Source organism: Jiella soli (assembly GCF_020615385.1).
Lineage (GTDB): Bacteria > Pseudomonadota > Alphaproteobacteria > Rhizobiales > Rhizobiaceae > VKMB-3413.
Window position 1 is genome coordinate 1 of sequence record NZ_JAJAVB010000026.1, and the last position, 90,815, is coordinate 90,815.

The following is a 90,815-nucleotide window of genomic DNA, read 5'->3' on the forward strand; positions in this document are numbered from 1 at the left end:
CGCCCTGAAGCCGCTCGTAGGACAGGGCCTGGAAAGTCTTCAGGTAGGTCGCAACCGCATGCAGGCGTGGCCCGAAAGGCGTGCCCTTGGCCGCTTCCGGCAGCGGCGCGGCAACTCGCGTTCCGCAGGAGGGGCAGACGACCGAGAGCCGAACATGCCGCTCGACGATCGGATGTGTCTCGGCAAGATCGACCCTCTCGTGGGCGCTCGCCGTCTCGGCAGGCAAATCACCCGCGAGCAACGCCCGACAACAGGGGCATTCGCCCGGTCGATGCTCAAAGAGACGATCGAACCGATCGCTCATGGCCCGAGCCTTGCCTTCGTGGCCGGGCTTGGCGCCGCCCGGCCTAGCCTTCTCGCGCCTCTCCTTGCGATCCGTCGACGGTGGCTTCGACGACGTCCGAGACGTCTTCTCCGGTCTCTGCAGCCGCAGCACCAGATCGATCAGTTCGTCCTTCGAAAGCCGCTGCAAATCACCGCGTTCCATCCCGACATGGATTCAGCGATCGGCCCCGTTGGCAAGGGGGTGGGTAATTACTCGGCATCGACGAGGGCATGGATCTTGGTGGTCAGGCCGCCACGGGAATGTCCCATGCACGGATCGACAGGTCCCCTTTTTCGCGCCGGCACCATGCTGGTGACGCGAACGCAGGATGAGTCGATCATCACGATGTCGCCGTCGTAAGCCTCGGAGACCGCTGCCCGAAGGCGATCACACACGCTGGCAGTGCGTATGGTGTGATCGGTCATATTTCCTAACTTTTTCCTAACTTGTTCGTAACTATAGGCTATCACTTTATAGCGCCATCTAGCGACCGTTCGGCCGAAGCTATGGCGTCCTTTCGCATGCAGTCACTGGGAGAAATTATGGCGATCGATCCGAAGCAGCTCGCCGCTTCTGCGCTCCGTCATCAGGCAGCGCAACGGCGAACTGGCGCGAGCACATTTGCAGCTGTGCGAGAGGTGCTCCCGACGATCCGGGGTCTGCGGGAAAAGGGCGTTTCCTGGGCTGCAATCGCGGCAGCGCTGGGTGAGGCCGGCGTGACCCAGGGCAAGGATGATACGGTTCAGCCGATCACGGTCGATCGCCTAAGGGCAGTCCATGCACAGATCGTGAAGGCCGACCGGAAGGCCGAGGCGAAGCGGGCAAATCATGCTGCTCGGCCGGACATCGTAGCTCCATCGAGGTCCGAGACGGCAAGATCGAAAAAACTTAAACTTTCAGACGAACTCGGAATTAAACCACAGGACGATAAACGGGAGAGGACTTTGTTCGAGGGCGAAGATGCCATTCGCCAGCGAGATCTGGCTGGCGTCGAACGACTTTTTAAGAAGGGGGAATAAAGCATGGTGCGCGTACTGCTAGTCGGACAAGACAAGGGTGGCGTCGGAAAGACGCTGCTCGTGCGCGGCCTTGCAGAGGCTTTGCCCGAGGCGCCAGTGATCGAGGTGGACTCCACACAGCGCCTGCTCGAGCTGAAGGTACGCACCCACTTCTTCCCGATGCGCGTTGATCGCAGCGAGATTGAGCGCACCGGCGGAAAAGCGGCACGAGGCGAGTTCGACGGCGTCATCGCCGCGGTTGCTGGCGCGAGCCTGCCGACGATCGTCGACATCGGAGCTAACACCGCCAGCGCACTGCTCGGAACCCTTGCCGAACTTAAAGACGATCTCGCGGAGGCAGGCGTCGAACTCGGTATCCTCGTCGTCGTGACCGCCGAGCCTGGAGCTCGGGCGGAGGCGCCGAAGCTGATGGCGCTCACCAAGGGCTGGACCAAACGTTTCGTTGTGGAGAACCGGCTGCACGGACCAGTCGAACCCGTGGAACTGAAGAAGATCGCCGATGGTGGCCTCGTTACTGTGCTGGACGAGCAGGTCATGGAAGACAAAGCGGCCGAACTCCTGCAGAAGGGCGGCCTTGCCAGCATCCCAAAGCTCGATACCGCAGCTTTGACCAAGGAATTCGGACTGCCTTTGGGATCACGCATCCGGCGTGATCTCACCCGTACCCGGCTGAAGACGATGGAAGCGGTCGAGCCGGCAGCCCGGTGGCTGGTGGGAGAATAATGCAATGAGCGGTCCGCAGGACGGACGCATCGGCTGGTCCGATGACGAAGCGGCGCGGATTCGGCGGGAGGCGCTCCGGCACCACAACGATGCACAGGCGCTTGTAGATCAGATCAGTCGCGACAGGCTTCGTCAGCTGCAGGCAGGGCCGCGGATGGCGGCTCTCGCCGCGATCGATGATGAGACCTTGACGCCTAGGGACAGGGCAATCCTGCTCGCTTGGCTCGGAAATGAAAAGAGCCTAAAGCGCCTGGAAGGCTCCAGCTCTCCAACGGCGAGGGGTCGTACAATTCGGCTTCCCCGGATCGGGCTTAAATCCAGCGCGGCCGGAGTTTTTGTTGTCGCCCTGGCGGGATGCTTTGCGCTTGCGTGGCACACGACGCCGCTCGGCAGGATGACCATAAAGCAGTCGATGCAGGTTGATATGGTCTCGCAGAACGCGGCGGTTACCATTCCCATAACCTACAGAGCGGGAGACAAGGCGACCGTAATGGCAATCGACGCAACGACTGGCCTTGTCCATCTTCAGACATGGAGCAGAGGCGACGGCTACATGCGGGCAGACGTGCCTCTCGCATACTTTGTTACCGACTGACCTGATCCGCTCGCCTCTTCGACTGAGAGTCGCTAATCTCCTTTTCTTGGTGCCGCGCACCGTAAATGCTACTGCAAGGTCAGACCGCGTTCAGCCTGCTGTGATCACTGGGTGCTCCGGGCGGGAGGAGCAGCCTCGTAGAGGCCGGCGTACCGCCGATCCTCGAAATACCGGACTTTCCCCAGCCGCATCGGAAGACGCGCCTTGGCGCTGGCGATCTCGGCGATAGCGATGAGCTCGCGGTTGGACATCGACTGAATGTTCGCCGCCGGCATCAACGGAACGGCTTGGGGCGTGCGGCCAGTCGAAGAGGACTGGTCCTGCTGGCGGCGCTGCTGGCCAGACGTCTCCACAAATTCTGTTCGCTGTCCGAGCGTCTTAGAGAACCATTCCGCATCTTCTCCGCCGCCTAGACCACCGACGTCAGAGAAGGTCGAAACCGCTGCAGTGCCGAATATAGTACGGGCGCCGCCCGGACCGTAGGTCTCTTCGATCTGGCCACGGCTTTGCCAGAAGCTCCAAATAGACAGACCGCGTCCCGGCATTTCTCCCAAGGCTACCAGAAGCTGTCGGAACTCGCCGAGCGTGTAGGCCTCGTCGATGAACAGCATCAGACGCTCGTCATCCGGCTGACGCCGGTTGCGCATGGCCTCGAAAAGGTCGGCGATCAGCCACCGCACGAAGGGTGACAGCGTCTCGATGTCTTCCGTTGGTATCGTCACAAAAAGATCCGCCCGGCCACGCGCAACCTCGGTGAGATCGAAGGTGGAGGACGTGACAAGGGCGGCGGCGCGAGGGTCTAGGAGCCACTTGACCGCCTGCTGCGCTGTCGAGATCAGTGGACTGAGAGAGCGATCATCGAGACGCAGATCGTTTCCAAGGCTGCGCAGGATCGCGTGACCGCGATGCGCGTCGGCAAGCTCTGTAAGCTCCTCTCGATCATTGAGAAGGCGTTCAACGTCGCTCGGCACGGGGACTCTCCCCTCATCCTGTGCCTCGAGGACAGCGGCGGCGATAACGCCAGCCAAAAACATCGAGCCCCGTTCTCGAAAGTAGGGATTTTCGCCCTTCATGGAGGGAAGCAGCGCATAGGCGGTGCGCTGCAAGAGAAGCACATCGCCAATGTCGATCCGCTCAAGCGGGTTCCAGCGATCGATGCCGACGGCGGTCCGCCGAAAGTCGAGGCAGTGGACGGGACGACCGAGTTCTGCACGCCGCCTCCCGGCGGCCTTATAGGCTTCACCCTTCGGATCGATGACCATGGCGGGGCCTGCCCACGCGGTAGCGTCTGGACTGAGGAGATTGTTGATGACGAAGGCCGAGGTCTTGCCCGACCGGGGCGGCGCAATCGTCAGAAGATTGCTCTCCACCTGGACACGCACGCTTCTGTTGGTCTTCGGATCAAGTCCCAGCTCAAGACCCCGAGCAAGCTGCCGCCGCTCTTTGTCGCTCGCCCAGCGGGCGGCGCCGAATTGCGCGGCGGGATCGCTCCGGTCCGGCCGTGAGGGCGGCAGCCCGGAAATGGTCCCGATCACGGCAAGGGCGGTCATTGCGAGGATTCCAAAGAATTGGAGTTGCCCGCCACCGGCGAAGGCGGGATGGCGTCCGATAGCCATCAAGTAGAAGGGTCCGATGATGGAGCGGCGATCCAACGTCATCAGATACCCCCACCACTGACTTGGCTTTTCAGCCGACTCCGGCCAGAAATCCGGATTGAGGCCGTGAGTCATCGCCTCAGCGAGCAGGTAGCCGCCATAAGGGATCCCAATGATGATGACGACGAGAAGTGCACTGCGCACTTTTTCGCTGAAACTCATGCTGCCGCTCGTGGATGGAAAAATCGCGAGAGATCGCATGATAAGGCTGCGGACGTTAACCACCGGGTCTGCCAAAGGCTTCAATTTGAGGTTTTAGGTGATGCTGTGACCCAGATGGTCTCAGACCGACGGATTGCGCGTGTCGCATCACCCGTGAACGCTGTCCGCAACGCGGCCGTTACAGATCTTGTCCGCGTGATAGGAAGCCGGGCGCTGCCGCGCCCGGCTGGCTATCCGCCTCAGGCGGCGGTCTTCATCGCACCTTTGCGCTTGCTTTCCTGCTTGATGGATTGATCCGCCTTTGCGGCCCCCGGTCTGGCGAGGAGCGCGAACTCGCGAACCAGCAGGTCGGTCGCAAAGATCGTCTCGCCGTTCTTTTCGTAGCGGCTCTGGCGGATACGGCCGGTGGTGCGGACGAGGTCGCCCTTGGCGATGGTCTCTGCGATCGTCTGGAGCTGCTGCGGGCTGAACACGACGACCTCGTTCCAGTGGGTGTCGTCGCGCCATTCATTCTTATCGTCGCGGACACGGTAGTTCGAGGCGATGGTGAGGCGGGTGGCATTGGCGAAGGCGGCGATCCGGGCAACGCGGCCGATGATTTCGAAAGTGGCGGTGGCGGTCATGTCATGATCCTCTTCGTTGAAGGCATCGCGGGTCTTGCGATGGGATCATGAGAAGGCGGTCCGAGCGCGGGGTCAGGCGCAATCTCGGAGGGTCACGGTGCCCAGCGCCGGGAGACCGAAGCTGCCGCAGGCGGCGCGATTGTGCTTGACGCTGGGAGCGATCGGCAGCGGCTTTCGTCCCATCGAGAGCTAGGCCCCGTATGTCCTCAGCGAGGCGCGTTCATGCACCTGTCAACCTGACACTGTGATCATCAAAGTGTGCCCGACCCTGAGCCTCGCAAGCCATTGTACGAACACAGCCTTGCCCCCGGTTCCTTGCGGCCGATGAATGCGCACAAGAGCTCACTCGACAGGATCCTTCTGATTTCCGACATGCGATTCCAGAGGCCGTTCGCGGTCGTCCGGATGAAGCTGTTCGGCAAGCCGCCGGTAAAGCGCGCTCCCGCCATGACGGACAAGATCGTCATTGAAGTCCGAACCGATCGGATCAAGAGGGACGACGTCGATCTCCGCCAAGCGGCGCCGCAGTTTGGCAGCCTCGGTATAGCCGGCAGGACTCTGATCGCGAGCGACATCGAGGCGCCGCACCTGCGGCTACCGAGGATCTGCGGGGTTCAAGATCATGCCGGGGATGATGACGGATTGCGATGCTCCAAGATCGGATTGGCGAGGCCCCGCTTTCACTGGCCCTGTGGCAACGGTCACGCCAACCGCTTCAGAGACCGAGGTCGAGGTCTGGACTACGATCTTGCGTCCTCTCGGGCGCGAACGGTCGGAAGGACACAATGTTCAGCTTCTCGTCGTAGCGCTCCGCCTCGGCGACCAGAGCAGCAAGTTTCGCCTTCGGATCAACAGTCGCCTCGCCATCGGTCTCGATAATGGTCTTGCTCGTTTGGCGCATCAGGCGGTCGGCGTCGACGACCATAATGGCCTCGGATCGATGCCTGGTCATCGCGACATAGGTCTCGCGGGCGTCGGTCCGCATTCCGACGTGGAAGACAGCCGCATCTACCGTCCGGCCCTGCACCGAGTAGGTAGTTCCGGCATAGGCGTGGGTGATGCGCGGCAGCGGCCGCTTGGTGCGTCCGCGCCGCGGCGGCGCAAGATCAGTCCATTTCGCCGTAACGTTCGCTCCTCCTTCTATCTCAATCGTGAGCAGAGGATCTTGTGATTGCCGAGACTCGATCGTGCGCACCGTTCCCCTTGTGCCATTGCGAAGCCCAAACGCCTTCAAATTCGCGCCGAACCGGATCCGGTCGCCGACGGCAAGCTCGAGTACGACCGCCTTATTCTTGCGGTTGACGGCGGGAACGGTGACATCCGTCTCTCCCAGACCTCCCTCCTGCCGCAGGACCTGCCGAACGGCCCGATTGATCGTACTTGCGTCTTTGTTGGAGCGTGTAACGATGACGACGTCCTCACCATGGCGCTGGCGAAGCGCCTGCCAGGCTGCGAGCGTCTGCTGCACCGCAGCCTCTGCACCGTCGGCAAAGAGGATGGCGTCTCGGTCCTGGTATGCGGCGAGCGCCTTGTCAAAACGGCCTTCGCTCATGGCGATCGAGGCCTGCCGCTGCCATTCATGGGCCTGACGGCGGATGATCTTCAGGGTTTCGACCTCGCGCAGCTCGCCCGCCACCGCCGAAAGGGCACTTCCTTGCGAGACCGCATTCAGTTGCCGGCGATCGCCGAAGGCGATTACCTTGGCGCCGCCTCGCTGGGCCTCCACGAGCACCGCGGCCATGTCGAGCGTGCCGAGCATGCCGGCCTCGTCGACGAGAACCAGGGTGCGGCTGTCGAACCTAGTTACCGCGCGTCTGCCTGCAGTTCCTTCCCTGGCAGCGATCTCGCGATCATAACGCCATTTGGCGGCAGCCTGGGCAGGCACACCGACGGATCGTGTCAGTTCGTCGGCAGCAAGCCACGTGGGGGCAAGCGCGATCGTCCTCAGTCCGGATCGATCGGCAGCATCCTTGATGGCTTTGGCAAGGGTGGTCTTACCGGTTCCCGCGCCGGCCTCGATCAACGAGACACCGTCTCGGCTCGCGGCGCCTTGGACGGCCGCCTGCTGCTCGTCGGAAAGATGTTCGGCGGCGGCGAGGGCTGCGGTCACCGCCTCTGCCCGAAAGAAGCTCCGCTCCTCGCCGCGTCGGCAGGCCCGCAGCATCGCCGTCTCCCGTTCTATGAGATAGTCGGTGGTCCAGGCGGCACTGCGGCCCTCCCGCAATGTGATCAGCGCCTTCCTGGCCTGAAGCGCCTGCAGTTCTGCCTCGACCCCTTCGATGTCGATCCCGCGCAGGCTGGCCGCAACGAGTGAGTGCCGCAAGACATCGGAGCGCGTAACGACGCTTTCATGTGACAGAAGCTTCGAGGCGGCGCAGGCGACTGGTCCCTTTCCCGGGACAGGGACGGGATCGAGTGCCGGTCCTTGCTCCTCATCCGCTCTGTCATCGTGACTGAACTCAGAATGCGCATCTCCCGGGCCGATGCGGGCACCATCGAGCGTTCGCGCTCTTCCGGCTTCGAGCGCGATTTCCCAGATCCGGTCGCGGTCGCTGCCGAACTCGCTGTACCAACGTTTTTCAAGTTCGGCTCCAGTGGGGAGTTCTTCCTTGGAGGTACGGGTGCTGAGCGCCGCACGTTCCTTGCGCTTCGCCGACGCGGTCCTTCGGTCTCCGATGACGTCTTCGATCATCCGCGACCGCTTGGAGAAGGTTTCGATCAGTTCGGGATCGATGCCGTCGATCTCGAACTGATCCTGTCCCGCTTCCCGGAATCCAAACCCTTTTTGAGCGAGGAGGCTGGCCAGTTCGGCGCGATAGGCCGCGCCAATGGTAAGGACCCATTTGAACATCGCATCCGGCTCGAGCGTGCGATGCTTGCCATCGGCCGAGCCAGCGACATTCAAGAAGACGCAGTGCGTATGAAGGTTGGGGTCACCGGCCCGTGAGGTCGTATGCCGAAACCGACCGACGATAATGTCCGTCGGCTGCTCCCGGATGATTCCGCCGGCGCCGAGACGCACTTCCAGGAGGTGTTGGCGTTCAATGAAGCGGAGCGCCGCTTCGACGGCCTTGCCATGCAGGGCTTCCATCTCCCCGCGCTGCGTGTCCGTTCCGGCTGCCCAAAGCAAAGACAGGGTCTTCGGGGCTGAGAAGGTCACATCCCAGCCGGCGCGATGGCGCTTGCCTGATCCACGAACGAGACCTTTGCCCTTGCCGGGATGAACACCGGCACAGAGATCGCGAAAGGTCTCCTTGTCGATCGCACTGCCATGCCGGACGACGGTTTCACCGGTCGACCACCAGATGCCACCACCATCGGCAAGATAATATTCATCGCGATTGCGGGGCCGCGCTTCGCGATTGGGATCATTCACATAATAGAGCCCGGCATCGCGACCGGACCCGAGGCGATGTGTGGTTGCCGTCATGGCAGAACGAGTAGCGGATGGGGCTGAATCCTCATTCCGAAGAAATGATCAAATTGAATGGTTTCTCCGCCCGGATCGGGGTAGCGCTGACCTTGACGGATCGACGAACGAACAGACTGACGCTCATCTCCCCAATGCCGCGCGTCGTAGCGGCGACGCGTCCAAGGCGTCTATCTCTATGCCTTCCCCATCCAGCAACTTACCCTGATCTCTATACCAGAGCTTCTGGGGCTCGATGGGCGTGACGGCCTCACTGACGATCGCGAGCGGCTATCTCAACACCTGCCATGGCTTCGAGGCGAGAGTGTTGCGCCTGCGCCATCCGCTGGCCGCTCTAACACGCATGCCGTTCCGCCAGATCGGCGCGCTCACCGCAAGTGGAGCCGCCACAGTTCCTTCCGAGTGTACACTGATGCAAAAAAGGATGAATGAACTGATGCGGAAGCTGGAAGGGTGAAACAACGCTTGCCACACAAAAGCGTTGATACGTGCGCAGTTCTGCGCGGCGTATCCCATAGAAGACCGCCCTCGAGACGATCAGGTCTCGAGGGCGGCAAACACGTTAGCTTGAGACGTACCCGATTTTCTGCCCTTAGGCGAAATCGAATTCCGGGCTGGCGGCCTGCGGCGTGAAGGATACGTCGCTCGCCTGAAGAGTGCCGACATTCTCGAGCGTCAACACCGAGCCGTCACTGAAGGTGATGGTCGCATTTCCGCCGGCAAAGCTGGTCGCGGCCTGAACCTGAGAAAAGTCGGTGAAGCCGCTTCCCGAAAGGTTCAGAAGGTCGCTGGCGATATCAAAGCCGGTGATCGTGTCATTGCCGCCACCCGCTGAATAGACCCAGCTGTCCTGCGCGCCGTCGCCCGTCCCGAAATAGATCCGGTCGTTGCCGGCGCCGCCGTAGAACACATCGCTGCCCGATCCGCCATAGAGCGTATCGGCTCCCTCGCCCCCGAACAGTGTGTCGTTGCCGCCGCCGCCGCCGAGAACGTCGTTGCCGCCGCTGCCGCCGAGCACGTCATTGCCGTCGCCGCCATAGACGCTGTCATTGCCGGCCCCGGCATAAACGACGTCCGTGGCGTTGCCGCCGAACATCAGGTCGTCGCCCGAACCACCATAGAGCGTGTCGGCGTCGAGGCCGCCATAGACGCTGTCATTGCCGGCCCCGGAGAAGAAAATGTCGGTGCCCGCGCCGCCGCCGAGAAGGTCGCCATCGTCGCCGCCGCCGAGCGTGTCGTTGCCCTCGCCGCCGAACAGAACGTCGACGCCGGCGCCGCCGTAGAGCGCATCGTTGTCTGCACCGCCGAACAGGACGTCGTTGCCGGCGCCGCCATACAGCGTGTCATTGCCGGCGCTGCCGAACATCTGGTCGTCCCCGGCATTGCCGGTCAACGTGTTAGCCGCCTGATTGCCGGAGATCGTGTCGGCGCCGGAGCCGCCAATCGCATTCTCGATCAAAGAGCGGCTGTCACCTTCGAAGAGCAGCGCATTGTAGATGTTGCCGCTGGCATAGACCGAATTGGTGCCGTCACTGCCCAGAAGCGCCTGCTGCACGCTCGAAAAGAGCGAGTGCCCGCCCGGGCTGAGGTCGATCGTCAGATTGGTCGAATAGGCGCTGAGATCGTAGGTGTCGTTGCCGTTGCCGTCCCAGATCGTGGCGAAGATGCGGTTGTCGGTCGGTTGGAGCACCGCCTCGCCGTTGATCGAGGTCACGCCACTGTCGGGCGTCCAGCGATAGACGGTATCGCCGGAATTGGCGGTGAAGTCAGCACCGTACATGCGCTGCAGCGCAGCGATGTCGAGCATCATATAGGTCTGGGGGTAGCCCCCGGCCTCATTGGTGTAGCCATTGGTATCGCCGCCGACGAAGCTGCGATAGGTCATGACGGTGTATTCCGTCGTATCGTACTGTGCCGGCAGAGCCGGAGCCGTACCCCCGTCCGGATAGGCATCCGCTTCGTGACCATGCTTGAGCCCGAGGGCATGACCGATCTCGTGCAGGAAGGTGACCCAGGCATAGTTGCCGACGGCCGGTGCGTCGTAGCCGTTGGTGGCATCTGTGCCGAAGAAGGCATCGCCACCATTGTCCGGACCAGGATAATAGGCGAAGGCCGTCGGGTTTGCGCCGGAAGAGTTCGCGACACGCATGTCGGCAGCGGCGCTGTTGCTCTCCTGGCTGAAGTCGAGATTGGTAAAGCCCTCGACCGAAAACGCGCCTCGCGCCGTCGAAGAAAAGGCCGTGTCGAGGATGGTCCGCACCGCATTCATCTGGGTCGCGTTTAGCGCCGAGAAATCCTGCGTCTGGGGGGAATTCGGATAGTCTGCCGGATAGTCCGACGGAGAGGTGGGGAACCCGTAGGTTACCGGACTGTCCCAAGCTGACCCGGCCAAAATGCCGTCGATCAGCGGATTACCTGTTTGCGATACAAAAACGCCCGTGGCGTATTGCGACATTGCCGCGTTCTCCAGAGAAATGCTCACCCCGCACATCGATGGATGCTCGATTTTTATTTAAGATTCAATAGCTTTTCTTAGAGCACACAAAATTTCGCACGCTGGCTCGCTCCGTTCAGCAGCCATTCAGTGGTATCCGGCTATCCCGGCCCATCCGACATGACGAAGGCGAGGATTGCAGGTGGTACAGTATCGGCAGATGATGGCGCAAAGCTTCGGTCTTGCCCTGGCCGTCGCGGCGGTCCTGGCGCCGGGCGCGCGAGCGGAGGGCGGAATGACGGGTGACGAGAAGGCGAACAAGCCTGCCGCCAACGGGCCTGCCCGGGCTGCTCCCCGGGCCGCTTCGCCAGCCGCGCCGCATATGGATTTCGAAGAGGTCCTGCGGCGCGAATATGAGGCCGCTCTCGCCAAGGGGACGGACGAGGCGCTGGCGCTGTTCATCGCCCGCCATCCGAAGCACAAGCTTGCCGACCAGGCGCGCGCCAAGCTGGTTCGCGGCGGCCAATCGGAAAGACCGGATAGCAAGGAAACAGGTCCTGACGCGGCGGTGCTGAAGGATTTCACGCGTGCGACCCGGGTGAATTCTGTTGCGGCCTATGATGCCTTCATTTCCCGCCATCCCCGCCATCCCCTGGCCGAGGAAGCCCGGCGCATGCGCGCCGACGCGAAGATCAAATCCCGGCCTTGACGCAAGACCGTTGATCCGGCGCCGCTTCCCACTGAGGCGTCGGACCCCACCTTGCGGGCCGGGCAGCCTCCTCGCCAGGATCCGTCACGCGCAGCGCGAATAGCAAATCATCCCGCGTAGAAAACGAATGGGACCGGCTCATCCGCGACCTCGATAGGGGTGGTGAGACCGGGCACGTTCGGCCCCGCACCCCTTCAGGGCTGAAACGGAGTGGAAGACGGTGATTAAAGCCGAATGGCAGAAACACGACACGGGCGTGGTTCCGGCGCAGCCGAAAGCCCAGCCCACAGGGCAATGCCCCATCGTCTCCCAAACCTCATAGGCGAGCGCGAAGCGTTCTGATGTTCAGTGCTGGGCTGTCCAAGGGTCGATTATCGGGACGCCTGCCGCGTTGAATGCGCTGGCATCGCGTGTCGCAACGGTGAAACCATGAGCGGTGGCAATGGCGGCGATATAGCCGTCCGGCGTGGGAAAGCCCCTGCCCGCCTTGCGGACGGCAACTGCAAGATCGGCATAGCGACCGGCGGCGTCGGTATCGAAGGCGAGGATTCTGCCGTCGAACAGCGGGAGCATCTCGTCGAACGTCGCGGCGAGCTTCTTCTTGCGCCTTCCTTCCGGCAGCGCGCCGATGCCGAACAGGAGTTCCGCGACGGTCACGCTGGAGATGTAGAGCGTTTCGGCAGCCTGTTCGTCCAGCCACTCGCGCACGGTGGGGTCCGGCTCCGGCTTCATCGCTTCGGAGACGACATTTGTATCCAGAACGATCATTCAAAGCTCATCGGCGTGGCGGGCGTCTTGTCGCGGTCCTGTTTCAGTGCCTCGAAATCGGCATTGGTGAGCCCGGCCTTGCGGCTTAACGCCGACAGGGCGGAACCGAGGCGCAGGCGCTCCGCGGGACGCACCGCCGACTCCAGAATCTCGCGTATTTCGGCTTCGGTGCTGCGGCCATGCTGTGCCGCGCGCACCTTGAGGGCGCGATGCGTCTCATCGGAGAGGTTGCGAATGGTGACAGCTGGCATATGATATCATCTCGCTCCCGACGATAGCGATGATATCAATATGCAGAAACGCTATCGAATGGCAAGATGCGACCTCTATCGGGCCGCTTGGGCCTATAGAACCGTCATGGCATACGAGATGCCGCTGCCTTGGGGCATCCACCGCATTAGCTCACTCCGCGACAACGGATCTCAAAGGCGCTCGTACGCCGCGCGGGCTGTGATACGGCCGCCGCGAACGGCGGGCCTGATACTCCAAAAGCGAAAGGGCGACCCGAAGGCCGCCCTTTCCCGTCTGTCTGGTTATGTTATCTGCAGGCTAGCTCAGAGCGAGTGGCTCTGATCGTCGAACTGCAGCGTTTCAACATCCGTGACCGTGTAGACACTGCCGTCGGCGAAGCTGACGGTCGTCACGCCACCGGAAGTCACGACGGTTGCATCGGTATAGTCATGTCCCTCGAAGGCCAGGGCATCATTGCCGTCGCCGCCATGGACAGTATCCTGGCCCACGCCCGGATCCGCGTAGATCGTGTCGTCGCCCGCGCCACCCTCGATCAGGTCGTTGCCGGCACCGCCATAGAGCGTGTCGTTTCCTTCGCCGCCATACAGCGTGTCGTCGCCGGCACCGCCGCCGATTACGTCATTGCCATCGCTACCGTAGAGCGTGTCATTGCCGTCGCCGCCATAGAGCGTGTCGTTGTCGGCACCACCGTAAAGCGTATCGTCACCCGCGCCGCCGAAGACCAGATCCTGGCCGTCATGACCGCCGACGGCATCGTTGCCCGCCCCGCCGTAGAGCGTGTCGGTGCCGATACCTCCGTAAAGGGTGTCGTTGCCCTCGAAGCCGTAGACGGTATCGTCACCGGCGCCACCGAAAGCTCCGTCGTTGCCGGCACTCGTACCGACCTCGTCGTTGTCTGCACCGCCGTAGAGCGTGTCGTCACCGGCGCCGCCCATCAGAGTGTCGTTACCGGTGCTGCCATAGAGGGTGTCGTTGCCCTCACCACCGAAGGACTGGTCGTTGCCCGAGCCGCCGAGCAACTGATCGTCGTTGTCGCCGCCGTAGAGCGTGTCGTTGCCTTCGCCGCCCATCAACACGTCGTTGCCGGCACCGCCCACAACCGTATCATCACCACCGGCGGCAGCCACCGTATCCGCGCCCGCACCGCCATCGATATAATCGTTGGTAGTCGTACCGGCACCGTTGATGAAGTCGTCGCCATTGCTGGTGACGATGAACTTCTCCGCGGCATCACCTGCAATGCCCGAGGCGTCTTGCTCGTTGCCCGCCGCTGCCCCGCCGTAATTCACAGTGATGTTGCCATCGCTGGTGAACACGATGGCGATGGCGCCAGCAGGCGGATTGTAGGTACCGCCAGGCACCTGATCGTAAACGATAATGTCCGCGTTTGAAGCAGGGGTTTCGCCCGGCCCTACGACGGAGACATTCGCCTGCCCGCCATTGGCGAACGTGCCGGCTCGGTCGAGCGCTGCAAGGATATCGTTGACCAGAGTGGTCGACAGACTGTCCGTCCCCTGGAGCTGGGTGGACAATGTCGACCGGTCGCTATCGTATGTCGCCATTCATATTCCCCTGTAAACCGTTCGGCGCCTATTGCTGACTTTTGAAGACTTGAAGTCGCGATGCTGATGCTGCCGGACCTTCGGACCGCGCATCCAAGGCCTTAGCCTCGGCATTCTCGACTTGTATGCGTAGACCCACCAACGGCTCTTCCCCGCTGGCTCCGGACAGACGGACCCGCCGCCCGCGTTGCACAAGCGTCGGCCCTCCTAAAAACAGAGCCTCGACCACCAATTCGGCCGATGCCGACGCAGATCCCGACAACTCGAAGAGGACCCCGGTGAGAGGGCGAGACCTGCCCTTGCTCCCGGCAAATTCACCAAGACCGACAGCATTGACCGCATCCGGTGCCATACCAGCCATCTGAACGCCGTAGCGAAGATCAAGATCGCGAGGCTTGCCGTCCCAGGACAAGGTGATCCCTTCGATCCGGCCGGGATTCTGCGGTCCTGCCAACCACTGGTTCGCGCGAACGCGCACATCGCCCATCCGAGACACATGCCCCTGGAGCATAAGGGACGAGGTATCGACGGGCGCCACCGGCCGCGTCGCCGCTACCCGGGGGCGCGGGGCTTGCTCAGTCAGGTATTCCACGCGAACCGACGCCTCCAGCGAGGAACCGGGACGAAAAGGTCTGATCTCGATCTCTACTTCGATCTGCCGAGACGCGCGAAGGACAAGACATTGCCCCGGCCGCCGCAAAGCATTGTCCGCCGCACCTGGCTCGGCCAGGACAGCCACATCCATATTTGCGGGAATGATCGGCAAAATTCGCGGAGGCTCGGCATGATCGGCCGCCGTGGCGTAACGGATCACCACGAGTCCCCTCTCAATCGAGACGCGTGTCCGCCTTGCTTGATCAGCCTGGAAGCCCATATCTCAGACCTTGCAATTCCCCACAGCGCCGCGAATCGCTGCCGCGACAACCCCCAATAGTGTCTGACATTGCTAATCAGAAATCCTCCGCGCGTCAACGCTTCAGCCGCAACACCCCCAGAAAAACCGCATGCTTTTAAAAATATAGAAAAGGCAAAATATGCCTCTAAACGAAGAGTCGCGGTCCAATACCGTAAAACGCACAGGAGGAGGATTGAAGGGTGAAAAGCGATCTTCCAATTATTATCTGCGAGAGGCATCGATCCTTAACATCAAACCGGACACGTTTCTGCCTTTCATCGTTAGTAGATACGAATAATCTTCTATATTGCGTGGGCTAAAATTTCGCTAATCACCTTTAGACGCTCCGGAGCCGCTAATCGACTTTTCTCTTAACCGACCATGAATAATCTGACACAAGGGGTACCGAAGTGGAGTACCCACCGGAACTTTAAACCGCTCGCGTTTATTGCTACACGCTGCAGTGGATACATCAACCTAATGTCGGTTAGGCGTTCCCTGCTATGGCATCTACCCTAAGGGTATATTAGCGTGGACGGCGGATCATTGCGTCAGCAGCAGAAAATTCGCTAAAGTGAGAGCTAAAGAGCTCTGGCGGAAAGGAAATTGACGATGATCCGCATGGTTTCGAGTGTCGTTTGTGGTGTCTTGGCCACGGCCGCCGTCGCACAGGAGAATGTCCAGGCGAAGTCCGGGGAAGAGGTTCGCGCTGGTTGGATCGGCATTGTGCGGAAGGACTGCACTACGAGTGCACCTCCGAAGGTCAAGCCGATCGCGCTTGCAGAACATGGGCAGATCCGGCTCGCCAAGGCGACGGTTCGCACGAACAGCGTTCCTGCCTGTCCGGGTGTCGAAGTTCCTGCCATTGTTGTGTTCTACAAATCTCGCCCGTCCTATACCGGCGTAGATCGGTTTACGTTGCAGGTCGGCAACGGCACCGACGCCAGCGAGCGCCATTATGACGTCCGCGTAGAATGACGCAGAAAGATCCGGTTTGGCCGAGCCATCTATGGCTGACGACTGACCGCATCCACTCTGTCCCTTGAGCCGGAGACAGACTGGGCTAAGCGAACGCTTTGCGTCGCCGACAAACCGTCTGGGGAGGCTCCCCGAGGAAGCCGCGTATTTGTCAAATGGTGAGCTTCGTAGCCAACCTCAGACATGCCGATCTGGCGCAAACGGACGTCCTTATCTGCGGCAATACAGCAAGACCTATCGTGATTTCAGGACGAAGGCGATCAGGATGCAGGCGGGCAAGACCGGCAGGTGACTGACGGCAATGTCACGTTTTTTCGCATTGACTGCGTAACTACTGCGGATTAACCGTATCTCGATGGGACACGCTGTGGTCTCGCAGGGGGAGCGGAGCGATGAAGACGGCCGACGATCTGATCGCGGACGATGCGCGGCTGTTGTCCTCGCAACTTGCTGCCATGCGCGCTCGCCTCTTTCCTCCCTTGTCGCAGAAGGTCCTGCGATCATTCTCCTCTGGGGAGGCGGCACGTTTGATCGGCGTCTCCGACGGTTATCTGCGGCAATTGTCGCTGTCGGGCGAAGGACCGCAACCCGAGATCGGCCCTGGGGGAAGGCGCTCCTATACGCTTGCCGACATCAATGCGCTGCGCCAACATCTTGCGGGCCAGCACGACAAAGGTAGCGCCAAGGCACGCCAGTATCTGAAATGGCGAGATCCAGACGCCGGCGAGCATCTCCAGGTCATCGCCGTGACCAATTTCAAAGGGGGCTCCGGCAAGACTACGACCTCGGCCCATCTTGCCCAATATTTTGCTCTTGAAGGCTATCGCACGCTCGGCATTGATCTCGATCCGCAAGCGTCTTTTTCCACCCTGCTCGGCTATCAACCCGAGCATGACCTTTCCGGCAACGACACGCTCTATGGCGCAATCCGCTACGACGGCGAGAGACGCCCGCTGGCCGAGATTGTCCAGCACACCTATTTTGACGGGCTCGACCTCGTACCGGGCAACCTGGAACTCCAGGAGTTCGAGCACACTACGCCGCGTGAACTTGCCAAGGATGGCGGCACCGGCGGACTGCCCTTCTTCGTCAGGGTACAGAGCGCGATAGCGGAGGTTGCGGACAATTACGACATCGTCATTCTCGACTGCCCGCCCCAGCTCGGCTTTCTGACGCTCGGCGCGCTCTGCGCGGCGACCTCGGTGATCGTCACCGTGCATCCGCAGATGCTCGACGTCGCTTCGATGAGCCAGTTCCTGTTCATGACCGCCGACCTCCTCTCGGTGGTGCGCGAGGCCGGCGGCACGCTGCAATTCGACTTCCTGCGCTATCTCCTCACTCGCTACGAGCCGCATGACGCCCCGCAGGCGCAGATCGCCGGCTTTCTGCGCGCCCAGTTCGGTGACCGGGTGCTGACCAACGCCATGCTGAAGTCGACCGCGATCGCCGATGCCGGCCTCACGAAGCAGACGCTCTACGAGGTTGGGCGGGAGAATTTTAGCCGCGGAACCTATGATCGGGTGGTGGAATCCCTCACTGCGGTCAATGACGAGATTGCGGCGCTGGTCCAGAAGAGTTGGGGGCGGATGCGATGAACCGGTCCCCACCCCTGCAGCGAAGCAGCAAGTTGTCAGCTGACAACTTTGCCCACGGCAGGCTGGTCGGCGCTGGGGGGCGGTCATGCATACAGCATGCGAATCGTCTTTCGGACTCTGTAACGGCGGCAGAGTTGTCAGCTGACAACTGCCAGGGGGTAGGTTGGGGTGCGGCCAAGCCAGTCCGGATCCGACGTTCGGCCAGGAAGGCTTCGACAAGGCAGTGTGGGCTGGGGCTTTTTTCCTGGTGCAGCGCGCAGGGCACCGAGCAATCCAGCCTTCCACCGGCCATGCTGAATGCCACGAGGTTGTCAGCTGACAACTATCCCGGTTTAGCACTAGCCGCTTTAAGACCCGCGTGGGCCGCATGGAAGCCTATGCAGCTCAAGTTTGCCAAGACCGGTCGCAAGTTGTCACCTGACAACTTTCGTGGTCATTCCCTGGCCTATGACGCCAACTGGCAGCCAAGCCATCCGAGCACAAACCGTCCCCACCGGATAAGGTCAAGATTGTCAGCTGAGAACTGCGTCAAGGCTGACCCAATGAGGATTCGGCGTGTCAGGGCTCGGCGCTCGGCTTGGCCGTCGTGGGACAGGCAGTCTGAGCTCCGTCTCCTCTCCTTGAACGAAGCACCTGACATCGAGCAGCTGAAATCCGCCGCTCACCCATCAGGCCGAAGCCAATGAGGTTATCAGCCGACAGCTGGGGCGGCGTGGGGCATATCGAGTCAAGCCTCATGCTGGCATCCCGTAAGAGGTTTCAGCCTGTCGCTGCCGCGGCGATGAGTGACAACAGTGCCAAAAGGCCCCCGATCAAGGAGCCGATTGGCACTTGCCGGGATCCAGCGTCCCAGGGCGCCGAACTGATTCTAGGCGCAACAAAGTCAGCCGAGTTGTCAGCTGACAACTGGAATTGCAAATCGGCTGTCCCGAGAAACTTATGGCGCCGGATCACATGCGATCTTCGGGTCAAGCGGACCAAGGCAAGGAGCTCAGCGGCCAGATTTTGGCAGGCAAGGGGCGGAAGCCGCGCCGCGGCTCACACCTTGGACCCTTCCGACGCAACAGAACAAAAGCGGCGGTTGTCAGCTCACAACCTTACCGACAGGATGCCCATCAAACATCACCGCAAGCCGACCCTTAGGAGCCCGGGCCTTCGCCTCAAGCCCGGGACGACAGATAGGTTGTCAGCTGACAATTCTGCCATCCGCCCCACCATCAGGGGGCCAATCGGCACCCCCGTCGATCTGGCCTCCGGGGGCGCCGGGCTAGTCCTGAATGCAGGAAAGCCACCGGAGTTGTCAGCTGACAACTGGGTCCATGGATCGGCCACCGCGGAAGGTTCGTGGCGCCAGCTCGGGTTTGACGTTCGAGCTGAGCGGACGGAAGCAAAGTTGTCAGCGGCAAGTTTCTGGCGCGCAGAGAAGCAAACGCGAACCGCGCAGCGCGTCTCGGAACCTTCCGACGCAACAGGACGAGGTCGGTTGTCAGCTGACAACCCTGCCAACCGGATGCCCATCGAGCGTCACCGCAAGCCGATCCTCAGAAGCCCAGGCTTTCATCTTGAACCCTGGAGGGGAGGCAAGTTGTCAGCTGATAACTCCTCGATCGGACTTACCATTAACGGCCCGATTGCCACCCATCTGGATCAAGCCTCCCAGGGCGCCCGGGTAGACCGGGGCGCAGCAAAGCCGTCCCAGTTGTCAGCTGACAACTGGGGCGGCGGATCGGCCATCGCGGAAGGCGCGTGGCGCCAGATTGAGTTCGACCTTCGAGCTGAGCGGACGGAGGCAAGATTGTCAGCGGTGGCATTTCGACGAGCAAAGGACCTAAGACGAACCGCAGAGCGTGTCTCCAAACCTTCCGACGCAACAGAACGGGATCGGTTGTCAGCTGACAACTCCGCTTTCCTCAGCCCGCTTCCTGACCGCCTGAGGGCAGGTTCCTGTTGCTGGCAGGACTCACGCAGACCGATCGGGAGTACCGCATGAAACGACGCGATCACCTGCGCCAACTCCTCACCGCCCAGAAGGGCGCCGCCGAGACGGCCGAGCCCTCACCGGCACTCCCGGCGAGCGACGACCGGCCGCCGGCTGGGCCCCTGGCACGCGTGCCCTCCGGCGCGGTGAAGGCGATGGGGCTGACCCTCGGCACGCTCGCCCGCGACGCCGAGGCCGCTCGAGCGTTGCGCGCCGAAATCGCTGCCGGCGAACGCGTCGTGGAACTCGATACCGTCAAGATCGAGCCCTCCCCAGTCGCAGACCGTCTGTCGCGGGTCGGTGAGGAGATTGGGCTCGACGAGGCCTTCGAGGCGCTGAAAGCCTCGATCGCCGAGACCGGCCAGCAGGTGCCCGTGCTGGTGCGTCCGCATCAAGACCCCGAGAAGGCGGGGCGCGGTGTCTATCAGACTGCCTATGGCCATCGCCGCATCGCCGCCGCCGCGGCGCTGGGACAAAAGGTGCGGGCAATCATCCGCGAACTCGATGACGCCGCCTTGGTGCTCGCCCAGGGAAAGGAAAATGCTGAGCGCCGAGACCTCTCCTTCATCGAGCGTGCCATCTTCGCCAAGAGGCTTACCGATTATGGCTTTGAGCGCGCCGTCGCGCAGGCCGCGCTCGCCGTCGACAAGGCCGAGATGAGCCGGCTCCTCCAGGTAGCCGAACGGGTCCCGGACTATATCGCCCGGGCGATCGGGCCGGCCCCAAAGGCCGGGCGGCCGCGCTGGCTGGAGCTCGCAGACTATCTCATGAGCGACGCGGGACGGGCGAAGGCGCAGGATGAGATTGGCTCCACCGGCTTTGTCGCCGCCGGCTCCGACGAACGCTTCCGCCGATTGCATGCGCGCCTTCGCCCCCGCAGCCGCGCAAAGGAAGGCAAGAGGCCGGCGCGCAGCATCCTTGCCGCCGACGGCCGCGAAATTGCGCGCCTTACTGCGGTCCGTGGCGGACGCATGCGTCTGGACCTCGGCGCCGCGGACGGCTTTGCGGACTTCCTGGCCGAGCGTCTCGCCAACCTTCACGCCGACTATGAGATGGAGAGGGCGGAAAAATCCGAGGGTCCGGACGAGGCCGCAGAGCGATAGGAAAGGGCCGCCCCGGCGGCCGCAGCCCAGGGAAGGATTGGGGTGGCCGGCTACAGCGGCTCGCGCAGCACGTCGGCCAGCGCCGTCCGCCAAGGCCGCAGGGCGATACCGTGGACGGCTTTCAGCTTCGCACAGTCCAGCTCTGAATTCGCCGGGCGCCGCGCCGGCGTCGGATAGTCGGCCGTCGTGATCGGCGAGACCGTCGGGACGCGCGGCAGGAACGGCTCGGACAGCCGGAAGATCTCGCGGGCGAAGTCGCACCAATTGGTCACGCCCCCGCCGGCGGCATGGAAGGTGCCGAAGCCGCCTGCCGGCATCGCGCCAGCAAGATGCGAACGCGCGATCGCGACGATCGCGTCGGCGAGATCACCGGCGGCCGTCGGCGAACCCGTCTGGTCGGCGACGATCCGCAGCGCCTCGCGCTCGCGCGCCAGCCGCAGCATGGTCTTCACGAAGTTCTGGCCATGGCGCGAATAGACCCAGGCGGTGCGCAGGATCACATGCTCGCCGCAGAGCCGGCGCACGGCCTCCTCGCCAGCGAGCTTGCTCTCGCCATAGACGCCGAGCGGCGCCACCTTATCGTCCTCGCGGTAGGCGCCGATCTTCGACCCGTCGAAGACGTAGTCGGTCGAGACATGGACGATCGCCGCCCCCGCATCTGCGGCCGCCTCGGCGAGATGGGCAGCGCCGTCGCGGTTGACGACGAAGGCCGCCTCCCGCTCGCTCTCGGCCTTGTCGACCGCGGTGTAGGCGGCGGCGTTGACGACGAGCTTTGCGCCCGAGGCCCGGACTGCCGCCATCACCGCGGCCCGGTCGGTGATGTCGAGGCTGGAGCGGTCGAAGGCGGCAAGGCTCATCCCCGCGTCCCGCGCCGCGCGCTCGACCTCGATGCCGAGCTGACCCTTCGCGCCGGCGAGGAGGAGATCGCTCATTTCTCCGCCCCCTTCAGGCCGAGCCGTTCGCCCTGATAGCTCTGCGACCGGATCGCCTCCCACCAGGGCCGGTTGGCGAGATACCAGGCGACGGTCTTGGCGAGCCCGGTCTCGAAGCTTTCCCGCGGCCGCCAGCCGAGTTCGTTAGAGACCTTGGTGATATCCATGGCGTAGCGGACGTCGTGGCCCGGCCGGTCGGTCACGAAGCGGATCAGCTCGCGGTGCGGGCGCCCGCTCGGGGCGAGCTCGTCGAGAAGGTCGCAGATCGCCCGCACGACGGAAATGTTGGTGCGCTCAGCTTCACCGCCGATATTGTAGACCTCGCCGAGGCGGCCCTTGGTCGCCACCGTCCACAGGGCGCGGGCGTGGTCCTCGACGAACAGCCAGTCGCGGACGTTCTCGCCGGTGCCGTAGACCGGCAGGTCCTTGCCCTCCAGACCGTTGAGGATGGTCAGAGGAATGAGCTTTTCGGGGAAGTGGTAGGGGCCGTAATTGTTGGAGCAGTTGGTGGTGACGACCGGCAGCCCGTAGGTGTGGTGCCAGGCGCGCACCAGATGGTCCGAGGATGCCTTGGAGGCCGAATAGGGCGAGTTCGGCGCATAGGCCGTCGTCTCGGTGAACAGGCCCTCGGCCCCGAGCGAGCCGTAGACCTCGTCGGTCGAGATGTGGTGGAAGCGAAAGGCCTCGCGCCGCTCGGCGGGAAGCTTCGACCAATAGGCTCGGGCCGCCTCGAGCAGCCGGTATGTGCCGAGGACGTTGGTCTCGATGAAGGCGGCTGGCCCGTCGATCGAGCGGTCGACATGGCTCTCGGCGGCCAGATGCATGACCATGTCCGGCTGTTCGGCCGAAAAGATCTCGGCCAGCGCCGCGCCGTCGCGGATGTCGGCCTTGACGAAGCTGTAGCCGGGACGGTCGGCGACCGGCGCCACCGTGTCGAGATTGCCGGCATAGGTGAGGGCATCAAGATTGACGACCGACACGCCGAGCTCGCCGACGAGAAGACGGATGACGGCCGAGCCGATGAAGCCGGCGCCGCCTGTAACGAGAACCTTCACCGGGACTGATCCTTGTCGCTGGAGAAATAGGCAGGCAGATCGGCAAGGCGGGGCTGAGTCTTGTCCTTGGCGGACAGGATCGCTTCCTCTTCCGCCAAGCCCCAGTCGATCCCGAGGGCCGGATCGTTCCAGAGAAGGCCCTTGTCGTGCTCGGGCGAATAGACGTTGGAGACCTTGTAGAGGACCTCGGTATCTGGCTCGAGCGTCACAAGGCCATGGGCGAAGCCCACAGGGACGAGGATCTGGTTCCACGCCTTGGCCGAGATGACCGCCGAGACATACCGGCCATAGGTTGGCGAACCGGTCCTGAGATCCACGGCGATGTCGAGGATCGCCCCACGCACGACGCGCACCAGCTTATCCTGGGCAAAGGGCGGTGTCTGGAAATGCAGGCCCCGCACCGTGCCCTTCTCGGCCGAATAGGCATGGTTGTCCTGGACGAAGTCCATGGTGATGCCGGCCTCACGAAAGCGGTCCCGATTGTAGGTCTCGGAGAAGAAGCCGCGGTCGTCGCCATGGCGCCGGCACGTCACGACCAACACCTCCGGGATCGCCAGATGTTCAACGTCTAGTCCGGCCGCCATGTCCTACCTCATGCTCGTTTCGAACGCCCCAGCCGCCCGGAGCGGGTCGGCCAGAGGTCGCGAAGGGATGCGACATCCGGCCATATCGCGATCTTTCCCGGTCCCGATACCCCTCCTCGGCATCATTTCCCAGAGCCAAGGCGTGGCAGGATTGGAAAAGATCTGCGACCAGCACAAGCATTCCCTTTGCAAGAAGGTAAGGCCGATGCATCCAAGGGGAGGGCCGCGACGTTCGAATGGAGCCACGCGTTGCTCTTCCGGCTGCCGCAACGGCCGGTCCCGCCGAGCCGGACGATCTGGCCGCCGCGCAAGGGCGCCAGAACGGACAGATCATGCAGGCCATTTTCACACCCCGGTTAAGCGCCTCCGGCGACCCCCTTCTTTCCCGTGACGTGATCGATGCCGCACGGGGCATCGGTATCGCCTTCGTCGTGTTCGGTCATATCAATCCGATCGGCCCGCTGGTGATCAACGCTTACGGATTCCACATGCCGCTGTTCTTCTTCCTGTCAGGCATGACCCTCAGGCGGGAACCACCGATCCTTTCTCTGATCATGCGCGACAGCCGGGCGCTCCTTCTTTACGCCGTGCTGCATTTTGGGATCCTGGCCGCCCTCACGCGCGCCGTGTTCCAACCGGCGGGAATGGCGATCGCCGCATCCTCGCCGCTCGACTGGCGCACCTATTTCCTATGGCCGGTCACGCGCAACAGCGAACACGTCCATCTTTTCGTCATCGGTTGGTTTATCCTCGCGCTGTTCCTGGCCCGGCCGATGAGCGCCTTGATCCTGAAAGCCGCTTCGCGACTGCCGCCGGTTCCGGCGACCGTCCTGATCCTCGGGATCGCTCTCCTGGGGGCGCGGACCGGCGTCCATTTTTTCGCCTTCGCCGCGACCAAGGCATGGCCGTGGAACCTCCTCTCTCATGTCGCCGTCGCGACAGCCTTCTGCTTGTTCGGCTATCTGACCCAGAACCCGCTTGCCCGGTTCCTTCGACCAGTCCTCAATGCCGTTCCGTCGCCCCTTGCCGCAGCACTTTTCCTCTATGCGGCCTTGGTTGTCCTGCGGCTCAGTCCGTTCATCATGTCGCTCAGCCAGTATCCCGGCGGGACCATCGCCACCCTTGTGCATTCCGGTCTCGGCATCGCGATGGTGATCTGCCTTGCCAAAGCGCTAAGCACCTCACGATGGACGCGCCTGATGGGACGCAGGAGCAAGACGATCATGACCTGGCATTTGACGGCGGCGGCAACGATCAATCTCGTCCTGGTCGAACTTGGCTATCTCGAAGCCGGGAACGTCAACGTGTTCACGATCTTCGACGTCGGCCGGTCGTGGCCGATCTATCTGTTCGCCGGACTAATAGGACCGCTTCTTGCGGCGCTGGCCGCCGAGCGGGCCTTCGCCGCGGCAGGTGCCTTCGTGCAGGCGCGCACGGGAGTGGACGTCTTACGCCTGACGACCTTCACCCCCGCCCGGCCTCGCAGCGATCGAGGAACGCCGCGTCCTCTTTGAGGCCGAACTCCGCCCACGCTCGCAATTCTTTGGAAAACCACCGGACCAGGCAAAGAAAGGCTGGCGGCTGCTTCACGTCGAGTTGATGGAGATGCTATCAGGCATAACCATGATGGCGGATACGCAACTCACGCATGCCCCCGCCCGAATATAGCGGAGGAACAGATGTTGGCTGCAATCGGACCGCTTCAGCCCACATCCATGCCGGCCCCGCTCCTCAGCCTCGTCATTCCGATGCGCAACGAGGCAGAATGCATCGCCGGCCTCTGCGACCGGCTGGAGGCGATCATCGCCGATCTCGACGAGCCCTGCGAGGTAATCTGCGTCAACGACGGCAGCACAGACGCGACGCTTACTCTGCTGCTTGAGCGCCAGAAGACGATGTCCTGTCTGAGGATCATCGACCTGTCGCGCAATTTCGGCAAGGAGGCGGCGCTGACCGCCGGACTAGAGGCGGCGCGGGGCGCCTGCGTGGTGCCGCTCGACGCCGATCTCCAGGATCCGCCGGAGCTGGTCGGCGCGATGCTAGAGAAGTGGCGGGAGGGGTTCGAGGTGGTCAATGCCGCCCGCTCCGAGCGGCGCACCGACACGGCGATGAAGCGGCTGACCGCCGCCCTGTTTTACTATGTCACCAACAAGATTACCGACATCGAGATCCCGAAGAATGTCGGCGACTTCCGGCTGATGGACCGCAAGGTGGTCGACGCCATCTGCGCCCTGCCCGAGCGCACGCGGTTCAACAAGGGTCTGTTCGCCTGGGTCGGCTTCCGCCAGACGACGCTCACCTATGTCCGCCCGCCCCGCGCGGCAGGCGAGACCAAGTGGAAATACTGGCGGCTGTGGAACTTCGCCCTCGACGGGATCACCTCCTTCAGTTCCATCCCCTTGCGGATCTGGAGCTATGTCGGCGCGGCTGCCGCCTCGCTGTCCATGATCTACGCCGTCGCCGTCGTCCTGCGCACGCTGATCTTCGGCATCGACGTGCCCGGCTATGCCTCGCTGATCGTCACGGTGATGTTCTTCAACGGCCTGACCATGCTCAGCCTCGGCGCGATCGGCGAATATCTCTCGCGCATCTTCATCGAGACCAAGCAGCGGCCGATCTACATCGTGCGCGCGCTCCACGAACCCTCGGGCGAAGATCCCGCCGCTCTTGCATCCGGCGAAGAGGCCGCCCCGTGACCAATGCCTGGCGCGTTACGGTCGCCGCGCTTGTCCTTCCGGCGATCCTCGCCCTCGGCGCAATGTTCGCCTGGGGCAAGGCGATCTATTCGTTCAACTTCGGCGACAATGCGCTGTTCTTCAATTTCGCCCGCTGGATCAGCCATGGCGAGATCTTCATCAGGGACTTCATCCATTTCCGCACGCCTGGCCCCTATTACTACATGGCGGCCGTCCAGCGGATCTTTGGCGAGAGTTTCCACTCGACTGCCTTTGCGCTTCTCCTGGAGGCACAGGTTTTTCAGCCATTAGCGAGTTTCTTCCTGGCGCTGGCGGCAAGCCGCGTGCTTCTGGGGCGGGCTTCGGTCGCGATTGCGCTCTTCAGCGCCGCGACCTTCCTCCTGATGACGCCGATCTTCCAGGTTCGGACTGCGGTCCCGACGCTGGCACTCGCTGCCTATGTGATGACGCAGCTGGACGCCCCCGGCAGGCTGAAACAGGTCTGGCCGGCGCTGACGGGCGTCTTCCTCGGCCTCACCTATTGGGTGGGGCAGGAGGTCTTCATCCTCCTTGCCTTCGTCGTCTTCTGCGTCGAGTTGATCGCCCGGCGCGACGCCATCGCCGCCCGGATGACGCGCCTCGTGATCGTCGGCGCCGTCGCGCTCGCCGTAATCGTCGCGGGCATCGCCGCGCTCGTGGCCGCCGGCATGCCACTTGGCTCCTATCTCTACTACACCCTGCCCTATGCGCTGCTGATCCAGCCGGGAGGCATGGACCTTCCCTATCCGGCCCTGTCGCTCGACAATCTCCTCTACTATGTCTTCTTCGCAGAGATCGCGCTGGTGGCTGTGCTGTTCGTCCTTTCCGGCCTGTTCTCACGGCCCGCTGCACTCGCCTTTCTGAGCTTCGCAGTACTTCGGATGATCTCGGCGCTCGGGCGGTCGGACTATTTGCACCTGACCTTCTCGATCTCCGAACTCGTCGTCCTCACCCCGCTTGCCGTCGCGCTCCTTCCGCGGCTTCGCGTGGCGCCAAAGCGGGTCGCCTATGCCGCGGTGGCATCGATCCTGATTCTCGGCATCTTCGCCGCCGGAATTCTGATCTCCTCGAGCGCGCTGCTTACCGCGCCGCCGCTTCTATGCCTCATCGCCCGGATGATGGCAGAGGACCCGCGGCCCTTGCCGCCCTTGCCGTCCTGGCAAGGGATTGCGGCGGGGCTTACCGGCGCGGTGGCAATGGTCGCGGTCTTCTGGCCGATGTCCTATGATTCCTTCCGCTACGGCCTCGACGTTGCCTTCTCGCGGGAACCGCAGGGCCAGCTCCTCGGCGGCGTTCAATTCGGCTACCAACCCGCGCGCGAGCTCGCCAATGTCCGAGCTTTTCTCGCTCGACATCCGCACAAGACCATCTTCAGCTTCCCCGTCCGCCCGATCTATTACGCTTTCGCCGACGCTCACGCCTCACGGCTAACCTACTTCGAGCCCCAGACAACGGTCGAAGAGGTCGCGGCGGTGATTTCGGATCTGAAGGCGAACCCGCCGGACGTCGTGGTGCAGGATGTCGGCCAGATGCTGTCGACCCGCCCGAGCCTCGTGCCGCTCGCCGACTATCTCGCCTCGAACTACCACACCGAATGGCTCAACCGGCGCTTCCACGTTCTGGAACTGCGCGTGCCGCGGCAGACGCCGCGCCGGACCATGCGGCTGATCGACCGCTACAGCCAGTTGAGCGCGGAGAATCCCGGTGCCATCGATTTTTCCGTCCGCAGTCCCGGAGACACCCTGTCCACCCGGCTGGTGATCGAGGCGCACGGAGCCGTACGCCACACGCTTGACGTTCCGCCCGGCTGGCAGTTTTCGGCGGCGCTCGACGAACGGGAGGGCCATGCTGGAACCGCAATGGTGGAGATGACGCGAGCGGGCACCAGCAAACGCTATATGCTGAAGGCGGGGGAGAGCCAAGGGGAGCTGCCTCTGCCGGAAGGGGAGGGGCCGCTCACCATCGTGCTCCATCCCGGCGCGGACGGACGGAAGGCCGGATGGATCGATCCGCGCTTCGAGGCGCCATGAGCCCGCGATCGAAGGAGGCGGTGCGGCGCCTGACCGGCCGGGTGCCGCCGCCCGTTCTCCAATACGCCAAGTTCGGTCTCGTCGGGGGATTTGCCACCCTGTTCCACAGCATCCTCTTCGTCGCCTTCGTCGGCGGGCTGGGGGTGCGTCCGATGCTGGCCAACAGCCTAGCCTTCTCCTGCGCGCTCGTCGTCTCCTATCTCGGCAATTATCGCTGGACCTTCGGCGCCGGCTCCCGCAGCTGGCTGAGCTTCACCAAATTCGCCGTGGTGAGCCTGATCGGCTTCGGCCTCAACAGCCTGGCGATCTTCGTCATCGTGGACAGGCTGGAGCTCTCCTATCTCTACAGCCTGCCGGTCATGATCGGCCTCGTGCCGCCGGTCGTCTTCGTCCTCAATCGCACTTGGACCTTCGGCGCGAGGCAGCCGCCGGCGCACGCCGAGACGGAAGCGATTTATCCGGACCGCAGGTGACGGCACGGCGCGCCGGTCTCGTCCTTCGGCTCGTGGTCGGCGCGGCGGAGACGCGACGCCGCCATCCGGACGAGCCGGATATTCCGGCCCGGAACCAGCGCCGACCGGATCGCGAAGCGGGTCGGCCTCTCGAAGATCCGGTAGATCAGCGCCGACTGGAGGAGGGCAAGGCTAAGCGTAAGCGCAAAGAACGGGAGCGGGTGTTCGCGCGGGGCGAGCACGGGCTCCAGATTCATGATCGTCAGCATGTGGGTGAGATAGAGCGCGTAGGAAATGTCGCCGCAAAAGCGGAAGGGGCGGCTGGCGAGCATGCGGTGGGCGAGGGGACTTGCGCCGACGCTCGAAAGAAGGACGAAGATCGCGGCCGCGATCTGCGGCTCCCACCACATCCGCGGCACATGGCCGAACAGCGCCTCAAAGGGCAGGGGAAAGAGGCAGAGAAGCGCCGCGGCTGCAAGGCCGACGCCGAGATTGCCGACGAGGCGGCGCCGCACTTCGGACAGGCGGGCGGACAGGGCCTGCCAGGCGAACCAGGCACCGATGCCGATCAGGAAGTAATGGCCGAGCTTCATCACCGGCATCGCGCCCGGCGGCAGCGTGAAATAGGCGGCAACGAGCACGGCGACGGTGGCGACAGCGAGCCGGCCTTCCAGCCGGTAGAGCAGCCAGAAGATCGGAAACAGCGCGTAGAACCGGATCTCGACGGGGATCGTCCAGAGCACGCTGACACCGCTGCGAAGGAGGAGATGGTCGGCGATGTTGCCGGCATCGACGAGATAGGCCCGGGGCAGGCCGGGCCCCGACAGGGCCGTCACCGCGAAGGAGGCGAGGACGATCACCAGGAACAACGGCACCACCCGGGCGAAGCGGGCAACGGCGAAACGGTAGACCGTCGCCGGCCTGAACGCCGTGCCGAAGTAGACATGCGCCATCAGGAAGCCGGAGAGGGCGAAGAAGATCATCACCCCAATCTGGCCGCCGCCCTTCTGGAAGAAGCTCCCGCCGAGCCCGGTCGCCTCGGCCAGATGCGAGACCACCACGATGATCGCGGCAAGGCCGCGTAAGCCGTCGAGCGCGGGGACATGCGCGCCCGCGGCCCCTTGCGGTGGCGCTTGGCGCGACGCCGGCACGAAGGCGCTCATGCTCAAGGCTTCTTGCGTCCGACGAGCGTGGTGGCCGAGGCGAGTTCCCATTGCGCGGTCTCACCGAGCTCGGCGATGAAGGGCTCGCGCCGCGAGGCCCAGTAGCGCTGCCGCAGCAGCTCGTCGACCGTCATCGCCGACATCTGCCGGCGCGCCTCCTCCGGCAGGCCGAGGAGATAGGAACGCAGGATCCACTGCAGCGACAGGAACGGATGCTGATGGTCGTCGACCGTATGCGAGACGATGTCGAGTTCGTCGCGATAGAGCCGGCGGTGCCCGGAGCGGGTGGCGTTGAAATAGTGGTCGGGATAGCCGTGCTCGGGCTGCATGAAGGGAATGCCCGAGAAGACGACGCCGCCGGGCTTCAGGACCCTGAGGATCTCGCCGCCGCAAGCGAAGGGGTCGTCGACATGTTCGAGCACGGCGAGGGTGATGACCATGTCGAACGTCTCGTCGGCGAAGGGCAGGGCCTGGCCGACGGCGAGAAGATCCGATGACGGATAATCGAAGATCTCCATGTAGACGACGTCGGGCCGCTCGATCCGCTTGAAGCCGGCGCCGAAGTCGAGCGCCATAAAGCCATCCCGCCGCTCCGCCGCCAGCATGTCTTCCAGGAGCGAGGGATAGGGATGCGCCGACACGCCGTCCGCCTTGGCAGACAAGTGGCCCGAAAAGCCGAAGCTCGGCTCAAGCAGGTTGAGGGCGCCATGGCCCGCCTGATCGAAGGACACTCCGCCCTCGGAAAAGCGCAAGGTGTTGCAGCCTTCGCTCAAGACCGGCCCGGCGCCGTCATTTTGCAGGCGCAGATGTTGCAGCAGCCAGCGGCGCTTGTCCGCCTTCCATTGTTTTGCCTCGATCATCCGCTTTGGCAGGTCGTCCGCGATGGCGAGCGCCGTTTCGGCGACCACCTTGCCCCCTTGCACGATCTCGAGCCGACATGCAGAACCGGCCACCCGACCGACGAGCTTCGTCATGTCGAGATAGACACGAAATCCTTGTCCCGCTTCGCCAAGATCGGGACGCGGCACGCTCTGATGCGCCATCTCCTGTCCATCGAGACGAACATGAAAGAGCTCGCCTGTGCCTTCGAACCAGCCCTCCAATACCTCGTAGGATGTGGCGAGGCAGTCACCGGGCAAAGACGTATCGACATTAAGCATGCAGCGCACTCTTGCGATCATCAGACTGTCTTTGCGATACCATAGGACGCAAGTCCATGATATTGCCTAGCAACGGGCGTGGGGGCAGGAGCGCCTCCGCGGCAGAAAAGGTTAAGGGTTTTCCTTGAGCGAACTGGACCAAGCCGTCTCGGCCTTTCGCCGCTCGCTGATCGGCATTTTGGCCATATCGGCGATCACGACGATCCTGATGCTGGCGCTGCCGTTCTACATGACGCAGGTATTCACACACGTTCTGCCAAGCCGCAGCGTCGAAACGCTCTTGGCACTGTCGGTGCTCGCCCTCATTGCATATGTGCTCTATGGCATTTTCGACGGCCTTCGCCAGTCGATCCTCGCTCGGGTCGCGGCGCGCTATGAGGCGCTTCTGTCAGGCCCTATCGTTTATTCCCATTTCATGGACGCAGGCCGCGACTCCTCGTCTGGCCTGGAACTTCTACAGGATGTCCGCCAAGTTCGCTCCTTCGTTGGATCGCGGGCGCTTGCAGCCGTGTCTGAGGCGCCCTTCATCCCGCTCTTCATGGCCATTCTCTATCTGGTCGACACGACGATGGGGCTGATGATCACCGCCGGCATGGCTCTGATGGTTCTGCTGGCACTGGTTCAGCAAAGCGTAATGAAGAGTGGTGTCGAGGCGCAGAACAATGCCTCGCGGGCCGCCAATCGCGTCCTCCAGGCGCATATCGAACAGTCCGAGACTGTGCGGGTGCTGGGGCTCCAAAAGATCGCGCTTGACCGCTGGGGTGTTCCGAACGCACGGGCTGTTACCTCGTTCATCGATTTGCAATCGCTTGGCGCTTTCTACGGCGGCGTCTCGAAATTTCTACGGTTTTCGCTGCAGTCTGCCATTCTGGGCTTCGGCGCCTTCCTGGCGATTGAGGGGGACATATCTTCCACCGTCGTCTTCGCCTGCATGATGATCGGTGGGCGAGCACTGGCGCCACTCGATGGCCTTGTTGGTTCCTGGAGTTCTCTCACCACGGCTTGGGAGTCGCACAAGCGGGTCCGTGACGCGTTGACCGGCTTTTATATGGAGCCAGAAAGGACAGCTCTGCCGGAGCCGGCAGGAGCAATCCAGGTCGAAAAGCTGATCTATGGCATGAGCGGTCAGAGTGAGCCGATCATCAAGCGGATTTCCTTCGGCTTCCAGGCGGGTGAGAGCATCGCGATCATCGGCCCCAGCGGCGCAGGCAAGTCGACGCTCCTGCGTCTGATGGTCGGAGCACTCGCGCCGGCCTCGGGTACGATCCGTCTCGACGGTGCCGACCTCAGGCAATGGGATCGGCTGCAACTTGGTCGGCATATCGGCTATGTGCCCCAGAGCGTCGATTTCCTCCCCGGCACCGTCGCGGATAACATCGCCCGTTTCGATCCTGAGCGCGACGACGCAGAAGTGGTTGCCGCGGCCCGGCAGGCCGGGATCCACGAGCTTATTTTGAGATTTCCGCAGGGCTATAACACGCCGCTCGGCCGCGGTGCGTTCGCGCCCTCGGGGGGCCAGAAGCAGCTGCTCGCTGTCGCCCGGGCCTTCTATCGCAATCCCAAGCTCCTGTTCTTCGACGAGCCCAACTCCAATCTCGACCAACAGGGCGACCACCTTCTGATGCAGGCAATCGGCCAAGCCAGAAAGCGGGGCGCGACCGTGGTGCTCGTCACTCAGCGTCCAAGCCTTCTTCAGGTGGCTGACAAGGTCCTGGTCATGCGGGACGGCCTGATCGACAATTTCGGCCCGCGCAACGAGGTCCTGCCAAAGGTTGTCAAGCCCGCCGCGGTCCAGCAGCAACCACAAAAGCGCCAGGCAATCGAGCAAAAAGACGGATCGGTCCCGGCCGTTAACGCAGGTTCCTGATGGCAAATAAGCGATCTCTCACCACCGCCCCCAATGAACGCGCCGCGGCCCTTTCTGGCGGCGGCGCGGCGGCGGCCGGGCCTTTCTACCATGCCTGGCATCACCAGGTGCCACTGAAGCTGCCAATCCGCTTGCGGCTGCTCTTAGCCATCCTGTTTCTCTTGGTCGGGACCGGTATCGTCTGGGCTGTGACCGTGCCGATCAGCGGCGCCTTCATGAGCGAAGGCCGGCTAGTCGCCGAAGGCAAAAATCGCGTCGTCGACCATCTGGAAGGCGGCATCGTCGAAGAGGTCTTTGTCCGTGAGGGCGATAAGGTGAAAGCTGGCGACCTGCTCGCCCGCATGGACGTTACCAATGCTTCGGTCGCGCTCGCCAATGCCGAGAGCCAGCGCGACGTTGACCGCATCCAGATGGTCCGACTTCTCACCGAGCAGCGCGGTGATGAGGAAATCGTCTGGCCGGAAGACCTAGAAGCGCGCATCAAGAACGATCCAGACCTTGCCGAGGCGGCGATCGCCCAACGGAAGGAGTTCGCGTCTAAAACCCAGGAGCTTGCTGCCCTCAAGAGCATTCTTACCGAGCGCATCAACACCAACACTCAGCTAGTCGATAGTCTCGAGAAGCTGCGCCAGGAGCGCATCAAGCGCATCGCCGATACCCAGAATGAGGTCGATCTCTCCGATCAGATGATGAAGAAGGGGCTGACCACACGCGACCGCAACTTCGCACTAAAGCGTCAGCTCGCATCGGACCAGGACCAGCTACGCCAGACCCTTATCCAGATCGACGATAAGCGCTCGACGATCAACGAGTCGCGCGAGCAGCTCAACCGGACCCTCTCGCAGCGCCAGAACGAGATTGCGGACACGATTCTGAAGCTGCAAGCGGAGATCTCGCAGCTGACCGAAAAGATGCGATCCTATAGGGCAATGGCGAACCGGTCTGATGTGCGCGCGCCTGTCGCCGGCATCGTCACCAATGTCGCGGTCAACACGAGGAATCAAGTAATCGGAGCCGGGAAGCCTTTGTTCGAGATCTTCCCGAGCAACGTGCCGCTTTATGTCGAGGCAAAAGTGGAGCCGCGCTATATTGACAGCGTCGTTCTCGGCCAGCACGTTTCGGTCCAATTCCAGTCGCGCGAGCGGACCAAGTCCCGCCTGATGCTCGACGGGAACGTCACCTACGTCGCCTCGGACTCCGAGCAGGACCAGCGCACCGGCCGCTATTACTATACGGTGCGCGCCAAGCTCGACCCGGAATCGATCGCCCAATATGGCGACATCGTCCCCGGCAACCTCGCCACGGTCTATTTCGAGCTCGATCAGCAGACCTTCCTGCAATATCTGGTGGATCCCTATTGGGATATGGGCCAGAAGGCCTTTGTCGGCTAAGCGAACGGACCGGCAGCGGGCCGTGAACCATCAGAATACGATATCGACGTTTCTGCCACTCGAGGCCGAACGTATACTCGCAGACCTCGAGCCGGACGCGGACTGCCTCGCAGCGCTTCAAGCGCGCCATCCCGGTCTCGTCATCTTCGGGCCGGAGACGAGCGGCAGCGCCGACGTTGTGCTCCTCATCGGCGGGCACGACCTCGCGGCCCGTCTCAAGGCGCTCGCGCCCCGGCTGACGTCGGAGGGATGCTGCGTCGTCTTCACAGCCAACCGCCGCCATTACCGCCGGCTGGAAGCCTGGTTCTCAGGAGAGGCCGCGCCTACCGGAAGCGATCCCGGGTTGAGCCGCGACGAACTGCAGCAGGCTGTCGGGTCCGCCGGGCTTCGGCTCGCCAAAATCCGGTCGATCTTCGACGACAGGGAGGCCGCCAAGACCGCGGCCGAGGCGCTCGTCCCCTTCGGGCGACGCCTCGGCCTTGAGCCCCAGGCGCTCGCCGATCAGGTCGCATCGGCTGCCTTCCTCGCCCAGACCCGGCCGCGCGCCAGGCAGGGGCGCCCGATCACCGTGACCGGCATGACGCTCGGATCAAAGCCAGACGCCATGGCGATCGTTCGCATGGCCGGCCCTCTGGCAGCCCTTGCCAGCCTGCCTGACTTTGCCGTCAGCACTCTCGCTCCGAAGCCCGCCGTTCGGCGCGCGTCGGACGGAACGAAGAATGACATCTTCATCTGGCAACGCCCAATCCTAACCGACGCGGCGAGACCGGCGATTGACCAGATCATCTCGACCCATCACCTGTTCGTGCTGGAATTCGACGATCATCCGATGCGCTGGCCGGCAATTGCGCAAAGCGGCTATCTCAACTTTCGCGCGCCACATGCCGTGCGGACCTCGACCGAGACGCTCGCGGCCATCCTGCGCGAGTTCAATGCCAACGTCTTCGTCTCGCCGAACCAGATCGAGACGCTGCCGACCTTCCACCCGGTGGAGGACCGAAAAGGCCCGCTCCGGCTCCTCTTCGCCGCGCTCAACCGCAAGGACGACTGGGCACCAGAGATCGCGGCCGTCAACCAGGTCCTAAAGCGCTATCCAGCCACCACGCTCGCCGTCGACGTCGTCTTCGACCGCGAGTTCTTTGATGCGCTGGAGGCGCAAGACAAGCGATTCCATCCGCTCCTGCCCTATGAGGGCTATAAGGCGCTCCTGGCGAAGGCGGACATCGCGTGGCTGCCGCTCGGAGACACACTCTTCAACCGCTGCAAGAGCGATCTCAAATTCATCGAGTGCGCTGCCTACGGAGTTGCCATCCTGGCGAGCCCGGTGCTTTACGAGCAGGTGATCCGCGACGGCGAAACCGGCCTCGTCTATCGTTCGCACGAGGCGCTGGCAAACGGCCTCGCCGCACTAATCGAGGATGCAGACCTCCGGGCCCGGCTCGTGCGGGCCGCCTACGACGAGATCGCCGCAACGCGCCTCAGGGTGCATCACGTTGCGCGCGAGGCGAACTGGTATCGCAGCCTGCTCGACCGACACGACGCGCTCGAGGATGAGCGACAGGGCAGGATGGCGCGGCTTCCCCTGGTCGGGTAGGGACGGACATCCTATCGAGGAGAATCCCATGACCCACGATCTTGCCTTCCTCTATTCGCCCGTCCTGTTCCAAGCGCCCCAACGGATCGGTGTTTCGGCCTGGCTGGAGCATGCGCCTTTCGCCTTCTGGCTGATCGACAAGCTCAGGCCGCGGCAATTGGTGGAGCTCGGGACCCATACCGGCGTGTCATTCTGCGCCTTCGCTCAGGCCGCCAAGCAGCTGAAGACCGGGACCGCCTGCCATGCCGTAGACACTTGGCAGGGCGACCCGCACGCCGGGTATTACGGCGACGACATCTTCACCGACCTCTCCCAACACGTCGCCGCGCGCTACGCCGACTTTGCCCATCTCGTCCGCTCGACCTTTGACGAGGCGCTGCCCCGCTTTGCCGATGGGTCGATTGATCTCCTCCATATCGACGGGCTGCACACCTATGACGCGGTGGCCCACGACTATCAGACTTGGCTGCCGAAGGTTTCCGAGGGCGGCCTCATCCTCTTCCACGACACCAATGTGCGGACCCGCGATTTCGGGGTTTACCGCCTCTGGGCGGAGCTTGCAGCCGAGAACGACAGCTTCGAGTTTCTGCACGGCTTCGGGCTCGGCGTCATGATCAAAGGCCGGACCGACAATTCCGTCCTCAACGCGCTGACCACAGCCTCGCTCGATCCAACCACGACCGAAGCGATCCGGCGAACTTTCGCATATCTGGGCGAGGCGCTCACGATCCGAACCAAGCTGCTCATCGCGCAGCAAAAGTCTGCAGCCCATTCGCACCCCGAAACCGCCCGCACCTGAGCGTCGTCCTTCGGCCGCTTCTTCCCAGACCCAGGATCCGGGCGAATGCCATGACGCCTCGCCTTTCCGAGAGAGGCAAGAGCCAACCCCTTCAACGGCAACGGCCTGCAAATCGGGCTGTTTCCTTTTGGGATCGCTTGCCGCCACGCATCGCAAGGCCGGCAGGTGGGGTACGACGACAGGCTAAAGAAAAGGGGCGCTTGAGGCGCCCCTTTCCGTTCCATATCCAGATCGCCAGAGCGATTAGACGTAGGTGACGTCATCGGTGAGCGAGAATGAGCTCACGCCCTCGAGGGTGACGGTGAGCGTGTCGCCGCCACCATCGTCGATCGAGAGGATCAGGTCGTTGCCGCTCATGGCCGAGCTGATCGTGTCGCCCGTGTCGAGGACCAGATGATCCGAACCAGAGGTGAAGTCGCCAATCGTGACGGAATCACCATTAGTGAACGCCTGGAAGTTGAAGTTGTCGTCGCCGGCGCCACCGAAGAGCATGGAACCGTTTGAGGACGTGCCGCCGATCAGCGAGTCCGAACCCTCGCCACCATAGACGGTATCGCTGGTCAGGAAGTTGATCGTATCGTCGCCTGCGCCGAGACCAAACTCGCCGGAGCCGCCGCTGCCGATCGAGTCCGAGCCATCGCCGGAATAGACGATTGCACCGCCGGTCGCGCCGGTGGCGTTGATCGAGTCGGCATCAGCGCCGCCGAACACGGTGTCACCGTCGGTGACGGTGATCGAGTCGACGCCCGCGCCGCCATAGATGGCGTCCGAACCGCCAGCCCCGGTGATCTGGTCGTTGCCAGTGCCGCCGTAGATGGTGTCGTCGCCGCTGTCGCCAGTGATCGTGTCGTCACCCGCGCCGCCGCCGAGAACGGCCTTGATGCCGGTGCCAGCCGTCAGCGAGTCGTCGCCGTCGCCGCCAAAGATCGAGGAGCCGCCGGTGATGGTGTCACCGCCCATGCCGCCATAGATCGTGTCTCCGTCACCAGCCGTGATCGTGTCGCTGCCGTCGGCCGCGAAGACCAGGTCCTTGCCGGAAGCGGTCGCATCGATAACGTCGCCGCTACCACCGCCGTAGACGGTGTCGGCACCAGTACCGGTGACGATGCTGTCGGCGCCGTCGCCTGCACCGAGGACGTTGTCGAGCGCGCTGCTAGCAGCGTCGATGGTGTCGTTGCCGTCACCAGCATAGACGATGTCACCGCCGCCATTGATGCCGAAGGCGGTGGTCGCCGTCAGCGTGATCGATTCATTTCCGGCGCCGCCGAGGATCGTGTCGGAATACTGATCGTCGGTGCCGTTGAAGACGTCGTTGCCGGCGCCCAGGAACACCAGATCGGCCTGATCGCCATCGGCGATCGTATCATTGCCAGCCAGACCGTAGATGGTATCGGCTTCGCCGGTGCCGGCGAGGTTATCATTGCCGGTGGTGCCTGTAAGTACAGCCATTCATTTCTCTCCTAAACACGCGCGTGCTTGTGGCGTCGACCGACCGCACCTCGTTATGAGCGCTCTCAAATGCGGCGGACGCACAGCAGTGCATATTTCGGAGGAAGGCGATCCTGTCAACGACATGAAGGCAGAAATCCACAACAGGACCACTACCCTGCAACAGGTGTTGCAGGATCGCCAGCGTTATCGTCGAAGTTCATCGTCTGGAAGAGAAGCCTTGCTCGCCTTGACCGATTAGCCTCCAGGATATCATGTCCATGTTAAAATTTTCGCCAGCCAACCCCGTCCCGCTGAAGCATGGCCCCGGAAACGCCCTGTGCCGGCTGCGGCAATGGATACCAGGATGAAGCCGAGACTCCTGCGCGGAACTTCCTTCGAAGCCCTTGTGAGCCACCGTCATACATCCCGCTACCATATGGATGTCTCGTCTTCTTCGTTGCGATCGACTGTCTCCATCGAATGGAGATGCCTTCTTTTGGCTTTGCCCATTCGCTCCAAAGCCCCGCCGGCTTCAATGGAGACAACAGGTAAAACAAAAGGAGGGGGCCTGAGGTCCCCTCCGCTTCTTATTTAGAGAACCCGCTATTAGCTGTAGACGCCGAAGTCATCAACGCTAAGGTTCGAGACGTCGTTTACGCCATCAAGCGTCGCCACCAGGGCGCGCCCACCGGCAGTGGACCAGTCGGCATCGAAGTACACTTCGACATTCGTGCCGGTATCCACCACAACATACGAATTCTGGACGAACGCGCTGAGCATCGTGTTCACGGTGGCCTGTGAGACGTTGTTGTCGGTCAGAACGTAGATCTGATTATCTTCGCCGTCGCCATTGTCGGCCGTACCGAAGCCAGCACCTGCCCCACCAGCGTTAGTGAACTGAGCGAGAGTCATCTCGCTGTAGTCCGAACCGAAGGCATCCGCATTCGTGTTGGCGTTGAATGCCGTCAGTCTCGTACCGCTTGCGTCGCCACTGGAGTCGAACGCGTTGAAGTTAACAGCACCAAATCCGGTCCCGTCCAGGAAAGAAATGAAATCGCCCTGCACTGATCCGGCCAGGTTAGGAGCGGCGCCATTGCCGGCGTCAAAGTCAGCAATAACGTCACGAATATTGGTCGCCGCCGAGAACTGGAATTCGTCCTCGCCTGAACCGCCCCTCAGGAAATCCTGAGCGTTATCGAAGAATCCGCCGGAAAGTACGTCGTCACCTGCACCGCCATTCAGGTCGTCGGCGTTAGAACCGCCGTACAAAGCGTCATCGCCCTCACCACCGGTCAAGTTATCCGCACCAGATCCACCAAAAATGGAGTCGGCACCAATACCGCCATCAAGGGTGTCGGCATCAGCGCCGCCAAATATTGAGTCGTCACCATCGTCGCCCATGATGGAGTCGGCACCATTGTCGCCGAAGAGGGTGTCGGCGCCCGTTGCACCGTAGATCACGTCGTTACCGGAATCGCCGAAAATTAGGTCATCGCCGCCGGCAACACCGGCGCCGCCGCCAAGGGTGTCAGCACCGTCGCCGCCGGAAACGGTGTCGTTGCCGTCGCCGCCATAAACGGCGTCATCGCCGGTACCGCCATCAAGATTGTCGGCACTGCCACCGCCATAGATCACATCGTTGCCGGCATCCCCGGAAACAATGTCTACGCCGCTATCCTTGCCGCCAAAAATCAGATCATTGCCGGCGCCACCGGAAATCGTATCGTCGTTGTCGCCGCCGAAGAGCGTGTCGGCGCCGCCATTACCAATGATGGAGTCTCGATCGGCTCCGCCACCAATGAAATCAGCACCGTCGTTTCCGAGAATCGTATCATTTCCGATGCCGCCGAACGCCATGTTGCCAAGCGTGTCGCCACCTGCCGCAAAGATGCTGTCCGTCGACATGTCGATGGAGTCATCGTCGTCGCCGCCGAAAACGGTGTCGATCGACATATCGTCAGTTAGTGACGCAACGTCATCGCCCGTCCCAAGGAAAACGATATCCGCTCCCAGTCCATCATTGACAAGGGTATCCGCGCCGCCCAGGGCATTGATGGTATCGGCATCATCCGTTCCGACGAGGAAGTCCGGTCCGTTTGTGTAAGTCTGATTAGCCATCTGCTCTCTCCTGAAGAACCATCGCACGCGTTACTTATTACCAGAACGCGAGCCGGAGCCCCTGGACTGGTCGTGCGTCTTAGGGTTATCGCGGAGTAAAAGTGCTCTGTCAACTGTTTGACCTATCGTAAGGGATAAAACGATATCCAGCTAACGTTGTGGAATCTAACAGTTTTAAGGTCTGTTCCGTTATGAAACACGAATGCGCAGCTCGGACCCTTCCCCTATGGTAAGGTTTCGCCAGTTTTCCTATAGCTGCAGCGCGCGGACGCAGGCGGCGGCAGTTTCAGTGACCTTATGACTGTCAATCTGCCAGTTCGGGTGCGCCGGGCCGGTACCCGGCCCCGTCACAGTGCCGCGCAGGAAGGCGTGGAAAAGGCCGAGAGTTTGGTAAAGGTGTGCGTGCATGGCTCGGAAGCCTGTGTGCGGCTCGAGCTCAAGGACCACCGTGCCGGGATGACAAAAAACCGTATTGAAGAGGCCGGAGCCGGTCGGGCCGACGATTATGTCCGCACATGCGAAGGCGGCGACACGCTCCACAAAAGTTAGCCGCTCCGGGAATATCTCCTGAAATCCCAAGGGGCGAAGGGCCATCACGACATCCGTCTCGTTCAGTAGGACGCGGCGAGGGATGGTTTCGGACCAATTGCGGCGCGAAACGTAAAGGCGCCTTCCTATGGAAGGAGGCCGTTTTGGCACAAGGGACGATGCCAGGCTGAGAAGACGCTTGCGTGTGTCTTTCGGAAAAATATTGGAAGGTGCGACCAGAGAGGGAGCAATCACGTCGGGAAGATGCGCGATACGCGTGATGTCCTGCGCGATGATGCGGCGGCCAGGCGCGAGCGCCGCGATGATCTCTTCCATCCAGGGCGCCTCCATCGGCAGAAGGAGGGACCGTCCCTCTGCCTCAGGGCCGAGCTGATCGAGCGTCAGGAGCTTAGGTAGGATCCGGAACAGCCAAGAGCCGTAATTGCGCGCTTCCGTCGAAGCGAGCGCGATCACGGGCTCTTCGATCGACAGGACGGCCCCGGGATCTGCTGCCACCGTCAGCCGCTCGCCGGTCCTCGTGACAGCAGGCGTCATCTTGAATTCGGCAGGAAAGCGCGACAATGGCGCTGCCCGGTCAAAGAAGGGGTCGGGCAGAAGGCAGACATCGTTGAATAGGAGCGGGCCGCTGTCCCCCCCTGGCATGTCGTCAATCATCGCGCGCTGGCCAGCGAGGAAAACGTTGCGGCCGCGGAGAACGTAGCGAGGACGCTCTACAAGGGATGCATCCGGCTCTTCCGGCAGTGGCGGTTCGCCGAAGGGCAGGCGCTGGCCTTCAGTCTGAAGGGGCTGCGCCGCGGCGACAACGCGAGCCGCGACTTGATCGCTTATAGGCCGCCAGCCGGATGTGCTGTTCTCCCAAAGATCCCCCGGGTCGGCCGCAGTGACGTCGCGTTCCGCGAGCCGCCCAAGGCGCGCGGCAAGGCCCGGAGGCATCGTCAGTGCGAGAGCTGGCGCGACAGCGCCCGCTCGATCCGCGCCCGGTCGAAAGGCTCGTCCAGAAACTCGAACAGGCCGCGCAGGCTGTCCGGATCCTTGGTGTAGTCCTCGTAGCGCACGAGAAAGCCGTCATTCGGATGGGCGAGCGCATAGTCGGCATATTGCCGGTCGAGATCCTCCACCATGGCGAGGATCTCTTCCATCTCCATGTCCTTCCACCAGGCGGACCTGGCAACGTCGCTCGAGCGGCGGGTGTTGAAGACGAGCTTGCACGGGGCAAAGAAGCTGCGGATGAAGTCCAGGAACTGGGGCATCTCGCCTTCTTCGGCGTCGTGGAAGCGGATCTCCTTGAAGCCGAGGATCCTGACGCCCGGCGGCGGCGTCAGAATGTCGTCGATGAAGGCGGCCGCCAGCTTCTCGCCGAAGCGGCGCGGCACGATCTCGTCGGCGCCGTACCAGGGGCCGTGCGCGGGAATGGCCTCCGGGCCCTGGTTGTAGCGGGTGCCATAGGCGCGCTTCCAGGCGCGGAAGAGCGGATAGAGCAGATTGTTGTTCTCGCCCCGGATGAAGGCGCCGGGCAGGCTCTGCAGGATGGTCTGCAGGAGCGTCGAGCCGGAGCGGCCATAGGTGACGATGACGACGAATTTCTCGAACGGCTTGTCGCTCATGAAGCTCTCTCCGCGGGGGTTCGGCGAAGGCGCTGAGACCTTTCAGCCCACCGGCCCAGGTTGATTTGCAAATGTCTCAAACGAAATCCGGCGCGTTCATCGCGAATGCCGGACGTCGACAGGTTCAGAGTCGGCCTGCGAGCCGACTGCGCACGGCAAAGCCCAGATGGTCCTCGGCGACGAGCCGGCTCGCCGGCACGCCGCGCAGCGTCAGGGAATGCCGGGCATGCGGCCCGGCGGCGATCGCATGGTGGGCGTGCTCATAGGCGGCAATTACCGTCGCCGGCTCCTGGCCGCGCTGCAAGGCAAGGTCCAGAAGCGCGTCGGGAAAGCCGTTGATCACGACGACGCCGTCGCCCTTGGCGGCGCCGGCCAGAGGCAGGGTGCGCGACAGGCCGAAGCCGGCGAGGACGTCGTGGCCGCGGATGAGCGCGCTCAGGCGGTGGAAGCTCGCCGGCTCCTCCACCGGCAGGACCGACCCCATGAAGGAGAAGGCGGCCGGGAGCATCGCCGGTTCGGGATCGAGGACGACATTGTCCGGCCGCGCGGCGGCGTGGGCCGCGGCGAAGGCTTGTCCCTTCGTCTGGCCGTCGAGAAGCAGGGAGAGCGCAAGGCCGGCAGCGCGCAGCCGCTCGCAATAGGCGGCGAAGGCGGTCCGGCCGGGCTCGGTCGCCACCACCTCCGGCGCCACCGAGACCAAGCAGCGCACCGGCCGGTCGGTGATGAACGGAAACGGCCCGAACGGCGCCATGCCGCAGAGATCGTCGGTCACCTTCTCGCGCACGTCGCGCAGGATCGGCCCGCGATAGAGCCGGGTCGCATGGCGCAGCGGCGGCGTCCGGCTTGCCCTGATCAGGGGCCGCAGCAGCGCCGACAGGCGGGACAGGCGCCGGTCTTTGCCCGCAGTCTCGGCCACCGGCTCCAGCGCCGGCACCGTCCAGTGCTCGATCCGATCGATTTCGCGCAGGATTGCAAGGCCCGGCAGACGCGGCTGTTCGCGCACCAAGCGGTTGAGGTCCTCGACGCGGATGAGGGCAATAAGCGCCTGCGCCCGGCTCGCCACGCGGCGGCCCTGGCGCGGATCGCCGAAGAAGCGGCTGGCATGGTCGAGCGGCTGCACTTCGAGAAGCGCCGAGCCTGTCTGCTTCTGGGCCATGGCGTCGAACAGGAGGCTGCGCAGATAGAGCGGCCATTCGCCGGGCGCGGCGGCGGCACCGTGATGGGCGACGAGAACCGGCGGGAAGGGCGCTTCGTTGGGGGCGTTCAGATAGGCCGAGAACATCGCCGCGGTCTCGGCAAGGCTAAGGGAGCGGCCGGGCAGGCACGGGTCGGAGGTCGCGCGGATCGCGCCGGTCGAAAGATCAGCCATCAGGAAGCGCGGCGCCTCGGCCTGTTCGGAGGCGAGCACGGCGCGGCGGGAAAACAGCGCCTGATGCTTGCGCTGCATTCCGGCGAGGATCTCCTCGGTCCGGCGACGCGACTGCGCCACCATGCTTTCCGGCCGCACGCGGTACAAAAAGCCGGAATCTTTCACCCTGACGCCGTGAAACCCCTTCTCGCGGGCCGACAGCCAAAAATCCCAGTCCTCGAGGCCGAGGCGCATCGTCTCGTCGTAGAAGATGCCCTTCGCAAACACGGCGCTGCGTACCAGGCTGCCAGCCTCGCAGATATTGCCCCTGAGGTGCCGGAAGGGAGCGTCGGCGATTGCGGTCTCGCGGATGTCTACCCCTTCAGCGAAGGCGGTCAGGCCGAAGGCATGAACGTCCGGAAACGCCCAGCCGGCGCCGGGATCGGCGTCGAGCGCCGCGGCGAAGGCCGAAAGCGCATAGGGTTCGAGCCGGTTGTCGGCATCGAGGAAGAAGATCGCGTCGAGATCGGCATGAAGGTCGAGAAGGGTGCGAACGCCGAGATTGCGGGCGGCCGAGAGGCCGCCATTCACTTGGCGCAGCGTGATCAGCCGGCCCGCATGACGCGCCCGCGCCGCGGCGAGCGCGGCTTGCGTCTCGGAATCGGGGCAGCCGTCGTCGATCACGACGACACTCAAGGGACGCTCGAGATCCTGCCCGCAGGCGCTCTCCACCGCCTCGACCGCAAAGCGGGCATGGCCGTAGACGGGAATGACGACGCCGAGCCGGCGCAGGCGCCGCTCGCCTTGTGCGGCTTCGGACGGCACCGTCATGTGGCCGGCCCGCCGGGCGCGGCCGGGAAGCGATGGGCGCGCTCCGGCGGCTGCGCCACGACAAGGTCGAGCGCATACCAGCGGCACCAGCCGAAATTGGTATGATCGGACAAGGAGCGCACGGTAAGGACGAGATCCGCCGGCTGGGCCAGCGGCTCGTCAAGATCGAGCGCCAGCATGTGCGCGGGACCGGGCTCCACCGCGAGATGCGCACCGGCGATGACGAAATCCGGAGCTTGGCGGAAGCCAGTCTCGACGAAGTCCGACAAGGCCTCGGAAAAGGCCAGGGGATCGGCCTCGCCGGCGTCGCGGCGCACGAGGACGAGGCCGTATTCGGCGTCGGGCCCCTGCAGATGGGCGGTGCCAAAACGCGCCGCGACCCGGATCAGGCCGGACGGCAGGATGGCGCGGCCGCGCGCCCCGCTCACCCTGCCGGGCAGGGGATGGGTCTGCATGAAGTTCTCGACGTCGGAGATATCGAGCGCGGAGAAGCCGAGTTCGCCCGATACCCGCAGGCCCTCGGTGTCACCGAAGAGATAGCCGAGGCGGCTCTTCAGCTCGGGAAAGGTGATCCGGCGCGCGAAGGGCGCGGCAAGGCCGGAAGCTGGCGTCTCGCACCGGTCGATCTGCAGATCGGTGAGAACGATCTCGGCCGCGGCATCGCCGCCGCCGTGGGCGAGGAGCACCAGATCGCCCGGCGCCCGAAGCGGCGCGTCGAGGACGAGCGACAGGCGCGCGCCCACGCCCGGCCGCAAAGAGCCGGTGGTGGCGGCCATGCCGGCGGGCGCCTCGCCCCCGTCAAGGACGCTTTCGGCGATGCGGCGCGCTGCATCGCCATCGGCGCCGAAGCCGTGCTCCCCGCCGCCGGCGAGGAGAGCGAGGGTGATGGTTTCGGCTACGGCGGGATAGCCGATCTCGGCCGTCAAGCGCAGCTTCTCGGTGCCGGCGGGAAGCGCCGCGTCGATCGCCGCCCCGCAGATCGCCTGCGGCAGGACACGCAGAGCCAGGCTGCCATCGGCGCGGACCTCGGCGAGCGGACCGCCCCCGGCGCGCTGGCGCAGCACCGCCTCCGCCGCCGGGCCGAACAGGAAGCGCAGACCCTTTCGCATCGCCAGCCGGTCCGGCATCTGCGTCGTCACGCGGGCCTGCGGCCTCGGCGCCTCGCGGAAGAGATCGTCGGACAGGCCCTTCCAGACCTTCAGCGACAGCGAGGCATCAAGCGCCGGAGCCGTCAGACCGAAGCCCTCCGTGGCGTCGTCGCCGAGCGACAGGAGCGGCGCCGGAGCGCCCGGCTCGCCCATGAAGGAGACGGTCAGGAAGCCGTCGCCGTGCAGCGGGCCGACCGCCTTGTCGAGAAACAATTCGTTCCAGCCTTCGGCGAGCGCGGCATAGTCGAGCTCGACCCGTGCGACGCTCTCCTTTAGCCCCGGCGGGCCGAGGGTGACGACGAGCCGGCCCGGTCCGGCGGCTGGCCGTGCGACATGGAGGCTGACGGCCGAGACGGCCGCAAGATCCACCGGCAGCCGTTCGGCAAGGCTCGTCGCCGTGATCGTGCCATCCGGACCAATGCTGCGGCCACCCGCCGGCACCTCATAGGCGAGGATACGCGTCGCGTAGCCGATCGCCTCGACCATGTCGCGCCCCTTGCGCAGGGCCAGCGCCTGCCACTCAGCCCGCTCGCGGGCGGCGGCGAGTTCGGCCTCGCGCTCGGCGAGCAGTGCGACCGTGCCGGACAGATGGCCGGCGATCGCAGGCATCAGCGCGGCGGACAGGGCCTTGCCGAGCGCGCCCGCCTCGCCCTCATCGAGGAGAACGAGACGCGGCAGGGGCCGGGCCTGATGGTGTTCGAACACCGAAAGGATCGCGCGGGCGACGTTCTCCCTGCCGCGACCCGCCGCGATCGCAAGAACCCCGTGCGCAATGCCGGCGAAGGAGAGGACCCTGGCTTCGCGCTCGCGCGGCGCCGCGGGATCGCGGAGAACCCCGTCCGGGCCGAAGCTGGAAACGGGAAGGGCGAGGTCGGCGAGATTGACCTCGGACAGAAGGCTATCGTCGATGAGGATCTGCACAGGGCGGGCGAGAACCGTCTCGACGGTCCGGGCGTCGAAACGCAAGGCATGGGCGATGCTCAACTGGTCTCTCCCGCATCGGCGCGACCCGATCCGCGGCGCGCCATTCCCGCCCGTTGTCCGGCCCAGAGCCCGTTCAGCCGGGCGGTGTTGAGCGCCCTCTGGCGGTCGATCTCGGTCTCAGCCACGCCGTGGCTGAGACCCCAGGCGGTATCGGAGGCGTTGATGGCGGCGATCGCCCTTGCCAGCGCGGCCTCGTCCTCGATCAGCACATAGCCGAAATGTTCGCTGAAGAAGGCGCCTTCGGTCTTTGCCCGCGCAAAGGTCTCCGCCTCGTCATAGTCGTGCGAGTGATAGACGATAGCGCTCGGCACGAAAACCTTCTGATAGCCTGCCGCGACAATGTCCTCGGCAAAGAGCTGGTCCTCGCCATAGGCGACGTCGCGATAGGGAGTGTCCTTCCAGACCGAGCGCCTCAGGCAGGAATTGTTGTCGCTGTAGTAATGCAGCATCTGCCGCCAGATGGTGTCTCCCGCGTCGTAACGCGCCGGATCGAGCTCGCGCGAGACGGCGAGTGGATGATTGCGGAATTGGCGGAAATGGCCGGAAATGTCGCGCTTGACGAAAGCGCTGGCCGACGGCCAGGCCCAATGCGGGCCGAAGGCGCCGCCGGCCTTCGGGAAATGGTCGAGCATCAGGACGTAATCGGCGAGCCAGCGCTCGCCGACCGGCATCGCATCCTGAGTGAGGAAGGCGACATAGTCGCCGCTGGTCAGCTCAATGCCGAGATTGCGGGTGCGGCCGTGGCCGAAGTCCTTGGCATCGATCCGGTGGAACAGGATCTTGGGATCGGCGGCGATCCGGTCAGCGGTGCCGTCGGTCGAACCGCTGTCGACAACCAGGATCTCGAACGGGTCGGCAAGCTTCTGGCTCTTGACCCGCTCTAGGAGGTCCATCAGCAGCGGGCCGCCGTTGAGGGTCGGAATAACGACGGAGATCTTGGGGCTGACGCGCGGCGCGGCGGGCGGACGCGGCGAATGGCCGAGCTCCTGCAGCCGGTCGACGATGCTGGTCTCGATGATCGCTGCGGCGCCGTCCCAGGAGAACTGCCCGACCCAGGCAAGAGCCGCCGCCCGCTGGCGCACGCGCCGTTCGGCATCGGTGATTAGCGCTTCCATCTCGTCGGCGATCGCCGCCGGGTCGGGAAGCGCCCGACTGACGACGCCGTCTGGATAGATCGCGCGGGTGCTTTCCACATCGAGTTCGACGACGGGCAGGCCGCAGGCCATCATTTCCTGCGGCACCAGGGAATAGTTGGTCGCCGAGAAGACGACGCCGATGGTCGCCTCCCGGTAGAGGTCGGCGAGGTCGGCGCCGGACATCAGCCCGTGATCGACGAAGGCGAAGGGCGCGGTCTCGACGGGCCGGTCGGTGCCGAAGAAATCGACCAGGAAGCAATGGCCGCGGCTCGCCAGCACCTCGAGCGCGAGGTGACCGAGCTCGACCGCCCGACGGGCGGTATGGCCGCGGGCGTAGAAGGCGATGCGGGGCAGGCTGTGCGCAGCGCCATCTGGCGCAGTGCCAGCGGCCGGATCCGCTCCGGCGGTCGGAGCCGGCGCGTAGATGTCGCGGTCGGCGGCCAGATGGAAGAAGCGAGCCCAACGGCCGAACTGCGTTTCCATCGTCTGCGCCAGCCAAGGGCTCGCGCACAGGCAGTCGACGTCGAGGCCGTAGGTGGATTCGGCGAGCAGCGATTCCGTCCCGCGTGGCCGGAAGAACGGTTCGTAGTCCTGGACGAAGTAAAAGCAGCGCTTGACATTGCGCATCGCGCGGGCCGGAAAGACCGAGCCCCAGTCGGTGGCGATCACAGCGTCGCCCGCCACCGTCGCAAAGTCCGGCTCGTCGATCCACCGGACCTCAGCATTGAGCGTGCGGTAGTGCTTGACGATGTCGTCGAAGGCCTCGGCGCCGGTCTCGTGGACGCGCGCCCCGTGCAGCCAGACCGTCTGGCGGTGTCCCTTCAGGGATAAGGCTCTGACCATGCGAAAGATCGTCATGTGGCCGCCGCCGCCGGGATAGAAGTCAGGCACGACCCAGTGCAGGACGAGCCGGTTCGGCACGAAGCTGCCGGGCGGGGGCGGGGCCGCCGGCGGATAGTCCACCGGGTAGCGCAGCATTTCGCCCGGCAGGAAGGTTGCGGACTGCGGGCTGCCGAGATGGATCCGGTGGGCGGGATGGCCGAGATCGACGGGCTTGACTGACAGGCCCGGCAGGCCCTCCTTCAAGAAAACGGCCAGCGGCTCGCCCGCCTCGGGCGTCCAGCCGGTTAGCGCCGCATAGCGGGCCAGGGAAAATTCGGCCGATGGATCGCGGCCCTCGCGCCAGCCATGGCGCAGATAATGCAGAAGCGCCGGCAGATCGCTGTTGACGACGTCCGCATAGCGCTCCGAATAGTAGAACGGGTCGAAATAGGGATTGGGCTTGCGCCCCTCCCGCTGGCCGTAGTCGAGGAAGTGTCCGAGAAGGTCGGACACCGCCACGAGATCGGCGTGGCAGGCGCGATACCAGCCTTCGTGGAACAATCCGCTTTCGGCGATTTCCTGGCGGCCGACCGCATCGACCGCCTTCAGGCGGGCATGCTGTTCGATCGCGGTCTCCGCGGCGTCAAGCGCCTCCGGATGCCTCTCCAGATAGGCCTTGCCATCGAAGCCGGAAAACGGGCTACGCCCTTCCTTCCAGCCGGTCCTGATATAATGGATCAGCGGGTTGGTCCCGGCCGCCCGGATATCCTCATACGTATCGAGATACCATTGCGTATTGAAGAGCGGGCCCGGATTGCGCCCTTCCTTCCAGCCGCTTTCGTGGAAGTGGACGGCGGCGGGAAGCTGCGCCTCTGCGACGTCGGGATTGTGCTGGAGGTACCAGGCCTCGTCCATCAGGAGCGGATGGGCCTTCAGAACCGCGAGCGGGTCTGATCCCCGAAACCGCCGCAAACGCGTCTTCACATATGCAAGCACATTGCGCCCCAAAACCAGCCGCCTTCCTTCATGACTTTCAGGAGCGTTATGGATTGCGCCACCGCATGGCATAGGCCACGGCAAATTGAAAGAACGCCGCGAGGCTTCAGCGGCAGGTCTTAACGCCGGTGGCGACGTCGATCATCAGCTGGCGGTGACACGGCAACAGGTGCTTGGCGGCATAGCGCTCGATCGCCGTCCGCCGGGCCGCCTCGCGCAGCGGCGCGTATTTCTCCCGATTGTCGAGAGCCTCGCCGATCCGCTCCGCGATCCGCTTGGTGTCAAAGAAGTCGACCAGAAGTCCGTTTTCACCGTCGGTGACCATTTCGCGGATCGGATCGGTGTCGGAGCCGAGCAGGAGAACGCCGGTCGACAGCGCCTCCATCATCGACCAGGAGAGGACGAACGGCACGGTCAAGTAGACATGCACCGAGGAGATGCGGAAGACCGTCCGCAGCGTCTTCAGCGGCACGAGATCCAGGAAATGGACCCGGCTGAGATCGAGGTCGAGCGTTTCGAACGCATGCTCCTTGTAGCTCTTGCCGTCCTTGCGCTTAGAGCCGTAGGCGACCCGGTCGCGCCCGACGATGATCGCCTGCAGGTTCGGCCGCGCCTTCTGCGCACGGGCGAGCGCCTCCATGAACTGCGGAAAGCCGCGATAGGGCTCCATGCCGCGCGTCGCATAGGTGACGATCTCGTCCTTGGCGGTGAAGGTCTTACCCTCGATCTCCAGCGTGTCGTCGGGATCGGGACACATGTAGTCGGTGTCGATCCCGTCGTGCAGAACTTCAATCTTGTCCCTGTAGATCGCCGGGAACCGGCTGTGCTGGAAGCGCGTCGGCGAGACGCCCCAGTCCATGATCGACAGGTCGGCCATGAAGGTGGCGTTCTTCATGTGCATGCGGACCCGTTCGTCGTAGGACGGAGGCTCCTGCTTCAGGAAATCCACGTCCGAATGCGCGCTGTGATACCACCATTCGTAATAAGTCAGCATACGCGTGTCGGGCCACAATTCGCGCAGGAATAGGGTAGGCCCCCAGCCGGAATGACCGCAAATGAGGTCAGGATTCCAGCCCGAATTCTTCAGGGCGACCATCTTCTGAAAGACGTTTTGGGCATTGATGACGCTCGCTTCGAAATCCGGAAGCGCCGGGTGGATCCCCTTGGTCACCTCGCGATGCGGCTTATAGACCACCTTCTTCAAAGGAAAGGTCTGCTTGTTGGTCTCCAGCGTGCAGACGACCATGTCCTCGATCGCCGGATCATTGCGCAGATATTCGTAGATGCGACGGTACTGGCCGGGAAAGTTGTTGTGCAGAAAGAGTATCTTCACGCGCTATGCCTCAATTCGCCGTCGCCGCGGTTGCTCGTCTTGCGCCGCAGGACGACCACGCCGTCGCGTGTTAGCTTGAAATCGATCAGAAATCCACGCGCGCAGGCGGCCAGGACAGCCGCGTTCGTCGCCTCCTGCCCGACCTGGTCCTCATGGGTCTCGAAGATCATCGCGCGCAGCGGCGAAAGATCCGCCGTCTCCAGGATTTCCAGCTCGCCGCCCTCGATGTCCATGACGAGGATGGTCGCGCGATGCGTCGCGATGACGGTCTCGAGCGGATCCACGGCGACCTCGATCAGCCGGCCCTCGGCCTCGCCGCGGTCCAGCCCGGAGGCCCAGAACACCTCGGCGAGGCGGAAGGCGGCGTGCGTTGCCCCGGTGCTTGCGGGCCGGCAGAGGCGCTGCCGGATTTCCACGGCATGGCCGTTGAGGGAGAGATTGGCGCGGGCGCGTTCGACGACGGCCGGATTGGGCTCATAGGTCAGGACCGCCGCATCACCGACGATGCCGGCGAGGGCGCTCGTCACCACGCCCATGCCGCCGCCGAGTTCGAGCACCCGGTCGTGCGGCCCGATGACGGCGCGCGCGAGGCGCACCTCGTCGCCCTCGTACCAGCCGCGGTCGATGCCGCGCTGGATCACCGGCGCGTCCCGCTCCCGGTCGACCTGGACCTTCAGCCCGTGCAGCGTGACGATTTCCATGGCCGCCTTCTCCGCCCTTGAGGCCGCCTCACCTGGCAGCGGCTGTGCTCCTGCCGGACCGGCGTCCACCCCGGACGGCCCGGCGCCCAGCTGCCCCGCCCAGCCGTGGCGCGCCGCCGCCGCAAAGCGGCGGAGCACCGGCCAGCCGCCGGAGCGCCGGGCATAGACCATGGCCTGGAGCGGCAGATAGGCGAGGCTCCGCAGCTTGAGGCGCAACGGCACATGGGGAAGCCGCATCAGCGCGACCCGGTTGCGCAGATAGGACTGCATCCGCGCCTCGCTCTGGGCGGGAAAGCGGATTGGTCCGGCCGAAATCACCCCATGACCGAGGCGATGGGGCATAAGAAGCGCCGGATCGAGCCACACCGAATAACCCTTCGCCCAGGCCCGCAGACTCCATTCGAGGTCGATCCCGTCGATGAAGAAGTCGGCGCGGAACGGGCCGATGTCGACGAAAGCGGCAAGATCGACGAGCGAGCCGGAAGTGATGACGTAGTCGACCGCCCGGCAGCCCGCCCGCTCACGCGAGCGCGAGGGATAGCGCGGCGGCTTGCCGTCCTCGCCCGCGGGCACCACCGGCTGCGGCCCGACCACCGCCGGTCGTTCGCCTGCCTGCCCAAGGCTTCGGTGTCTGGCCAGCAGCGCCTCCGCAAGTCCCGGCTCGGGCGAGGAGTCCTGGTCGAAGAGGAGGATGTGCGTGGCGCCGCCGGCCTGCGCGGCCGCGCAGAGCGCGTTCAGCCCGGCGCCGATGCCCGCATTGGCCGGGGCCTCGATAAGCTCCAGCCCGTCCCTTTGCCGCAGACGCTCAAGAATGTCCGCCCCGATCGCTGTGCCGACCGGACCGTCGACATAGGCGAGGAGGCGGGCGTCGACGCCGGCGAGGCGGCCCAGAAGCGCCTCAAGCAGCGCCTCGTCGGGCGAAAAGATCGTCACGCCGACGGCCAGCGCCCTGTCGGTGCCCGGCGCTATCGTCGGATTGCCGGCCTCCATCGTCGATCAGGCTTCGTCGGCGATGCGCTGGAGATATTGCCCGTAGCTGCTCTTGCCGAGACCCTGGCCGAGGGCGCGCAAAGCGGCGGCGTCGATATAGCCGAGGCGATAGGCGATCTCCTCGGGACAGGCGATCTTGAAGCTCTGACGATGCTCCAGCGTGCGCACGAATTCGGCCGCCTCGACCAGGGAGTCCGGCGTGCCGGTGTCGAGCCAGGCATAGCCGCGGCCCATGCAGGAGACGGACAGCGTTCCCTCCTCGAGATAGATCCGGTTGAGGTCGGTGATCTCGAGTTCGCCGCGCGGCGAGGGCTTCAGCGTGGCGGCGAGCTGCGAGGCTCGCCCGTCGTAGAAGTAGAGCCCGGTGACCGCCCATTGCGAGCGCGGCTTTTCGGGCTTTTCTTCGATCGAGGTCGCCCGTCCCCCGGCATCGAAGTCGACGACGCCATAGCGTTCGGGATCAGCGACCTTGTAGGCAAAGACGCTCGCGCCCGCCGTGCCGACCACGGCGTCCCGAGCCGAGCCCATCAGTTCGGGCAGGCCGTGGCCGTAGAACAGATTGTCGCCGAGGACGAGCGCGCAAGGCTCGCCGGCGACGAAGTCCTCGCCGATCAGGAAGGCCTGCGCCAGGCCGTCGGGGCTCGGCTGCTCGGCATAGGCCAGGGACAGTCCCCAGCGGCTGCCGTCGCCGAGGAGCGTGCGGAAGCGCGGCAGGTCGTGCGGCGTCGAGATCACCAGAATGTCACGGATCCCTGCCATCATCAGCGTCGACAGCGGATAGTAGATCATCGGCTTGTCGTAGATCGGCAGGAGCTGCTTGGAGGCGGTCAGCGTCATCGGATGAAGCCGCGTTCCGCTGCCGCCGGCGAGGATAATGCCCTTCACGCCCAATTCCCTCTTCTGGTGTCGTTCACATGCGCGCCGGAGCGCGGCCGGTTCGCCGCGGCGCCCGTATCGCTGCCTCTTCCGCCCCTCTCTATGGGGAAAAGCCGCGGGAGCCAAATGCCGGGGAGGGGGGCAGCCTGCCCTTCGGCCGAAAGCCCGCTGGTGCGCGCCCGCAAGGCCAGTCAGCGTGGCGCGATCGGGCAGGCATGCGCGGGATCGAGGAGCGCATAGAGCTTCGCCGGCATGCGCGTCTTCGGATAGGTCGTCTGCCAGCCGACGAAGTCCGAGGTCACCGCGGAAACGGCTCGCGGAACGTCGGGTCGCTCCCGGCCGACGGGGGCGACCGCCCGGACTGTGCCCGCGGCGTCCGTCAGGAGCATGGCCGGCGGCGGGCGGCGATGGGAGAGATCGAAACTCCAGCCCTCCACCGGCAGCGGGTCCGCCGCCGCCTCGGGCACTTTCCCCATCGCGCCAAGGCAGGCCTCGGGCGCGGTGATCTCCACATGCCGCGTCAAGGGATCGCCGATCCAGTCCAGCGGCAGTGGCGGCGGGTCGCTCACCGAGGAGAAGGGCGGCAGGACGCGGATCTCGTCCTTCGAGAAGGCGTCGAGGACGTAGCGCACCTGCGAGGCGCCGGCGTCCTGCAGGCGGGTGACGCCGATCTCCATCGCTTCGAAGCCAGTCGCAAACAGGCGGTGCGGCGGCGGGGCGACGACGAGCATGTCAGGCCCGGGGGCTTGCCCCTCCTGCCAGAGCCGCCGCCTTGCAGCGAGGGTTTCGTCGAGGAGGCCGACGTCGTGGACGAGCGCCGGCGAAAGAGCGGCCAGCGGAACGGCGACCGACAAAGCGAGCGCCAGCTCGGCCAATCCGCGCCGGGCGAGCCGAGCCCGCAGATCCTCGGTCAGACAGGCGGCGACGATCCGCGCCGCCGCGAGAAGGGCAAGAAAGACGAGCACCCGGCGCACGCTCGCATGACGCTCGCAGCACAACAGGCCGAACTGGTAGAACGCGCCGAAGGTCGACAGGAAGCCCGTCGCGACCGTCGCCAGGAACAGCGCCGCCGGGCCGGCAAGCTCCGCCTTCCCGCGATCGGCCAGCCGCACGAACATCGCGGTCGCCCCGAGGAGGAAGAGGCCCCGCGCAGCCAGTCCGACCACGGTTTCGAGGCCCTGATCGACCAGGAAGGCTTCCCGCAGCACCTGCAAGGCGCCGCGAAGGACCGACGGCCACAGAAGATGCGTGGCCGCGGCCTCGAGCCCCCCCTCCGTCGCCTTGCTGACGCGGCCTTCGACCAGAAGCACCAGAAGGACGAGCGAGACGCAAAGGGAAATAAGGAAGGGCAGGACGGCGAGCGCGTTCCGCGCGAACCGCTCGGGCCGGGACGCCTGCAGGCGAGCCGGGCCGAGCGCGGCCGAACCGCCGCGGATCTCGGTCAAGAGGAAGGCGACGAGGACCAGGGCGGAGAAGGTCAGCGCGAAAAACGATCCGACCTCGGCGGAGGTGGCGCCAAGAACCAGGAGCGCGGCCATCGCCGCGTTGACCCCTGTCCTGCCGATCCCGCAGAAGCAGGCGAGCCCCGCCACCGCCAGGAAAGCGCTCACCGTCGGCAGGTAGGCGGCCGCCCCCTGGACCCAGTAGAGCAGCTCCGAATTGTTCCGGGCGAGGATCACATGGAGGAGGAGAACCAGGGCGAGCAGCGTGCCACTGCGCCTGCGGCCGCCCGACAGGCGCAAGGCCGGCAGAAGCGCGAGGCCGAAGAGGATCAGCCAGAGCCCCATCAGCATGGGCGCGATCAGCTGGCGGCCGGTCGCGGCGACGGCGAGCTGGTAGAGATAGAGGACGAATTCGGAGAACGGCCTGGGGCTCCAGGTGATCATCCGGTGGAGAACGCCGTCCAGTCCGAATTCGCGGACCGCCGCGGCATTGGCATATTCGTCGGGCTGCCAGTAGCCGGCGAGGGTCATCGCGAAGAAGACCAGGAAGACGGCGAGGCAGGCGGTAAGGATCCAGCGTTGCCAGGACGGCGCCGCAGGATCGACGCTTCGAGCAAGGCTCGTCATGCCCCCATCACTCCGCCACAGGTTCCGCGCGAATCCCCCTCGCGTGTCGCCCCGGCCTATGACGCGACGGACGATTGTGCAAGGTGCGGACGCAACCTCAGAACAAGCCGGACCGTCTCGACCGCCGCGCTCGGCGAAGCCTCACGCTGAGGCTGCTTCGATCTCCGCGGCTTCCGCGTCCGCCTCGGCATCCATGTCGGCGAGCTTCTCCTTGCCGGCATAGCGCTCCATCACCTCGCGATAGGGCCCGTCGTCGATGATACGGCCGTGTTCGAGCCGGATCGCCCGCGTGCACAGGCGCGCCAGGAGGGCCCGGCTGTGCGAGGCCAGAACCAGGATGCCGGCCTGCGAGATGAAGGTCTGGATCCGCCGCTTCGCCTTGTCGATGAAGGCGGCGTCGCCAGCGCCGAGCCCTTCGTCGAGAAGCAGGATCTCCGGATTGATGCTGGTCGAGATGGCGAAGGACAGCCGCGTTTGCATGCCCGCCGAATAGGTCCGGATCGGCATGTCGAGAAACGGCCCGAGTTCGGTGAAGTCGGCGATTTCCTCCAGCCGGTCCTCGATCTGGCGACGCGAAAGGCCGAGAAACAGGCCGCGCAGCCGGATGTTGTCATAGCCGGTGGCGTCGGAATCCATGCCGAAGCTGATGTCGAACAAGGGGGCGATGTGGCCGCGGATCAGGATGGATCCGGTCTGCGGCGGATAGATGCCGGCGAGGACGCGCAGGAGCGTCGTCTTGCCGGCGCCGTTGTGTCCGATCAGCGCGACGCGTTCGCCGTGGTTGATCGACAGGGAGATGTCGCTGAGTGCCTCCACGCAGGTGCGCTGGCGCGAGTCCGAGCCGACCCGGCCGCCCGTGGCGCTCGAGACAATCCGGTTGCGCAGGGACCGTGCCGAGCCGCCGTAGATCGGGAAGCTGACGGCGACATTCTGAAGCTTGATGGAATTCACGTCACTCTTACAGCCAATAGGGGATCCGCCAGCGGAACCGTGCGTAGAACAGGAAGGCGATCAGGCAGTTGACGACGGTGAACACCAGGGAGAACTCCCAGTTCACCACAGTCGGAAACCCTGTCAGGATGGGCGCGCGGACCAGTTCGATCAGATGATAGAGCGGGTTCCAGTCTGCGATCACCTGGCGGTCCTGCAGGCTGTCGGCGTGCCAGATCACCGGCGTCACGAAGAACAGCGTCTGAACGACGTTGCTCATCAGCGGAGGAATGTCGCGGAAGCGCGCGCTGAGCGTGCCGAGGAGCAGGCCGAAGGCGGCGCCGTTGATGACGACGATGCAGAGGCCGACGAGCGACATGAAGCCGACCCAGCCCGGATTGATGCCGAAGATGAACAGCACTAGCGCGATGATGATGATGTTGTGGAAGAAGATGATCAGCGACCGCCAGATCAGGCGGAAGAGGTGTACCGACAGCGGCGCCGGCATCTGCTTGATCGCGGCTTCCGCGCCGGTGAATGTGCCGCAACCTTCCATGATGAAGCCGGCAAGCAAAGTCCAGATGACGATGCCCACACTCAGATAGGGCAGATATTCCTGGAGCGACATCTTGAACAGCGCGCCATAGGTGATGCCGAGGCCGCCGACAAAGGCGGCCAAGCTCAGCGTCACCCAGAACGGTCCCATGACCGAGCGGCGATAGCGCTGGCGCATATCAAGCCAGCCCATGGTTCCCCACAGTTCAACCAGCTTCAGCCCGGCGACAAGGTCGGCGAAGGTGGAACTGATGGGGGATTGCCGGTAATTCGCCGCGTCATAATCGACGGTTGCGACAGGCATTTCAACGGTTGTCGCGGACAGGGGTCTGCTCCGAAATCGCTGCGTCGCTCGGCTCTTAACAGAATTGGAATCGGACATGAAGCAGCAGGTTTGGTGTTATTCGGCTGCTCCGCCCGCTTTGACAGGGATGGTGCGGTTCTCTTCGAGCACCGTCTCACCGTGACGCAACAGCGATACGGTGACTTGCCAATCACCCGGCTGCAGAGCCCTCTTCTTCCCGGCAAAGCTGGAATAGGTAGCCTTGTGCCGGTTCATTGGCGCGCTGTCAGCTGCAAAGAAGGACGATCCGTCCGGCGCAGTGATCGTGGTGCGGATGATGTCGCCGGCTTCCAGATTGATGAACCAGCTCCAGGCAATCGTCACCGGCGCGCCGGCATCGGGCGCTGCGGGCGGTCCTTTCTCTAACAGCCTGTCATGGTCGACAGGACCACCGGCCATCCCGAACCCAAGCAGCTGCGTCTTGGAGCCCGACAGCGCGGCGGCGGCCTTTTGGTCGAACAGGGTAGTCGCGAGCGTGCTGGACCTAACGCAGCCCTCGGTGAGATCGCGGCCGCTGATCGGATCAACTTTCTGGCCGGCACGGCGCACCGACAGATGAACGTGGGGAAACTGCACCCAGCCGGAGGCGCCGATCTCGCCGAGTTTCTGCCCGGCTTCGACCTGCTCGCCGCGATGAACGGCGATGCTGCCGCGGCGCATATGGCAATACTGCGTTTCAAGCCCGTCCGGATGTGTGAGCACGACGCCATTGCCGCATTCGCGCCCGGCGATCGACTGCCGATCCTGAGACGTTTCTACCAGGTGATCGGCCATGCCGTCGCGCACGCCGCGCACGGTGCCCGAAAGTGCCGCCACCACCGGTTCGTGCCGGTCGAAGTCTGTGAGGCTTCGAATCCGAATGTCGATCCCGTCATGGCCGTCATAGGTGGCACCGCCGCAAAACGGATCGCTCGCCTCCGGCCCCGGATCCATGTCGGGCAGCTGCTGGACAAAGCAGTCGGTGCCGATGGCGCAGGTCACCGGGAGGCGCAATGCATTTGGCTCCGCCGCCGTGGCCATTTTTGTTGCAGATAAGGTCCCGGCGAGAATCAGGCCAAGGGCAAAAATGCTCCATTCCCGCGCCTTGGTTTGACAAAGACTCATCATGAAAGATCCCTTCTTCGGCCCTTTCCTGCCAGCAGGAAGGGCTTGTCGCGAGACCAGTTGAGACTCTTGCAATAAAGAGTGATATTTATGGCTGGCAGCCTCATGGGGGCGTTCTTCGCGCGGGCGCGGGCATGCAGCGGCGGCCACGTTTTCTCCGACGTGGCCGCACCCCACGCCCACGCGGCGGGTGCGACCCGATCCTGAGGCTTTAGCTGTGCGAACCCTGACCATCCCGATCAACCGGTCGAGACGTCAACTCTACACATGCATGTCGAATCATTCAATTCCATCCTCAATTGCGCCCTCTCGGAGGGAACTCTCATCACCATAACCTTCCGTTCTCCTAGGCTTCGCCGAAGGCGAGGGTGGCTGCTTTGGGCTGCTATCACGGCCCACTTTGCGGCAGCCGCGGCGCTCGCCGAGACGGTGTTGATGCGCTAGAGCGCTCGTGGGCCATGTTCTGGCCCACCCTGTAGGAGAGCCGCCATATTCGGATCGCAGCTTGCGGACGGCGATCGTCCCGCCCCTCCCTTTGAGCCGGTCGCAGTCTTCGTGCATGTCCATTATCTCGACGTCTGGGAGGATCTCGCAAAGACGTTGGCCGAGCGGATGAACGTGCCCTTCCGGCTGATTATCACGTCTTCGCTGCCGAGCGAGGTGATCGCGCGACCCGTCACACCATATCTCGTCGAGATGATCATGATTCCGACGGACAATCGCGGCCGGGACATCCGGCCATTTCTCCTCGCCTATGGTCGCGTCGAGGACTATGCGATCGGCCTCAAGCTTCACACCAAGCGTTCCACCCATCTCGACCGCGGCGAGAACTGGCGGGCCGAGATGATCGAGTCTCTCCTGCCTCCTCAAGGCGTAGTTGCGATAAAGCAGGCGATGGAACAGATACCGCGCATCGGCCTGATCGCGCCGCAGGGGCTGTTTCTGTCGATCCGGGAATGGATGTTGGACAATCGTAAAGGTATCGAGCGAACCGCCCGAGCGCTGTCACTGAAGGCCGACTACCGCTCGATCGCGAACGGATATTTTTCGGCGGGCTCGATGTTCTGGTTCCGCCGCGAGGCGCTTGTCGCCTTTTCAGCCCCGCCGCTACTTGCCATGTTTGAAGCCGAAGAGGGCCAGTTCGACGGAACGACTGCCCATGCGATCGAACGGCTGTTCGCCTTTGCTGCGGAGCACCGGGGCTTTGTCGCTTTGCCGATGGATATACTCTTGCAGGCTCAGGCCGACATGTCCGAGGCGGATCTGCGTCAGCTTTCGCGCTCGCGCCGCACTGTCGTTAGCCGAGCCCTTTATCCTCTCGCAATCCATCGCGTCGTGCGCCGCTATGCTCCCTTTCTCTTTTCCGTTTATCGGCAGGTTCCAAAACCGCTCAGGACGTTCCTGCGTGAGCGTTTCATCGGCTCGCGGCGTTGAGAGCCTAGAGAACGGCCGTTTTGAAAAGGAGGCGGTCACCCGTTCGCTTTGAACTCATCCGGCGTCTTGTCATTTTCGATAGGGTTACCTGAATTTGGCTTGGAAGCTCTTACACCCCGACAGGGGGAGCGACTGATCGCTAGTTGCGTCTCGCGCAGCGCGAACTCCTTCTGCCGATCGAGCGTGGTGGTGGCGATGGTCTGCGACCAGTCCATCATCAGGCCGTAGCATTCGTCCCCGCCCTTAACGATTGCGCCGTAGCGTTCCAGGAACAGGGCGGTATCCTCGATATGCGGTGAGCCGCCGCGCGTGACCGACTCGTGGTGGGTGGCGACAACCGGTCCGACATAGGTCGAGCGGTAGCCGAGCGCGCCGATACGCATGCACAGATCGGTGTCGTTGAATCCAACGCCGAGCTTTTCATCGAAGCCGCCTACCGCCTCGAACAGCTCCGCCTTGACGACCATCAGCGCCGCCGTCACCGCGCTGTAGTCACGGGTAGAGACGAGCGAAGCGAGGTGGCTTGGATGCCGGCGCCCAGTCGCCAGCGCGAACATCGGCTCGAACCGGTGGGCGTGGTCGGCCGGACCGACCAGTCCGACAACGACGCCGGCGTGCTGGACCCGGCCATCCGGATATTGCAGGCAGCATCCAACGATCCCGACGTCGGGATAGGCGAACTGCGACAGGAGCCGGTCGAGCCAGTCCGCAGTGACGAGCTCGATATCGTTGTTCATGAAGACGAGGTGGGAATAGGTCCCGTGCGCGCGCAGCGCGGCCACTGCCGCATTGTTGATGGCCGAGAAGTTCCAGGGTCCTTCATGGGACATAACTGTGATGCGACCGGCCTCCGCCTCAGCCTTCAGGAAGGCGACCGTGTCCGCATCGTCGCTTTCATGGTCGATGACGACGATGTCTGCCGCTGTGCGGTTCTGAGCCGCCCGTTCCTTAAGCGAGGCGAGACAGGCGGACAGAAGGTCCTTGCGGTTCTTCGTTGGGATGACGATTGCCACCTTCGCCTCCGGCACCGGGGGTCTCACGTCGTATTCGTTGAAGTTCGCCCCGTCGCGGACCTCGAAGCCCTCCCAGTCTGTGGTCGCTTCGAGATAGCGCCGGATCGCACCACGCGTGTTTGTCAACACCTGTTCAGCCTTGGCATGGCCGAGGCTGCTGTCGTGGGTGCGCCAGTAGTAGAGCACCATCGGGATCTGCACGACGTTGTGCGACCTGGCAATGCAGCGCAGAGCGAAGTCGACGTCGTGTGAAATGCTCATGGTCTCGTCGAGAAGACCGGCTGAAAGAGCTATCGTGCGCCGGATGAAGATCGGATGCACGATGTAGGGGTGGCTGAGATAGTAGCGGATGTCGAAGCGGGGGCGCGTGGCGATCGCCCGGACCGCTTTCATCTCTGCGTCGGTGACCGCTTCGTCGGCGAAGTAGATATCCGCCGGCAGGGCGCGCGAGGCATAGCGGAACGCGGCGACGAAGGACGGATCCACGCGGTCGTCATGGTCGATGACGACGACATAGTCGCCGCTCGCCCGGCGGATCCCGGCATTGGTGGCCGCCGATACGCCGCGGTTCTCGTCGAGGGTGACGAACGTCTTGCGGGCAATCCCTTCGCAGGCCGTCTCGGCCGCCTGCACCAGCTCGGGCTGCGTACCGTCGAAGACCAGAACGAGCTCGAAATTGGGATCGCTTTGTGCCGCGAAGCTGGCAAGGAGAGCCTCGAGCCACTCCACCGGCGGGTGGTAGATTGGCACGACGACCGAAAGGGAAGCGCTCGCAGCCGGAGATGCCGAGGCCGTGGCCACTGCGAGGTCCTCGCGATTGCGCTGCGCCACCTGGCGTGCGAACAGCCGCATCTCCATCGTCGGCTGACTATGAATGACGCGGGACGGAATCAGCATTTCGCCCAGCGCTCGCCTGAGTCCTGGCCAGCCACTACGGCGCAGGATCTGTCCGGCCAGCGAGAGATCTGCAGCAAGCCGCTTCGGCGAGCGCGCCCGTCCGCCGAGAACGGAAGCGGCGCGGGCAAGCCGGCGACGGGTGGTCGACATGCGTTTCAGCGTCGCTTCACCAATTTGTACGCTCTCCGTGGACAGGACGGGCGCGAGACGCAGGATTCCGCAACCGGGCGGCAGCACGAAATAGGCATGGAGCCTGTCGGCGGTGCGCTCGATCGACAGACGGATCGGCATGCGCTCGCTGCCCGGCGAACAGTCGGCCAGAACCACCGAGGCGTCCTCGAACAGCGCTGCGTCGGGAGTCTCGAGCGTGAGGCGATAGAGTCCGATCTCCAGTGCCGAAGATCCCAGGAGAAGGAATTCCGGTCGGTGCGCGGTGATTTCATAGGTCGTGGCCGCTTCGGGATCCGGCCGGATGAGGCCGCTTTCGGGCACGAGATCGAGACGGATGGCCTTCATGACGTCAGTCTGTCCCTTTCGGTGTCAGCTGGCGGCCGTCCGCTGAACGACACGCACTCGTCATCGTCGGAGCGATGAGGCACGGCGGGGTGTCCTGCCGTCCGTTCCTTCGTGCCGGATTGTCTTCAGACATTGCAGACTTCATTCCGTTTCATCGTTGGGGCCGTCGCGGCGTCTATTGCTGGAAGGCGGATCACCCGCCCGTCGTTATCCAATCCGCGTCCGAGCAGCCAGCCGAAAGCCCACGGGCATAGCGCAAACGTCGCAGGAGGGGATCCCGCCGGTCCTTGGAAAACTGTGGCTGGGCAGAAGAGCGCGGCGACTAGCTCTCCCCGAATATCTCATTTTTGACCAGGTCTCGCCCGACGCTCCGATGCGGGGCTGAGCGGATCGAAGGCAAAGCTTTGTGGTGCGGCTTTCGCCTGATCTTTTGGACGGAGAGGTCGTCTGGTCCGCCCGCACGGTATGCAGTTCATGCAAGAATGAGGTCTTCGGGGGGGCTGATCTTCTATGAGGTTTTCGGGGCGAGCCGGCGCAAGCGGTCCTGTGAGGGCATCGGGGGCGTGACATATTCGGCGGTTCCGGTGATGCGGGCGCGCCGTCCGACCTTCGGCCGCTGCGCCTCGGCATAGGCCTCGCGCAGTTCCGCCTCGCTCTTCTTCCACCAACCGAGCCCGATCCTGACCACCTTCTTGCCTTCCTTGATCGGCAGGACGCTGACGCCGAAAGGGGCGAGCCCGTTGATCTCCGCGACAGCCGGTTTGAGGACGTGCTTGTTGAATTCACCGAAAGATTTGTAGCGGCTCGGCGGCACGCCCATCATCAATCGGAAGTCGGCAAGCGAGTATTCCGCACTGGTCTTGTATTCGAGATTGACGAACTGTGCGAGGTTTTCATAGAGCGATACAGAGTATCGCGAAGTAAAAGCCATCAGGACAGGAATAGCGATGCGGCCCCAGATCTGCGATTCTCGCAGGACCTCGATCAGACGCTTGTCGAAACTGTAGGTCAGTATCCCGGCGGGGCGGTCAGGGTCGTCGAGATCGTTGCCGCCGAGGAACTGCACGCGTCGGGTCTTGCCGTCCATGTGCTTGACGGTGAGGATCGTGCGCATCAGCGCTTCAATCGCCTCCTCAACCATCTCGTAGCCTTTGTGTCCGTCCGGCTTCAGGACGTCGATTTCGATCGTGTAATCCTTGCCGTCTTCGACACCCTGCATATGCGCGTTGTGCCAGAGGATGGTGATTGCCCGGCGGGCGTTCAGAGTCAGCTCGTGATGGCCGGTAACCTGGATCAATTCCGCCGGCTTGACAGCCTCGCGGTCCTTCGGCGTGATTGTCAGAGTGAGGACAAGAGCTTTCGACATTCATCCATCATACGAATGAAAAATGAAAAGCCAACCTCTCATATTTCATTGCCCGGACTTCTCATACTTGTTCGTTAGGCGATTTGCTTAATTTGTGCCCGATAACCTCATTTTTCCGGTTATGCGGTCGATGCTAGAGTCCTTTTTGGCGCCTTGTGAGATAAGTCGAGGCAATGGCGGTGAAAGCTGTTGGCTCTGATCTGCCGCTTCTAGATTCATATATTCTCTTAGTTCAAGATTCACCTCTGCCAAGCGGTTGATCCTTAACAAGAAATGACCTCCAACTATGAGAAAATCGGGGACTCCGGTGAGGTTTCCGGGGAATTTCGACCGGTTACGATGAGGTTTTCGGGGCGAAAGGTGAGGCTTTCGGGGGATAAAGTGAGGCTTTCGGGGAAGAAAGCGGGTCGGTCGCCATCCGGCGGCGGATTCGGGAAGCGTAGCGGGGCAGGGATCCGCCGCGCTCGCGCCGAACAGGATTGCTCATGCGGTGTCGGGCTCGAGACGCGGCGTGGTGCGGCCCCGGTCTTCCGGCTCATGCCGAAACCTCCCCGAATGTCTCATAGATGTGGCGGGCGCGCGGCACTGTGTCGGCCGCCGCCGGCGCCGCGCCGGATCGCTCGACGCAGTCCGGTCGGAAACGCCTGGTAGAGCCGCCGCAGTCCCGGCAGAGCCAAAGCCCAGCGCGCCAGAAGCGGGGGCTGGCGAAGGAAGGTGCCGTGTTCGTCCGCGCGGGCGCGGGCGCTCATTCGGAGCGCATCAAGCGTTTGCGCCGGATCCAGCACGCCGACATCGTCCATGGTCAGCACCACCCCGTCCTCAGCCTCTGCGACGAGGGCGAATAGGCGCTCGCAGGCATGCGCTGCGGTCCCGTCTGCCTGGCCGGCCTCCGGCGCGAAGAGGTCGGTTAGGTCGGTGCCCTCGAACCGGCGCAAGGCGTCACGGCGAAACCAGAACATCGAGCCGGCGCAGAATACCGGAGTACGCTGCCGCGCCGCTGGCAGATCAAAGCGAAGGCGCTCGGCGACCTGCCGCATCGGCCTGAGATTGCGCCCGATCCATCGATCGAGCGACACCAGCATGCCGCGGGGGGCGACGATCTTCAGGCGCGTATCGGCCGTCATCGCCGCGATGAGGCGCGCGACCGTGGGCGGATCGGGAAGCAGCGCTCGGGGCAGTGCGCGGCCCCAGTGCGCGCCCTCCAGCCGGTGGTCGGAGCGCTTGGTGTGAAGCTTGAGGCCGACCGCGAAGTCGATCGGCAGGCGGAGGGCTTCGAGGAAGGGCAGAATGTCTCGGCCGCGATTGGGACAGGCGAGGATGCGGTGCGACAGGAGGAACGGGCTGTCAGGGATCTTCGGCGCGGCGCCGTCATGCGGCGTGGTGAGGACGAGGTGGAACGGATGTCTCAGTGCATGGGAAATGACGTCCGCAAGCTCCGCCCAGACATCTTCGTAATAGACATGGACGAAGACGGCGACCGGCGCGGAAGATAGCGCGGCGGGGGCGGGCGATCCGTCGAGACTGGCCATCGGCGGCGGTTCCTCTCTGGGGTCATAGCGGCCACTCGTCGCTGCGGGCGGCGCGCAGCGCGTCCTCAGCCGTTGCGCCAGGCAAAGGCAGACGCTGCATCCCTTGCACAAGCCAGTCATTCCGGCCACAGCGCGACTGTTTGTCCCGCCGGGCGCGCCGGTGTATGAGGTCCGCGAGCCGGGATCTGTCTTTAGGGTTTAAATGATGCAGAACGTCGCACGGATTTTCGTCGGATTCGACAGCAAGGAAGTGATTGCCTACCACGTGCTCGCGCAGAGCATTCTCGAGCGCGCGACCATGCCGGTGGCCTTCATACCGATCGCCCTGCCGACCCTCGAAGGCCTGTTTACCCGTGAGCGCAATCAGCTGCAATCGACCGAATTCTCCTTCTCGCGCTTCCTGACCCCCTATCTCAGCGACTTTTCCGGCTGGAGCCTGTTCATGGACTGCGACATGCTCATGCGCGCCGACATCGCTGAGCTTTGGGCGCTGCGCGACGAGCGTTACGCGGTGCAGGTCGTCAAGCACGACTACACGCCGAAGATCGAGACCAAGTTCCTCGGGCAGACCCAGACCAAGTACGAAAAGAAGAACTGGTCGAGCGTCATCCTGTTCAACAATGCCGAATGCCGGGCCCTGACGCCGGACTATGTCAATTCGGCCACCGGGCTCGAGCTGCACCAGTTCAAATGGCTTGGGGACGACGGACGGATCGGGGAGATCCCGGCGGCCTGGAACTGGCTCGTCAACGAATACGACCACGATCCGGAAGCCAAGAATGTCCATTTCACCGATGGCGGTCCGTATTTCACTGAATATCGCGACGACGATTATGCAGAAGAATGGTTTGCCGCGCGCGAGCGTACGCTGTTCGTTCAGCAGCGCGAGAGCTGAACGTGAATCCATTAGAGATGAATGAGGTCAGCTGATACCGATTCCAAAAGCGATTTGGCCTCGAGTGATGCCAGATTCAAAAGGAAATGCGCTGATCATCCTATGATGATTATGCTTATAGCACGGTATGTCTCTAGGTCATCGGATGAAGACGATCTAATGGCAAGGCGCTGCTTGCGGGGATCAATGTCAGATGACTGATATATTCATCAAGTCCGATGAAAAAGACGTCGGACTTGATGTTGGATTATTATTTTGTTGAGGCGAATTTCGTTCCGAATGCGGAATTTTCTGCGGCAGAAGCTCCGCTGGAAACCCGTGCTCCCGCCAGCCTCACAAACGCAAGACGTGGCTTCAACCGCGGAAGCTCCTCGGGCTCAGCGCCTAACGGACGAAGAGCGGGCGGCGCGATGGAGCCGCCGCGATCCCGGGAGTCCTGCCAATGTGGCGTTGATGCAGGATCTCACGCTTTCCGAGCGGGAGGAGTTCGCCCGCAAGTTCAAGACGATGGTCCTCTATTTCGGGGACGAGGTGCCGGCGGCCCAGGCGGCCGAGGAGGAGGCAGCACTCCGCGCGCTTCCGAGAGGCTACGATCTCGGCGAGCTGAACGGTCTCAATATCGGCTGCGGCAACCGCACGATCCATCCGGCGATCGTGCCCGTCGACATCATGCGCAAGCCGCCGGCGGACCAGATCGCAGGCTCCCATCCCCATCTGTCGGAAAACGCCCTCCTGTCGGCGCCGGACGACCTGCCGTTCAAGGAGGGGAGTCTGGACTACATCGTCGCCCTGCACATGCTGGAGCATATCGGCGATCCGGTGTCGCTGGTGCGCTACTGGCTGTCACTTCTGAAGCCGGGTGGCGGTCTCGGCATCGTCTTGCCGGACTGGCACTACACCTGGGACGCGCGGTTCGACCGAAACACGCTCGGCCACAAATGGAACTGCACGCCGGCCCTGGTGAGGCAGCTCTACGAAGAGCACTGGCGCGACTTGGCAGAGCTCGAACATCTGGACACGTATCCCTACAGGATCTCGTTCGATTTCGTCCTGCGCAAGCACGGCACATTCGTGCCATTCCGGCTTCCGGATGCGAGCACCTTCAAGTCCGGCTTTCAGCTCGAAAAGGAGGGCCGCTTCCTCCACGGAGAATGACTGTCATAAACGTCCGATGCGACGGGAGCCGTAGTTCAGCTAAGATGACATCCTACGATGTCATGGCAACAGCTGGCACAGCTTTTGATGCGCGGAAGCGCGCCGCGAATTTAGTAGGTTCGGAGGATGTCCATCCCGGACATTTAAGCGACTCCGATCCGCAGAAGATCGTGCAGCCTGACAATGCCGACGGGGCGCTTGTCGCGGACCACGACGAGGGCAGTGATGCTTAGGCTGTTGATAAGATCGAGCGCCTTCATCGCCAGCGTTTCCGGCTCGATCGTCTTCGGATCGCGGCTCATGACCTCGTCGACGCTTCTGGCCATGAGGTCGTTGCGCAGATTACGGCGCAGGTCGCCGTCAGTAACGATGCCGATGAGGTGGTCGTTATGATCGACGACGGCGACGCAGCCGAAGCCTTTGCGCGTCATGATCAGGATCGCCTCGGACATCGTGGTGCCGCTCGAGACGACCGGCAACTCCTTACCGGTATGCATGATATCGCCGATATGGGTGAGGCTCGCGCCGAGCTGGCCGCCAGGATGAAAGATGCGAAAGTCGCCGGGGGTGAAGCCGCGGCGCTCAAGAAGCGCAACCGCCAGAGCGTCGCCCAGCGCGACCTGAAGCGTGGTCGAGGTCGTGGGGGCAAGGCCGTGCGGGCAGGCTTCGGCGACGCGCGGGAGGATCAGCCGCTCGTCCGCCTCGCGCGCTAAGGTCGAGTCCGGGCGCGACGTGACGGCGACCAGCGGAATGCGGAAGCGCCGAGAATAGGCAACGATCCCCTTGAGCTCGGCGGTTTCGCCTGACCAGGACATGGCGAGAATGGCGTCATCGCGGCCAATCATGCCGAGATCGCCATGGTTGGCTTCGGAAGGATGGACGAAGAAGGCGGGCGTCCCGGTTGAGGCAAAGGTCGCCGCGATCTTCGTCCCGATGTGGCCGCTCTTCCCGACACCGGTCACGATGATACGGCCTTTGACGGCGGCGATCAGGTCAAGCGCCCGATCGAAGGAAGCCGCCATGTCCGTTTTGAGGGACGCCGCCAGCGCTTTTAGTCCATCCGCTTCGGTCTCGATGGTACGAACCGCCGAAAGTGATCCCTCGCTCGAGGTCAGGTTCACACGCTCGACCGTTCGCATCGCACTTCCTCATCTTTGTTTAGGGCGATGTCCGGTTTGTCGCGCAGCGCCCATGCTTCGCAACTGCTAAGCTGCCTTCTCCGACCGAAACATGACCGACACGTCGATACAGCTTGATGCCGTTGCACTGGCTTAAATTTGCTTGAGGTTGTAGCTGATTAGCAACAGTCCGCCCTTGATCATCCCGTCGCCGATTTTGCGCGAGAGCGCAGGGTATCGGATGAAGTCTTCGCGGTAGATGTGGGATTTCAGCGTGACGGAAGTTTTAGCGTCGAGGCCTGCCCCAGTCTGAACAGCGTGACTCCGTCGGCGGCGCGTCAACCGCCGCCGTCTCAAGCCAGCTGTCCGACGGAGGGTCGTCGTCGCGATATAGGTCTGCGGCCGCCATAGCTTTGAAGCGACGCAATGAGAACGTGACCTTCACGCCCTTGCCCGTGTCATCGATAAATTGGCCGTCTGAGGTCCAGAGCTCGATCTTGACCTCGTCTCCGCTCCGGATGCCGGCGCAGGCGAGGTTGATGCCTAGCTCTTCAATGACAGACTGTATCAGCTCCACGATGACCTCCTGTTTTGGAAGGAGGATTCGGCTTTTACAAATCACTTTCAAGCCGCAACATGTAACGGCGGCAACATACCCTTAAGACGTTCCGGAGAAACATCTCGTGCCGGAGTGCCGTCAAGAGCACGCGGTATCGTGCACGCAGCGGAACCCTCGCGACGGCCTACTGTCCCTGGCCGTCGCGAGGATACGCAACCGCATCTTGGCTGTGACCATGTCCGACGCCTGATCGAATGCACACAAATCCAGAAGTATTGAATAAATAATTAGACTTAATATTATCCGTCTGTAAAAATCTCGCAGAGACACTTCTTCCTATGAGTAAGTCTCTCGTTGCTTTTTTGGTTTCGCTTGCGCTGATCATTGACAGCTATAGCTTTGATGGTCGTCTGCGCCACGTAGTTGTGCGACAAGCCAATGAAGCCTTTCAAGTTATGCGATACGAAGTTCGGAAGTGGGCGGATCTTTTTCGCTTGTCACGGTGACAGCTTCCACGCTGCGGTCGGAGAGAAGGCGGCGTCAGTCGAACAGCACCTTTACCGTTGCTGTTCCGCCCGGCGACCGTCTGCGTTGTATTGTGCGTCTGCTCGATTGTGGGCCTGCCGTCGAGCATGATAGCGAGGAGCGCTGGCCAGAGCCAGAACGGGGTCGGCATTGTGCCGGAACCGACACCGTGTGGCTCCTCAGCGACGAGAACCAAGCGAAAGGCGCGCCGTGGCGTTGGCGGTCCCCTGCGGCAAGTCGATGCATAGCGGGTTCTCGCCCGTCGATCCCTCGTCAAGCAGCAGGCTTTTTTCGTGTTTGCGCTTATATCTTCCGGATGTTGTTCGGTCGGCCCCCGCCACAAGAGGACGAAGACGCCGTCTGGATCGGGTTGGTGGTGTGCGTCGTCGTGATCGTGGTGCTTTTGGTCATATTTCTCGCGGCGACATTCGGCTGATGAACCCTGCGACTATGACCAGCACCACGAGGCCCGCGACGAGCTTTCACCAGATGTGTAGCCTTCGATCCATAGCTGATGGTTTGGCGAGCCACGAGGATAGGGATTAGTGGCGAGCGTGTCGTTTTCACGGCGCGCGGCTCGCCCTTCCAGCCACACCTGACGCTCGCGCCAGGCAGAAGCGATGTCAGCAGTCAGATTCCTGCTCTCGATTTCCACTTGAGTCCCTCCCTCTGCAATCGCTGGCGGTGAGATCTACTGCGACATTCCGATTCAGTCTTTAAAAGAATTCATATCGCGCGCAACCGTTCAGCTTCGCGAAAGGCTGTCTACCTGCTGAAAGGCCAGCGGAGATCACTTTTTGCTTAAGCGTGTGCGGATAGCTAATCATATCATTCATGAAGTACGTGATCCGTAACCACGTCGTCATAGAAGGTGAGGTCAGCAAGACGGCTTCTGGCGCATCATTTACCAGAACGCTCCGAGGCAGTGGACATTGGTCATATTTGCATACTGCAAGCGAGGTGATGGATCGGGGCGCAGGGTCTGCTAACCCTTTGGCATCAAATGCACCGTAGATTTTCACCGGTGCACAAGGTGAGGCGGCATGGATATTCGGGTCACGCGGTTGACGGCCGCATTTTTCCTGCCGGTTCTCGGCTTGCTGATGCTAACCGGTACCTTCGTCGCCTTTACCGCCTATTGGTCGGCCGGGGAGACGGATGCCGAGTCCGTCCAGCGGGAAACCGTTCTGGTTAGACGACTGCTCGATCAGCGGATCGCCGACGTGACGAGGAACCAGCAGACTTCCACCACATGGGACGACGCCGTTAATGAGGTGCGCGACGCACAAGATCCAGATTGGCTCGATGCAAATCTCGGCATCTGGATGCACGTCTATTTCGGCATCGACCGGGTCTTCATCCTGAATGGTGAAGACCGTTCTATCTACGCGATGATCGGCGGCAGCCGGTCGCGGCCGGATTCCTATTTCTCGCATGCCGGTTTGCTGGATCCGATCGTGACGCAGCTCCGGCAACTCAGGAAGGCTGCAGCTTCTCTCGATGATGCGCCGACGTTCGTCAGGCGTTACGTCCTTTTGGAAAATCGACCGGCCGTAGTGAGCGCCGCGGCTATCCTCTCGGACACAGGCAACATCTTGCAGGTGGCGGGCGAGGAACCGGTGCATCTGGCCGTCGAATTTCTGGACGGTCCCTTCCTGGCAAAGCTGGCGGCGGACTTCCTGATCCAAAAGCCGCGGTTCTCCTGGACGGGCCGGATTGGGGGCCATGAGGCGGCGTTTCCTCTGGCGGCCAATGGTGCCGATCTCGGCTATCTCGTCTGGACGGTTCAGCAGCCTGGCACGAAAGTCTTCGATCGGATGATGCCGATCCTGGTCGCGGCCGGGATGGTGATTTTGATGCTTGCCGGGCTTCTCCTGTTCCGGCTCTATCGCACCACAAGCAAGCTCGTCAGCTCGCAAAGGCAGATCGAGTACATGGCGCACCATGATCCGCTGACTGGGCTTGCCAACCGCTTTGCCTTTGAGAACCGTCTGGAAGATCGCATCCGGGAATTCGAGCAGACGAGGCGAAGCTTCGCGGTGCTCTATCTCGACCTCGACCGGTTCAAGGACGTCAACGACACCCTCGGTCATCAGGCGGGTGACGAGCTTATCCGACAGGTGGCTGCGAGGCTGGTTACGCTGGTCCGGCAGGAGGACATGGTCGCGCGCCTGGGCGGCGATGAGTTTGCCGTCCTGCGGGACTTCGCCGCGGACCGCACCGAGATCGAGATCCTCTCACGGTGCATCGTTGAGGCTATCCAGAACCCCTTCGAAGTGGCCCAACAGCAGGTGTTCATCGGCATTTCAATCGGTGTCGCTATCGCCTTCCAGGACACGCTGACGCAGCTGGACCTCGTCCGCCGGGCAGACGTGGCGCTCTACCGGGTCAAGAATTCCGGCCGCGGCGGCTACGCGATCTTTGAAGAACGTACCGAGCGACCGACGCCGCATAGGCTGGCGCCTGCATAGGAGAACCGATGCAGATGTAGGGTTGATGCGCCCGACGGACTGCACGGTCAGGCTGACAGGCTTGAATTAGCGCACCTTAGGAGTCCTGGGACTCGTCGTCCGCCTGTTCGCCGGGATGATACAGCGCTTCGTAGTCCTTGCCCCAGGCGAAGACGTTGGTGATCTCCACGGTCTTGGTGATCTGGTAGGCGATCACGGCGCTCTTCTCGAACGGCACGGTGCGAAGCCCGTCTCGAGATCGTCGCGGGGACGGCCGCCAGGAGGCACGTCACCAATCCGCTGGCAACAGGCGGTGATCCGGTTCACAAAGCCGCGCGCAATGGTGAGGCTCTGACTGGCGGCGAAGACGTCACGGTAGATTTGCTGTCGATCGGCAAGGGCCTCAGGGTGATAAATGACCCTAACGCGCTTCATCGCGCGCGGCTTTCTCCTGTTCGTCCATGAAGCGGTTCATTTCGGCTTCGGCGTCCTCAGCCGAGAAGCTCGGCCGCGGATCGTCGAGCGAGCGCCGGATGCGGGCGCGGATCGCCGCAAGCCGCTCCGCTTGCTCCAGCCGCTGGCGCTGCTACACACGCACGGCGTCGCGCATCGCCTCGCTGGTCGAGCCGAACTCACCGGCTTCCACACTCTCGCGGATGAGACGCATCATCTCCGGCGGCATGGTGATGCTAACCTTCTCGGCGGATTGCATCGGACGGACCCTTTCGTTTCTCCCTTATAGAGTAGGATAAAATCCGACCTGACGCCAGTGTTCCTTGTCTGTTCTCGTCGCGGCCACCGCCGCAGTGTCGCCCGCCTGGCTGGATTACCTCGGAGCCGCCAGCGCGGGGCAAGAGCCGCACGGGTTCAAGCCGGGGCCGCAAGCCCTGTAACCGCCAGGCGGCCGTAGGCCGGGGCTTGCGGCGCCGGTGGCCCGTGCGAGGCTCGCCGGGGATGGCTCGGTGACTGCGAGGGAATTTCTTTGGTGAGCCGGAGCATCTCTTCAGTCAGATTTTCCTCACGCCAAATGTCATAAAATACTATAAAATCACATCAGGAGGCGCGAGATGGCCAGTGTCACGATTGGCGAACATTACGAGCGCATGCTGCAGAGCATGGTGGAAAGCGGCCGTTATGCCACCGCCAGCGAGGTCGTCCGCGACGGCCTGCGTCTGGTCGAGGAACGCGAGCAACTGCGCGAGGCCAAGCTCGCTGCGCTGCGCCAGCTGATCGACGAGGGCGAAGCCAGTGGCCCGGCCAAGGATCTCGACATGGCGGCGATCAAGGCCGCCGCGCAGCGCCGGAGAACCGACCGGAAAGCTGCTTCTTGAGCCTGCGCATTACGCGGCGGCCGCGGGCCGCCGCCGATCTCATCGACATCTGGTGCTACATCGCCGACGATAACGAGACGGCGGCTGACCGGCTTCTCGATCGCATCGAGGACGTTTTGCAGATGCTGGCCGGCAACCCGCATGCCGGACGCGCCCGGCCGGAGGTCGCGCCGGAGCTGCGCAGCTTTCCGGTCGGCAATTACGTCGTGTTCTACCGGCCGCAGGCCGAGGAACTGGTGCTGGTCCGCGTCCTTAGCGGCTATCAGACGTCGAGGCCGCCGAATTCAAATAAGGGCCGCCACAGCAAAGAAATCCCCGCCAAGGGCGGGGAAGGGGACCGCGACCGCTCACATCAGAATGCGCCGTATCGCGGTTTCGTAATGCCGCGCGTCCAACTCGATACCGAGATAGGACCGGCCGACCGACTGCGCCGCGCGCAGCGTCGAGCCCGAGCCGCAGAACGGGTCCAGCACCAGCCCGCCGGCGGGGCAGAACGTTTCGATCTGCGCGGCGAGCAACGTCACCGCCTTCTCGGTTGGATGCCGGCGATTGCCGGTATAGGCCCAGGGGCAGACATCCGAGCCGGACAGCCGGGGCAGGGGCGGACGCCCTTTGGCCAGCAACACCGCCTGCTCGTGGCTGTGCGGCAGGTAGCGGCGGGAGGAGGCGTAGCGCTTCGGGAACACCAGGTGCCCAACCGGCTGAAACCCGCCCGCTTCCAGGCCAGGGCGAACTCGACCAGGTGGTGCCAGCCGTAGAAGCTGAGGCACAGGCTGTCGTCGCGCAGCACCCGGTGCATCGCCCGGTAGGCCGGCTCGAGCCAGTCCACCGTGCTGTCGCCGATGAGACGCTCGCCGTCGCGCGAGCGGTAGCGCACCACGTAGGGCGGATCGGTAAGGATGAAGTCCACCGAGTTGGTTGGCCGGCAGCCCGCGGCTGCCAGTTCAGGGGTGAGAACGTCTGGCTGCTGCGCAAGCGCTGGGGGATCCCGACGGTCAAGATCAACGGGATCGCTGCTAATCCCGCGCTCTGGCCCGACGGCAGCTATTCGGTCCAGGGCGCGGCGACTGCCTTGGGCGTCACGCCGCAGACCGTCTTCAAATATCTTCGACGGGAACGGTTAACGGGCCGCCAGCTCGTCAAGGGACAACCTTGGCAGATCGGGCTTTCGGACGATGAAATCGCGACTCTGCGCGCCGGAAGCGCACGCAGGAGACGATCGAAGAAGGAGGCATCATGAAATCTTCGGGGACGCCAAGATGACCACTGCCATGCTCGACCGGCTGACCCATCACTGCGACATCGTCGAAACCGGCAATACGAGTTGGCGGTTCAAAAACCGGAGTTGATCCTCACTGGTCGCCACAATTAAATCAACGACGTGCAAAGGGGCCCGATCGGGCCCCTTTGCACGTCGGCGCAGGCGTCGCCGCAGGGGTCAACATTCAAAGCGAAACCGGGGGACACGGTCCGACGCGATTTGACATCAGGGATTATCGTTAGGCGCTGCTACTGATGCGCCTAGAGCCAAACCCGCCAACGCCCCCGTTACTCCGACATACGGCGTAAGCAGATACGGCACCCGCGGACGCCTTGCGATCCTCGTTTTTCGTAGTTACGTTAAGCTATGCGGATTACCTTTGACCCGGCAAAGCGAGAGCGGACCCTTGAAAAACGCGATCTCGATTTCGCCGACGCGGAGGAGGTGCGCCGGAGCGACGTTCGATCGCATTGATGATCGCCAGGACTACGGCGAGGAGCGGATCATCACCATCGGCCGCCTGGCCGCACGGATGGTCGTCGTGGTTTGGACGCAACGGGACGACGCCCGGCATGTGATTTCGATGAGGAAGGCCAATGACCGCGAGCAAGATCGATACGAAGCCTACTTGGACTGATCCGGACGACGCCCCGGAACTGACCGATGACTGGTTCGAAGGTGCGACCCTTCACGAGGGCGGCGTGGTCAAGCGGTTGCCTGGCCAGCGCGGGCCGGGGAAGAAGAGGCCGAAGGAAGCCATCACGCTTCGCCTCGACGCCGAGATCCTCGAGCATTTCCGGCAGACTGGCGATGGCTGGCAGACCAGGATCAACGACGCCCTGAAGATGGTCATTGCACCGCCGAAGGTTCGAAGGCGGCCTCGCCGTGCAAGGTCCGCCATGACGCTGCACCGGCCCGTGAGAAAGCGTGCTTGAATAGGCCTGATAAGACGGGCTTTCGGGGATCTTGGAAGGACCGTGTCCTCCCATTGCGCCGCTGAGGCTGTAGCCCCCGCCCAATAGGGCGGCGGCGAGGAAGGTGGTGGCGAAAGCCGATCGGATCATGCCGCGCTTCGGCGCGAAGGCGATCATGCGCGTCGTAGATCTGCTATCGACGTGCCAGTCGTGCCTTTGCTTGCCAGCTCATTGCCATTAATTTCCCCCTACCACACCTATCACTTGTATATCAGCGCCTGCTTAATTCAAATAGAAGCGACGGACGATGTATTGGTGTCATCGGGAGGAAATCTAGAATTGGCCGATTCAAGATGTTTCTTCACCGCCGCCATGTACCGATCGTGAATAGTGGTCGACTTGAAGATGGGCGCCAGTACAGTACCAAGAAGGCCAGCGGGCAGGAGTGTGTGCATCTCGCGTCGGAAGAAGGTGCCCGATCCCGTAACAGCGAAGGTATAGGTTATGGTGACGATCGCGGAGGTCCCACCGAACCGCTCCGCGCGGATGATCCAGCGGTTCGGTGGCTGAACCTCAACCACTCTCCAGCGAACCGGATAAGTCCAGCCAGGAGCTTTAATGATCTCCGTCCAGCTGTCTCCTGTCTCCTGGGGTCCGGCATGAGCGCCCTCGACGCGCACGGTTACGGGATGAGTGCCGACCCAGTTGGCCGGATCAGTGGCAAACTCGTACACCGTCTCAGGGGGCCGCTGGATCTGGATTTGCGATACGGCCACAACTTCACGCCGGCTTTCCGCCATCTCTGCCTCCTTGAAAACTGCGCGGTCAAGTTCTGAGAACCGAGGGGCGTCGGGCCGCAACAACCACCTCTGTCGCATCGCGCTAGGCCACTCTTCCCAAAGAAGAATGCGGCCTTTTGCAGAAATGCTTGTCGCTTACGGTCCATTCAGCGTCACGCGGGCCGGGTACATCGGAAATAAATGCTCACCCCCGTCTCGTCGTATGTCATCGTGTGGGGGGTCGTGCCAAAGCGCGATCGCCGGACCAGGTCCATCAACTGTTGCTCGGTTCGCCCTTCCGTATGCCAGTCGAGGATATGCTCCATCAGCAGGTGGTCCGGATGCCCGGCCGCGAGATTGCTGATAACAAAGGTGCCGCCCGGCGTGAGGTTCTCGAAGGACCGGTCGAGGAGCGCCAAGAACTGTTCATCGGTGAGATATTCTCCAAGCCCCAGCGCATAAATAACATGCTGCGGCACGAGAGACGCGCCCTCTCCTTCGACTGGCAGAACATTGCCCTGCAGGAAGGTCACGCGGTCCGCGAATTTGCCGGCCTCCGCTCGGCTGGCGGCGGCGACGAGAGCATCGCTATCGAGGTCGACACACGTTGCGAGTACCGTCCGTCCTTGTTCCAGGCGGCAGATGTCGAGCAGCTCCGCGGCAGCACCGCTGGCGAGGCTGGCGATGCGTGGCGCCACGCCCCGAGCTTGAAAGACAGAGGCCTCTTCGGTCAGCATCGTCTTGATATGATCCCGTCCTGCCCGCCGCGCCCTCGAGATTGGGCGATCTAGGAACCAGCGGTCGATCGCCGGACCCAATTGACCGTCACCCTCCGGATCGCTGCGATAGATTGTGGCGATCGTCTCGAAGTCGTCTGGATAACCCTGCGGCTTTGCGTAGCAGCGGGCCATTGTCGTGCTCAGCATGAATGTAGGGAAGGTCTCCCGAAAGACGTAATCACCTACCCCGGTCTCGAGCTGCTCGGTGTCCCGAAAGGCGAGAAGATCATCAAGACCTATGTCGATCAGCGGAGTGCTCCCCGTAAATCGATCGAGCGCCGCCAGCACGCTGTCGCACGCTGCCGAGACGGCGCCCTGGACAGTGACCGCATCCGGCGAACGTCCGGGTTTAAGAGCCTGTTCCGCCGTGAGGATGGCCTGCCCGAAGGCTTCAACCTCCGCCACGAGTTCAGAAGGCATTTGACGGCTGCTAATATTGCCCGTCCGCGTATGGCGAAATCGATTGAGCTGGGCGGCTTCGCTCGCTCCTGTCTGGGCAAGCCGTCGTGAAGTGCGTCGCAGCCGGCGCGCCAGCGTTATCGCGATCGAGTGATAGAACCGGACCGCGAAGCCAGGCTCGGATGCCATGACCGACTGTAGCGCCTCCGCCTCAATCACGTCGACCGAACCATCTGTCTCGGCCATCACCGAGGCGCTTGCCGGTGCATTTTCCACAAACCCCATCTCACCGAAGATCTCGCCCGCTCCTAGCTGAGCGATGGTGATACCTGTGCCTCGTTCGGTCCGCTGCACACGCACCGCCCCGGTGCGGATGAGCATCAGGGCGCGCCTGGTATCGCCTTCTTCCAAGATCGTGTCCCCACGTCGGAACGGCAAGCACGTCGCGAGATCACGGAGCAGACCCCAGTCACGTGTGCTGAGACGCGCGAGCGCGCTGCTGGTCATCGTGGCCCTCCCCTTGCGGCATATTTTCGAGACGCTCGGGAGCACGGAAATCGGCCCGCGCCCCTGCCAGAATGCGGTCGATGATGCCGTCCCAGATCCGGCCTCCGAGATCTGTGGCCCAGGCTTCACCGCGCGGCACGGCTCTCTGGACCAGCCAGCCCGCTGAAACGAGCGGGCGTGTGGCCGCCACGGCCCAGTGCCATCGATTTTTCGGATAGCCTAACATATCAGCGAGTTCATGACCGATCAGTGCCCGCGATAAGCCGTAAGCAGCGGCTCCGCGCCAGCCTACCTCGTATTCCGGAAAGTAATTGGCGGTCATGAGGGCCTTTACGAGGGCGCGAGAATCCGCATCGACAGGTGCGCCGACCGCGAATATCGCAAGCCCGAGCCGCCGGCCCTCCGCCTCCGTGGAACACAATAGCTGTTGGTCGACACCCATCAGGTATCCCGAGTATCGCCAGAGATGAAGCAGCGCCTCTGCTTCGTTGCGCGTGACCCGGAAGCCGAGCTGTCGTACACCTTCGATCAGCCCGAGCGACATCGCGAAATTTGTGCCGGCGAGGAAGGCTTGGTTGATCGGTGCACCCCATTCCGGATTCCAGCGCCCCGACCGACCGAGCAGGCGGCGCACTTGCGCATGCATCAGGCGAACCTTGATCGTGAACTTGAAACCCTGGCCAAATCGTCGCAAGCCGCCCGGCCGGCTCGTCTCAACGGCGAAACGCGCCGTCTCGGCAAGGCGACGCGGCGCTCGGCGCAGAAGATGGCCGGTAAACACCAAGGGCTTGGTACCCACGCCCGAGCTATAGGTCAGCGGAAGCGCTAGTAGGGACAGCGCTGCGATTCCAAGCCCGCCGGACCGCAGGAAAATGCTGCCACCCCGATCTATCATATCCCAGTCCACCCACGGTGGAACCCGATCTACCTGCTGGAACAGCTCGATCATCGCTGCCGGCGGAGTGTCGACCGTCTCCAAGCCCTGATCCAGCGCCGTGTCTAGCAGGCGACGACCCCGACCAGCAGGCTGCCGCCCCAGCGCTTCCACCAGATTGTCCGCGAGCGGGTCGGCCTCATGGAGGAAGTGCGCGAAGCGCGCCACCTCGTCCTGCCGCATTGCGCCAAAATCAGAAAGCGACGGGCGACGACGAGAGCCCGTTGCAGCCCTCTTGACGGGCGGGAGCCGGGTATTCTGCGAACTGCTCAATCAGCATGCTCCTGCCGCGACGCGGCTTCACGTGCAAGGAAGGCCTTCATGCCAGCCGCTCCGCGTTCGGCTGCAATCCGATGGTTCAAGGCGAAAAGCCGGTGGGCGATGGGGGCGAGCAGATTCAGTATCCACTTGTTCGTGCTCACCGTTTCCTCGAAGATAACCCGGGTGCCCGTGGCATGCGGCTGGAGCGTCCAGCGCCATGTGCCGTCGAGTTCGCCGGTGACGGTGCCTTCTGCGACCCGCGGCGGCTCGCTTCGGGTCGTGCGGGTCGTGATTGTCAGCGAATAGGGCAGCAATACCTTGAACGTCAGGCGCGCCTCGGAGCCAACTCCACTGGTATCCTTCAGCACTTCGGCCCGGCGGTAAATCGGCCACCACTCGGGGTAGCTGGCTGGCCGGCTGATCAGGTCCCACACTTGCTCTGGCGGGGCCTCGACCTGCCATTCGTCGCGAAACTCGTAAGTCCTCACCACCCCTCCCCCCGCGCACAAAAGGCGCGTCGCCGCCGATCCCCCACCCAAGCTATTGCCTGCTCGCATCCGCGGTCGAGGATCTGCAAGCTTCCCTTAAATCTGAACGGAAGTTCTTCCCGTGGCAATTGCTGATTTATCCAATGCACCTCACTGGGCTTCCCCGCTAAAGTGTTTCGCTACCAAGGAGGAGAATGAGGTGGTTGTTGATCCCTTCGTGGCAGGCCACCCATCTGGTGGCCCGGGATAGATCTTAGTTTATGCTTTCTGGCGGTTTCCGATGCAGCTTGGCCCGCGTTGTTCAATTCGAGCACGAGATTTTCGGTCGTAAAACGGACCTTTCTCGTTGGCTGTTCCTGATCCCAGAAGTGGTCATTCCACCGATTGGCTCTTTGGTCGCCAAGTTCGTGCACAATCCAAGGATTATGCACGTGATGCTTGCCCACCTTGGCGGGCAAGGAGGCTACGGGAGACCCTGACGGCGCAAGAGACCGACTGCCCGGCCTGCGGCCTGTGGGTGAGGGGAGGGGCCGCCCACGCGTCGACCTTTGAACTGACGGTCTTGTCGCACGTTGACCACCTTTCCAGCTCCGGAGACTGGCATGGCTCGCAAGGGTTTGTTTTTCATCGCAGCGGGCTTGGCTGCTACGGCAGCAGCAGTCCTGTTGCGAGGGCGACAGGCAAAGCTCCGAAACCCGCCACTAGGACAATTCGTGGAGATCGACGGCGTTCGACTCCACTACGTCGAGAGCGGATCAGGAGAACCGGTCGTGTTCCTGCATGGCAACGGGAGTCTGATCCAGGACTTCGTCACGAGCGGTCTCGTCCGCCTCGTTGCGCAGACGCATCGCGTCATCGTCTTTGATCGGCCGGGCTATGGCTACAGCGAGCGCCCACGGAGCCGGAAATGGTCGCCGGCGGCCCAGGCCGATCTTCTGGCAAAGGCGGCGGAACAGCTCGGAGCCGGAAGGGCGCATCTGCTCGGGCATTCCTGGGGGACGCTGGTGGCGCTGGAATGGGCGCTCAGACACCCGGAAAGCGTGCGCAACCTGACGCTTGCGTCCGGCTATTACTACCCGACACCGCGTGTGGACGTGGTGCTTGCCGCCGGCCCGGCTGTTCCGCTCCTTGGCGACGTGATGCGCTACACGATCACACCGATGATGGCCCGGCTGATGTGGCCGATGCTCCTGAGAAAGCTGTTCGGACCGGCACCGACTTCGGCGCACTTCAAAGATGTACCCAGAGCCTTGATCCTTTCCCCGCGTGCGCTTCGGGCTTCGGCAGAAGAGTCGGCCATGATGATTCCCGCGGCTGCTTCGTTGCAGGGTCGATACGCCAACCTGAAGGCGCCTCTGCTGCTCGTCACAGGTGACGGCGATCGCATCGTCGATTTCAGACACCAGTCCCGGCGTCTCCATGAACAGCTCCCAGGAAGCAGGCTCGTCGTCCTCGAGGGGGTGGGGCACATGGTCCATCAGACGAAGCCGCAAAAAATCTCGGAGGCGATGAGAGAGACCGAGGACACCGAGCCCGTCGCGAACTGAGATCTTGTCGGTGTCTTATCCAAGGTTCCAAGCGGGATTCTTGGATTTCATATCTCTCCGCATCTTGCGGATACTTCTCTTTATCGCCATGATTTTACTGAGGTATTTGCCAGCTACGTGCGGCACGCGAGACGGCAATGCCGAGAAAAGCTATGAGGGATTGTGCTCTGCGCCAGGCAGGTCTCACACCGGAGCGTATCGCGCTACTGTACCGTCTGAACCAAGAACCGGAAGAGGATTCCGTGGGGCTAGAATTCGACGAGATGGGCGACGAGGATCTGCGCTCGGTGCATTACTTCGTCCAATCCGGCCTCGCCCAGGTCGACGCGGGCTGGCGCATGACTTCTTGGCTCCGGCTGACCCTGAAGGGCCGGATCACGGTCAAGATGCTGGCGGTGATGGGGCTGTGAGCCATGACAAAGGCAGCGAGAGCCTCACTTCACGCGGGAGCGTAATGCCCCTCCGGTTTGGCGAAGCGGCTCCGGACGGCCGGATCGATGGCGTCATTGCAGATCTTCAGCGGGTGTCTGAAGTGCTTTTTTGGAAAGTCCGGCGGCCACGGCCAGCTCAGGTGTGCAACTCCAAGAACGGCGACGGCCGTCCCATTTTGCCTCCTCGTCGCCGCACAGCTAAATCGACGCGTGATCAGGCACTTCTTCTGCCACCAAGGGGCACCGTGGGCATTTCTGCACTGAGACACGCTAAGCGGTAGGGAAGGTGGTGGGATTGAAGCGATTGGCGCGGATCGGGCGGTATCGTTCGAGGGGGCGGTCGATTTCGTCCCAGAGATAGTCGCCGGTGAGGGCGATGTGGGCCCAGGGGAGCGGGGCGACCTGGGCGAGGAGTTCGTCGGGAATGACGATGCCCTGGGCGCGCACGTAGTCGACGACGCGGCTGAGATAAACGGTGTTCCAGAGGATGATGGCGTTGATCACGAGGTTGAGGCCGCTGGCGCTGTAGGCCATGGTCTCCGCGGCGCGGCTGCGCATTTCGCCGAGCTGGTGGAGGAAGACGGCGCGGGCCAGGGCATGACGGCTTTCTCCCTTGTTGAGGATGGCATGGGACCGGCGTCGCAGTTTCGTGTCGAGCAGCCAATCGCAGATGAAGATCGAGCGCTCGATGCGGCCTATTTCCCGGAGAGCCTGGTTGAGCCGGTTCTGGCGCGGCGAAGCGGCGAGCTTCTTCAGGAGCACGGAAGGCGGCGCCAGTCCCGCGCCGACCGAAGCCTTCAGGCGCAGCACCTCGTCCCACGTCTCTTCGACCACGCCCATGTTGACGCGTCCCCCGATCAGCGGCTCGAGCGGGGCGTAGGCCGGATCGGGATCGATCACGAACAGCCGGCGCTGACCCAGATTGCGGATGCGCGGGATCAACCGGTAGCCGAAGGCATGGAACAGGGCGAACGCCGTTTCCGTCGCCCCGGCCGTGTCGGTCGCATGCTCGCGGATCTCGACGGAACTCTCGTTGTGGAGCAGCCCGTCCAGCACGTAAGGGGCCTCGCTCTCGGAGGCCTGGATCATGCGGGAGAAGAAGGAGGCGAAGCGGTTGGACAGGAAGCCGTAGAGCGAGGCGCCCGGACGCGTGCCGTGCCTGGCGTTGTAGTCGAGGCTCGCCTCGCCCCGTCCGCCGGCGGGGAAGAACTGACCGTCCGAGGAGGAGACGTGTCCGTCTCCCCAGACCGCGGCGAAGGGATGGGCCTGCTGCGCATCGACCAGAGCGGCCGTCGCGGCCGCGTAGGTCTCGGGCCGCAGGTGCCGCTCCGACATCAGCATCATCTGGTGGACCGTGACGCCGCGCGAGCTTTCCGCCATGCGTTCGGTCCCCGCGTTGGTCGCATCCGCCAAAATCGCGGCTATCAGCGCCGCCGCCTCATGGGCCACTTCGCCCGTCCGGTAGTGCGTGAAGCTATCGAGGAACCCGGTCCACCCGTTGACCTCGGCCAGCAGGCTGGTGATCCGGATGCGAGGCACCAGGGTATAAAGCCGCCGGCTGAGCGACAGGATCCTGTCACGCTCCTCCTGGCGGATCGGCGAGACCGACAAACCGCGCGGCGATAGAACCGCGTCCGGAATAGCGTGCGACGCCGCAGCCTCGGCCAAAGCCTTCAGCCTGGCGTCGAGCGTCGCCGTTCGTTCGGCGCGCCACTCTGCGAAGCTGTCCGGGATGGCCAGTCCAAGGCGGCCTTCGGCCCGCATCAGGGCGAAGGTCGCCCGCGGCAGGAGGTAATCCTCGAAGCTGCGCCACGCGCGGCTGCCCTCGACCCAGATGTCGCCGGCGCGGAGCCGCTCGCGCAGATGCACGAGCACCGCAACCTCCCAGGCCTGCCGGTCGACGTCGCCATCGGCGCCCCGCACGCGGCGACGCCACTTGCGGGACATGAACGACAGGGGCAGTTGCGCCGGCAGCTTGCGGCCCGCGTAAAGTCCGCGCAGGTGCTCCACCGAGACGAGAAGCGGATCGTCCGCACGGAAGGAATGGAGTCGAAAAGCTTCGAAGAGGAGCCGTCCCAGCTTACGCATGGACGTACGGCGTCCCACCAGTTCGTCGAATTCGTCGCCGCGATCGGGCCGAACGATGGCCTTCGCCGCCATCACGCTCGCGGCGATGCCGCTCCAGCCGAAGCCGGCGGCGACGGCCGACCTCAGGTCCCTTCCGTCCCGTTCGGCTTCCAGAAGCATGTCGCAAAGCCGGATGTGATCGACCGCCACGGCCGACAGCGCCTCGGCTTCGCGCACAAGACGTTCCTTGCGGCTCGCCTCGGCCTTGCGTCGGGCGCTGCCGACCAGCTTGCAGAACATGTCGATCGCCAGATCGGTGAGGGCCGCCTGGTGCTCGATGACGAACGCCGTCAGCGTCGCTCGCCGCCGCTCCACCGCTAGGCGACGGATCTCGCGCGCATGAAGGATCCGGCTCTCCCGGGCGATGATGCCATAACGATTGGCGTGGATCCTCTTGCGACGCTCGTCCGGGATCGCCGCCACGCGCAGGAGTTCGAGCCGGGCGATCACGGCCTTCAGGTTCTTCAGCTTGACACCTTCGGGCGCTTCCGCGACCCAGCCGAGATCGCTGCGCTCGCCCTCGGTTGCCGACACCAGACGTTCCAGGACCTTCACCGCGTCCTCGCCCAGACCCCGGACCAGTTCCCGGCAAGCTTGCCGACGGGCGCTGGCCCGGCCCGCAAGGCCCAGCCGGATCAGCAACTCGGGACCGGGAACGAGGAGCTTGCGATCCTTCAGCGTGGCGATGACGGCCTGCACGATCGGCGCGCCGTCCTCCGTCCCCGCTGCCTCGCGCGCGGCCGATGCGATCATCTTGCGGTAGTCGTTCGTCCTCAGGGGTCGCAGTTCCAGCGCCGCGACGATCTCGCGGGCATGCTCCCGGCGCGTCTCCTCGCGCTGTGCGTAAAGGGCGAACACCGCGGGGTCGGCGCCGACCTGTTCGGCGACGACCGCAACGACAGCCGGGGTGGGGATCTCGCTCGCTCGCAAGGGACGGCCGAGATCGCGGATCAGCGCGAGCTGCACGGCAAAACCCAGCCGGTTGTGCGACCGGCGGCGCTGACGGGCGAGAGCGATGTCCTCGCGTGTCAGCGCATAGCGCGCCAGAGCGTCCTCCCAGGCCTCGGGCGTCTCGAACAGAAGGACCCGCGAAGCGCCGTCGAGGAAGGCCACGAGCGCGGATGGCCTCAGCCAGCCGGCGCCGCGACCGGGGTCTTTCCGGCCCCCGCCCATCCGATGCGCTTCAGCGTGTCGATCAGCGTCGATCGCGGAACCCGGAAGGTCCGGCAGATGGAGGCCTTGCTTGTCCCGCCTTCCAGCGCGGCGACGATCTGGCCGACCGTCTCGGCGTCGATCGCCGGCGGCCGACCGCCGCGGCGGCCCCGCAGCCGTGCCGAGGCCAGTCCCGCATTCACGCGCTCCGTGATCAGCGCGCGCTCGTACTCCGCCAGCGTCCCGAAAAGGTTGAACAGGAACGACCCGTGCGGGCTCGCCGTGTCCATCGCCTCGGTCAGAGAGCGGAAGGCCACGCCCCTTGCCTTGAGATCCTCGACGATGCGGATCAGGTGAGACAGCGAACGGCCAAGCCGATCGAGCTTCCAGACCACCAGCACGTCACCGGCCCGCAACTCCGCCATGCAAGCCTTCAGTCCGGGGCGGTCGTCGCGCGCGCCGGACGCGCGATCCTGATGCAGGTGACGCTCGTCGACGCCCGCCGCGATCAGCGCATCGCGCTGGAGCGCGACCGACTGGCGCTCGTCCGTGCTCGACACCCTCATGTATCCGATCAGCATATGCGACAAACCTCGAAATCCGGCTTGTCGCATACTGCCTCGATCCGACAGGGTTTGTCGTGCAGAAAAGCAGGCTCCGGGGAGGTCAAAGAGTGATCCTGCCAACGGCAGCCGGAAATCACTCGTTTCCCGTCACCCCTCAAAACCCCTTAGCGTGTCTCAGTGCAGAAATGACCACGGTGCCCCACCAATGATCGACGGCTAGCGAGCTTGAAGTGGTCGGTAGACATGTCCGGCCACGCGACACATCTAGGCGGCTGGCGCGCAGCTTACTGATTCTGTTCAGCTGCGAGAAGAAGCGCTAGTCCCGGGAAGGCATCTGCATGGAACAGGCTGAGCGGCTTGAATCTTCTCTCACCGAGGAGGGGCGATATCGGCTACTGGTCGAGGCTGTCACTGACTATGCCATCTATATGCTGGATCCTGCTGGAACTGTCGCGAGCTGGAACCCGGGAGCGCGTCGCTTCAAGGGGTATGAGGCGTCCGAGATCCTGGGGCAACACTTCTCGCGATTCTACACAGAGGAGGACAAGGCCACGGGACTGCCCGCCCGCGCTCTGCAGACCGCCGCGACCGAGGGCAAGTTTGAGAGCGAAGGCTGGCGGGTGCGCAAGGATGGCTCCCGCTTCTGGGCGTACGTGATCATCGACCCGATCCGCGACACCCGCGGCCACATTGTCGGCTACGCAAAGGTGACGCGTGATCTCACGGAGCGAAAGGAAGCCCAGGAGGCTCTTGAACGCGCTCGGGAGGCCTTGTTTCAGTCACAAAAGATGGAAGCGGTGGGTCAGCTGACGGGCGGCCTGGCACACGACTTCAATAATCTGCTGGCGGCGATGCTTGGCAGCCTGGAGATGCTCCGGAAGCGGGTTCCTGAGGACCCGAAGGTCCAGGCGCTGCTGGAGAACGCAGTCGCTGCGGGCCGGCGTGGCGCCGCACTTACGCAGCGCATGCTGGCTTTCGCCAGACGGCAACGGCTTGAGCTCGCGCCAGTCGCCCTGCCAGCGCTTGTCGGCGGGATCGGGGAACTGCTCCAGCGTTCGGTTGGCCCGCAAGTCGAAATCCACACGCAGTTTCCGCTGGTCCTTCGCCCGGCGCTGACCGACCCCAATCAGCTGGAGTTGGCGCTTCTCAATCTCGTTGTAAATGCTCGCGACGCCATGCCTCAAGGCGGCGCCATCACCATCGCAGCGCGTCAGGAAGACGTCCGACCTGGCCAGGGGAGACTTTCTCCCGGTCGCTACGTCTGCCTTTCGGTGATCGACACAGGTGACGGAATGGACGAACAAACGCTCATGCGCGCGGCGGAACCCTTCTTCACCACCAAAGGCGTCGGCAAAGGAACGGGACTGGGCTTGTCGATGGTGCACGGCATCGCCGAGCAGTCCGGAGGCTGCCTCATGCTTCACAGTCGGAAGGGAGAAGGCGCCACGGCTGAGATTTGGCTACCTGTCGCCGATGCGAAGCCTCTGCCAGAAGGGCCAGAGGAGCCTCAGAGAGCGGCGCCTCCGTCGCCTTCCTCGCTCACCATCCTTGCAGTGGACGACGATCCGCTGGTCCTGATGAACACCGCTTCGATGCTGGAGGACATGGGGCACAGCGTCCTCACGGCGAGTTCAGGCGCGGAAGCGCTGCAGATCTTCCAGCGAGTGGCGATCGACCTCGTGATCACGGACCAGGCCATGCCAAGGATGACGGGCGTTCAGCTTGCGAAGGCAATCCGCGCCGAGAGCCCGAAGATGCCGCTGATCCTGGCCACGGGCTACGCCGAACTGCCGGCAGGCGTCGATGCTCAGGCCCAGATTCTGAACAAGCCGTTCTGGGAAAAGGATCTCGCGGAAGCCTTGGTCAAGGCGGTCGCCGTTCCGCAATCCTAAGAAAGCGATTTCCCCGACTGGAGTTATGTCCATCGAGGGGTACACGGATTTGGATTGGCATCCCGAACATACCGCGCCCCCAGAAGAGGAGATCGCTGTCATCGAGGACGGCGAGACAACAGCGCTTGTCGTTCCGTGCCGCCGCAGTGAAAGTGGCTGGGTGGAGACAGTCAGCCCTCTGCAGCGGCGAGCCGGGAAAGTAGTTCCGGCATGCGGATGTCGCCGAGCCGGGCGCGGACCTCGTCGCGGTCATAGCGGCGCGTGAAGCCGCACGCGGGGCATTCGACCCGCACCTTGGGCAGCCAGTCGCTGAGGAGAATTGCGCCGCCAGCAGGCATCAGCGACACTACCTGTTCCCCTCATTCGGCCAAGGCTGCGCCAGGCCTTCGCTGATCAGCACCTCGCCGGCGTCGCGCCCGTCGGCAAGACGGATGTCGGCCAGCGCACGGCCGAACGCTCCCTCCCGATGCGCCCACTCGATCTGATAGCCGCTGGCCATGATCTGACGAAGGCGGTCGCGGGCCTGCTCACCGCGGCGCCGCTCGGCTCGGCCGAGCACTCGGCGTGCCCGCCAATCTCCGGCGTGTCGATTGAGAGCATGCGCCACTTCACGCCACGCTCCCAGCCAGTGTCGCCATCGACGATGCAGGTCAGCTTGCGCTCGGCGCGGTCGCCGCCGTGGCAGACGGGGAGAGTGGCAGCCAGAGTTGGCAGGGCCGAGCTCAGGAGGGTTACCGCTGAAATGAGTGCGAATCTGATCATGCAACCATTGTACGCCTCCGGCGCGCTCCTTCGACGGCATCTCGATGGGCAGAGCAAGCGTCGCATGGGTTGTCGCTACTCGCCGGCCAGCATAGAAGAACGATAGGATTTTCCTATCGTGTGGCGATGATCGAGATGGATTACCTTATTGAAGGGCAGATCCCGCGGTCTCGGCCGAAAAGCCGGCTCGACGTCCTCGCCGATCATCTCGGCATCCGGATCATCCGACCTAGCGCCGGCGGGGCCGGAACGAAACCCCCGCCCGCGGCGCGATGAAGGCGATAATCGCCGAGCATGGCGAGGGGCATCTCGTTACCGTCATCCGGTGCATCCGAGAGACCGGCGAGGACCGCGGCGAGCTGCGCAGCGAGACCATCCTCGCGATCAGCGACATCCTGGCTGCCCGGCTGGATTGACGCGATGCCAGCGGCGCGCTTCTCGATGCCTTCGATGCGATCCTGCTCCGTGCCCTCAGAGAGACTGCCGTGGGCTTCGGCCGTGGCCGGTGCGGCCTACCCTTCGCGGGCTGATCTATGCGCGCCTGGAGGTCCCCTAATGATCCGGGCCTTGGCGTAGGACGTTCTGTCGCATCGCCGAGAAAAAGCGATAGGGCATTCTTTGCAACAGCAGCATGTTGGCTATAACGCGTCCCGCTAGCCATCCGCCACGGCGGATTCTAGCGACGTCCGCTCCTCCTGGGGCGTTGGCGGGAGCGGACGTCTCTTCTGCATCTCCAGCCTGACGGGATCTGACCGAAGGTCATGATTTATAAAGGGTCTCGGGTAATCCGAGAAGTCGAAATCCTAACTTGTCGTTAAGCTAGCAATCTTGAGCGGTCACTGCGCCGGGATCGCCTTCTTATGCGCACGGTGGACGTCGCGCACGCGCGCAACCGTCCAGTAGGGTGGCACCCGTCGTCGAGAGTGAAGAGGGTGGGAATCCTCCTTTTTATCGGCTCACCCCGCGCGCACGGCTCACAGCCCCGTTACCGCCAGCATCTTGGCCGTGATCCGGCCCTTCAGGGTCAGCCGGAGCCAAGAAGTCATGCGCCAGCCCGCGTCGACCTGGGCGAGGCCGGATTGGACGAAGTAATGCACCGAGCGCAGATCCTCGTCGCCCATCTCGTCGAATTCTAGCCCCATGGAATCCTCTTCCGGTAATTGGTTTAGGCGGTGCAGTAGCGCGATTCGCTCCGGCGTGAGGCCGGACTTGCGCAGAGCTTGATCACCCATGGACTCTCCTTCGCGACGCTCCCTCCCATGTCGCACGAAGCTGCCGAAGACTACCGGTCCGGAACCTGAGCGCAAGCGTCCAGCGCAGCGAACACCGGGGGATGGGAAAGATGGGATTTTCCTGCGTTCTCGCCGTTCTCGCCAATTTCGCGCCATTTTCACCGGGATCGCTGTCGCCTGGTTCGACAGGGTTTCTGATGAGCAGAGGTGCCCGGAAGGGGATTTCGGATTTCACTTTTTGGGGTGCGAAAGCTAGGCGTGGCAGAAGATCGGGGGCTTGGTCGAATAAAAAACGCTGTCTTCAGAGTCAGGGATTATCGTTAGGCGCTGCTACTGATGCGCCTAGAGCCAAACCCGCCAAGGCCCCCGTTACTCCGACATACGGCGTAAGCAGATACGGCACCCGCGGAGGCCTTGCTATCCTCGTTTTTCGTAGTTACGTTAAGCTATGCGGATTACCTTGGACCCGGCAAAGCGAGAGCGGACCCTTGAAAAACGCGATCTCGATTTCGCCGACGCGGAGGAGGTGTTCGCCGGAGCGACGTTCGATCGCATTGATGATCGCCAGGACTACGGCGAGGAGCGGATCATCCCCATCGGCCGCCTGGCCGCACGGATGGTCGTCGTGGTTTGGACGCAACGGGACGACGCCCGGCATGTGATTTCGATGAGGAGGGCCAATGACCGCGAGCAAGATCGATACGAAGCCTACTTGGACTGATCCGGACGACGCCGCGGAACTGACCGATGACTGGTTCGAAGGTGCGACCCTTCACGAGGGCGGCGTGGTCAAGCGGTTGCCTGGCCAGCGCGGGCCGGGGAAGAAGAGGCCGAAGGAAGCCATCACGCTTCGCCTCGACGCCGAGATCCTCGAGCATTTCCGACAGACTGGCGATGGCTGGCAGACCAGGATCAACGACGCCCTGAAGATGGTCATTGCACCGCCGAAGGTTCGAAGGCGGCCTCGCCGTGCAAGGTCCGCCATGACGCGGCACCGGCCGGTGAGAAAGCGTGCTTGAATAGGCCCGATAAGACGGGCTTTCGGGGATCTTGGAAGGACCGTGTCCTCCCATTGCGCCGCTGAGGCTGTAGCCCCCGCCCAATAGGGGAGCCGACATAGAACGGGCACCAAACCACGTTAAGCGGACAGATCGAGAACATCGAACTTCCGCGCTGTCGGGTTCCGGTTGAGCGCCCGAAATCCATCCGCCTCGATCCGCGTCTCGTCGGACCAGATGTAGTCGCCGGTGAGGTTGATGTGTTGCCAGCCGAGGGGCGCCAGATGCGGCAGCCATTCGGCGGGAACGTCCTCGCCGTGGTCGCGCATGTGGCGTATGACGCGGTTCATGTAGACCGTGTTCCAGAGGATGATGGCGGCAACCACGAGGTTGAGGCCGCTGGCGCGATGTTGCCGGCTCTCGGCAGTCCGGTCGCGCAAGCGTCCCAGACGATGGAAGCAGACGGCGCGGGCGAGGGCATTGCGGGACTCACCCTTGTTCAGCTCGGCGCTGGCCTGCCGGCGAAGCGTATCCCTGCGGCGAGGACCACGGTGATGTTGCGCTTTTGGTCTTTCGTCTTTCT

The 90,815-nt window shown here is 63.4% G+C and carries 76 protein-coding genes and 4 pseudogenes; 32 read left to right on the plus strand and 48 right to left on the minus strand.

Annotated features, from left to right (window positions below):
- Together LH400_RS18105 and LH400_RS18110 are read right to left on the minus strand one after the other, a co-directional pair.
- A partial coding sequence (locus tag LH400_RS18105; protein WP_229154474.1) for an IS66 family transposase zinc-finger binding domain-containing protein occupies positions 1 to 487 on the minus strand: 487 nt, incomplete at its 3' end.
- Positions 488 to 537: 50 nt separating this feature from the next.
- A pseudogene (locus LH400_RS18110) lies at positions 538 to 732 on the minus strand (IS5/IS1182 family transposase); the annotation flags it as partial.
- Between the two features lie 135 nt (positions 733 to 867).
- On the opposite strand from LH400_RS18110, the gene LH400_RS18115 reads away from it, so the two are divergent.
- The 3 genes from LH400_RS18115 to LH400_RS18125 are packed head-to-tail and all read left to right on the plus strand — an operon-like array spanning position 868 to position 2,662.
- Positions 868 to 1,344 (plus strand): hypothetical protein, encoded by a 477-nt coding sequence (locus LH400_RS18115; protein ID WP_229154476.1) that lies wholly within the window; start codon positions 868 to 870, stop codon positions 1,342 to 1,344.
- 3 nt (positions 1,345 to 1,347) lie between these two features.
- A complete protein-coding gene (locus tag LH400_RS18120) occupies positions 1,348 to 2,067 on the plus strand; it encodes a P-loop NTPase family protein (protein ID WP_229154478.1) in 720 nt (239 codons plus the stop codon).
- A 4-nt stretch (positions 2,068 to 2,071) separates the two neighbouring features.
- Positions 2,072 to 2,662 carry a hypothetical protein gene (locus LH400_RS18125; protein WP_229154480.1) on the plus strand — a complete coding sequence of 197 codons (591 nt, stop codon included), beginning with the start codon at positions 2,072 to 2,074 and terminating at the stop codon, positions 2,660 to 2,662.
- 104 nt (positions 2,663 to 2,766) lie between these two features.
- Here the strand turns inward: LH400_RS18125 and LH400_RS18130 are convergent, their stop codons facing one another.
- The 3 genes from LH400_RS18130 to mobF all read right to left on the minus strand — a co-directional run bounded on the left by LH400_RS18130 (position 2,767) and on the right by mobF (position 8,532).
- Positions 2,767 to 4,479: a type IV secretory system conjugative DNA transfer family protein gene (locus LH400_RS18130; protein ID WP_229154482.1), complete on the minus strand. Its 1,713-nt coding sequence runs from the start codon at positions 4,477 to 4,479 to the stop codon at positions 2,767 to 2,769.
- A 239-nt stretch (positions 4,480 to 4,718) separates the two neighbouring features.
- A complete protein-coding gene (locus LH400_RS18135) occupies positions 4,719 to 5,102 on the minus strand; it encodes a single-stranded DNA-binding protein (protein WP_229154484.1) in 384 nt (127 codons plus the stop codon).
- Between the two features lie 715 nt (positions 5,103 to 5,817).
- Complete coding sequence (mobF, locus tag LH400_RS18140) at positions 5,818 to 8,532, minus strand: MobF family relaxase (protein ID WP_229154486.1); 2,715 nt, start codon at positions 8,530 to 8,532, stop codon at positions 5,818 to 5,820.
- A 235-nt stretch (positions 8,533 to 8,767) separates the two neighbouring features.
- On the opposite strand from mobF, the gene LH400_RS18145 reads away from it, so the two are divergent.
- Positions 8,768 to 8,989, plus strand: a complete 222-nt coding sequence (locus LH400_RS18145; RefSeq protein ID WP_229154488.1) for a hypothetical protein — start codon at positions 8,768 to 8,770, stop codon at positions 8,987 to 8,989.
- Positions 8,990 to 9,124: 135 nt separating this feature from the next.
- Here LH400_RS18145 and LH400_RS18150 read toward each other — a convergent pair whose 3' ends face one another.
- Positions 9,125 to 11,014 (minus strand): M10 family metallopeptidase, encoded by a 1,890-nt coding sequence (locus LH400_RS18150; protein ID WP_229154490.1) that lies wholly within the window; start codon positions 11,012 to 11,014, stop codon positions 9,125 to 9,127.
- A 154-nt stretch (positions 11,015 to 11,168) separates the two neighbouring features.
- On the opposite strand from LH400_RS18150, the gene LH400_RS18155 reads away from it, so the two are divergent.
- Entirely contained in the window at positions 11,169 to 11,675 is a 507-nt protein-coding gene (locus LH400_RS18155; RefSeq protein WP_229154492.1) for a hypothetical protein, read from the plus strand.
- A 345-nt stretch (positions 11,676 to 12,020) separates the two neighbouring features.
- Here LH400_RS18155 and LH400_RS18160 read toward each other — a convergent pair whose 3' ends face one another.
- The 4 genes from LH400_RS18160 to LH400_RS18180 form a co-directional block, all read right to left on the minus strand.
- Complete coding sequence (locus LH400_RS18160; protein WP_229154494.1) at positions 12,021 to 12,443, minus strand: type II toxin-antitoxin system VapC family toxin; 423 nt, start codon at positions 12,441 to 12,443, stop codon at positions 12,021 to 12,023.
- Complete coding sequence (locus LH400_RS18165) at positions 12,440 to 12,694, minus strand: FitA-like ribbon-helix-helix domain-containing protein (protein ID WP_229154496.1); 255 nt, start codon at positions 12,692 to 12,694, stop codon at positions 12,440 to 12,442. The genes LH400_RS18160 and LH400_RS18165 overlap by 4 nt, the downstream gene beginning before the upstream one ends.
- A 303-nt stretch (positions 12,695 to 12,997) precedes the next feature.
- Positions 12,998 to 14,257 carry a calcium-binding protein gene (locus LH400_RS26180; RefSeq protein WP_304502369.1) on the minus strand — a complete coding sequence of 420 codons (1,260 nt, stop codon included), beginning with the start codon at positions 14,255 to 14,257 and terminating at the stop codon, positions 12,998 to 13,000.
- Positions 14,258 to 14,285: 28 nt separating this feature from the next.
- The gene (locus tag LH400_RS18180) at positions 14,286 to 15,071 is read right to left on the minus strand and encodes a hypothetical protein (RefSeq protein ID WP_229154498.1); all 786 of its coding nucleotides are present in this window, start codon (positions 15,069 to 15,071) and stop codon (positions 14,286 to 14,288) included.
- 693 nt (positions 15,072 to 15,764) lie between these two features.
- Between LH400_RS18180 and LH400_RS18185 the strand changes: the two genes are divergently transcribed.
- The 3 genes from LH400_RS18185 to repB all read left to right on the plus strand — a co-directional run bounded on the left by LH400_RS18185 (position 15,765) and on the right by repB (position 20,806).
- Entirely contained in the window at positions 15,765 to 16,130 is a 366-nt protein-coding gene (locus tag LH400_RS18185) for a hypothetical protein (RefSeq protein WP_229154500.1), read from the plus strand.
- A 392-nt stretch (positions 16,131 to 16,522) separates the two neighbouring features.
- Positions 16,523 to 17,725: a plasmid partitioning protein RepA gene (repA, locus tag LH400_RS18190; RefSeq protein WP_229154502.1), complete on the plus strand. Its 1,203-nt coding sequence runs from the start codon at positions 16,523 to 16,525 to the stop codon at positions 17,723 to 17,725.
- Positions 17,726 to 19,711: 1,986 nt separating this feature from the next.
- Complete coding sequence (gene repB / locus LH400_RS18195; protein ID WP_229154504.1) at positions 19,712 to 20,806, plus strand: plasmid partitioning protein RepB; 1,095 nt, start codon at positions 19,712 to 19,714, stop codon at positions 20,804 to 20,806.
- A 50-nt stretch (positions 20,807 to 20,856) separates the two neighbouring features.
- Here the strand turns inward: repB and rfbD are convergent, their stop codons facing one another.
- Genes rfbD through rfbC form a run of 3 tightly spaced genes read right to left on the minus strand, consistent with a single transcriptional unit; the run spans position 20,857 to position 23,377 of the window.
- Complete coding sequence (gene rfbD, locus LH400_RS18200) at positions 20,857 to 21,738, minus strand: dTDP-4-dehydrorhamnose reductase (protein ID WP_229154506.1); 882 nt, start codon at positions 21,736 to 21,738, stop codon at positions 20,857 to 20,859.
- Complete coding sequence (gene rfbB / locus LH400_RS18205) at positions 21,735 to 22,793, minus strand: dTDP-glucose 4,6-dehydratase (protein ID WP_229154508.1); 1,059 nt, start codon at positions 22,791 to 22,793, stop codon at positions 21,735 to 21,737. The genes rfbD and rfbB overlap by 4 nt, the downstream gene beginning before the upstream one ends.
- Positions 22,790 to 23,377, minus strand: coding sequence for a dTDP-4-dehydrorhamnose 3,5-epimerase (rfbC, locus tag LH400_RS18210; protein WP_229154509.1), 588 nt, complete (start codon positions 23,375 to 23,377; stop codon positions 22,790 to 22,792). The genes rfbB and rfbC overlap by 4 nt, the downstream gene beginning before the upstream one ends.
- Positions 23,378 to 23,709: 332 nt before the next feature.
- On the opposite strand from rfbC, the gene LH400_RS18215 reads away from it, so the two are divergent.
- The 4 genes from LH400_RS18215 (at position 23,710) to LH400_RS18230 (ending at position 28,594) form a co-directional block, all read left to right on the plus strand.
- The gene (locus LH400_RS18215; protein WP_229154511.1) at positions 23,710 to 24,891 is read left to right on the plus strand and encodes an acyltransferase family protein; all 1,182 of its coding nucleotides are present in this window, start codon (positions 23,710 to 23,712) and stop codon (positions 24,889 to 24,891) included.
- 165 nt (positions 24,892 to 25,056) lie between these two features.
- The gene (locus LH400_RS18220; protein ID WP_229154513.1) at positions 25,057 to 26,073 is read left to right on the plus strand and encodes a glycosyltransferase family 2 protein; all 1,017 of its coding nucleotides are present in this window, start codon (positions 25,057 to 25,059) and stop codon (positions 26,071 to 26,073) included.
- The gene (locus LH400_RS18225; RefSeq protein WP_229154515.1) at positions 26,070 to 28,121 is read left to right on the plus strand and encodes a hypothetical protein; all 2,052 of its coding nucleotides are present in this window, start codon (positions 26,070 to 26,072) and stop codon (positions 28,119 to 28,121) included. The genes LH400_RS18220 and LH400_RS18225 overlap by 4 nt, the downstream gene beginning before the upstream one ends.
- On the plus strand, positions 28,118 to 28,594 hold the full coding sequence (locus LH400_RS18230; protein WP_229154517.1) for a GtrA family protein: 477 nt from the start codon (positions 28,118 to 28,120) through the stop codon (positions 28,592 to 28,594). Before LH400_RS18225 ends, LH400_RS18230 begins: the two co-directional genes overlap by 4 nt.
- Here the strand turns inward: LH400_RS18230 and LH400_RS18235 are convergent.
- Positions 28,576 to 29,736, minus strand: a complete 1,161-nt coding sequence (locus LH400_RS18235) for an acyltransferase family protein (protein WP_229154519.1) — start codon at positions 29,734 to 29,736, stop codon at positions 28,576 to 28,578. The genes LH400_RS18230 and LH400_RS18235 overlap by 19 nt on opposite strands.
- A gap of 2 nt (positions 29,737 to 29,738) precedes the next feature.
- Complete coding sequence (locus LH400_RS18240) at positions 29,739 to 30,917, minus strand: class I SAM-dependent methyltransferase (RefSeq protein WP_229154521.1); 1,179 nt, start codon at positions 30,915 to 30,917, stop codon at positions 29,739 to 29,741.
- 103 nt (positions 30,918 to 31,020) lie between these two features.
- Here LH400_RS18240 and LH400_RS18245 point away from each other — a divergent pair, with 103 nt between their 5' ends.
- Genes LH400_RS18245 through LH400_RS18260 form a run of 4 tightly spaced genes read left to right on the plus strand, consistent with a single transcriptional unit; the run spans position 31,021 to position 36,547 of the window.
- Positions 31,021 to 32,763, plus strand: a complete 1,743-nt coding sequence (locus LH400_RS18245; RefSeq protein WP_229154523.1) for a type I secretion system permease/ATPase — start codon at positions 31,021 to 31,023, stop codon at positions 32,761 to 32,763.
- On the plus strand, positions 32,763 to 34,154 hold the full coding sequence (locus LH400_RS18250; RefSeq protein ID WP_229154525.1) for an HlyD family type I secretion periplasmic adaptor subunit: 1,392 nt from the start codon (positions 32,763 to 32,765) through the stop codon (positions 34,152 to 34,154). Before LH400_RS18245 ends, LH400_RS18250 begins: the two co-directional genes overlap by 1 nt.
- A 22-nt stretch (positions 34,155 to 34,176) precedes the next feature.
- On the plus strand, positions 34,177 to 35,748 hold the full coding sequence (locus LH400_RS26405; RefSeq protein WP_229154527.1) for a glycosyltransferase family protein: 1,572 nt from the start codon (positions 34,177 to 34,179) through the stop codon (positions 35,746 to 35,748).
- Between the two features lie 28 nt (positions 35,749 to 35,776).
- Positions 35,777 to 36,547, plus strand: a complete 771-nt coding sequence (locus LH400_RS18260; protein WP_229154529.1) for a class I SAM-dependent methyltransferase — start codon at positions 35,777 to 35,779, stop codon at positions 36,545 to 36,547.
- A 243-nt stretch (positions 36,548 to 36,790) separates the two neighbouring features.
- Here the strand turns inward: LH400_RS18260 and LH400_RS18265 are convergent, their stop codons facing one another.
- The 14 genes from LH400_RS18265 to LH400_RS18330 form a co-directional block, all read right to left on the minus strand.
- Positions 36,791 to 37,996, minus strand: a complete 1,206-nt coding sequence (locus LH400_RS18265) for a calcium-binding protein (RefSeq protein WP_229154531.1) — start codon at positions 37,994 to 37,996, stop codon at positions 36,791 to 36,793.
- Positions 37,997 to 38,584: 588 nt separating this feature from the next.
- Positions 38,585 to 40,096 (minus strand): calcium-binding protein, encoded by a 1,512-nt coding sequence (locus LH400_RS18270; protein WP_229154533.1) that lies wholly within the window; start codon positions 40,094 to 40,096, stop codon positions 38,585 to 38,587.
- Positions 40,097 to 40,345: 249 nt separating this feature from the next.
- Positions 40,346 to 41,299: a glycosyltransferase family 61 protein gene (locus tag LH400_RS18275; protein WP_229154535.1), complete on the minus strand. Its 954-nt coding sequence runs from the start codon at positions 41,297 to 41,299 to the stop codon at positions 40,346 to 40,348.
- Positions 41,300 to 41,580: 281 nt separating this feature from the next.
- Positions 41,581 to 42,249, minus strand: a complete 669-nt coding sequence (locus LH400_RS18280) for a sulfotransferase (RefSeq protein WP_229154536.1) — start codon at positions 42,247 to 42,249, stop codon at positions 41,581 to 41,583.
- A gap of 124 nt (positions 42,250 to 42,373) precedes the next feature.
- Positions 42,374 to 44,428, minus strand: a complete 2,055-nt coding sequence (locus LH400_RS18285; protein ID WP_229154537.1) for a glycosyltransferase family A protein — start codon at positions 44,426 to 44,428, stop codon at positions 42,374 to 42,376.
- The gene (locus LH400_RS18290; protein WP_229154538.1) at positions 44,425 to 46,560 is read right to left on the minus strand and encodes a DUF6212 domain-containing protein; all 2,136 of its coding nucleotides are present in this window, start codon (positions 46,558 to 46,560) and stop codon (positions 44,425 to 44,427) included. Before LH400_RS18290 ends, LH400_RS18285 begins: the two co-directional genes overlap by 4 nt.
- Positions 46,557 to 49,490, minus strand: coding sequence for a rhamnosyltransferase WsaF family glycosyltransferase (locus tag LH400_RS18295; protein WP_229154539.1), 2,934 nt, complete (start codon positions 49,488 to 49,490; stop codon positions 46,557 to 46,559). Before LH400_RS18295 ends, LH400_RS18290 begins: the two co-directional genes overlap by 4 nt.
- A gap of 130 nt (positions 49,491 to 49,620) precedes the next feature.
- The gene (locus tag LH400_RS18300) at positions 49,621 to 50,847 is read right to left on the minus strand and encodes a glycosyltransferase (protein WP_229154540.1); all 1,227 of its coding nucleotides are present in this window, start codon (positions 50,845 to 50,847) and stop codon (positions 49,621 to 49,623) included.
- Positions 50,844 to 52,538, minus strand: a complete 1,695-nt coding sequence (locus tag LH400_RS18305) for an FkbM family methyltransferase (protein WP_229154542.1) — start codon at positions 52,536 to 52,538, stop codon at positions 50,844 to 50,846. Before LH400_RS18305 ends, LH400_RS18300 begins: the two co-directional genes overlap by 4 nt.
- Before the next feature lie 6 nt (positions 52,539 to 52,544).
- The gene (gene rfbA / locus LH400_RS18310; RefSeq protein WP_229154544.1) at positions 52,545 to 53,423 is read right to left on the minus strand and encodes a glucose-1-phosphate thymidylyltransferase RfbA; all 879 of its coding nucleotides are present in this window, start codon (positions 53,421 to 53,423) and stop codon (positions 52,545 to 52,547) included.
- A gap of 182 nt (positions 53,424 to 53,605) precedes the next feature.
- Positions 53,606 to 55,483 (minus strand): hypothetical protein, encoded by a 1,878-nt coding sequence (locus tag LH400_RS18315; protein ID WP_229154546.1) that lies wholly within the window; start codon positions 55,481 to 55,483, stop codon positions 53,606 to 53,608.
- A gap of 141 nt (positions 55,484 to 55,624) precedes the next feature.
- Positions 55,625 to 56,434 carry an ABC transporter ATP-binding protein gene (locus LH400_RS18320; RefSeq protein WP_229154548.1) on the minus strand — a complete coding sequence of 270 codons (810 nt, stop codon included), beginning with the start codon at positions 56,432 to 56,434 and terminating at the stop codon, positions 55,625 to 55,627.
- A 7-nt stretch (positions 56,435 to 56,441) separates the two neighbouring features.
- Positions 56,442 to 57,272: an ABC transporter permease gene (locus LH400_RS18325; protein ID WP_229154550.1), complete on the minus strand. Its 831-nt coding sequence runs from the start codon at positions 57,270 to 57,272 to the stop codon at positions 56,442 to 56,444.
- Positions 57,273 to 57,368: 96 nt separating this feature from the next.
- Entirely contained in the window at positions 57,369 to 58,418 is a 1,050-nt protein-coding gene (locus tag LH400_RS18330; protein ID WP_229154552.1) for a M23 family metallopeptidase, read from the minus strand.
- Between the two features lie 486 nt (positions 58,419 to 58,904).
- Here LH400_RS18330 and LH400_RS18335 point away from each other — a divergent pair, with 486 nt between their 5' ends.
- Positions 58,905 to 59,849 (plus strand): rhamnan synthesis F family protein, encoded by a 945-nt coding sequence (locus LH400_RS18335; RefSeq protein ID WP_491014616.1) that lies wholly within the window; start codon positions 58,905 to 58,907, stop codon positions 59,847 to 59,849.
- A 35-nt stretch (positions 59,850 to 59,884) separates the two neighbouring features.
- On the opposite strand, the gene LH400_RS18340 is transcribed toward LH400_RS18335, so the two are convergent.
- From LH400_RS18340 to LH400_RS18350, 3 genes are all read right to left on the minus strand, one after another.
- Entirely contained in the window at positions 59,885 to 62,275 is a 2,391-nt protein-coding gene (locus LH400_RS18340; RefSeq protein WP_229154555.1) for a glycosyltransferase, read from the minus strand.
- Between the two features lie 508 nt (positions 62,276 to 62,783).
- A complete protein-coding gene (locus LH400_RS18345; protein ID WP_229154556.1) occupies positions 62,784 to 63,641 on the minus strand; it encodes a replication initiation protein in 858 nt (285 codons plus the stop codon).
- 560 nt (positions 63,642 to 64,201) lie between these two features.
- Positions 64,202 to 65,170, minus strand: coding sequence for a rhamnan synthesis F family protein (locus tag LH400_RS18350; protein ID WP_229154557.1), 969 nt, complete (start codon positions 65,168 to 65,170; stop codon positions 64,202 to 64,204).
- A gap of 202 nt (positions 65,171 to 65,372) precedes the next feature.
- On the opposite strand from LH400_RS18350, the gene LH400_RS18355 reads away from it, so the two are divergent.
- Together LH400_RS18355 and LH400_RS18360 are read left to right on the plus strand one after the other, a co-directional pair.
- Positions 65,373 to 66,065 carry a glycosyltransferase family protein gene (locus LH400_RS18355; RefSeq protein WP_229154558.1) on the plus strand — a complete coding sequence of 231 codons (693 nt, stop codon included), beginning with the start codon at positions 65,373 to 65,375 and terminating at the stop codon, positions 66,063 to 66,065.
- A 453-nt stretch (positions 66,066 to 66,518) separates the two neighbouring features.
- A complete protein-coding gene (locus LH400_RS18360; RefSeq protein WP_229154559.1) occupies positions 66,519 to 67,220 on the plus strand; it encodes a methyltransferase domain-containing protein in 702 nt (233 codons plus the stop codon).
- 143 nt (positions 67,221 to 67,363) lie between these two features.
- Here LH400_RS18360 and LH400_RS18365 read toward each other — a convergent pair whose 3' ends face one another.
- Together LH400_RS18365 and LH400_RS18370 are read right to left on the minus strand one after the other, a co-directional pair.
- Positions 67,364 to 68,359: a KpsF/GutQ family sugar-phosphate isomerase gene (locus LH400_RS18365; RefSeq protein ID WP_255617910.1), complete on the minus strand. Its 996-nt coding sequence runs from the start codon at positions 68,357 to 68,359 to the stop codon at positions 67,364 to 67,366.
- Between the two features lie 265 nt (positions 68,360 to 68,624).
- Positions 68,625 to 68,915, minus strand: coding sequence for a hypothetical protein (locus LH400_RS18370; RefSeq protein ID WP_229154560.1), 291 nt, complete (start codon positions 68,913 to 68,915; stop codon positions 68,625 to 68,627).
- A gap of 1,550 nt (positions 68,916 to 70,465) precedes the next feature.
- On the opposite strand from LH400_RS18370, the gene LH400_RS18375 reads away from it, so the two are divergent.
- Positions 70,466 to 71,893, plus strand: a complete 1,428-nt coding sequence (locus LH400_RS18375) for a diguanylate cyclase domain-containing protein (protein ID WP_229154561.1) — start codon at positions 70,466 to 70,468, stop codon at positions 71,891 to 71,893.
- Positions 71,894 to 71,969: 76 nt separating this feature from the next.
- Here LH400_RS18375 and LH400_RS26410 read toward each other — a convergent pair whose 3' ends face one another.
- The 3 genes and pseudogenes from LH400_RS26410 to LH400_RS18385 all read right to left on the minus strand — a co-directional run bounded on the left by LH400_RS26410 (position 71,970) and on the right by LH400_RS18385 (position 72,584).
- Positions 71,970 to 72,110, minus strand: a complete 141-nt coding sequence (locus LH400_RS26410) for a hypothetical protein (RefSeq protein ID WP_370638431.1) — start codon at positions 72,108 to 72,110, stop codon at positions 71,970 to 71,972.
- On the minus strand, positions 72,086 to 72,307 hold the full coding sequence (locus tag LH400_RS18380; protein ID WP_370638428.1) for a type II toxin-antitoxin system RelE/ParE family toxin: 222 nt from the start codon (positions 72,305 to 72,307) through the stop codon (positions 72,086 to 72,088). The genes LH400_RS26410 and LH400_RS18380 overlap by 25 nt, the downstream gene beginning before the upstream one ends.
- Positions 72,294 to 72,584: pseudogene (locus LH400_RS18385) on the minus strand (ribbon-helix-helix domain-containing protein). The gene LH400_RS18380 and the pseudogene LH400_RS18385 overlap by 14 nt, the downstream one beginning before the upstream one ends.
- 355 nt (positions 72,585 to 72,939) lie before the next feature.
- Here LH400_RS18385 and LH400_RS18390 point away from each other — a divergent pair.
- Both LH400_RS18390 and LH400_RS18395 read left to right on the plus strand, forming a co-directional pair.
- Entirely contained in the window at positions 72,940 to 73,203 is a 264-nt protein-coding gene (locus tag LH400_RS18390) for a type II toxin-antitoxin system ParD family antitoxin (protein ID WP_229154564.1), read from the plus strand.
- Positions 73,200 to 73,451 (plus strand): annotated as a pseudogene (locus LH400_RS18395) (type II toxin-antitoxin system RelE/ParE family toxin); the annotation flags it as partial. The gene LH400_RS18390 and the pseudogene LH400_RS18395, both read left to right, overlap by 4 nt.
- A gap of 99 nt (positions 73,452 to 73,550) precedes the next feature.
- Here LH400_RS18395 and LH400_RS26415 read toward each other — a convergent pair.
- Entirely contained in the window at positions 73,551 to 73,889 is a 339-nt protein-coding gene (locus LH400_RS26415; RefSeq protein WP_229154566.1) for a DNA methyltransferase, read from the minus strand.
- A 59-nt stretch (positions 73,890 to 73,948) separates the two neighbouring features.
- On the opposite strand from LH400_RS26415, the gene LH400_RS18405 reads away from it, so the two are divergent.
- From LH400_RS18405 to LH400_RS18420, 4 genes and pseudogenes are all read left to right on the plus strand, one after another.
- Positions 73,949 to 74,443, plus strand: a complete 495-nt coding sequence (locus LH400_RS18405; RefSeq protein ID WP_229154605.1) for a hypothetical protein — start codon at positions 73,949 to 73,951, stop codon at positions 74,441 to 74,443.
- A gap of 1 nt (position 74,444) precedes the next feature.
- Positions 74,445 to 74,552 (plus strand): annotated as a pseudogene (locus tag LH400_RS18410) (ATP-binding protein); the annotation flags it as partial.
- Positions 74,553 to 74,870: 318 nt separating this feature from the next.
- Complete coding sequence (locus LH400_RS18415; RefSeq protein ID WP_370638429.1) at positions 74,871 to 75,101, plus strand: BrnT family toxin; 231 nt, start codon at positions 74,871 to 74,873, stop codon at positions 75,099 to 75,101.
- A complete protein-coding gene (locus LH400_RS18420; protein ID WP_229154567.1) occupies positions 75,061 to 75,399 on the plus strand; it encodes a BrnA antitoxin family protein in 339 nt (112 codons plus the stop codon). The genes LH400_RS18415 and LH400_RS18420 overlap by 41 nt, the downstream gene beginning before the upstream one ends.
- 266 nt (positions 75,400 to 75,665) lie before the next feature.
- On the opposite strand, the gene LH400_RS18425 is transcribed toward LH400_RS18420, so the two are convergent.
- From LH400_RS18425 to LH400_RS18440, 4 genes are all read right to left on the minus strand, one after another.
- Positions 75,666 to 76,178 carry an SRPBCC family protein gene (locus LH400_RS18425; protein ID WP_229154568.1) on the minus strand — a complete coding sequence of 171 codons (513 nt, stop codon included), beginning with the start codon at positions 76,176 to 76,178 and terminating at the stop codon, positions 75,666 to 75,668.
- 152 nt (positions 76,179 to 76,330) lie between these two features.
- The gene (locus tag LH400_RS18430; protein ID WP_229154570.1) at positions 76,331 to 77,842 is read right to left on the minus strand and encodes a cyclic nucleotide-binding domain-containing protein; all 1,512 of its coding nucleotides are present in this window, start codon (positions 77,840 to 77,842) and stop codon (positions 76,331 to 76,333) included.
- A complete protein-coding gene (locus LH400_RS18435) occupies positions 77,805 to 79,049 on the minus strand; it encodes an oxygenase MpaB family protein (protein WP_229154572.1) in 1,245 nt (414 codons plus the stop codon). The genes LH400_RS18430 and LH400_RS18435 overlap by 38 nt, the downstream gene beginning before the upstream one ends.
- Positions 79,046 to 79,525, minus strand: a complete 480-nt coding sequence (locus tag LH400_RS18440) for an SRPBCC family protein (protein WP_229154574.1) — start codon at positions 79,523 to 79,525, stop codon at positions 79,046 to 79,048. Before LH400_RS18440 ends, LH400_RS18435 begins: the two co-directional genes overlap by 4 nt.
- A gap of 713 nt (positions 79,526 to 80,238) precedes the next feature.
- Here LH400_RS18440 and LH400_RS18445 point away from each other — a divergent pair.
- A complete protein-coding gene (locus LH400_RS18445) occupies positions 80,239 to 81,072 on the plus strand; it encodes an alpha/beta fold hydrolase (RefSeq protein ID WP_229154576.1) in 834 nt (277 codons plus the stop codon).
- Between the two features lie 242 nt (positions 81,073 to 81,314).
- A complete protein-coding gene (locus LH400_RS18450) occupies positions 81,315 to 81,482 on the plus strand; it encodes a hypothetical protein (protein WP_229154578.1) in 168 nt (55 codons plus the stop codon).
- A 291-nt stretch (positions 81,483 to 81,773) separates the two neighbouring features.
- Here the strand turns inward: LH400_RS18450 and LH400_RS18455 are convergent, their stop codons facing one another.
- A complete protein-coding gene (locus LH400_RS18455; RefSeq protein WP_229154580.1) occupies positions 81,774 to 84,743 on the minus strand; it encodes a Tn3 family transposase in 2,970 nt (989 codons plus the stop codon).
- A gap of 14 nt (positions 84,744 to 84,757) precedes the next feature.
- Entirely contained in the window at positions 84,758 to 85,468 is a 711-nt protein-coding gene (locus LH400_RS18460; RefSeq protein WP_491014615.1) for a recombinase family protein, read from the minus strand.
- 218 nt (positions 85,469 to 85,686) lie between these two features.
- Here LH400_RS18460 and LH400_RS18465 point away from each other — a divergent pair, with 218 nt between their 5' ends.
- The gene (locus LH400_RS18465; protein WP_229154583.1) at positions 85,687 to 87,240 is read left to right on the plus strand and encodes a PAS domain-containing sensor histidine kinase; all 1,554 of its coding nucleotides are present in this window, start codon (positions 85,687 to 85,689) and stop codon (positions 87,238 to 87,240) included.
- Between the two features lie 170 nt (positions 87,241 to 87,410).
- Here the strand turns inward: LH400_RS18465 and LH400_RS18470 are convergent, their stop codons facing one another.
- Entirely contained in the window at positions 87,411 to 87,587 is a 177-nt protein-coding gene (locus LH400_RS18470; protein ID WP_229154585.1) for a hypothetical protein, read from the minus strand.
- The gene (locus LH400_RS18475; protein WP_229154587.1) at positions 87,587 to 87,799 is read right to left on the minus strand and encodes a hypothetical protein; all 213 of its coding nucleotides are present in this window, start codon (positions 87,797 to 87,799) and stop codon (positions 87,587 to 87,589) included. The genes LH400_RS18470 and LH400_RS18475 overlap by 1 nt, the downstream gene beginning before the upstream one ends.
- 475 nt (positions 87,800 to 88,274) lie before the next feature.
- On the opposite strand from LH400_RS18475, the gene LH400_RS18480 reads away from it, so the two are divergent.
- A complete protein-coding gene (locus LH400_RS18480; protein WP_229154589.1) occupies positions 88,275 to 88,418 on the plus strand; it encodes a hypothetical protein in 144 nt (47 codons plus the stop codon).
- A gap of 558 nt (positions 88,419 to 88,976) precedes the next feature.
- On the opposite strand, the gene LH400_RS18485 is transcribed toward LH400_RS18480, so the two are convergent.
- Entirely contained in the window at positions 88,977 to 89,234 is a 258-nt protein-coding gene (locus LH400_RS18485) for a hypothetical protein (protein WP_229154591.1), read from the minus strand.
- Between the two features lie 460 nt (positions 89,235 to 89,694).
- Between LH400_RS18485 and LH400_RS18490 the strand changes: the two genes are divergently transcribed.
- Both LH400_RS18490 and LH400_RS18495 read left to right on the plus strand, forming a co-directional pair.
- A complete protein-coding gene (locus tag LH400_RS18490; protein ID WP_370638430.1) occupies positions 89,695 to 89,955 on the plus strand; it encodes a BrnT family toxin in 261 nt (86 codons plus the stop codon).
- Positions 89,915 to 90,253, plus strand: a complete 339-nt coding sequence (locus tag LH400_RS18495) for a BrnA antitoxin family protein (protein ID WP_229154594.1) — start codon at positions 89,915 to 89,917, stop codon at positions 90,251 to 90,253. Before LH400_RS18490 ends, LH400_RS18495 begins: the two co-directional genes overlap by 41 nt.
- Positions 90,254 to 90,372: 119 nt before the next feature.
- On the opposite strand, the gene LH400_RS18500 is transcribed toward LH400_RS18495, so the two are convergent.
- Positions 90,373 to 90,815, minus strand: a 443-nt coding sequence (locus LH400_RS18500) for a transposase (RefSeq protein WP_229154596.1), incomplete at its 5' end; no start/stop codon positions are given.

What these genes read in the sequence shown, in the direction of transcription:
- LH400_RS18115 (WP_229154476.1), top strand. Translation starts at nt 868, where the DNA reads ATGGCGATCGATCCGAAGCAGCTCGCCGCTTCTGCGCTCCGTCATCAG.
- LH400_RS18120 (WP_229154478.1), top strand. Translation starts at nt 1,348, where the DNA reads ATGGTGCGCGTACTGCTAGTCGGACAAGACAAGGGTGGCGTCGGAAAG.
- LH400_RS18125 (WP_229154480.1), top strand. Translation starts at nt 2,072, where the DNA reads ATGAGCGGTCCGCAGGACGGACGCATCGGCTGGTCCGATGACGAAGCG.
- LH400_RS18130 (WP_229154482.1), bottom strand. Translation starts at nt 4,479, where the DNA reads ATGAGTTTCAGCGAAAAAGTGCGCAGTGCACTTCTCGTCGTCATCATC.
- LH400_RS18135 (WP_229154484.1), bottom strand. Translation starts at nt 5,102, where the DNA reads ATGACCGCCACCGCCACTTTCGAAATCATCGGCCGCGTTGCCCGGATC.
- mobF (WP_229154486.1), bottom strand. Translation starts at nt 8,532, where the DNA reads ATGACGGCAACCACACATCGCCTCGGGTCCGGTCGCGATGCCGGGCTC.
- LH400_RS18145 (WP_229154488.1), top strand. Translation starts at nt 8,768, where the DNA reads ATGGGCGTGACGGCCTCACTGACGATCGCGAGCGGCTATCTCAACACC.
- LH400_RS18160 (WP_229154494.1), bottom strand. Translation starts at nt 12,443, where the DNA reads ATGATCGTTCTGGATACAAATGTCGTCTCCGAAGCGATGAAGCCGGAG.
- LH400_RS18165 (WP_229154496.1), bottom strand. Translation starts at nt 12,694, where the DNA reads ATGCCAGCTGTCACCATTCGCAACCTCTCCGATGAGACGCATCGCGCC.
- LH400_RS26180 (WP_304502369.1), bottom strand. Translation starts at nt 14,257, where the DNA reads ATGGCGACATACGATAGCGACCGGTCGACATTGTCCACCCAGCTCCAG.
- LH400_RS18185 (WP_229154500.1), top strand. Translation starts at nt 15,765, where the DNA reads ATGATCCGCATGGTTTCGAGTGTCGTTTGTGGTGTCTTGGCCACGGCC.
- repA (WP_229154502.1), top strand. Translation starts at nt 16,523, where the DNA reads ATGAAGACGGCCGACGATCTGATCGCGGACGATGCGCGGCTGTTGTCC.
- repB (WP_229154504.1), top strand. Translation starts at nt 19,712, where the DNA reads ATGAAACGACGCGATCACCTGCGCCAACTCCTCACCGCCCAGAAGGGC.
- rfbD (WP_229154506.1), bottom strand. Translation starts at nt 21,738, where the DNA reads ATGAGCGATCTCCTCCTCGCCGGCGCGAAGGGTCAGCTCGGCATCGAG.
- rfbC (WP_229154509.1), bottom strand. Translation starts at nt 23,377, where the DNA reads ATGGCGGCCGGACTAGACGTTGAACATCTGGCGATCCCGGAGGTGTTG.
- LH400_RS18215 (WP_229154511.1), top strand. Translation starts at nt 23,710, where the DNA reads ATGCAGGCCATTTTCACACCCCGGTTAAGCGCCTCCGGCGACCCCCTT.
- LH400_RS18220 (WP_229154513.1), top strand. Translation starts at nt 25,057, where the DNA reads ATGTTGGCTGCAATCGGACCGCTTCAGCCCACATCCATGCCGGCCCCG.
- LH400_RS18230 (WP_229154517.1), top strand. Translation starts at nt 28,118, where the DNA reads ATGAGCCCGCGATCGAAGGAGGCGGTGCGGCGCCTGACCGGCCGGGTG.
- LH400_RS18235 (WP_229154519.1), bottom strand. Translation starts at nt 29,736, where the DNA reads ATGAGCGCCTTCGTGCCGGCGTCGCGCCAAGCGCCACCGCAAGGGGCC.
- LH400_RS18240 (WP_229154521.1), bottom strand. Translation starts at nt 30,917, where the DNA reads ATGATCGCAAGAGTGCGCTGCATGCTTAATGTCGATACGTCTTTGCCC.
- LH400_RS18250 (WP_229154525.1), top strand. Translation starts at nt 32,763, where the DNA reads ATGGCAAATAAGCGATCTCTCACCACCGCCCCCAATGAACGCGCCGCG.
- LH400_RS18260 (WP_229154529.1), top strand. Translation starts at nt 35,777, where the DNA reads ATGACCCACGATCTTGCCTTCCTCTATTCGCCCGTCCTGTTCCAAGCG.
- LH400_RS18265 (WP_229154531.1), bottom strand. Translation starts at nt 37,996, where the DNA reads ATGGCTGTACTTACAGGCACCACCGGCAATGATAACCTCGCCGGCACC.
- LH400_RS18270 (WP_229154533.1), bottom strand. Translation starts at nt 40,096, where the DNA reads ATGGCTAATCAGACTTACACAAACGGACCGGACTTCCTCGTCGGAACG.
- LH400_RS18275 (WP_229154535.1), bottom strand. Translation starts at nt 41,299, where the DNA reads ATGATTGACGACATGCCAGGGGGGGACAGCGGCCCGCTCCTATTCAAC.
- LH400_RS18280 (WP_229154536.1), bottom strand. Translation starts at nt 42,249, where the DNA reads ATGAGCGACAAGCCGTTCGAGAAATTCGTCGTCATCGTCACCTATGGC.
- LH400_RS18285 (WP_229154537.1), bottom strand. Translation starts at nt 44,428, where the DNA reads ATGACGGTGCCGTCCGAAGCCGCACAAGGCGAGCGGCGCCTGCGCCGG.
- LH400_RS18305 (WP_229154542.1), bottom strand. Translation starts at nt 52,538, where the DNA reads ATGGAGGCCGGCAATCCGACGATAGCGCCGGGCACCGACAGGGCGCTG.
- LH400_RS18315 (WP_229154546.1), bottom strand. Translation starts at nt 55,483, where the DNA reads ATGACGAGCCTTGCTCGAAGCGTCGATCCTGCGGCGCCGTCCTGGCAA.
- LH400_RS18325 (WP_229154550.1), bottom strand. Translation starts at nt 57,272, where the DNA reads ATGCCTGTCGCAACCGTCGATTATGACGCGGCGAATTACCGGCAATCC.
- LH400_RS18330 (WP_229154552.1), bottom strand. Translation starts at nt 58,418, where the DNA reads ATGATGAGTCTTTGTCAAACCAAGGCGCGGGAATGGAGCATTTTTGCC.
- LH400_RS18340 (WP_229154555.1), bottom strand. Translation starts at nt 62,275, where the DNA reads ATGAAGGCCATCCGTCTCGATCTCGTGCCCGAAAGCGGCCTCATCCGG.
- LH400_RS18345 (WP_229154556.1), bottom strand. Translation starts at nt 63,641, where the DNA reads ATGTCGAAAGCTCTTGTCCTCACTCTGACAATCACGCCGAAGGACCGC.
- LH400_RS18350 (WP_229154557.1), bottom strand. Translation starts at nt 65,170, where the DNA reads ATGGCCAGTCTCGACGGATCGCCCGCCCCCGCCGCGCTATCTTCCGCG.
- LH400_RS18355 (WP_229154558.1), top strand. Translation starts at nt 65,373, where the DNA reads ATGATGCAGAACGTCGCACGGATTTTCGTCGGATTCGACAGCAAGGAA.
- LH400_RS18360 (WP_229154559.1), top strand. Translation starts at nt 66,519, where the DNA reads ATGCAGGATCTCACGCTTTCCGAGCGGGAGGAGTTCGCCCGCAAGTTC.
- LH400_RS18365 (WP_255617910.1), bottom strand. Translation starts at nt 68,359, where the DNA reads ATGCGAACGGTCGAGCGTGTGAACCTGACCTCGAGCGAGGGATCACTT.
- LH400_RS18375 (WP_229154561.1), top strand. Translation starts at nt 70,466, where the DNA reads ATGGATATTCGGGTCACGCGGTTGACGGCCGCATTTTTCCTGCCGGTT.
- LH400_RS18380 (WP_370638428.1), bottom strand. Translation starts at nt 72,307, where the DNA reads ATGAAGCGCGTTAGGGTCATTTATCACCCTGAGGCCCTTGCCGATCGA.
- LH400_RS18390 (WP_229154564.1), top strand. Translation starts at nt 72,940, where the DNA reads ATGGCCAGTGTCACGATTGGCGAACATTACGAGCGCATGCTGCAGAGC.
- LH400_RS18420 (WP_229154567.1), top strand. Translation starts at nt 75,061, where the DNA reads ATGACCGCGAGCAAGATCGATACGAAGCCTACTTGGACTGATCCGGAC.
- LH400_RS18425 (WP_229154568.1), bottom strand. Translation starts at nt 76,178, where the DNA reads ATGGCGGAAAGCCGGCGTGAAGTTGTGGCCGTATCGCAAATCCAGATC.
- LH400_RS18430 (WP_229154570.1), bottom strand. Translation starts at nt 77,842, where the DNA reads ATGACCAGCAGCGCGCTCGCGCGTCTCAGCACACGTGACTGGGGTCTG.
- LH400_RS18465 (WP_229154583.1), top strand. Translation starts at nt 85,687, where the DNA reads ATGGAACAGGCTGAGCGGCTTGAATCTTCTCTCACCGAGGAGGGGCGA.
- LH400_RS18480 (WP_229154589.1), top strand. Translation starts at nt 88,275, where the DNA reads ATGAAGGCGATAATCGCCGAGCATGGCGAGGGGCATCTCGTTACCGTC.
- LH400_RS18485 (WP_229154591.1), bottom strand. Translation starts at nt 89,234, where the DNA reads ATGGGTGATCAAGCTCTGCGCAAGTCCGGCCTCACGCCGGAGCGAATC.
- LH400_RS18495 (WP_229154594.1), top strand. Translation starts at nt 89,915, where the DNA reads ATGACCGCGAGCAAGATCGATACGAAGCCTACTTGGACTGATCCGGAC.